Genomic DNA, 115,343 nt, shown 5'->3' on the forward strand with positions numbered 1-115,343 from the left:
CCGCTGTTTCTCTGATAGATGTCCCGTGTTCATTCATATAATAAAGTACATCTAGTTTATACTGGGCTGGGTAGAATGTATAGCACTTTTCAAAGGCCTTTTCACCTGAAGACTCATATCGTCTAATCCACTCACGAAGTACGCTAGGGTTAACTCCTATAGATTTAGCAATTGTTTTTCCACTTTCTGTACCATCTAAATATCGTTTCACCGCTTGGATTTTTTCTTTTGAAGAAAATTTAGCCATAAAAAATGCACCTCCAATTGTTAGACTGTGTCTAACAATTGGGGTGCACTTCAAATTATGGATGGCTTTTGTTATGTTACGTGTGTAAAGCTATTTGAAAATAACGATAGGATAATAGGTGAGATTGTAACAATATTTGTGTAAGAGAATAAAAATGTAGATAATTTTGATTTTCAAAAAAATCAATTTGAAAATATGTTTTTATTTTGCAACTAAATATGTTACTATATGTGTGATAAAAACAAAGAGGTCTGACGACTATACTCCACGTAATAATACTCTAATGATTTAAAAATTCAAAAAAATCAAAATTCAAAACAACAATTGTAATAATGATTAGAGTAAAAATAAGGGGAATGGAGAAATTATGGAGAAAGACACTGCTTTGTAAGGGGCATATTTTATCATCTTGAGCAGAGAGGAGGATGCATAGCATATTGTAAAATATAGAGATAAACAATGAAAAAGTGCTATGCAAATAAAGAGCATGAAGGGACGTTTAAGGCCAGGTGATACGGTAGCAATTGGTTTAATGCTATTTGCATTATTTTTAGGAGCAGGAAATTTAATTTTTCCGCCAGTTTTAGGTCAACAAGCAGGAGAGAATGTTTGGATTGCTACAATAGGATTCCTTGTAACGGGAGTCGGATTACCCCTACTAGCTGTAACAGCTGTCGCGTTTGTAGAGGGGGACTTGAAAGCGCTATCTTCTAGAGTCCACCCTATATTTGCGTTTATTTTCCCATTGATTAGTTATTTAGCAATTGGACCATTTTTCGCGATTCCTCGTACTGGAGCTGTTTCGTTTGAAATGGGTATGAAGCCGTTTTTATCAGAGGCAATGGTTTCAGAGTGGTACATGCTATTTCTTTTCACGATAGTTTTCTTCGGAATAACGTGGTATTTATCATTAAATCCATCTAAATTAGTGGATTGGTTTGGAAAGTTTCTTACACCATTATTAGTATTAATTGTCGCTGTTATTGTCGGAAAGGCAATCATTGATCCAATTGGAGAGCCAGCTACGCCGTTAGCTGCTTACAAAGAAAATGCTTTCTTTGGTGGATTTATTCAAGGATATTTAACGATGGATGCAATTAGCGCGCTCGTATTCGGAATTGTCGTCGTCCAAGTTATCCGCTCTAAAGGGATAAAAGAGAGTAGTCAAATTGCAAAAATAACAGTAGTATCAGGTATTATCGCTGTACTTGGTTTAACGTTAATTTATTTATCACTTGCTTATCTTGGTTCAACAAGCACATCACTTGGTATCTCAGAAAACGGTGGTCTTATTTTAACGAATGTTGTAAATGAGCTATATGGGACGAGTGGTAAAATTTTATTAGGGCTTGTTATTATACTCGCTTGTTTAACAACTTCTGTTGGGTTAACATCTGCGTGTGCGGGTTTCTTTACAAACTTATTCCCAAAACTTTCGCATAAAACGATTGTAACAATGGTATGTGTATTTAGTTTAATTGTATCTAACCTAGGTTTAACACAATTAATCGCAGTAACATTACCTGTGTTAATGATTATTTATCCAGTTGCAATTGTATTAATCGTACTTTCGTATTTCCATAAGTGGATTGGGAAGCGTAATACAATTTATATTGGAGCTATTTTAGGTGCATTGTTAATTAGTTTCTTTAACGGTTTAGAAAGTGCGAAAATTAAAATTGACGCGATTTCTAATGTACTACAAATGTTACCGTTATATAACGAAGGAATCGGATGGTTAATTCCATCATGTATTGGCGGGATTCTCGGTTTCTTCTTCTATAAATCAAATGAATCAAGTGAATTACAAAAGAAAGGTGCTTAGGCACCTTTCTTTTTTTAAAGGGGATTTTTGTATTTTGTCTAAGTAATAATTGGGGGGAATGATAAATGGCTAATTTTGAAGATTTTTTAAATTTGGATTTGAGAATTGGAACTGTAATACATGCAGAGGAATTTAAAGAAGCGAGAGTACCAGCGATTAAACTAGCAATAGATTTTGGAGAAATCGGGATAAAGCAGTCAAGTGCTCAAATTACGAAAAGGTATAGTCCAGAAGAGTTAATCGGTCAACAAATCGTTGCTGTTGTAAACTTTCCACCAAAGCGTGTAGCTGGATTCAAATCAGAAGTGCTTGTGCTTGGCGGCGTTCCTGAAGCTGATGATGTAGTGTTGCTTCAGCCTAATATGGAATTGCCAAATGGAACAAAAATTAGCTAGGGTGAAGGTAGGGGCTAATATGGATATCGGACGAGAATATTTACAATGTGCGATTTCGAACTTTAAAGCAATAAAGAAACAAGGAGAACGGGCACTTTCTCAATTATCATATGAACAAATACAATGGTCTTCTCATGAAGAAACAAATAGTATAGCGATTATTATTAAGCATCTGCACGGTAATATGCGTTCTAGATGGACGGATTTTTTTACGTCTGATGGTGAAAAAACAGATCGTAATCGAGATGGTGAATTTGAGGGATGCTATCATTCAAAAGAAGAAGCCATTATAGCTTGGCAAGAAGGATGGAAATATGTTTTTAATACGATAAATACTTTAACGCCGGAACACTTATTGAAGACGGTATACATTCGCGGTGAAGAACATACTGTCATGCAAGCAATTGAAAGGCAAATTTCTCATTATGCATTGCATATTGGTCAGATTATTTACATTGGGAAGATGTTAAAAGAAAATGAGTGGGAATGTTTAAGTATTCCGAGAGATCAGTCTGCGCATTATGTAGAGAAAAAACGTTCAACATAATAATAAGAAAGAAACCGATAAAAAATGGGGAAAAAGAAAGTCAGCCAAATAATAGATGGTTCTGTAATCATAAGAATACTGCCAAAAATAAGTCCATATACAATAAGAAAGAAATTGAAAAGTGTATTCAAAGGGAGAAATCGTGAGATGAACACTTGCTGTCCTTTATAACAATCACTGTGAAATAAATAAAAGCGGAAGTACCATGTGGCTGTAATAAGATCTTTCTTTCTCACAATTCTTTTTTTGCATGTATGACAGATAAATGGTGGTTGCATTTCATTACGCTCCATTTTTTATTTTCATAATAATGTGAGACAAAAGTAGGTACAAAGTGTATGTTCCTATATACGCTCCTGCAATAAGGAAAAATGGATTCAGTAAAATTCCATGAATGCTCGTCATGAAAACTAAATCTTGTATTAAAACATCGTATATATTAATGGAAATAATTATACCGAGTACATAAAGTGCCAAGTACGCAGAAATATGTAGCACAATAGAGATTTTTGGATGCTTAGCGGACAAATAAAAAATGAATGATAGAGCGATTGGTAATATTCCTATTAATAGCTTCAATTCATTTCACCTCATTAACAATATAGCCGAAATTTTAACGGTCTATTCTCTAGGGCTTGTACATAACTTGAAATAGAGAGGTGATAGTATGAATCGGGGCTTTTTTTTTATGAAGTTTACAAGTATGCGTAAGTTAGTTTTATTTGTTATTACTACAGTGCTAGCGACTTTTTTTCTTATTAGTCTGATGGTAACCTCTATGAAAGAGACGAAGTCAACGTATTTATATAATTGGTTAAATGAGTTATCGATGAATGGTTACATGTATGTACTTGGAAAAGAGAATCATTATTTTACACAGGAGTATCGAAATTTGAATCAAGATTTTTCAATTTCTTCTTTTCTCTTTTCTATGGCTACAAATATTCGCTTTAATGATGTACGCAGTTTTGTCGGGAAAGAGCTCCCGGGGTTTGGTAAGTACGATACAGAAATTGTTATTGCGGGTGAGGGTACAAATTATTCTAACTTACCGATAGAGTCGAGTGTTCCTCTTGAAGAAGTGGTGAAGGAACGGACTAGTGGAACTGGACAAGTACCTAAACAAGATACGAGTAAAGAGAAAAAACAGCCGTCCCAAACTACTGGGAAGAGACAAGTTGCATTTATTTATCATACACATAGCTGGGAATCTTATTTACCTTTACTTAACTTAACGAATGACCCGAATCCGAATAAAGCAACGAGTTCTGTATCGAATATTTCTATATTAGGAGATCGTTTCCGTGAACAACTAGAAGGTGAAGGGATTGGAGCTACTAACGATAAGAGTGATGTTGGTCAAAAGTTAATAAGTAAAGGTTTAAATAGTAATAGTTCGTATAAAATGTCACGAGAAATTGTGCAACAAGCTATGGCTGGAAATAAAGATCTTCAATACTTTTTTGATTTGCATCGTGATAGTGCCCGAAAGAATGTAACGACAAAAACAATTGGAGATAAATCATATGCAAAGCTTGCATTTGTAGTAGGGAAAGGAAATAAAAACTATGAAAAAAACTTACAATTAGCGACAGCTTTACATGAGGCGATTAATAAGAAATATCCAGGAGTGAGTCGTGGGGTCATTCAAAAAGGGTTCCAGACAGGAAATGGAATCTATAATCAAGACCTATCAGGACAAGCGATATTAATAGAAGTTGGCGGTGTAGATAATACGGAGGAAGAATTGAATCGATCAATTGATGCACTTGCTAAAGCATTTGGTGAATATTTTTGGCAGGCAGAAAAAGTGAATGGATAAAGTGAAACGTGAATTAGCCAGGACATCTATCGATAATTATTAGCTCACTTCAATTTTGGAAAAACGTAAGTGTAATGCTTGCGTTTTTTCTTTGTAATGGTGAGACGTCACAGAATAGACATAATTTGTCGGTGTTATAGTAATATCGAAATTTGTCAATTTATAGTAGGAGATTTACAAAGGGATTTTCGAGAAAGTAGAGAAAATCTTTTTATAAGGAAAACTTTTTATTATGAAACTGGTAGGGTGATTGAAGTGATTAGGGAGATCGAAATAGAAGATGCAGCATCATTTTTACAATTAAGTAAGCAATTAGATGAAGAAACGAAGTTTATGTTATATGAACCAGGAGAAAGAAAAACTACAGCTGAGCAACAAGAAAAAATAATCCATCGCTTTATAGAAAATGAATATGCAACAATATTTGTAGCAGTTGAAGATGAGAGGATAGTAGGTTTTATATTAGTGAATGGAAATAACATTCAAAGAAAGAGACATGTGGCAACCATTGTAATTGGTATTTTGCAAGAGTATAACGGGCGAGGTATTGGGACGAGATTGTTTAAAGAGGTTGAGAAGTGGGCAAAATTACATGATGTATGGCGTTTAGAATTAACAGTAATGGCCCACAATACAAGAGCTCAGACACTATATAAAAAAGCTGGATTTGAGAAAGAAGGTGTCAAAAAAGCTGCTCTTATTATCGATGGAAAGGGCATCGATGAGTATGAAATGGCCAAATTATTAAAATAAGAGGTCGTTATATGAAAAAAAGATGGGCACTACTTGGTATTGTAGCTGCAATAATTATTATTGGAGTAGCAGGAATCAATTATAAAATGTATAAGGATAAGCAGGCGCGGGAAGTAAGTGTAAATAGCATATTTCCGAAAGCGAAAGAAACGATTGCTAATATGGATGGGGATATTGCGGTAATTAATAATCCGAATTCAATGCTTGTACTTGTAAATAAAAGTAGGCGTTTACCAGATGGGTATAGACCGCCAGATTTAGTTATTCCGAAAGTGCGCTACTCTAGTGAAGGTGATCAAGAAAAGAAAAAGATGAGAAAAGAGGCAGCGAGGGCGCTTGAGGATATGTTTCAGCAGGCTGACAACGAGCGTATTTTCCTGTTTGCAGTTTCTGGATTTAGATCTTTTGATCGACAAAAAGCATTAAATACGATGTATAAAAAACAAGACGGGGAAGCAAAAACAGCAATGTCTAGCGCGGTTCCTGGCACAAGTGAGCATCAAACTGGACTAGCTATGGATATTACGTCTCAATCTGCTAAATTTCAGTTAGAGACGGTTTTTGGGGAAACGAAAGAAGGTCAGTGGCTTTCTGAAAATGCCCATAAATTTGGTTTTGTGATTCGATACACAAAAGCGAAAGAAACAATTACGGGTTATCGGTATGAACCATGGCACGTAAGGTATGTGGGAAATCCACAAGCTACATATTTGTATGATAATCAACTGACGCTTGAAGAAGTAACAGAGTAAATGATTGAGGGGAGAGACGTATAATGACGATGTTATATAAGAAAAAAGTACATGCATATATTACAAGAGAAAAAGAGGGGGTTATGCAATTACTTGTTTTTAAACATCGTGATATACATGAAGCTGGTATTCAAGTGCCAGGAGGAACGGTTGATGAAGGTGAAACGTTAGAAGCGGCTATATTGCGTGAAGTACAGGAAGAATCCGGATTGCGTCATTTATGCATAGAACGTTTTTTAGCAGATTACATCATACATATGAAAGAAAAACAGGAATATGAAAAACGCCACTTTTTTCATGTAACTTTACTAACAGATGTAAAGGATACTTGGGAACATATTGTAAGTGCTGGTGAGGAAGATAAAGGATTAGTATTTTGCTACGAATGGGTTGATATTGCAAAATGCCCTGAATTAGCTGGGAAACAAGGTGAGTTTTTACATTTATTAGATGAAGTATACGCACAGTAACGTTAGAGTCTGAAACGAAGGTTAATCCGTTTCAGACTTTTTTTATTTTTCGGGAAATTAAAGGTGTTTAAATAAGGAAATTGAATTTCTTTAAAGGGATATTAATTAAATTAGCTTATGCTTTTGAACAAGCGACAAAGCATAGAAAAATCCCCAACTTATCATGAATAGAATAAACAAAGAGGACAGGAATCCCTGTCCTCTTTGTTTTAGTGATTAAAGTGAAATATCGTTCTGCTCTGTCTTATGATATTTTAATAAACTAAAAGATAAACAAGCGGAACATAAAATAAGAATAGAAGCGATGATATAAATTGTACGAACACCGAACATATCAGTAATAATGCCAATGCTAAGCATAGATAGTCCAGAGGCTGTTGAAAGAAGTGCACCATGTGCTGTATACATTTTGGATAATAAAGCAGGGGCGACACTTGATTGTAAAACAGTCGTTTGGGAAATATCTCTAATTTGATAACATGGTCCCATTAGAACACATAGAAAAAGCGCAATAAATCCGCTGCTCGTCATACCGTATAAAAATGTAAGAATGCTAAATATAAGAGAGCCAATCGACATAGATCGTATTAAATTGTTTTGAATATAGGAACTCATTTTCCATGCTAATAGACCACCGATTAACGTGCCAACATAATAACTTGTATTAATATATCCCCACCATTCTTCGCCTTTATGAAGGATAGTCGTAACGTATGCCATCGTAATAGCACCAATCCATATTGTCCCTGCGAAAGTTTCGATTAAGTCCATATATGTAACGGTACGGAGAGAAGGATTTTGAAATAGGAGTTTCCAACCTTCCAATAAAATAGTACTTTTGGAAGAGGGAGAATCTGCTATTCTTTCAGTATGTATGGAACGTAATGAAAAATGTAATGCAATACCTCCGAAAATCATTAAAATGTTATTAATCATGAGTGTAGAAGTAGCGCCAATGAGAAGAACGACAATACTCGTAAATGAATAAGCAACGGCTTGCACAATTTGTGTTGAAAAGGAAAAGATACTATTTACTTTTACTAATTTTTCTTTCGGTGTAAGGCGCGGAAGAATACCATATAATAATGGAGCACTCCACCCACTACATAATGAAATGACAAAAATAAAAGTTAATAGAGCTATAATGTTTGTGGATAAGACCGGGAACAAAATCATTAATAATAGTAAAAAGACTGTTTTCAGCCATTGGAGCGTATATAACAACGTATAAGATGGAAAACGTTTTATTATAAGTGGTGCAGAGATGTTAGCAATTAGATTTGTGATAACTTGTAATAATGGAAAAAGAGCAGTAATAGTAGCTGATTTAGTTGCTATATAAATATGAGTTGTAATAATCATTACATATACGATGTCAGCGAGAGTAATGCATATTTTTGAACCTAAATAGTAGATTAGTGACAGGTTTCTCAATAAGAATATCACCTCTATAAAAAATAGTATTTAGTAATTAGAATAATTGTAATTTAAAAATTAAAATTTTTAAAGAATTTAATTTTTTGTCACTTTTTGAAAGGGATTTTCATGTATAATGAAGAATATATTGATATAGTATTATATTAATGATCATTGTAACAGTGAATATGTACAATAGCTTGTAGCGAACGCCCGAGTGTAAGAAAGGGCGGATAAACCATTCTTTTCTTCATATACATATAGAAAATGAGAAAGAAAGCGAGGGTTGCATATGGCTGCTTGGGTAATTTGGTTTATAATAGCTGGTATTTTATTTATCGCAGAAATGTTGTCGATTACATTTTACATGCTTTGGCTTGGAATTGGAGCTGTTGTCGGAGGTCTTATTGCTTTGTTTGCTCCTGATGCACTACTGTTACAAGTTACTGTTGGTGCAATTGTAAGTTTAACTTTGACATTCTTTACGAAAAGAATTTCAAAAAACTTTCGAGAAGCAAAAGGATTTACTGATACAGTAGATATGCTTGTTGGTAAAAAAGGGATCGTTATGCAAGCGATTACAAATGAAGCGAATGGTATTGTGAAAGTGGATGGAGATACTTGGACAGCTATTGCAGATTCTTCAATTGATGCTGGAGAAAAAGTCGTTGTTATAAAGAGACATAGTACTATATTACAAGTGAAAAAGGAGAGTGAATAAATATGGTAGCATTAACGTTAACGATTATATTCGCACTAATTGTAGTTACATTTATCGCATTAACAATTAAAATTATTCCTCAGCAAAAAGTTGGGGTTGTTGAAAGATTTGGTAAGTTTCAACGTATCATGCACCCAGGGTTAAATATTTTAATACCAATTGTAGATCGTGTTCGTGTATATCATGACTTACGCATTCAACAAACGAATGTACCACCGCAAAAGGTAATTACGAAAGATAATGTTCAAGTAGAAATTGATACAATTATTTTCTATCAAATTGTTGAACCAGAACTTGCGACATATGGTATTTCAAACTATGAATATGGTGTTCGTAATATTACTTCAGCAACGATGCGTCAAATCATTGGTAAAATGGAACTGGATGAAACGTTATCTGGTCGTGAAAAAATTTCAACAGAAATCCGCTTAGCGCTTGATGAAGCAACAGAAAAATGGGGCGTACGTATTGAACGTGTCGAAGTTGTTGATATTAACCCGCCAAAAGATGTGCAAGCATCAATGGAAAAACAAATGAAGGCTGAGCGTAATAAACGTGCGATTATTTTAGAAGCTGAAGCAGCAAAACAAGATAAAGTCCTTCGCGCTGAAGGGGAAAAGCAAAGTAAAATCTTGATGGCTGAAGGGGATAAAGAAGCGCGTATTCGCGAAGCTGAAGGTATAAAAGAAGCAAAAGAATTAGAAGCACAAGGGGAAGCACGAGCAATTGAAGAAATCGCAAAAGCAGAACAAAATCGTATTGAATTGCTTCGTGAAGCGAATTTGGATGAGCGTATACTTGCTTACAAATCATTTGAATCATTAGCTGAAGTTGCAAAAGGACCAGCAAATAAAGTCTTTATTCCGTCTAATGCAATTGAAACACTTGGTACTCTTGGGGCAATTGGAGAAATATTTAAAGAAAAACAAGCGAAGAAACTACCTTCAAATGATACAGGAAAAGAACAATAAAAGTGAGGAAGAGAAATGGGATACCATTTCTCTTTTTTTTGCGTATATTCCGAAAAGCTTGTACATATCCATGTATAAAGAAGGTGATGCAGTGAAAAAGTATGCAACTCGAATACATGGGAAGAAACTGATTTCGTTACTCCTTTTATATGCGCTAATAGTAATTATGATAGCGTCGATTTTGACGTCATTTTTACATACAATGAAATCGAATTATGCAAATCAATGGTTTGGAAAAGTATCGATGCAAGGTTTTGTTCAAATGATAGAAAGTGAGAATCGCTATTACGGATTTGATTATTTTAAGAAGAATAAAAGAGAGTCAGTTGGGAATTTAATGTTCTCTATCGCGACAGATTTGAAAATTAAAGATTTAAGAACATTCGTCGGTAAAGAAGTACCAGGTATGTCAAAGTATTATTCTAATATTATCGTAGCTGGGGAAGGGACAAACTTGACGAATATCCCAAATGAATCTAGTGTACCGATTGAAGAAGTAACGAAAGAACGTGAAATAGCAAAAGATAAAGTTACAGAAGCGGAAAAGAATAATCCGGTTCAGAAAAAGAACGGAGCGAAAAAAGGTGAAAGTGCAGTATATATTTATCATACACATAGCTGGGAATCCTTCTTTCCATTATTACCAGGGGCAACTGATCCATCTAGCCCAGATGTAAATGTGTCTTTACTAGGGAAACGTATGAAAGAGCAACTTGAAGGACAAGGAATTCCGGTAGTTCATGATAAAACGAATATGGGTGATTTATTAGCGAGTAAAAAGTGGGTATGGTATCAGTCATATAAAGCGTCTCATGAATATGTAAAAGAGGCATTAGCACAAAATAATAAAATTGCGTTTCCGATTGATATACACCGTGACGATCAGCGTAAGAAAGTAACAACAAAAGTAATTAACGGAAAATCGTATGCAAGATTATATTTTATAATTGGGATGGAAAATGAAGGCCGTGCTGAAAATGAAAAAATTGCAAGAGCGATCAATAGTTATTTAGATGAAAACTATTACGGATTAAGTAGAGGGATTTTTCCAAAGTATAAAAAAGATGGAAATGGCGTTTATAATCAAGATTTATCGAAAAATGCGATGTTAATTGAAGTTGGTGGTGTTGATAATACGTTAGATGAATTATATAACACAATTGATGTGTTAACAGAAGCGTTTAGTAAATATTATTGGAATGATGCGGAAAAAGTGAATGGATGAGGGACGGGAGACCGTTCCTTTTTTATTTTGGAATCTTAAAATGTGATATAATGGAATTTTATGAATGTTAAATAAAGGGGGAGAGAAACATGCAAATACTACTAATACGCCACGGAGAATCAGAAGCTGATATTTTACATGTGCATGAAGGACGAGCTGATTTTGAGTTAACTGAAAAAGGGAGACAACAAGTACAAAAACTTGTACAGAAAGTGAAAAAAGATTTTGCACCAGATTTCATTTGGGCAAGCACATTAAAACGCGCTCGTGAAACGGGTGAAACATTAGCAGAAGCAATTGGTTGTCCAATTCAATTAGAAGAGGAATTAATGGAGTTTAATAATGGAGTGCAAGCAGGCTTATCATTTGAAGAAGCAAAGAAATATCCAGAACCAAAGTTTCTTCATGATCGTTTTGAAAACGGGGAATCGTTTATTGAGTTTCGAATGAGAATAGAAGGAATCTTTTCTAAAATCGTGACAGAGAATACATATGACCGAATTGCAATTGTTGCCCATGGAGGCGTAATTAATAGTCTATTACGTGCATTTTTCAAAATGCCAATTTCAATGGACTACTATTTCAAAATGGGAGATACGGGAATAAGTTTAATTGAAATTGAGGGTGAACAAAAAACGGTGCATTTCATTAATGATACGAATCATTTGGACGGGATGTAAAGACTTATGTACAAAGTTGTATTTTTCGATGTTGACGGTACGTTATTAAGTGAGATTGATAGAAGCATGCACGAAAGTACAAAAGAAGCGATACGAAGGTTAATAGATAAAGGAATTCACGTAGTTGTTACAACTGGAAGACCGTATAGTTTATGCTCACAATTTAAGGAACTAGGTATAAATACGTTTATTTCAGCAAATGGTGCACATATAAAATGTGGGAAAGAAGTTATACATAAATCAGTACTTTCAAGCGAAATCGTTCATGATATTTCAAATTTTGCTGAATTACATGGTCACAGTGTTTCTTACTTTACAGAAGAATTTGCAATGAATAATATTGCTTCCAAAGATGAACGTGTCATGCGAGCGTTAAATGAAACTTTAAATTTAGAGCGGTATCCTGACAAAGTTAGAAACTTATCAGATGAGATGTATTGCATATGTCTGTATGCTGATGATACAGAAGCTCAAAAATTCATTGAAAGATATCCAGCACTTACGTTTGAGCGTTTTCATGGTTACGTTATAAATGTATTGGAAGATAGTAAAGTATCGAAGCTAACTGCAATTCAAAAAGTATTGGAACATTTAAACATTAGTAAATTAGAAGCCATTGCTTTTGGCGATGGTGGAAATGATATTGAGATGTTGCAGTATGTAGGATTAGGAGTTGCGATGGGAAATGGTGGAGAGGAGTTGAAGAGAAGGGCTGATTTCGTTACAACGAAGGCGAGTGAAGGCGGAATTTCTTATGCCTTAAAGAAGTTGCGTATTATTTAAAACTAATAATTAGTGTGAAAAATCCTGTTTTAATAATGGCTTTTGTTAATATGTCTACTGTTTTAGGGAATTATTTGAGCTCTCCTACTTACAATTTAACTGCAGAACAAATCCTTTATTTTCGCTTAGCAGGGCTGTTTGGTATGTTGCTGTCACCACTTGCAGGTCGTTTAACAAAGAGGTTTGAAGTAAGAAAGGTTCTTCAAGGAGGATTGTTGATTGCTATTTTTAGTCTAAGTTCAATGGGCTTTGTTTCGGATCTATCTCTACTTGTAATGATGAGTGTCTGTTTTGTAATAGGTATTGCTATATCCGTTCCGTCTTTAGTTTCTCTTGTAGGTCAATTAGGAGGGAAAGCAAGGGGAATATACTTTTATTTTATTTTTAGGTACTAGTATAGGACCTATCATTTCTATTTATCTTATGAAAATAGGAGGTTATGCTCAAACATTTATTTTATTAGGAATGATACTTTTTATTGGTTTTGTAGCTTCTCTATTTATAATTAATGAATGAGTGAGTGGAAAATCACTCAAATAAAGGAATGCGAGGATCTTTCATATGCTCGCATAATAAAATATGAATTTGTCCACGATGATGATAAAAGTGTGCAACGATTTCAAGTAACCATTCAAAGCGCGAATAAGAAATCCCCCAATAGGCAGTCATAACTTCTGCTAATTCTATTTGGGAGTAGGAAAGAAATGTTTTAGAGAGAAGGTTGTATCCTTCAATCATCGTTTGTTGCATGTGAGCAACTGTTACGGGCGTATGTTCTATATAAAAGGTATGTAATTCTTTTTCTGAAATACCATTTAAAATGAGTAAATCAGCGTGACAAATAAGAGAAAGATGTGCACACATTTCAAATAATGATCGTTTTGAGTGAATCGGTTGTATTTTCAAATCGTTTTCACTATATTGGTTAAGCATATAAATAGAAGTATCAATAGCAACTTTTAGTTGATGCAATGCAGATTGAACAAACATTGTAATTCTCCTCGTCTCCGTATATAATAGTTTCTTGAGGATATTATATCATACTCAAAATTCTGAAAATTCTAGTAGTTTGACTAGCATAATGAAAAGTATTATATTGTAAAAGGTCATATGAAACGTGAAATAGAATGGAATGCAATTATTGAGTTAGGAGTTAGACCAATGAGTTTGAAATATGGAAGAGATACAATTGTAGAAATTGACTTAAATGCTGTAAAACATAATGTAAAAGAATTTAAAAAACATGTAAATGATGAAGAAATTAAGATGATGGCTGCTGTAAAAGCGAATGGGTATGGCCATGGGGCAGTTGAAGTTGCCAAAGCTGCAATTGAAGCGGGAATACATCAACTTGCAGTTGCATTTGTAGATGAAGCAATAGAATTAAGAGAAGCAGGAATTACTGTACCAATTTTAATTTTAGGATACACACCAGTAGCGGCTGTAGAAGATGTAATTCAATATGACGTTATGATGACTGTTTATAGAGTGGAAGATTTACATGGTATAAATGAAATTGCAAACCGTCTTCAAAAGAAAGTACAAATTCAAGTGAAAATTGATACAGGAATGAGTCGTATCGGTTTACAAGAAGAAGAAGTTAAACCATTTTTAGAAGAATTAAACCGTATGGAGTATGTAGAGGTAGTAGGGATATTTACGCATTACTCTACAGCAGATGAAATCGATAAATCATATACGAATATGCAAACAAGTTTATTTGAAAAGGCTGTTAATACAGCGAAAGAATTAGGAATTCAAATACCATATATTCATAGTTCAAATAGTGCGGGATCAATGGAATTAAGTAACACATTTCAAAATATGGTACGCGTTGGAATAGGAGTGTACGGTATGTATCCATCAAAAGAAGTGGATCATTCAGTCGTTTCTTTACAGCCTGCGTTGTCGTTAAAATCAAAAGTAGCTCATATTAAACATGCGAAGAAGAATCGTGGTGTAAGTTATGGGAATACGTATGTAACAACTGGTGAAGAATGGATTGCGACTGTACCAATTGGTTATGCTGATGGTTATAATCGTCAATTATCTAATAAAGGCTATGCGTTAATTAATGGGGTTCGAGTACCTGTTATTGGCCGTGTTTGTATGGATCAGTTAATGTTGGATGTTTCAAAAGCGATGCCAGTACAAGTAGGAGACGAAGTAGTATTCTACGGTAAACAAGGTGAAGAAAATATCGCAGTAGAAGAAATAGCGGATATGTTAGGTACAATAAACTATGAAGTTACATGTATGCTAGATAGAAGAATTCCGCGTGTCTATAAAGAAAATGACGAAACAACTGCAGTTGTAAATATATTAAGAAAAAACTGAATCATTTCGATTCAGTTTTTTTATTTTTTTATTCATATCAAATGCGAATATACCCTCGTTATGTAATACGGAGTAAACTTTGTGAAACACACTTTTTAGTTCAACTAAATTAAACTATCACCGGCAAAGATGACCAGTCCCGCAACAAAGATCTAATATACGAGAGTAGGGAAGAGCATCTTGTAAAACGAGGCTGGATAGGAGTATTCAACAAAATGTCCCCAATGTTTATTATAGATGTCTGCTAAAATATCATAATTAGAATAAATTGTTTTTTTAACATATGTATTCACCTAAAAATTAATTAAATTATAATAGTCATGCCTCGTGTTAATTTCAAAACCACATTGTGTATATAGTTTTAAAGCGTGGATATTTTTCGTTTCGACGTCTAACTCAATTGTTGAAACTCCTTCTGTAATAAGAGTATGTACTATATTACAAAGAATATCTTTTCCGTATCCTTTACCTTGATAAGAAGGATGAACGGCGAATCCTGATAGTGTAGTAGATTGCTCTTGTTTAGAAACTGTAATTGTTCCTATCACTTTTCCAGCAATAAGGGCACTGTAAACTTGATGGGAAGATGAATTCATCATTTTTTGTAACCATGTAGCCGTATTTTCTACTGAATCACCAAAAGCTTTACTAGAAATTTCAATAAGATCAAGAAGTGATTCTGAAGGTGTAAGAGTAAGCTGTATATTATTATCTGTTGTTTTTTGAATTTCGTTTGTTTTGAACTCCATACTATATTCACTATATAAATATGGTAACTTCATATGTTTTACAAATTCATTCCCAGAAATAGAATCCCCATTAATAATAAGAAGAGCTTCATCTGTCTCTCTATTTTGTATTTCTTTCATTGCAGTTTGTAAAAGGATAGTTCCGAAACGTTGTTTTCTAAAATGAGGATGTACAAAGCCTATTAGTTCAAGCTTTGTTGGTCTTTCGAAATCATACATATTTAAAGCACCAATTAATTGAGTACCGTTATAAAGAAGAAAATCGTTTATATAATCTTCATTTCGATTTTTTAAAAAGTTGATATGTAAATCTGAAGAGTAATCAAGATTGTCTTGTTGCCCACAAATATAAGCCAAATCCTTCATTTGCTGTATTTCACTTTCTGTTACAGAACGCTTTTTCTGAATATCCATTGTATACTCCCTCTCATTTGTATTTAAAAATAGGATGGGTGACTTAACCATTTCTTTAATTCCACATTACCTTGCACAGATAACAGTCGGTATAAATAACGATAAGGCTGTCTATATTCTTCTAAGTGAGGAATAGACATAATTGTTTCGTAACCACTTTTAAAGGCATGCGCTTCTTTTTCTGTAAGTACATATTCTAGTCCGATAAAATCAAGCTCTCGCGGAGCAACAGCGTAAGCTTCAGTATCTATTAAACCCGTAATAGTTGTACCGTCAGATAAAAATTGAGTAGGATCCATATCAATTAAGACGAGTGTAGATTCCTTTGGTACGGACAGGGAAGAAAGTTGTGATTCAAAAGTAGGGAATGCATTTTGTATGCTTTCATCATCGGAATAAAACATATTCACAAGCTCTTTACTCACGTTTAAAATATGTGATTGGAATTCATCTAGTGGAACTTGGAACTTGCCTGACGGATTTCCTATGAAATCGGCTTTAAATTTATGTATTTCTGCAAGTCCTTTTCCTAGGCTGAATAAAATAGAATCTGGTTGCTCGATAAAAGATTGAACTGTGTTACCTACTAACTTTTCGACCACCACAAATTCACGGCCATTTAAAACATGTTTTTCTAATATTGTTGGGATAGGAAGATTCGTATGTTCTTGCAGCAATGTATGTACAGTTTCTAAATGATGGACGTTCCTTGGATCAATTCCAAATAGATTTTTACATCCCCACCAAAAATCATTATTTGGTTCTTCATTCATTTTAGAAGCACGAACGATAATTTCTGTATCTTCTGTTTGAACGAGAAAAACATCACTTGCATGATCTTCATAACCTGGGTGCAAGGCTTGAACGGATAGAATAGGTGAATTGAATAGTTTTTGTAACATGAAAAGACTCCTTTTTCTGGAAATTCTATAAATTCATTATATAACAGATGATGAGTTATGAGGATAAAGATAAAAAGATTGAAAGCATACTTACATTTATAGTGAAAACTCATTAAAAATATTATATTTCTCTATTTTGTATGAATTGTCTGAAAATAATAGTGGTAATACTTGAATGTAAGACTCGTATCTTTAAATCTATGAAGAGTAAAAGTAAAATTAAGCATTCATTTATAAGATTGTGAATCACAATAATGTAGGCTATAGAAAATATTTCTCAATAATAAAATGAAGAGAAAAGCATGAAGAAGTAGAATGCATTCATTTATAATAGACTTAAATTAATTAATATAATTAATTGTTAATTTTATTATATTAATTGGATAGGAGAGAATGTTATGGCAAATGTACTCGTAATAAATTTTCCTGGGGAAGGTCATATTAATCCGACTTTAGCTGTTGTAAGTGAGTTAATTCAGCGAGGGGAAACAGTTGTTTCTTATTGTATTGAAGATTATAGAAAGAAGGTTGAAGCAACAGGTGCGGAATTCCGAGTATTTGAGAATTTTCTCTCTCAAATTAATATTATGGAACGAGTAAATGAAGGTGGGAGCCCTTTGACGATGCTATCTCATATGATTGAAGCATCAGAGCGTATTGTTACTCAAATTGTAGAAGAAACAAAAGAGGAAAAATATGATTATTTAATATATGATAATCATTTTCCAGTAGGACGTATTATAGCGAATATTTTACAATTACCAAGCGTTTCATCCTGTACAACGTTTGCTGTTAATCAGTACATTAATTTTCATGATGAGCAAGAATCGAGACAAGTAGATGAAATGGATCCATTATATCAATCTTGTTTAGCGGGAATGGAAAGATGGAATAAGCAGTATGGAATGAAATGTAATAGTATGTATGATATTATGAACCATCCTGGTGATATTACGATTGTATATACTTCAAAAGAATATCAGCCACGTTCAGATGTATTTGATGAATCGTATAAATTTGTAGGTCCATCAATTGCTACTCGAAAAGAAGTGGGGAATTTTCCTACCGAAGATTTAAAAAATGAAAAAGTGATTTTCATTTCTATGGGAACAGTTTTTAATGAACAACCTGCTCTGTATGAAAAATGTTTTGAAGCGTTTAAAGATGTTGATGCGACAGTCGTATTAGTCGTTGGTAAGAAGATAAATATAAGTCAATTTGAAAATATCCCGAAAAACTTTAAATTGTATAATTATGTCCCCCAATTAGAAGTTTTACAGCATGCTGATGTATTCGTGACACATGGTGGTATGAATAGTTCGAGTGAAGCGTTATATTATGGTGTTCCATTAGTTGTAATTCCGGTAACAGGGGATCAGCCATTCGTTGCAAAACGATTGGCTGAAGTAGGGGCAGGCATAACACTTAATCGTAACGAGTTAACTTCTGAATTGTTACGTGAGACTGTAAAGAAAGTAATGGATGATGTGACGTTTAAGGAAAATAGTCGTAAAGTGGGAGAGTCGCTTAGAAATGCTGGTGGATACCAAAGGGCAGTTGAGGAAATATTCAAATTAAAAATGAAGCCGTACGTAAAGATTAAATAGATGTTAAAAACACACTTACTTTTAATTGGTAAGTGTGTTTTTAGTATTACGCGTTACATGTAGTACATAAAAATAGCGACAAAGGTGAAACTTTTCTGTATATAAATCGATACCTTTGAATTAGTAGTAAATTTACGTTAAAATAATACTAAGAAAATATATAAGTTTTGGGGGTAATGAATGAAGAAAGTATTTGAATACGTATTATTAACAATTGGCTCAATTATAGTAGCAGGTTCATTAGAGCTTATTTTAGCACCTAATGGATTAGTAGATGGCGGGGTAACGGCTATTGCTATTATGGCAAATAAAGTCGCAGGATTACCGCTTTATGGTGTGTTCTTAGGAATTAATATCCCAATTTTATTATTTACTGCAAAAGTAATGGGAAAGAAATTTTTTATCCGTACATCTTATGCGAATGTAGTTACAACACTCGGATTAATTTATTTAAAACCATTTCCAGCAATTACGACTTCTGAGTTATTAATTGTACTTTATGGTGGAGTACTGTTTGGAATTGGTGTTGGGATTGTTGTTAAAATGGGTGGAGCAATTGACGGTTCAGAAATGTTAGCAGTTTGGATGAATAAACACTTTAATGTACCGATTAGTACATTTTTACTTGCAGTAAATGCAGTTATTTTCATCTTTGTTGCCATTTTATTTTCAATCGAACAAGCGATGTTCTCGTTAGCAATTTTCTATATTGTTACGAAGATGATTGATTTTATACTAGATGGTATTAATCAAGGTAAGAGCGTTATGATTATTTCTGGTAAGAATAAAGAAATAGGCGATTTACTTATGAAAGAATTGCAACTATCTGTTACGTATCTACATGGAGAAGGTGGTTTTTTAGGGGAGCATAAGAGAATCATTTATTGCATTACAAACCGATTCATTTATCCGAAAATGAAAGATCTCGTTCTCTCTGTAGATCCAACCGCTATAATTGAAGCTTCCTATTCAACAGAAACGACTGGTGTGAAACGTCCGGGAAGGAAAGCTAGGTCAGGTGAATAACTAGAAGAAGGCTGTCCAAAAAGTTATTTTGGAACAGCCTTCTTTTTTATTTTGTTGAGTTGTTAACATGTTACAAGTTAAACCCACTGTTAACAAGTTTCCTTGCAACTAGGGAACCAAGCGTCTTTCAATAATATAGCCAACGTTTCAATTTTATTTTCCGGAATACTACCAAAGCCGAGTAATACGTATGATTCCTCACGTAAATCATTCACGAAATCATATGGAGAAAGTGGGTATAATTTAACGCTTTGTTTTTTAGCGGATTCAATCAGTTCATTTTCATTCATACTGTTATTTACACATAAGACAATATGAAGTCCGGACTGTTCGCCAAGAATTTGAACATTAGCCCCCATTTCTTTCGTAATGGATTTTACTAACGTATGATGTTTTCTTTTATATAGTGTACGACTCCGATTAAGGTGACGTTCCCAATTCCTGTTTTGTATAAAGTTAGCAAAAGCAAGTTGTTGTATTGTAGCGACTGTTTGTTTGAAAATTCCATGCAGTTCTTGATATATCTTTAAAAGGTGTGGTGGTAAAACAACATATCCCATTCGTAAAGAAGGTAAAAAAGATTTTGAGAAAGTCCCCATATAAATAACGCGTTCATTTGAATCAAGACTTTGTAAAGAAGGAATTGGCTTACCAGCGTAGCGAAACTCTCCGTCATAGTCATCTTCAATAATGTATCCATTGCAATCATTAGCCCACTTTAACAATTCTAATCTTCTAGATAAAGGCATAATAATCCCGAGTGGAAATTGGTGTGATGGTGTAACGTATGCGACATTGGAATTTGTATTGTATAAACTAGAAATATCAATCCCTTTTTCATCCAATGGTATGGGATGAATTTGTCTATCACAGCTTTTAATAATTGCGTGTATACGATGAAATCCAGGGTTTTCAATGCCGTATTCTTTTGTAGGGCCAAGCAGTTGAAGTAGTAGCCAGAGAAGTGGCTGTGTACCGGCGCCGATCACAATTTGATCAGGTGAAGAATGTACACCGCGAGAATGATATAAATATGTTGATATATGCTCTCGAAGAGCGAATTCACCTTGAGGATCTTCTTTGGCAAATAGTGCATTTTCGTATGTAAGTATGGATTCTTGTAATACTCGTTTCCAATTTGTAATCGGAAATGCATTTTGATCAATAAGCCCTTGGCTACAATCATATTCAAATTTTTCTTCTATCAAATTGCTCGTCTTCTTTGCTGCATTTCGTTTTTTATTTGGGATAACGTCAATATCGAAATTTGCTACAAAAATACCACGTTTCGGTTTACTTTCTACATAACCTTCAGCTAATAACTGTTGATAAGCTGATTCAACAGTAATGCGGCTAATATTAAGTTGTGATGCTAAATTTCTGTGTGAGGGTAGACGTGTGCCAACAGAAATAGTCCCTTGTATAATTTCAGCTTTTATATATTCGTAAATTTGCAAGTAAATAGGTGTGTTACTTTGTAATTGCAATGGGATAGTAAAATCCATATAAAACTCTCCTTTAAAACTGGCCTTATAAAAAACACTTAAACTGTCACTTAAGTGAAGGGCAGTTACTTTCTATAATAATGATATAACATTTAGAAAATTAAATAAATAGTTAGAGGAGAGTTAAAAATGAATGTTAAAGAAGTAGTAACAGAAGAGCAATTACATGAAGTATTACCTGTTTTACAGCAATTACGAATGAAACTTTCAAAAGAGGAAACAAGCTCTTTATTTCGAAATATGAAAGAAGAAAATTATAAACTATTTTCGCTGCGTAATGAGAATGATGAAGTTGTTAGCCTTGCAGGTGTAGCGATTTGTACGAACTTTTATAATAAGAAACACGTTTTCGTATATGACCTTGTAACAGCAGAAGCGCATCGTTCAAAAGGACATGGGAAAGTATTACTTTCGTATATAGAGAACTGGGGAAAGGAAAACGGATGTGAGTCTATCGTCCTCACGTCAGCATTTTCAAGAATTGATGCTCATCGTTTTTATGAAAGAGAAGGGTATGATAAGGTGAGTTATTCTTTTTATAAAGAATTATAAAAAAATAAGAAGAAGCTGTCCTGCAAAAGTTGGGAACAGCTTCTTCTTATTTTTTAAGTTATTATTGAACCGTAAATAGGTTGTAAGTTATGGTATATGTATTTGAAAAGGTTATATAGTGTATTTTGTCGAATTGTTTTAATTTAATAAAGAGGATGATTGGAGCGCTTATACTTGAAAAAAATAAAGAAACTATCAATCCCTAATGATGCTAGAGTTATCGTCATATCTGATATTCATGGAGAATTAAATCTTTTAAAAGAAGCACTACATAAAGTTAACTTTAAAGATGAAGATTATTTAATTATTAATGGAGATCTTTGCGAGAAAGGACGAGATAGCGTAGGCGTAGTAAACTACGTTATGAATCTTGTAAAGAACAATTCAAAGGTTCACGTTGTTGAAGGGAATTGTGAAGTTTTAGTTGATGCTCTTCTAAATGAAAATCCTGGTCTTATTAATTATTTATGTACGAGGAAGCATTCAATTTTTAATGAATGGCTAGAGCAATTGGGTTTTTCAGTTCATGAGGGCACTTCAATTCGTGAAGTGAAAGAAGCATTGTTAAGTGAATTTTCACAAGAACTATATTGGCTAACAGAGTTGCCAACAGCGATTGAAACAGAAGATTATATTTTTGTGCATGCCGGTCTAGAAGATAGAGTAGATTGGAAAGAAACTGAGCGCAAAAATGCGATAGCAATGCCGGAGTTTTTCAATCAATCACATAAAGCAAATAAGTATGTAATAGTCGGTCATTGGCCTGTCGTGAACTATTCTGAAGAAGCACCGTCTAATAATCCAGTTATTGATAAGGAGAAAAAAATTATTGCAATTGATGGAGGAAATGCAATTAAAGAAGCAGGACAATTAAATGCATTTATTATTCAGAGGAAACAAGCGGGCGATACGTTTTCTTATACATATGTAGACTATTTTCCAGAGTATGAAGTAATAGCGGATTTTAATGCGAATTCAGAAATGCAGGGCGGAGTGACATATCCGTATTATTACATAGAGCCTATCGAGAAGATGCAAGATTACACAATATGTAAGCAAAAGGAAACGAATAATTTACTCACTGTAAAAAATGAATATATGAAACAACTTGAGTCAGGTGAATATACAGTGAAAACCGATATTTCTTGTGCGCAAATAAGCGTTAGGAAGGGAGATATCGTTTCTCTCATTGATGATAGCTGTTCAGGATATGATTTAATTAAAAAAGATGGCGTAGAGGGTTGGATAGGGAAAGGGATTTTAGTTGAGATAGAAAAAGTGAAAAATAAAACATTAAGCTGAAATAGGAGGGATATAACCTCCTATTTTTTTAAAGGAGTAGATTGCTTGCTGTCTTTAATAAGTAAATAAATCGTACTCAGCAGAATGATAAGCGTCATTCCTAAAAGAATTGCTAGTATAGCATAACCTCTATAGGGAGCAGAAACGATAAAAGGAAGTATCGCTAAAAAAATACCTGCTATCATCATTGAAATACTACTAATATTTGAAGCTCTTTTTTCAAGGTGCGTATCATTCCATTCTAATGAAACGGTTGATTTAGTCGTATCAATTTTGGAACTGAAATAATCTATTAATATAAATAAAAGCCCTAATGCTAAAAATATGAAATGATCAAGAGGAAGTGAAAAGCCAAGAGCGATGAGGGAGATGACAATATCGACAAAAAATAAGAATAGTAACATTGTGTTGCCGATCCAATGGAGAAATTTCTGGTTACTCGCTGCTTTAGATAAAGCTAAAAATACAAAGAATAAGAAGGAACATATAATTATATTTACGATTACAAAAGTGCTTTTATCCATTGTTGATGTAGGCGTTCCATTAAAGTCCCATTTCGTAACAATATTTGATGGTAAGAAGAAATATAGAATAATATTTGTCGTAATAATAGTGAGAAATAAAGCAATACTAAATCGATTATTCACTGAATCAACAGCTTTCTAAATCAATAATTGGTATCTAATAACAAAATTATACAATATAATATATGATATTAGTTTTGATTTTTCTGAAAAAATATTATAATTATATATGAAATAAAGAGGAATGCAGGAGGGAATTATGCAAAACGTTGTATTAAAGGGGAAGAAAGTTACAATTCGTACAATAGAAGAATCGGATATAGAAACATTATGGAATACCATATTTAAAGAAGAAAGCCCAGAATGGAAGAAATGGGATGCGCCATATTTCCCGTTCTCAATGCAAGAATACTCTTCCTATAAAGAGAAGATGCAAACTCGTTTGAAAGAAGAACCACTGTCAAATTTAATTATAGAAAATAACGGTCAAATCATTGGGACAGTCGGGTTTTATTGGGAATATAAACCGACGCGTTGGTTAGAGATGGGGCTTGTGATTTATGACCCAACATACTGGAATGGTGGATACGGTACAGAAACATTGACATTATATAGAGATTTGCTATTTGAAAAAATGGAGATTGGTAGAGTAGGAATCACGACTTGGTCTGGCAATGAACGAATGATGAAAGTAGCGGAGAAAATAGGAATGAGCTTAGAAGGTAGAATGCGAAAGTGTCGTTATTATAACGGAACATACTATGATTCTATTCGAATGGGCATGATTCGTGAAGAATGGGAAGCACTATGTGTAACGAAGGGGTGAGAAGGATTGTACGCTATCATTGCTACATTTGATCGTGTGTTTACTAATAAAATTACAGAACTGCAAAATGAATTAACAAATGTAATTGGAACAAATCAATTAGCTGGAGTAGAGCCTCATATTACGTTAGCTGATTATAATGAGTTAGATGTCCATTTGTATACTGAGAAACTAGGGAAGTTTGTAGCTATTCAAGAAAATATGGACGCAGTAACTTTTCCTTCTGTTGGAATTTTTCCTGCTAATGGAACGGTCTTTCTAGCGCCGACTGTTACGGATGAATTGTTAAAACTTCATCATTCTTATCATGATTATTTTAAAACTTTTCATGACAACCCAAATTCATATTATATACCGGGAAAATGGGTTCCGCATTGTACTATTGCAAATAGATTACATACAAAGCAGTTTTTAAGTGTAATGGAATATATTTATGGGAAATTTGATTTTGCAACAGCTTCAATTGAGAAATTAAAATTAATTAAGGTGAATTATGAAAATGGTTTTGCCGTTTCTTCTAGTATATTAGCAGAATATAATTTAAAGAGAATGGAGACATCGAGATGACATATATAATTAGAGAAATGAAGCAAGAAGACATTCATGCTGTACAATCAGTAGCAAAAATAGCTTGGCATGATACATATGAAGGCATTATTCCGAGAGAAATTCAAGATAGTTTTTTAGACGAGGCATATTCTGATGAAAAAATGAAATATCGTCTTAAAAATACGTATTTATTCGTTGCGGAAGAAGAAGGAGAAGTGATAGGGTTTGCGAACTTTTCACCTGTTAGACTACAAAATGAAGCGGAATTAGGTGCGATTTATTTGTTACCAGATCAGCAAGGAAAAGGGATCGGAAGTGCTTTATTACAAAAAGGAATTAAAGCATTAAATGGGATACGGAAATTGTACATACATGTAGAAGCAGCAAATGAAAAAGGAAAACGCTTTTATGAAGCGAAAGGTTTTGCTGAATTAGAGCAATTTGAAGAAGACTTTGAAGGACATATGATGCAGACAGTAAGGATGGTTTTATACGTATAAGGAGGACTAGTAATGAAAATTTTTGATTTTAGTGAAAAAGTAGGAAAGCACCTATCAGTATTTCAATCTAATTTCATCATGTCGAAAATATTAAACCATCGAGGAAATATACATATCGGTGCTATGCATTTACACGAGAATGGAATCATCGGTAATCCTGCATTAACGGGCAGTAAGAACCCTGCCTCAAAATTCAGCGAAAGCAAACAAGTTAGGTGGGGGATCAACTGCCCGTAAAAGCCCGATTGGTTCAACTAATAATCAGTGGGGGATGAATAAAACCCCCACTGATTAAAGTTTCACTTTATCACGAAGCAGTTGTATCTCAACTGCTTCTTATTGTGGACGGAGCAGGATATGTATGTGGGGTAAATAAAGAAAAGATAAAGATAGAGGCGGGACAAGCTGTGTTTTGGGAAAAGGGAGAGCTCCATGAAACAAGTACAGAACACGGATTAACAGCAATTGTTATGGAAGCGGAGAATCTTGAACAAGCGATAGTAATGCCTATTATTCAAGGGGAGTTGTGAAAAATGATTGTTAAGGCGAATCAAGAAGATACCAATGAAATATTAAAATATTCGGCTCAATCGCTTTTTGAAGGGACGAGAGGGAATTGTCAATTAAGTACCGAGAAAGCAATTGAGATTACAAAGCCGATTGTAGAAAAAGGAGCATACTATTTAATCGTTAAAGAAAAAAATAAAGTAATGGGATGGATATTAATAGGGGAAAATACAGACTATTTTTCTCGTGAAAAACTTGGATTTATATATGAATTGTACGTTTTCCCAGAATATCGCGGGAGAGGATTATCGCGAGAACTGATGGAAGCTGGTATTAAGGAATTAAAGGAGAAGTATTCAGAAATTCGGTTGAATGTATTTGCTGGGAATTTTGCAAAAGAGATGTACGAAGAGTTTGGGTTTGTTGAAAGGCAGGTAATTATGACTTTGAAGTGAGTAGAATAGTCTGAATGAGAGAAGAGAAAATAATGATTTAGTGGCTACTTTATCGCTGGAATTTAAAGCGAATAAGTATAAAATAGATGGTTTGCCTTTATTTTATAGTAGATTTATAGAGTGTGCTTAAAAACAAATAAATTAGTATTATATAATATATCGTTATTATAGTAAAAGAGAAATTTTGGAAAAATATCATTTTTTTGTTTAGAAATTTTTAAATTATTGATATAATCAATTTGTAGAATTGATTATTGGTTAATTTTACTATTTTTTAATTTTAAGGGGGATTTAATAATGGCAGGACAAATTCGTATGTCACCAGAGGAGCTTAAATCGAAAGCGACTCGATATGGACAAGGTGCAAATCAAATTGAGGACATTTTACGTCAACTACAAAACTTACAAAATGAATTAAGAGGAGAATGGGAAGGTCGTGCTTTCGAAGGTTTTGACCAACAGTTCAATCAATTAAAGCCAAAAGTACAAAATTTCGCACAGCTATTACAAGAAATTAATATGCAGCTTAATAAAACTGCAGAAGCTGTTGCTAGACATGACGAAGATCTTTCTCGTAATTTCGGTCTACAATAAGACAGATAAAAAGAAATATATAATTTAGCCATGCAACCATACGTTGTATGGCTAAATTACTTTAAAACTAGAGTAAGATACGAAGTCTTTCATCAGATAGACTCGCAGTCGCAGGAGTGATAAGTAGTGAAAAAGTTCAAATGGAGCATCTTGTTGTTTATTATTTTAGCTCTTGTACTATCAACAGGGGTCTCCTATTTAGCATTAAATCAAAATGTTAAGAAAGCTAATGAGAATACTACACCAAAAATGACAGTTGCGTTGGTAAATGAAGATCAGGGCACTGTATTTGAGGGCAATAAAATAGCGTTTGGAGATCAATTTGTTAAAAATGTAAATAAAAATACGAAACAAGAATGGTACGTAGTTAGTCGCGGGGTAGCGGAAAATGGATTGAAAAATAATAATTACAATATGATGATTGTTATTCCAAATGATTTTTCTAGGAAGGCAGTTGCGATTGATTCAGAGATTCCAGAGAAATTAACGTTAAACTACAAAGTAAATGCAACTGGGAATAAGGATTTGAAAGCTGAGGCAGAAAATACAGCTTCTGTTATTTTAGAAGATTTCAATAAGCAAATAATCGACGTTTATTTTGCGAGTATTATCGGTAAGCTACAAGGTGCACAAGATAATATAGGTAAAATAATTGAAAAAGGAAACGTTCAAACAACTATGTATAAAAAAGATATACATAGTCCGTTAGCAAATTACACAAATCAATTTAAAACAGTACAAGATTATACAGGTGTTTCTGTTAATAGTTTCAAAGGATTTCAGGATGTTTTAAAAGGTTTCGGTCAAGCGTTAGATGAAGGGAATAAATCTAACAGTACGTACTTAGATGGTTTTAATAACTTTCAAAAAATGCAAACTGATAACAATTTGTTAGCGAATAATTTCACAAATCAATTCAATCAATATATGAATGATATGAATACAGGCGATGCTTTAAAGCAATTAAGTGCATTGGAATCCGCTAATAAAATTATTTCAAATCAATTTACGTTTTCAGAGAAAGAACCGAATATTTTAACTGATGCTGCAGCGATTCAAAAATATTTAGCAGATGTAAAAAAACAAGTATCTGAATATGATACAGAACTTGCAGGAAAGTTAGAAAGTGATATTCAAGAGACGGTAATTAAGAAGTTAAAGCAATCTATGTCGAATGATGGAAAGCAAGAAATCTTCATAAATACATTAATGAAACAACCAGATGCTCGAATAAAGAAACAAATCGAGAATTTAATTGCGAAATTACCTAGTTTAAACATGGAAGAAATCGGTCAAAGTGATTTGCCAGATACAACGAAATTACAACTGCAAAATGTAATTCAATTTACAAAAAAATATAATAAAGAAAATAATTTTTATTATGATCCTGTAAATAAAATATCTTTAGGAAACGCCATTAAAGAAGTGAAGGATAGACTTTATACAGAGGGAATTACATTTAGTGATACTGCGAAAGTAATTAAAATGGAATCTCCGCAAATTTTGAAGATAAGTATTCCAGAAGAGTTTAAACTAGATGGAAGTACAGAAGCTTTATATATTGATGATGTGGATCGTACAAGTGACTTTCTACAAAGCGAAGCAGGAGAAATTACAATAGCTCCTCGTAATGAAGGGGATATAAAGATTAGCTTGCATGTGAAGCTAAAAGATCCAAACATCAATATAGATGTTTTCTCTCCTGTAACATGGCAGTGGGAATTGAGCGGGACTCATAAAAAAGAAACTAGTCCTGAAAAAGAAGAACCTAATAAAGAGGATAAAGGAACACAAACTGAAAATAGCAAGGTGGAAAATGTGGTTCATAAATCACAGTATGGCATAATGCCGTTAGTACACAATGCTAAAACGCCTATTATCAAAAAAATGGAAAACACAACAGGCAATAATGAAGGAAGCCAAGGAGGGGGAACAGGGAAAGATAACGGAACTGAAGGAAACCCAGGAGGCGGAACGGGAACAGATAACGGAACTGGAGGAAACCCAGGAGGCGGAACGGGAACAGATAACGGAACTGGAGGAAACCCAGGAGGCGGAACGGGAACAGACAACGGAACTGGAGGAAACCCAGGAGGCGGAACGGGAACAGACAACGGAACTGGAGGAAACCCAGGAGGCGGAACGGGAACAGACAACGGAACTGGAGGAAACCCAGGAGGCGGAACGGGAACAGACAACGGAACTGGAGGAAACCCAGGAGGCGGAACGGGGACAGATAACGGAACCGGAGGAAATCCAGGAGGCGAAACGGGAACAGATAACGGTAAAGTTATTGAAAGTACAACGAATCAAGTTATACATCAAAAAACAGAAAAAATAACAGATATTACTTCTAGTGTATTAATAAAAGAAGCAGTAGATACAGTCGAAAGTTATCAAGGTTTAATGAGCCTTTACGAAATGTATTATGGGATTGATTTAAGAACGAAAGATGTAGGTCCTAAGTTAGAAGAAGGAAGTTTAGATGCAATTGCGACGGATCAATCTTTGTACTACGTATTAAATAAACAAAGCTTAATTGATTTAATTTCAAATCTTGTTTCATCAAGTATTACTACAGAAATAAAACAAGATATGTCAGGTTTAAAACAAAAAATAAACTCTTATCAACAATCTATTACTAGTGCGGATCAAAATTCTATGCTACTAGCGGAGAAATTAAATGGAACGACGCAACAAGCAACTAGTATGAATGAAAATTTAGGAGAGTATTTAAAAGGTTTAGCGAAATGGCGTGAGAATAGCTTAAAGCTAGTTGAAGAGCAGCAAGTATTAACAACAAATCATGCTGGTGAGCAAACAGCTATTTTATCGTTAGATTCTGGTATTAAATCATTAATGATGCAAAGTCAGTCATTGGTCGAAAGTTCGAAGCATAGTTTAGCAACTTCAGACGATGTATATAAAACATTTGATCAAATTAATGGACAAGCAAAAGAAATTCAAGACAGCGGAACGACAATTGTTTCAAAAGCTGATTTATTATTAAATGACTTTACGAAGAAAATGGAAGATGATAAATCATTCTCCAAAAACTTTACGAAAATTTTAGCGAATAGCCGTATTGGAGATCGTCAAAATGAGATGCTATATGACTTTTTAGCTAGTCCAGTTCAAAAGCAAAATGATGGAGTAATTGTAGCAGGAAATGCTTTTACACCATACTTAATTGTATTAACTTGTTTCATTGTTGCATTATTTACAGCATACGCAATTGCGAATCAAGAAAAGAAAAGAATGCAATCAGATCATTTTGAAGAGAAATTCTCATTAATTGATATGAATGTACCAACTACAGTAGTAGCTTTCGGTATATCAATTGTGGAAGGGATTAGTATAGGTATCATTTCTGGGCGTCTTTTAAAGTTTGGTCAGGATCAAAGTTTACTATGGATTGCGTTCATCACATTTATTATGATGGCGTTTGTATTAGTCTCAACCTACTTATTACGACAAATAAAAATGGTAGGAATGTTTATACTATTAGTATTTTTAAGCATGTACCTGTTTTTAACTGAGGCAGTTGGAAGTAAAGTAGATCAAATGTCGTCTGTCGGAAAGATACGTCAATTCTCACCGCTTCAGTATATAGAAAGTTTTCTAAATGATTTTATTAGTGGTAAAGATACTGGGAAAGTTATTTTTGTCGTATTGTTTGTAATTGCCATTATTGGATTGGTTAGTAATCTATTTGTATGGCATAAGAAATGGGAGGAAAAAGAAGTAAATGATCAAACAATGGAGCATAGTGGCTAAGTTATCATTTCTCTCTATCCTTTTACTGTTTGTCGCGCTACCGATAAGGAGCGCGGCTGACAGTTATCTTGGTGATGATGGGAAGATTAAGTTTAAAGTGGATCGACTTGAAGAAAGCGACCAAGAAAAAAATAAAAAGGAACATAAGGAAACAGAATTAGATAAAGCATCGATTGAGTTATTTAACAAAGATATAGAAGAAGAAATTGAGAAAAAGAAAAAGAAAGAACAAAAAGATATGGAAGCTTTGCGAGATTCTCTTTTTACAAAACCAAAAGAGAATAATAGTGTTAAAGATACGAAAAATAGTTTGTTTAGCAGTGAATACATTGTCAGAAAAAGTGCAGATGAAGTAGCGAGTAATGAAACAATGAATGAAGAGCCAATTAGTATAACAATAATATTATTATTTGGCGGCGGCATTCTACTTATTTGCATCGGTATTTATACGGTTCTTCGTAAAAGTTGGAGGTAAAGCGATGGCAATACAAACACATATCAATGTGACAGTAGATTTTAGTAAATGGAATGGAAGTACATATGATTTGCGTATTCCGAATCATCAATCTATTAAATATTTATTAAAAAACTTATTAGATACGCTAAAGATTGATAATCATGAAGGTTCACATTTTGTAATTAAAGTGAAAAATAAGTCAATTGTTTTAACAGATAATGATCGTTTAATTGATCACCAAATAACAGATGGAGATATTTTGCAAGTTTTATAAAGAATATTTTTTACTTTTAGTTATTTGAAAATAAGTTATTACGGGTTATAAAGAAAAGGAGAAGAGGATAAACATGACGGAAAAAATAATTCAAATTGATGCAATGAACTATCAATTTCAAATAGAAAAAGAAAATTGGAAATTGGAGATGACCAAATCTCAAACACGTATAAAAGACTTCCGTCAATTCGATATAATTACGGGCGAATCATCTGAATTTGTACCATTAACAATAGAAGAAACGGATGATATGTTTACGTTTCTATATCAAGTAGATAAAAAATTACATAAGTGGGACGATCTTAGCCGTTTTGGAAGAAATGAGAAATTAAGACTACTTCGGAATGTTGCGCAGTTTCGTAAATATTTAAATAAACGAATCACGTTCTTTTTACATCCAGACAATATAGTTTTTAATGCTAATTTAATACCAAGTATTATACATAGAGGAATTCGAGATATTGTTCCGCCAACCCCGTTATTAGAAGAGCAATTTTTAACACAATATAAGTGTCTAATTATTGCTTTATTCTCCCAAAAACATAACTTTGATGATTTGTATGCTGGGTTACTAAAAGATGCAAAAGAAACAACATTTGAACAGACCGTTGCTCAAATGGAAAGCTTAGATGCATTACTGCAGTTTCTTGATGACAGCTTTGAGAAGGAACAAACAAAAACAGAAAAAAATATGCAGTTAGTACCTAAAAAAAGCTACAAATCATTTAAATACTTAGCTTTTTCCTTCATAGCGGCGACAGTTATTTTAGCTGCTCCTTTAATATATTTCACTTTTATAAAATTTCCTTATCAAAATAAATTGTTAGAAGCAAATGCAAGTTTCATAGCAACTGATTATGACAAAGTCATTACGCAATTGAATGAAGAGGAGTTTGAATCATTGCCGATTGCATCTAAATATGAGTTAGCATTTGCATACATTACAGCTGAAAAACTAGGTGAAGCTCAAAAGAAATCGATTATGAAAAACATTAGTTTGAAAAGTGATGAAAAGTATTTGCTGTATTGGATGTATAACGGAAAAGGTAATTTTGATAAATCATTAGATTTAGCTAAGACACTTGATGATCCTCAGCTTATTATGTACGGCCTTGTTAAACAAATTGAATCACTGAAAAATAATCCTGATTTATCAGGGGAAGAACGTGATCAAAAGTTAAAAACATATGAGCAACAATTAGATGAATATAAAAAGAAATATGGCAATTCATCAAACGATAAAAATTTGTCGGACACAGAGAAAAAAGAGTAAGCACTTGATGAGACAGTTGAAAAGGAGCAGTGAACACGGATGGAGCAACTATTAGTATTGACTTATGGAGACAAAATATATAAGTGCACATTACATCCAAATGAGCAATCAATAGTGTCGATTGGAAAAGAGTGGACAAATGATATTACGAATCCAAGTTTAGAACAAGAAGTAGAGTTAAAGTGGAATAATGAAGTAAATGCTTGGATGGTACAGGATCAATTAATAGAATTCAATAAGGAAATTGAGATTGGGAAAACAAGAGATGTGAGCTTGAAAATCTTTATATCTATTGTTGGCACAACTAAAGTGTTTGATATTGGAACGAAACATTCTCTTACAGTGAGTCAAAACGATTACGATGATATTTCTATTACCGGGACTAGTGTAGATTTAATGCTATCTCGCGAAACGTTGTACGATTCTTTTAAAGTGAACGTGTATGGCGGGGATGTATTTCATAATTATACGAAGTTAAAAGATAGCGTTATGTTGGAATCAGGAGACGTATTATATTTTGATGGTATTTTATTGGAGATTGGTAGTGAAGACATTCAAGTACTTTCTTCAGAAGATAAAGTGAAATCTGCGTTACCTATTTTAGTAGAATCAGAAACGAATTATCAAAGTGGTTATCCAGACTATCATCGTTCACCACGTATTATTTACCGTGAACCAGAAGAGAAAATGACAATTGCAAAGCCTTCAAGTATGCCATCAAAACCAACGGAGCATTTAGCAAGAATCATTGCACCTTCACTTGTCATGATTGTCGTAACTGTATTACTTGCTATTTTCATGAAATATGGAATGTTTATTATCGCATCGATTGCGATGACATTAGTAACAATCATTGTTTCTGTCACATCGTATATTAAAAATTTGAAGCAATATAAAGTCGACATTGTTGAACGAGATAAAAGCTATAGAGAGTATATAAAACAAAAAACGAAAGATTTACATGCAGAAAGTGAAAAACAGCGTCACGCATTACATTATCACAATCCAAATGTAGAAGTAATACGTAATATGGCAGTTCAAGTAAATCCTCGAATTTATGAAAAAACAATGTTACATCATGATTTCTTAACATTTAGCGTTGGAACAGGACAAGCTAATACGAGTTTTGAAATTCAATTTAATGAAGAAGAATTTAGTCAAACGAAAGATGAATTAATCGATATAGCACGTGAACTAAGACAGCGTTATCTATCATTGGAAGATGTACCAGTTGTAACAGATTTAATGAATGGACCAGTCGGTTATATTGGCCAACGCTCTTTAGTGTTAGAGCAATTACAATTATTAGTTGCACAAACGGCTTTATTCCATAGTTATTATGACTTGCAGTTTATTACTATTTTTCCGGAAGAAGAAAAAGAAAAATGGGATTGGATGCGCTGGTTACCTCACGGAAGTGTTCGCGATATAAATGTACGTGGATTTGTATACCATGATCGTAGCCGTGATCAAGTGTTAAATAGTTTGTATCAAATATTGAAAGAACGAAAATTAAAACTAGATGAAAAAAGTTCAACGAATGAAAAAATGTACTTTGCACCGCACTATGTCGTTCTCATTACAGATGAAAAACTAATATTAGACCATGTTGTTATGGAATTCTTTAATGATGATCCGAGTCAATTAGGTGTATCACTTGTATTTGTACAAGATGTTATGCAAAGTTTACCGGAGCATGTGAAAACGGTAATAGATATAAGAGATGCAAAACAAGGGAACATCATCTTAGAGCAAGGAGAGCTTGTTAACCGTCAATTTAAACTAAATCATGTGCCAAAAGGGTTCAATTTAGAAGATATTTCACGGGCATTAGCACCATTAAATCATTTGCAAAACTTAAAAAATAGTATTCCAGAAAGTGTAACATTTTTAGAAATGTACGGTGTTGAGAAAGTAAAAGAACTGAATATCACAAGTCGCTGGGAGAAAAATGCAGCGCATAAATCTTTAGCCGTACCACTTGGATTACGTGGTAAAGAAGATATCGTAAACTTAAACTTACACGAAAAAGCACACGGACCACACGGGTTAATAGCGGGTACAACAGGTTCAGGTAAGTCGGAAATTATACAATCGTATATTTTATCTCTAGCAGTCAATTTCCATCCTTACGAAGTAGCCTTTCTTCTCATTGACTATAAAGGCGGCGGTATGGCGAATTTATTCAAAAACTTACCACATTTATTAGGAACAATTACGAACTTAGATGGAGCACAAAGTATGAGAGCGCTCGCATCAATTAAAGCTGAATTACAAAAAAGACAACGATTATTTGGCGAAAATGATGTAAACCATATTAATCAGTATCAAAAACTGTATAAAGAAGGCTTAGTAAGTGAACCGATGCCACATCTATTTTTAATTAGTGATGAATTCGCGGAACTGAAGTCAGAACAACCAGAATTTATGAAAGAGTTAGTTTCAACAGCGCGTATCGGTCGTTCACTCGGAATTCATTTAATATTAGCTACGCAAAAACCAAGTGGTGTTGTAGATGATCAAATTTGGAGTAACTCGAAATTCAAACTAGCATTAAAAGTTCAAAATACGTCAGATAGTAATGAAATTTTAAAAACACCGGATGCTGCTGAAATTACATTACCAGGACGTGCTTACTTACAAGTTGGGAATAATGAAATTTATGAACTATTCCAATCAGCTTGGAGCGGAGCAGACTATGTAGAAAATAAAGAGGATAAAGAACATTTAGATGCAACAATCTATGCAATAAATGATCTAGGACAATATGAAATATTAAGTGAAGACTTAAGTGGACTTGGTAGCAGTAAAGAAGTAATAAGCGTACCATCTGAACTGGATGCTGTTATTGACTACATTCACGATTACGCAGAAATAAATGAAATTGAAGCATTAGCAAGACCGTGGTTACCACCACTTCCAGAAAGCGTATATTTACAAGACTTACATGCTATTCAGTTCAAAGAAGCATGGACGAAAGAAAAGAAACCATTACAAGCAACAATTGGTCTACTAGATCAGCCTGAATTACAATCACAAAAACCATTAACATTAGATATTAGTAAAGACGGACACGTAGCGGTCTTCTCAAGTCCAGGCTACGGAAAATCAACATTCTTACAATCAGTCATTATGGATGTAGCTCGTCAACATAGTCCGGAGCATTTGCATGTGTATTTATTAGACTTCGGAACAAATGGTTTAATGCCATTAAAATCTTTACCGCATGTGGCAGACATCATTACATTAGACCAAGTTGAAAAATGCGAGAAGTTTCTTCGTCGCATAGAAGACCTATTAAAAGATAGAAAGCAATTGCTAAGTAAATATGGCGTTGCGAGTCTTGAAATGTATGAGAGAGCTAGTAAAGAAGTATTACCAACAATATTAATTACGTTAGATAACTATGATGCTGTTAGAGAAGCTGGATTTGTCGAAGATTTTGAACGCATTATTGCACAAATTGTACGTGAAGGGGCAGCGGTAGGAATTCATTTAATGCTTACAGCTACACGTCAAAATGCATTGAGAGTACAAGTAAATACAAATATTAAACTACAAATTGCTCTATATATGATAGATGAGGCAGAATCTAGAGCGATTGTAGGAAGAACAGAGTTGAAAATTGAAGAATTAGCAGGACGTGGTTTAGTTAAAATTGACGAACCAACAATCTTCCAAACAGCTTTACCGACAGATGGAGAAGATGTCCTTACTCGAATTGAAAATATACAAGCTGAAGGAAAAGAGATGGATTCCTTCTGGGATGGAGAAAGACCGAAAGCAATTCCTATGGTACCTGAAGTTCTAGAATACAAAGAATTTATTGCATGGCCAGAAACAAGAAAAATTATTGAAGCAGGCAAACTAACATTTGGTGTAGAGACAGAAAACGTTACGCCTCTCGAATTAGATTTAACGGAAGCGTCTAATATTGTTGTAGGGGGAATTAAGAAAGATGAAGTTGAAAATGTAGTTCATCAATTCCTTCAACAGTTAGCAGACAGTGGACACTTTGACCTAGGTTTAATTGATACAAGAACACGAAATTTCTCAAACTATAGAGAGAGCGCTGCTTTATATGTAGCTGAAAAAACAGGAATTGAGAAAACGATTAAACAAGTTACAAACGCTTATAAATCGAGAGAAGCGGCGTTTAAAGAGGAGCAGGAAGCATCAAGTGAAACAGTGAACCCGGCAGAATTTATTAAGAAATTTAAGCCGATTGTAATCGTAATTGCAGATGTAAATGATATTTTAAGTAATTTAGAGGATAGCGATATATATAGTTTAGCGGAATTAATAACAAATGGTGCATTTATGGGCATCCACTTCGTAATTGGCTGTGATGTTGATTCAATTGACAGTCGATACGACTTAGTTTCAAAAACAATAAAAACGCAATCTCATGTTATTTTACTTAGAAAATCATCAGGCCAAATGGTCTTCGATGTATCTAATAAAGATTTAAGTAGTACAAAATTAAATCCATTTGAAGGGTATTTTGTTGAAAATCGTTTTGCTACTAGAATTAAAGTGCCAACTATTTAAGGGGGGATTTGCATGGGGATAGAGGAATTAAATAGTCAAAAATCTGGTTTATTAAGTAGTATAAGTCATCAACAAGGGCAATTGGCTGAACTACAAATGAAACTAAGAAGGCTAATAACTGCTAAAGGGAAATTTGTAAATAATCTTGAAGCAATTAAACAAAATCAAGAGCAGTTTAAGTCCTTAGAAATAAACGAGAGTAGTTGGAAAGGGCAAAGAGCAACTACTTTTAAAGAAACATATGAACAACAAGTCATTTCGAATTTAGGGAAGTTTATCGGAGAACTAGGGAGAGTGCAAGAAGACATCGATCAAGCTATACGGCGGCTTGAAAGAGAAATCGCTACATGTGAGTCTAGTATTCTTTCTCTAAGTAGAAGTGTTTCAATGGTTGACGCTAGTATTCAAGTAGAAGTACAGAAGGCGGGGAAATGATAAATGGGGGAAATTAAATTAAATAAAGGGGTATTTGATGCGAAAGTAAGTGATTTGAAAAGTGGTGCTAGTGATTTAGGTAAGACTAAATTTAATGGTATGCAGTTACATCGTACGAATTTAAGTAAACTGAAAAAATATTGTGAAGCGATTGAAAAGTTATCGGAAAAAGTGCAGCAATATGAACAAATACTACAAAAGGATATTAGTAGAATTCAGCAAACAGGACAAGAAATGGTTCAGCAAGATGAAAAGCTTGGAAAAGATTTGAAAGACAGTTCAGCTCACCGTGCTATGTAAAGGGATAGGAGGGGGAAAATATGAGCAAAATCATAGAGTTACAAGAAGTAAAAGAACTGCAAGAGCGGTTTAATTCAAGTGCTGAAGAGTTAAATCAACATTTGGAAACATTGCAGCAAAAAATAGAGGACTTTACACAAATTAACTCTTTTCAAGGGAAAGCTGCTGATACTATTAAGAATCATTTATCTACAGTTCATGGAGCTGTTATCACTGGATTTACAGTTACAACGGAAATGTTAAAAAGTCAATTTCAAAAAGCAATAGAGGAGTTTAACAGTGAGGTTGACAGTGATGCAGATGCAAAAATTCATGGAAGTTATTTGGATGATGTAAAGAAAAAAGTTAATGGATATAGTGAGGGATTTAGCCACTCTAATGAAGAGGCGAAAAAAACAGTAGGTACGATTAGTGACATCGTCGCAATTCAATATCCATCATCATCAAGCATCACTGAAGGCGCTGTAAAAAGCCAAAAAGAAATCAGTGAGACATTAGAAAAATTAGAGACTTATAACAGTAAGCAAAGTGACCTGCAAGAGTTTGATGAATTAATGCGTAAGATAGATGAGGGAATGCAACAAATAAAAGTGAATAATGGAAATTTGTCTATCGCTGCAATAGGGAAGCTTATATCTAGCGTGGCAATTGGAAATATCATTAAGGTAATGGCAGATACAATGACCAAATTCGACATTAGTGTTAAGGGAACTAAGGCTCTTTTAGCTTCCTATATACGCATGCATTATGTTAAAAAGAATTATGCTTTAGACGTCCTTTTTGATCCTAAAGGTCGAAAAGGGAAAGGAGTATATGAACTATCGACATTAAAGAAAGAAGATTTGGTTAAAGTAGCAAAAATCCTTACAATGGATAATAATGATGATGTTTTAGTTCGATTTATCAAGAATAAATTAGAATTTGAATTTGGTGATTTAAAAACAACAAATGCACAAATAAAAAAAGCAAGAAAAACCATTTTAAAATTACCAGAGTTTCAAAGTTATCAAGATTTCCACGTTGATTGGGAGAAGAAAGGATTGCCTACTGCAATTGGGGAGAGAGGATTGAGTGCATTTAAGACTGCTTATGCAGACGGTTTAAAGGATTTACATCCTGGAAAATGGAAAGAAATGTTTAAAGGTATGGGGAAACCGGCCACAGTATTGAAAGGAGCAGGTATTTTTGGGGCTGTTGTGTCAGTCGGAGGGAATGTTGTAGACGCTACTAAAGATGATGGTTGGCAGTTACATGATGTAGCTGATATAGCAACAGATTCAGCTGTAGATATTGGAGCAAATGCTGGAGCGATGGCCGCTGGTGCTGTAGCAGGGTCGTTTTTCCTTCCGCCGCTTGGAACTGTGGTTGGAGCTGGTGTTGCCGTAGGACTTACATGGGCAATTAATAAAAAATGGTCTTTTTTAGGAGGAGAAGACAATGCAATTGATCTTGCTAAAAAAGGAGTTAAAAAAGTAACACACAAACTTGGATCTATATTTTGGTAATAAGACTACAAGAAAGGTGCATATAGGTAATGTGGAATATAAAAGAAGAAGATTTAGATAAATTTCGGATGACATGTAAACGTCGATTAAGTCCTGAAGGTGCTTTTGGATTTATGATAGGAACAATAGTGTTTGTTTCAGTAATGATGTTTTTTCTTATTGGTACTTTAGTAACGTTTGGTTGGGACTATTATACTACTTTCTTTGAGAAAACAATCGTTAGAATGGAACTTGTGTTATATAGCTTACAAATAATTTTTTTAATTCTATATTCATTTCCAAAAGCTCGATTTAAATTTCAAAAGTTACAAACATTTGTTGTATTATTATATGCATTTCAATTAGGTACGATATTATTCACGGCTCTAATTCTTCCTGGAATGTCTGATTATACAATTGATCGAATTACATTAGTATATGTAGGTTTCTTATTTTTTGGAGCAGTGATTGTTCATATTGTGACAACGATTGATACGTTTAAACAGGCAAGTGAAGGTGCGTTTAGTATGAATGAAAGATCCGCTTCCTTTTTTAGTAAAACAAAAGGAACTATGATGAAAGTTGCTTCAATATACGCATTAATCCTACTTATTTTGATTTATTTTCATAATGATTATGCGTTTGATACTTTTATTGGGTATGTAATAGGTACTGTTTTAATGTATACGATAGCCATTGGTGCAGCTGAATTTCAGCTATTAGCGTATTGTAGATTTAAATTCCCTTCATTTAACATATCGTGGGAGCAACATAAAAGAGAGACTCCAAGATATCAAAAGAAAAATAAAAAAGGTAAATCAAAACGTAAGGCGTAAAGGAAATGAGTATAGTAGGTTTAAATGTTCGCCATTTACTATAATGTGGAAGGAATATGAAAGAGAGCGTAAGTGACATTTGAAGAAACAAAAGAATATATAGCCAAGAGAAAGAATAGTAAAAGGAGTAGGTATTATGAAAATTCAATATAAAGCATTATCACTTTTAAATTTAATTAGTATTACTCAAATTGTAAAAAAAGAAGATTGGTTATTACCTGCTATCGCACTGAGAAATCAAGTTGTTCATAATGGAATATATGCTGTAGGTCCTGTTCTTTTTAAATATCAGCCATTGGAAAATGAACCAGAGTACGGTGAATATACGTATTCTGTTCCAGTAAATGAGCGTGTTAAATTGGGAGAGAATTCTGCATATGAATACGTTGATGGATTAATTATTGAAGAGGCATTAAGTGTTCGATTTACTGATGAAGATGGTGATATTGAGGAGGCTTATAATTTAATACATGAGTTTGCAGAACAGCATCATATCAAGTTAGATAATGGTTTTTATCACGTATGTTTAGACGTATACGGTGACATGTGGCTAGATATTTATGCTCCTATTAGAGAAGTAGGTGAAACAATAAAATGATAATTGAAGGACAAAGTATTGCATATACAAATGTTGTTTCGAAAGAGTACTATTTTCATTACGAAGATATGGAAGAAGCAATTGAACATTTTATGTCAGAAATTGCAACAGAGAATTTAACAGTAAAAGGTCCGATGTTTTATGCTTTGAAAAATATACCATCTGATGAAAATATGTACGTTGAATTATTCATGCCAGTGAATGAAGATAAAATTCCAGCATCAGAAACACTTCAATTTAGGAGCTATTATTATGTTGATGAGATGCTCATGAAACGATATACGGGAGATTATGAAAAATTAACAGAGCAGGTATATGGTGAAATGCTTCTGTATATGGAGGATAATAATCTGAATTTAGCCTCGCCAATTTATCATGTGTTTAGCGGTGATGAGTCTTTACAGTATGTTGAAGTGAAGATTGCTGTATTTAATGAAGAATAATATTTTAAGCTTGTGACTTTTAAAATATGGAAATATCATAAAAGAGATAGTTTTGAATAGGGTTTGGGGAAATGACATAAATAAAACCTTCTCTTCTTGTTAGAATGAGGAGGTTTTTTTATTCTAAAATCCATATGCAATTGATTGAATAGTTCGACATGAGATTTTTCAGTTGGGTCAATCTGTATGGGGAGTAGTTACGTTCTGCAGTTCGCTTTGTTCTTATTTTGAAAGGGAAAATTTATTCGAAAGTCAATTTGGAAAGAGGGAAAGGTATTATTTTGGATAAAAATCGGAATATTTCGGAAACAGAGAAAAGTTTTTTTGAAAGGACAATAGTATCTATCTATAAAGCGTTAGAATTTATAGTGAAATATACAATGATTCTAATAATAATAATTTCAATATTTGTGATAATTGCTGCTGTTTATTTTAAAATATATGAGGGTATAGGGGCAGGTGTATTTCTCTTAATCTCGTCATTATTTGCATATGTGGTGTTTTTTAAGAAAAGTAAAAATGCCTAAATTAATAGTGAAAATAAAATTAAAATTAAAAAGATTAACTATAATACGTTATTTCAAGAGGGAAAGTTTTGAATATGGCATGAATGTATAACAGTAAGAAAACCTTCTCTTTTTGTTAAAATGAGAAGGTTTTTATTTTTAATCTACATGATTTAAGTGAATGTGGTTAAAGGTGGGGCACTTGAATGTATAATATAAAAGAATATTCAGATAAATTACAGATGATATGTAAACATCGTTGGAGTCCTAAGGATGCTTTAGGATTTATGATAGGAACAATAAGGGAACGTAATGAAACTAAAAATGCCTAGAGAAACTGGTGACAGTATGAAGTTAAAGAGGAAAGCGAAGCAAGATTATGTGAATTATGAAAAGTCTTTTCATAATAATAAATCATTCTAAGGGAGCTGATTTGTTTTGAAGAATTGAAGATCAATTTGCAGCTAAGTTTAAAATGTGGCGGAGTAAGTTGAGTGAATCATAGACGCAAGAAAAAGAAACCGAAACAAATAAGAAAAGAAGCAGTTCAGATAAAACCGATAGTAGAAGAAAAACCACTAAAGAAGAGTAGCAACAAGTTGGTTGATATTCTCCTAGGTATTCTTCTTTTCCCAATTTTTATATGGGCTGTCTTGGAAGGTTCTACAACACAAGTAAGCAAAGGGAAGACTTTCCTTATTATCGTTTTCTTTCTCTTAATTACAATAGGGTTATCTATGATAGGAAACAAATAAGGGGGAGTTCAGATGTTTAAGAAGAAGGAGAAAAAAACATTTACGTTAGATTGGTAAACACACAAGGGGAAATCATTCGAGAGTTTAATTGTACAGAAAAAGACTTGCGAAAAGTAAAAGAAAATGGTACTGAAATTCGTTTGGTTGGAGATAACTCATATGAGATGGTAGCAACCGATGAACAACTAGAAAAATTAGCAAGAGCTGAAGCAGAAATTGAAGCGGAAATTAAGGCATGGGAAGACGCTTTAAATGAGAGTTTGGATGAACGCGAAGAAAGAGAAGCGAGACAGAAGGAATTGAAAGAAAAGAATAAATGGAGTACAAAGAAGAAAGTAATCGTATTTGGACTCATATTCTTTGTATTTATTGGATTACCTATTATCGAAGGGTATCAAAATAGTAAACTAGTTGAAGAAGGTACATCGTTACATGCAGAAATTGTAGGTAGGCACGTAGAGGAGGAATTTATATTTACACACCCCACACTAGTAGTTGAGGTAGATGGTAAAAAGCATAATGTATGGGTAAGTGAAGAGACATATAACGGAGCAGAGTGGTTAGGTAGACTAAAAGTCATCAAAACAAAAGATGGTAAAGTTGAGAAAGACCCTAGATATGAGGGTGAAGACTTAATTACGAGTTATTAAGCAGTATGTTTTTAGTATTCGCTTCTCTCAAATTAAATAACATTATTATTTGCAAAAATCGAATCCATTAAAATAAAAAACAAATTTTAAATAACTGTAATAACCTCCTAGCATATTGTCAATGGGAGGTTATCAACTTTCTGAAGATACAATTGTGATAACAGTAACGTTTTTACTAAGTGAGTGCAATTTCAGAGAAACAAAAATAGAGTATGAGGGATATGCTTAAGTGAAAGAGAGAAGAATATTTAGAGCTTTTGAGGAGAAAGAAGGCTATTTGTACTATCAAAAGCATTCGGATTATGTACGGTAATTAATATAGAGATAATATTATCTGAATATAGTTACACAAAGATGAATGTACTTAAAAAGTTAGGAATGTAATGGGATTTTAGTGAATGAAAATTATTTAAACTGTATAGAAGGTGAAAAGTCAGGATGTGGAATATAAAAGAGGAAGATTTAGAAGCATTTCGGATGACATGCAGAAGGCGTTTAAGTCTTGAAGGTGCGACGGGATTTATGCTCGGAACGATATTTTATACTTCATTATTTATAGTTATTATTTTTATAGGAGGAATAGATTATTATACTACCTTGTTTGATAAGGTAATTGTTAGGATTGAATTAGTGTTATATGGTTTGCAAGTAATGTTTTTAATTCTATATTTATTCCCTAAAGCTCGTTATAAATTTCAAAAATTACAAACGCTCGTTATATTATTATATGCATTTCAACTTGGAACTATCGGATGCACGTTATTTGTTCTTTCTGGAATGATTGAGCATTCAATTGATCTCAATACACGTGTTTATGTAGGTCTATTAGTATTAGGTGGAATTATTGTTCATATTGTGACAACAGTTGATACATTTAAACAAGCAAGCGAAGGTGCATTTAGTAGTGGGGACAAATCAGATTCGTTTTTTAGTAAAACAAAGGGACATGTTATACAAGGTGCTGTAATTTATGTGTTAATTCTTCTTGTTTTGATTTATATAAATAATAATTACTCATTAAACACAATGTTTGGTTATGTTATGTGTAATGTTGTTATGTATGCAGTAGCCATTGGAGCGGCAGAATTCCAACTATTGGCGTACTGTAGATTTAAATTCAAGTCATTTAATATGTCATGGGAAGAGAATGAGAGAATGCGAAAGCGAAATACAAAATCTAAAACGAAAAGTAAATAAGGGTGAAATGTATTACTTTCCAAAAAGGAACATAATGAACTTAAAAATGCCTAGAGAAATCAACGGGGTGTCAGTATGAAGTTAAAGAAGAAAGCCAAGATGATGATAGTTCTGTCAATAGTATCAAGTTTATTAAGTGGATGTGGTTTTGGGGAGACGAAGATAGAGTATGAGAGATTAGTAAAGGCATTGGATGAAGGTGATATGAAGACGGTTATGTCTGCGAGTGATGATGGATATGCATATGTGAAAGAAGAGGTTAGGGATAGCACGTTTGGGGCGGAAAATGATAATCGCATTAGCGTTGTATATCAAACAACAGGAGGAGTATACAATATTAAAGAAAAAAAGTTCTATGGAACAACTTTGCAAGAAATTGCTAGTTCATTAAATAGTGAGCAAAAAAAAGAAGAGATTGTATATAGAACTAGTATTAAATATGAAGATAATCAATCAAAAAGTCCAGATCAAAATTTGGATGTTTCGAATGTTCGATTTATATTTAATAGATTAAAGGGAATAGATAGTTTAAGACCAAAAAAAGATAAAAAAAGATTTAGTGAGTCATCCAAGGTAACATATTACTTAACTGAATCGGAATTTCAAGAAATAATTAATAATAAGTTAAAGGTGGACTACGATAAATTTGATGAAGCAATATTATTAATGGAATTTAGTTCGGCGAAAGATTCAAAAGAAAATCCAATGGAATTCACTACAATAAGCATCACAATGGGATATGAAAAAAAGAATAAAGAAGGCCGATTAATAAGGCATGATCAAAAAATAGCAATCTATTTAAATACTAAAGAAGATAACGATAAAGCTTCTAAAACCCGATATGAGGAGTATAAAAAACAATATTTGAATAATAAGTAATGTATAAAATAAGGGGAAAGGTGTAGTTATGGCATGAGTAAGAGGTTAGTTAAAAAAATAGTTATTGTAATGACAGTAACGTTTTTACTAAGAGCGTGCAGTTTCGGGGAAAAAATAGAGTATGAGAGATTAGTAAAGGCATTGGATGAAGGTGATATGAAAACGGTTATGTCTGCGAGTGATGATGGATATGCATATGTGAAAGAAGAGACTAGCGACAGTACTTATGAAGAAAAAGAAGATGGTGAACATAGCAGGATAATATATCAAACAACCCATGGAGTATATAATGTGAAAGAAGACGACTTATATGGGAAAACAACTCAAAAGGTTGTTACTGATATAAAAAATGATAAAAACGTTGGTAGTAATCAAAATTACAAAAAAGAAACGGTCTATAGTACAAATTTAAAAAATGAAAAATCCCGTTCAGTAGCCCAGGATCAAGCTATGAATGTTTCATATGTAAAATTAATGTTTAGAGGATTAAATGAACTTAGTAAATTGAAACCGAGTGAAGATACAAAAAGATCTAGTGAACCGAGCATAATAAGCTATGATTTAACTGAATTGCAGTTTAAAAACATCATGAATGATAAGTTAAATTTAAAATATGATAAATTTGATTCTGCAATATTGATGATTGAATTTAATACGCCTAATAATACAAAAGAAAATCAAATGAGAATAACACAAATAACAATATCGGTAAATTATGAAGAAAAAAAAGAAGATAAGCTTATAAAACGCAATCAAGAGATTTCAACATATTATCATACCAGGGAAGATAATAATCAAAGTTCCAAAAAAGAATATGTAAATTATGAAAAAGAGTATATAAATCAAAAATAATATATTTTAATTGAATTTTGAGAACGATAAATGTTGTGAAGATATGAGTAAAGGGGTAGTAAAAAATAGTTATTGTGATAACAGTTATGTTTTACTGAGCGCGTATAGTTTTGGTAAATCAAAATAGAGTATGAGAGTCTAATAAAGGCATTGGATGAAGGTGACAAGAAGACGGTTATACTTAATTGAAAGAAGAATATTTGGAACTTTTGAGGAAAAAGAACACTACTTGAACCATCAAAAGGCATTCTGATTAGATGATTATGGTAAGAAATATGGTAATAATATACCTAAAAGATTATGTGAATTTAGTTGTACAAAGATTTATGTACTTAAAAATGTTAAGAATGTAATGGGATTTTAGTGAATGAAAATTATTTAAACTGTATAGAAGGTGAAAAACTGAATGTGGAACATAAAAGAAGAAGATTTAGACAAGTTTCGAATGACATGTCAAGGTCGTTTAAGTTCTGAAGGTGCTGCGGGTTTTATGTTTGGAACAATATTTTATATTTCAATATTTTATATTTCAATATTTATGTTTATTATTTTTGTAGGGGATTTGAATTACTACAATATTTTTTTGACAGAACTATTGTTAAAACTGAAATTGTGTTATTTAGTATTCAAATTATATTTTTAATTATATATCTATTTCCGAAAGCATGTTTTAAATTTCAAAAGTTACAAACGCTCGTTATATTATTATATGCGTTTCAGCTTGGAACGATATTATTTGTAGTTTCGATTGTCTCTGAAATGGCTGACAATTCAACTGGTAGGATGTATACTGGGCTACTATTTGTAGGGGCAGTTATTATTCATATTGTAGCAACGCTAGATACATTTAAACAAGCAAGTGAAGGTGCGTTTAGTAGTGGTGAAAGATCCACCTCTTTTTTTAGTAAGACAAAAGGAGCTATGATTAAGGGGGCTATAATATATGTATTAATACTACTTATTTTGATGTATTTTCAAAATGATTATTCAATTGATTTTTTTGTTATGTATGGAGTAGGAACTGTTTTAATGTATGCGGTTGCAATTGGAGCGGCAGAATTCCAACTATTGGCGTACTGTAGATTTAAATTCAAGTCATTTAATATGTCATGGGCAGAGAATGAGAGAATGCGTGGGAGAATTTGAAAACAAAATAAGAAATTCAAAATGAAAAATAAATAATATATTAATAGAATTTTAGTGTTTGAAAAATAATTGAAACGTATAGAAGGTGAAGAGCCAGGATGTGGAATATAAAAGAAGAAGATTTAGATAAGTTTAGGATGACATGTAATGATCGTTTAAGTCCTGAGGGTGCTATGGTTTTCTTTATTGGAGGGATAGTTTATACTTCAGTATTTATGTTTTTTATTTTTATGGGGGGGGTGGATTATTATCATACTTATTTTGATAAAACAATTGTTAAAACTGAAATTGTTTTATATAGCTTACAATTCATCTTTTTAATTCTATATTCATTTCCAAAAGCACGTTATAAATTTCAAAAGTTCCAAACGCTCGTTGTATTATTATATGCATTTCAATTAGGTACAATAACATTTACAGCGTTAGTTCTTCCTGGGATATCTGATTATTCAATTGACCGAATGACTTTAATTTGTGTAGGGTTATTATTTGTAGGAGCAGCTATCGTTCATATTGTGACAACAATTGATACATTTAAACAAGCGAGTGAAGGTGCGTTTAGTAAGGATGAAAGATCCATCTCATTTTTTAGTAAAAGAAAAGGAGATGTGATGAAGTGGGCTACAATATATGCGCTAATCCTGTTTATTTTGATATATTTTCATAATGGTTATGGAATTGATGTTTTAGTTCTTTATGCGGTAGGTATTGTTTTACTGTATACAGTAGCCATTGGAGCGGCAGAATTCCAACTATTGGTGTACTGTAGATTTAAATTCAAGTCATTTAATATGTCATGGGAAGAGAATGAGAGAATGCGAGGGAGAATTCGAAAGCGAAATACAAAATCCAAATCGAAAAGTAAATAAGAGTGAAATAGAATTGAAGTAAATGGAAATTATTTAAACTGTATAGAAGGTGAAATGTCAAGGTGTGGAATATAAAAGAAGAAGATTTAGATAAGTTTCGAATGACATGTAATGATCGTTTAAGTCCTGAAGGGGCTACGGGTTTTATGTTTGGAGGAATACTTTATAGTTCAATAGCCGTTTTTTCTATTATTGTATCAGGTGGTTGGGAGTACTGTATGGTTCTCCTTAACATAGGGGTTGTTAAGCTAGAGGTGTTGGCATATGCTCTGCAAGTAATTTTTTTCGTGCTATATTTATTTCCAAAAGCACAATTTAAATTTCAAAAGCTACAAACAATTGTTGTAATATTAAATGCATTTCAAATGGCACTATATTACTTACAGTTTTAGTTGTTTCTGAAATAGCTAATAATTCAATGGATCGTATTACGTTGAATTATGTATGTTTGCTATATTTAGGAGCGGTAATTTTCCATATTGTAACAACAATAGATACATTTAAATTGGCAAGTGAAGGTGCGTTTAGTATGGATGAGAGGTCTGCTTCTTTCTTTAGTAAAACAAAAGGAAAGATGATGAAGTGGGCTACACTATACGCATTAATCCTTCTTATTTTGATTTATTTTCATAATGATTATGCGTTTGATACTTTTATTGGATATGTAATAGGTACTGTTTTAATGTATACGATAGCAATCGGAGCAGCTGAATTTCAGCTATTAGCATATTGCAGGTTTAAATTTCCGTCATTTAATAAAACGTGGGAGCAACATAAAAGAGAAACTCCAAGATATCAAAAGAAAAATAAAAAAAGTAAATCGAAACGTAAGGCATAAAGAAAGTGTGTATTGTAAGTTTTGATGATAGAAAAGTAATTATTTACAGGAGAGTATTTTAACTTTTAAAAGAAAATTTAATTATGTAAGGTGATTAAAGTGATTAGAAGGTTATCTGATCGAAAGTGTAGAGAGAGTAGTGTGATGATGAAATGAACAAAAAAAGGGTTTTTAAAATGATTAGTATCATAATAACAATCAGCCTACTACAAGCATGTAGTTTTTTTGAAGAAAAGATAGAGTATGAGCCATTTGTTAAGGCATTGGATGAAGGTGATATGAAGACGGTTATGTCTGCGAGTGATGATGGGTATGCTTTTGTGGAACAAAGAGGTATTTATAGTACGTTTGAGCAAAAAGAAGATGGAGAGCACAGTAAGACAATTCGTCAAACTACGGAAGGTGTATATAATACAAAAGATAAAAGTTTATATGGAGAGGCGATACAAACAGTTGCGACTGATATAGAAAAAGACAAGGGAAAAAGGACAAATGAGAATTATAAAAAAGAAACTATTTATAGTACTCATGTTAAGTATGAAAATGGACAGGTGAAAAGTTCGGATTCAAATCTAGATGTTTCATACGTAAACTTAATTGTAGATCGTTTAAAAGGGATAGGGAAACTAAAGATGAAGCCCGGGGATGATATAAAAAAGTTTGATCAGCCTAATTCAGTAGGATATCGACTAACTGAATCCGAATTCCAAAGTATTATTAATGATAAGTTAAAAATTAACTATGATGAATATGATGGATCAACAATTTCACTTAGTTTTGACTCTGCAAAAAATCCAAAACAGATATTACAATTAAGTATTGATATAGATTATAAGAAAAAGAATGGGGATGGAAAATTAGTAGAAAATATGTTCCAAATTATAACTTATTTTAATAGGAAACAGGATAATAACAAAGATGCGAAACAGGAATATATTGATTTTAAAGCACAGTATAATAAGACGCAGTAATATTTAGAAGGGCATTTGCACGTAAAGATAATAGCGACATAGGTGTGATAAATGTTTCATAAATATAGTGGAAAGAATTTGAGGGTAAACGCCCCAATTGCTGGAGTAGATGCAACAATTGGGGCGTTTATCTGTCTAAAATTAGCTTGAATACATGACATGTTTTAGTTAGGGGCATGGCTTTACAAGTAGTTTCTTCATAATAACGGTGTGAAGTTTTTGTGTAATCGGCTTTTATTGCTAAGTTACAACTATTTCCTCTTATAGAGTACCTCTTATTATCGATACATCGTCCACATCCCGATGTCATTAAACCCTAGTCGTTTATAAATTCGTCCAGCAGCTGGATTGTTATAAAATAAACAAAGTGTTCGGCCTTCTTTCGTAAAGTCTTGAATCATTTTTTGTAATATGAGTGAAGCGTAGCCATTTCCGCGATAATTCGGGTGTGTACATACACCAACTACCATAGCGGATAATGAATTTTCAGCGGAAGTAGAGGCGGATGCGATGATCACGCCATCTTTTTCAATATAGTATGTGCGTCCTGTATTTGTTTCGATAGCCTGCCTTAATATTTTCTCTGATTCATTAGTAGTCGGAAATTCAGCGATGTCACTTCGTAATTTCATAATTCGTTCTATATCATCGAGTGAGGCAAGTTTAATTGTTTCATAAATTGGTGTGTTAGGTAAGTTGTTGTCATTTAGACATTCGCAAAAATACATTTCATTTTTGGCGCCTAGTTGTACACTTGGAGCAGTTTCAAATCTTTCTACAATAGTTGACTTGCCAGAGAGTTTAAGTGGCTTATATGCGGAAAGAAGTGCCTCATAATCAGTGGTAACAAAGTCTTCTTTACTATATGGTATAAATGAATCGTGGAATCGGAGTAAAATTGATTTTAATGTTCCATTCTCTTTAAATACTCCCCATAGTTCTTGAAAATCTGTGTCATAACCGAAAGCTTCAATATCTCCAATAATAAACAAGTTAAGGGCTGCTTCTTCTTTTAGGTAAGCGAATACTTGTTCATGATCTTTCTTTGTTAATTTTCGCATCATAATGAATCGAACTCTTTTTTATTTTTCTAAATATTACAACTTAAGTTTTTTGAAATCAATATAAAATTTTATGTTTAGTTCACAAACTTTCGGAAAAACTAGGAAAGATATGACAAAGGAGGTTATGAACGGTGGATCATCCAATTCAAGGGTTAATGAAAGCAGCAATGGAAAATTTAAAAGAAATGGTTGATGTAAATACGATTGTTGGAGAGCCTGTTCAAACGGCTGACGGTGGTGTGGTGTTAACGGTTTCTAAAGTAGCGTTCGGTTTTGGAGCAGGAGGTTCTGATTTCCAAACGAATGATGGACAAAGAGCGAACGGTAACGCTGCATTTGGTGGCGGTAGCGCGGGTGGTGTTTCTATTACACCAGTAGCATTTCTTGTGGTGAATAAAGATGGAGTAAATATTCTTCATCTACAAAATGCGACACATTTAGCAGAAAAAATGATTGAATTAGCTCCACAAACAATTGATAAAATTCAATCGATGTTCCAAAAAGAAGAAAAGAAAGAGGGAAATCATCATCCTCAAAACCCTGATGAAATCCTTTAAAAACGCCTGCTTATGAGCAGGCGTTTTTTCTTGTAATCACTATGTAATAAAACACATGAAATTGTAAATAGTTTTTGAAGTTTTTTCTATGTTTCTAAAATTTTTCATGTTAAAATATGCTATAGAATTGAAACATATAAAACGAAGGTGGCTAGGTGCTTTGTCTGGAGGATCTGACCAAGTAAAGAATATGATATATATTAATGGTAATCGTCGAGGTCATTGTTTTATTACATCAGGAATTACGTTTAAAGAGTTTGCGAGTAACATCCCTTCACCGCTTCATCAAGTGTTGCTTTTGAAGCACAACTTCGAATGGACGGATTTTCATTATCATACTTTATTTGAATATGTTGAGGAAGAAAATATACATAAGTTAATTCAAGCAGAGATTGATGAATTTGATGAATTTTGTTGGGTAGATTTTGATGATGCAAGCGATTTAGATGAATTAGAGCCGAAAGAAATTGCAGAATTATTATATTTGGCTCACAAAAAAGAACCACTTGCAAGAACATTCTTTCCGCTGTTGAAAAATAGATTTGTTTATTTTTCACATGATGACGGATGGTACAACAAAGTGTATTATCGTAGAATTGCTGATTTTGTAGGAATGTTAAGTAAAGTCATTCCGTATAAACTCGGTGCTTTCGGTAAGAAACGTTTTTCTTTCTTCCAAAAATCAAAAATTTTCCCAGCGATTTCAAAAGAATTGATTATGGGACTTATTCCACTAATGGAAGATGGTCTTTACATAGATCTAGCAGGGAAGATTGAGTCAAGAAGAGGTCTTGAAATTCCGGTATATGTAGTTGGTTCGTATGAAAGTACGGATGAGGTGTTAGATAATATCGATGAATTGAAAGAGGAAGCAACAGAAACAGGTTGGCTCATTTTTGATAAGAAAGAACAAGAGTGGCAATGGGTTGTTGACTAAGAAAACTTGGCGTATGAAGTCAAGTTTTCTTGTCATTTGAAAGGAGTACAAATGAAGAAATATTATACAATTGTGGGTATTATAAGTATTATTCTCGTGGCAATATTACTTATAACTTGTCCGAAAGAATCAGATTTTAAAGTGTATGTACAGGATAAGTATGCGTTGAATTGTAACGAGAGTAGTTTTGAATGCACGCAAAATGTAGATGGTAAAAAAGAAAAACTACAATTTGAAAGTACAGATGCACGAAATGGTGTATTCTTTATGACTGTAAAGCAAACATTTAAAACAGAAGCTGGTGTTTCAAAAGAATATAGCGGAGTAGGAATGTTTGGTACATTTCTTTTTGTTTCAGAGAAGACTTTCTAGTAATAGAAGGTCTTTTTTTTATGCTTATGTTCATATAGATGAAGTAAGACAAGCATAGGAGGGATAGCGATGAAGAATACATGTATCGTTTGCGGTGGTGAGGAGTTTTTTTCCTCAACGTTATATGCACGTACGAAACAAGATTGGGCATATGCGCCAAACATGTACCGTTTTGAAAAGGTTTTTATTGAGCATAGGGATGAAGAAAATTATCCAGTGTTTCAAGAAATTACAGCGAAACATTGCTGTGGATGCGGTCATATTATGTTGTATCACGAATGAACACACCAAGTATAACTTGGTGTGTTTTTTTAAAACGCTGACAAAGCAAGGGGATAAAGTAAAGTAAATAAAACAGAAAAACTACCAAAACCAATTGCTGTATATCCAAGTGTTCTTGCTCCGAAATTGACAGCTAATAGGCCAACTAAAATTGCTAGGGAGCCGAGCGTAACTGGATAAAAAGCAATGGAGAATAACGAAAGAAATAAAGCGACATAGCCTACCATTGCGCCGGTATTTGTACCTTCTATTTCATTTGCAATTTCTTTACGCTTATGTCTAATTGGAATGCCAGCTGGTGATATTTCAGCAGCATACTCTTCGTTTTTTTCACCACTTTTAAAATGATGATTTCTCTTTCTTCGCATGTACATCCCTCTCTTTCAATTGGGTGTATCTATAGTATCTTTCAAAATGAGAAGAGCATGAGTATGAGTTAAACCCAAGTAAAGCAAAAAATGGAGAATACGTATTCCATCGTTAACATATCCATCTCCTATTGAAGATAGAGTGTGGGATTTTTTTCACTAGGACTGATTATCAGCCAGCAACAATTGGATTTTTATTAGCAGTTCTCTCCCATTAACTGGTCCGCATCCATTGAATTTTGAGGTAGGTGTCTTACTACAAGCGGGATAAAACAGGAATTTTGGAAAATGATGTAGAATGAAATGAGTGATAAAGCGTGAAGGTAGGGGAATGTATGACGAAATTTAATTGGCATGAATCAGCAGAAAAGAAATGGGATAGTAGTGCAGAGTTTTGGAATCAAAATAGTCAAGAGATGTGGGACAGCGGGAGTAGGAGCACAATTATTCCGTTTTTTGAACAATACGTGAAGAAAGAAGCACTAGTGCTCGATGTTGGTTGTGGTGATGGGTACGGTACATATAAATTAAGTCGCGCAGGCTATAAAGCAGTGGGAGTAGATTTATCGGAAGTGATGATTCAAAAAGGTAAGGAGCGCGGGGAAGGACCAAATTTATCTTTTATAAAAGGAGATCTTTCTGCATTACCATTTGAAAATGAGCAATTTGAATCAATTATGGCAATTAATTCTTTAGAATGGACGGAAGAGCCATTACGAGCGTTAAATGAAATAAAGCGTGTGTTAAAGAAAGATGGATATGCATGTATTGCAATTTTAGGACCGACAGCAAAGCCACGAGAGAATAGTTATCCTCGCTTGTACGGAAAAGACGTTGTTTGTAATACAATGATGCCTTGGGAATTTGAACAGTTAGCGAAAGAACAAGGTTTTAAAGTTGTAGATGGCATCGGCGTATATAAGCGCGGAGTAAATGAGAAGATGTTAGGTCAACTACCTACAGAGTTGCAACAATCGTTAACATTCTTATGGGTATTTATGTTAAAAAACGTATAAAGAAATGAAAGAATTTTTAGGAGGTAAATAAGTGCAGAAAATACAAAAAACTGATACAATATCATCAGAACCAATTAAAGGGGGACTAGGGTATATGACAACTACTACAACAGTGAAATCCGATATTGAAATCGCACAAGAAGCGAGTATGAAGAAGATTCAAGAAATTGCAGCTGATTTAAATATTTTAGAAGATGAATTAGAGCCATACGGGCATTATAAAGGTAAGTTATCTCTTGATATTTTTAAGCGCTTACAAGATGAGAAAGACGGTAAAGTTGTTTTAGTAACAGCAATTAACCCAACTCCAGCTGGAGAAGGTAAATCAACAGTAACAGTTGGTTTAGGTCAAGCTTTTAACATAATTGGTAAGAAAACAGTAATTGCACTTCGTGAACCATCTCTTGGACCGACGATGGGATTAAAAGGTGGAGCAGCAGGTGGCGGTTTTTCACAAGTCGTACCAATGGAAGACATTAACCTTCACTTTACTGGAGATATCCATGCGATCACAACTGCCAATAACGCATTAGCAGCGTTTATTGATAATCATATCCAACAAGGAAACCCACTTGGAATTGATACACGTAAAATTGTTTGGAAACGCTGTGTTGACTTAAATGATCGTGCCCTTCGTAACGTAGTAATTGGTCTTGGTGGACCTGTACAAGGTGTACCACGTGAAGACGGTTTTGACATTACAGTAGCATCTGAAATTATGGCCGTGTTCTGCCTTGCAACAGATATTCAAGACTTAAAAGCACGTCTATCTCGCATCGTAGTTGCTTATAACTTTGCAAATCAACCTGTAACGGTTAAAGATTTAGGTGTAGAAGGTGCGTTAACACTATTATTAAAAGACGCATTAAAGCCGAACTTAGTACAAACGTTAGAAAATACACCAGCTATCATTCATGGCGGACCATTTGCGAATATCGCTCACGGTTGTAACAGTGTTATCGCTACAACAATGGCAGCAAAATTAGGTGATTATGTTATTACAGAAGCTGGATTCGGTGCTGATTTAGGCGCTGAGAAGTTTTTAGATATTAAAGCTCGTGCAGCTGGCATTAAACCAGAAGCAGTTGTTATTGTTGCGACGATTCGTGCGCTTAAAATGCATGGTGGCGTTGCAAAAGATCAATTAAAAGAAGAAAATGTAGATGCATTAGCAAAAGGTATGGAAAACTTACAGAAGCATGTTGAAACAATTCAAAGCTTCGGTGTGCCTTTCGTAATTGCAATTAATAAATTCATTACAGATACAGATGCAGAAGTTACATACTTACAAGAGTGGTGTAATGAGCGTGGCTATGCAGTATCCTTAACAGAAGTTTGGGAGAAAGGTGGCCAAGGCGGAGTTGACCTTGCTGAAAAAGTACTAAAAGAAATCGAAAAAGGTGAAAACAACTACGCACCACTTTATGAATTAGAATTACCATTAGAAGAAAAAATTCGTACAATTGCTCAAAAGGTATATGGCGCAAAAGATATTGAATTTGCTCCGAAAGCACGTAAGCAATTAGCTCAATATGAAGGAGAAGGTTGGAGTAACCTACCAGTTTGTATGGCGAAAACACAATACTCTCTTTCTGACGATGCAACAAAATTAGGTCGTCCATCTGACTTTATCGTTACAATTCGTGAGTTAAAACCATCTATCGGTGCAGGCTTTATCGTTGCGTTAACAGGTACAATGTTAACAATGCCAGGTCTTCCAAAACAGCCAGCAGCACTTCAAATGGATGTAAATGAAGATGGAAAAGCAGTAGGTTTATTCTAAAAGGTTGTAATTCATCTCGTTTATCTGTAAACTATATATACATCAAGTGGCGCCTTTCCATCGAAAGGCGCCTGTTTTTTGGAGGAAATTATGTTTGATCCAACTGCTTTTGACAATTTAAAAGTAATCGTAGAAGGTGCTGTGTATGATTTTGATCTACATGGAGATATTCTTGTAACAGATCGAAAAGATATGATGGATCTTGCTTCATTAAGTCGTATATATCATATCTCATTTCAATTAACAGAACCGTTTGAACCATTAGTAGAAGCAACATTTTCATTATCTGTGGATGCAAAGAACTTGTCTGGTGAAATACTAGAAGTGCCTCAGTTTACACCAGGTTGTGAGATGAAGCTAGCATTTTCATTCCCGTTAGAACAACCAGAAGTAAAATGTGAAGAAATTGAAACATTAATGCGTTCTATATGGGGAAAAGAAAGAATGATTATGCAGAAAGTTTCATACGAATATAATAAGCAAGCGATTTCATATCATAATAAGGTAGAGGTTCTATTTCAAAAAGCGATTACAGAAGACCATGTTGATGATTTAATAGCTGTTATTTCACACATGATAGAAACGGTGCGAACAATACAGCATTTTCTTCAAAAATAGAGATAAAGGAGAAAAACAAATGATAAAAGATATGCAACCATTTTTACAACAAGCTTGGGAGAAGGCTGGTTTTAAAGAGTTAACTGAAATTCAAAAACAAGCGATTCCAACTATTTTAGAAGGACAAGACGTTATAGCTGAATCTCCAACTGGAACAGGAAAAACATTAGCGTACTTATTACCCCTTTTACATAAAATTAATCCTGAAGTAAAACAGCCACAAGTTGTTGTTTTAGCGCCAACACGTGAACTTGTAATGCAAATTCATGAAGAGGTTCAAAAGTTTACAGCAGGAACTGAAATTTCAGGTGCATCTTTAATTGGTGGTGCAGATATTAAGCGCCAAGTTGAAAAATTAAAGAAACACCCAAGAGTAATTGTCGGTTCACCAGGCCGTATTTTAGAATTAATTCGTATGAAAAAGCTAAAAATGCATGAAGTAAAAACAATTGTATTTGATGAGTTTGATCAAATTGTAAAGCAAAAAATGATGGGCGCAGTGCAAGATGTAATTAAATCAACGATGCGCGATCGTCAATTAGTATTCTTCTCGGCGACAATGACAAAAGCGGCAGAAGATGCGGCACGTGATTTAGCAGTGGAACCACAATTAGTACGTGTAACACGTGCAGAATCAAAAAGCTTAGTTGAGCATACGTATATCATTTGTGAGCGACGCGAAAAAAATGATTACGTAAGAAGAATTATGCATATGGGCGATGTAAAAGCAGTTGCGTTCTTAAACGACCCATTCCGTTTAGATGAAATTACTGAGAAATTGAAATTCCGTAAAATGAAAGCAGCAGCTCTTCATGCAGAAGCAAGTAAACAAGAGCGTGAAGCGACAATGCGTGCTTTCCGCGGAGGGAAAGTAGAAATTCTACTTGCTACTGATATTGCAGCACGTGGTATCGACATTGACGATTTAACACATGTAATTCACTTAGAATTACCAGACACAGTAGACCAATATATTCACCGCTCAGGACGTACTGGACGTATGGGTAAAGAAGGAACTGTCGTGTCTCTTGTAACACCACAAGAAGAGCGTAAATTACTGCAATTTGCGAAAAAACTAGGCATTGTATTTACGAAGCAAGAAATGTTCAAGGGATCATTCGTAGAAACGAAACCGAAAGCACCAAAGAAAAAGAAACCAGCATTTACTGGGAAGAAAAAGCCTAGATAAATGATGGAGAAGGCGTAACTATTTGTAGTTACGTCTTTTTTGTTTGTAAACAAGTGATAATGGGAATTGTATTAGTGTTTTTAATGTGCCTATCATATATATGCTTCTACTGGGAGTATCGAAAAAAGGGTAGTTTATTTATTTGGTTTATACGAGGAAATAATATAAAAAAGTCGAATATTAAAATGATGCGAAATAATAAAAAGAAGGTACATATATGGATAGGAAATTAGGAATGTTTTTGAATACGAAATATATTGAAGTAAACGAAGGAATACAAAAAGCAAGGGAATGGGATTTAGAATATATTCAATTATATGCTATGAATCCGACTTTCAACTTAGCTAACATCTCAAAGATACAATGGAATACATTAAAAGAAAACTTATCTTTTAATGAGATTCAAGTCCCGTCATTAGCAATTAGCTTCGGAGAAAATGGAATAATAGGAACTGAAGCTGAATGTGTAATAGAGAGTTTTAAATATATTACTGATAAAGGGTTAAGGTTAGGAGCTAACATAGTAACAGCCCATATTGGGAAAATCCCTGAGGATGAAAATAGTGAGTACTATGATAAAATGCTACGTGTTTGTAATGAAATAGGGGACTTAGCGTTCAGATTTGGAGGATTCTTCGCCATTGAGACGGGATCTGAAAAAGCAATAGTATTAAAACGATTTTTAGAAACTGCAAACTCGAAAGGACTAGCTGTTAACTTTGACCCAGCAAATTTAATAAGTGATGTAAATGAAAATCCGGGAGAAGGTTTATTACTATTAAAAGATTATATAGTACAAACTCATATTAAAGATTGTAAAGAAGTGAAAAGTGATCGTTCAACTAAGTATATAGAAGTCGCAGCAGGGAATGGTGAAGTAGATTTCGATATATTCTTCAAAGTATTAGATAAAATTGGATTCGACGGATATAACATGATTGAAAGAAATGATTATTTTGATGAACTGGATGGGATGAGTCAGTCGATAAATTTTGCAAAGAAGTACATACCAACTCAAAAGGAATAACGATAGTATTTGTAGAAAGCTACATAGAATATAAAAACCATTAGGGGGAAATGTAATGATCCATAAAGTAGGACAAATTATGTTATATGTAAATAATCAAGATGAGGCAGTAAATTTTTGGACGGAAAAGGTAGGGTTTCATGTAGTTGCAGAGGAAGATAATAAGCAAGGAATGAGATGGATTGAAATCGCTCCGAAAAGCGGTGCAGAAACGAGCATTATATTACATAATAAAGAAGTTATTTCTAAAATGAGCCCAGAATTGAATCTTGGTACACCGTCCCTAATGTTCTTCTCAGAAAATCTTGATCAATTATATACAGATTTAACAAATAAAAATGTTACTGTTGGAGAAATGGTAACTATGCCTTCTGGTAAAGTGTTTAACTTTGCTGATAGTGAAGGGAATTATTTTGCGGTTATGGAGAAGAACCAATAATAATATTGCTATGTGAAAATCCCCCTCAAATATATTTGAGGGGGATTAAATTTTTGAAGTGGATTTTTCATTAGAGAGTTGTTTAATAAAAAATACTCCTTTTTCAATAGCTGTCTCAATATAGCCAACGATTTGGTCAAACGTAAATACTTGTAAGTCTTCATGCAAATGTTGCTTTGGATATAACATATCTTCAAAAAGATACTTTCGAAATTCTAAAACGTTTTCTTTAGAAACCTCTTCAATATCCACAATGTGAGCCTCTTGATTGAGAAGAGAGAAAAGCTGTTGTTCTTGATCGTAATGATGAAGCAACTTTGCATTTAACAATTTAAAATCGTTATAGTACAGGGGTGCGATAGTTTCGTCATTCTCTATTCTATTTTTTAGCCAAGGTAGAAAAAATCCACTTAGCCAATTATCATCGGCAATGAGGTGGGTATAATAGCCTAAAATAAATGGGGAATCTATATGTGATTCATATTTATGAAAAAATGAATCATAATCTATTCTTCTCGTATAGTTCTTCGTTGTACCGGCATAAAAATGTGAGGTTCCTTTTTCTTTTTTTGAATGAACAGCATCAGGGGCTACAGCTCCAAGTAAGAAAGAAGTCTTATCGTGAATTGATAGTTTCTCAGCAATACCACTAGCGATAATAACATGCATAATTCGTGATCCCATGAATGCCACCTCTGTTTCCAGTATTCATTTCAGGAAGAGGACTAAACAGTTAGTATTACTTTCCCTGTACTTTTTCTACTTTCGACCCATTCATGTGCTTTCCCTGCATTTTGAAGTGGAAAAGATTTCGTAGCCTTAATTTGTAAACGTCCGTCACGCAAATAACGGAAAACTTCATTTGCAGTTTCTTGGAGCAGTTCAGGACGCTTTTTTCGTGTGGTTCCAAAGCTAAAACCGAGTATAGAGCGGCAACTTGCATGTAAATCTTTCGTTTGAAAGTTACCAATTTCACCGCTAGCATTACCGAAATGAACGAGGCGACCGTAATAAGCAAGGCAGTTTAAACTTCTTTCAGAAACCGTTCCAGAAATAGAGTCTAAAATTACATCAACCCCTTCACCATTTGTCAGTTCATTGACTTTCTCTACAAAATCTTCAGCTTGATGACAAATAACATAATCAGCTCCAGCATCTAAAGCAATTTCTTTTTTTGCTTCACTTCCGACAATGCCTATAACTGTTCCAGCCTCTAATAGTTTAGCAAGTTGAATAGCAGTAGTGCCAATTCCGCCAGCAGCCGCATGAATGAGTACAGATTCACCTTGTTGAAGCCTTGCAACATTAGCGAGTAAATTATAGCTTGTAAAAGATACAATTGGACAAGCAGCTGCAGTTTGAAAATCGACTTCATGAGGTAAAGAAAAAGTAAGATTTTCGTTTGCGACAACGTATTCTGCGTAAGATCCATTTTGAGGAAAAGCGATGACTCGCTGTCCAGGATAAATATTTTTCACATGAGAACCGACTCGTTCTACAACACCAGCGACATCTATCCCTGGTATAAAAGGTAGTGCTTTATTTCCTTTTTTACCATAACGGGATTTAATATCGGCGAAATTTACACTAGTAGCAACAACGCGAATTAAAACTTGGTCTTCTGAAATAGTCGGCACATCCACATCTGTATATTTCATCACTTTAGGACCACCGAACGACGTTACAACGATAGCTTTCATCATATATCCTCCTAAATTTGACTATATAAATCATTTTAAATGTTCATTAGAAATTGGAAAATTATATAATAGTTATGTTTGATTATAAGTGAAGCTTATGAACTCAATGAATCATAATATTAATTTATATAAAAAAACTTTTAAAAAATCGAACGAAATATGAATTACCTGCCAATATATAGTGTAAGACAAAGGAGGGCTGGAATATGAAGGGTGAAATAGATTACGCACATTTAATTCAATTAACTTTATCAGGCAATAAAGAAGCGTATAGCGAATTGTATGATGTAACGATTCAAGAAGTATATAAAACAGCACATTTTTTAATTGAAGATAAAACGGATGTAGATGATGTCGTTCAAGAAGTATACATACAGCTATATGAATCGCTTCGTAAATATGATAGGGAGAAGCCATTTCGTCCTTGGCTAATTGGGCTTGCGATTAAACAAATTCATTCTTATAGAAGAAAGAGGTGGATGCGACTACGAATTATAAAAAAAGCAGAAGAGCAAAGAAAGCCAGTGCAAATTGATTTTTCTAACGATGTTGTAAGTAAAATATCAAACCAAAAACTAATCGAACTCATTCATAAATTACCGTATAAATTGAAACAAGTTATTATCTTAAGATACTTACATGATTATTCACAAGAAGAAGTAGCACAAATATTACATATTCCAATTGGTACAGTGAAATCTAGAATTCATGCGGCATTAAAGAAACTACGTCAAAAAGAGCAAGTAGAAGAAATTTTTTTAGGAGAGGTAGGGAATGTGAAATGAGTTTAGATTGTAGAGTTAGAGAATCTATACGAGAAGAAGCGAAGGGAATTGTTGCCCCGCCGGAGTTAAAAGAAAAAATAATTGTTCAAATCAAAATGAATCGCGGGGGAAGTAAGGTGAAGAGACGCCTAATCGCCGGAGTGCTTGCAGCAGCACTTTTAATCCCTACGACCGGTTTTGCATATCAATCTATTATGGCGGATGGTATATACGGTTCTTTTGAGAATTTAAAAAAACATGCTGGAGCGATGACATTAGAGGCGTACATGCGTTTTAGTGCAAAATTATTAGAAGCGAAAGATGAAATGGGTGCGAAGGAATATGAAGAGTTTACAAAAGAATTAAAAAAATTAACAGATGCAAAGCTTGCGTACGGAGATTCAAACGGTAATATTGATTACGATCAATTATCATCAGCTAAAAAAGAAGAAATGAAAAGAATAGAGATGGAGCTTCAGCCGTATTTTGATAAATTAAATGGCCATAAATCTAGTAAAGAAGTATTAACTCCTGAAGAGTATGAACAATATATGGAAGCATTAATGTCATATCAAACCGTATTAGTAAAAACGAAATCGAGTGGGGGGATAACAGTAGAAGAAGTACCTGAAGCGTACAAAGAAAGGTTTATTAAAGCGGAGCAGTTTATGGAGTATGTAAATGAAAAGGTGAGATAAGTAAAAAAGCTCAAAGCTTTAGCTTCGAGCTTTTTTTATTGAAAGAAAATAAAGCATTCAATTATATTTTTTCATCGCTGCATGATCCTTTTGTATAAAACAATCTAAAAGGGAATAACCAGCTATTAAACTAATAATCGTAACAAAAGTTGTATTTATTAGAATAATATTAACTAAATAAGGTAGGTATTCTGCAAGTGGTGAAAAGAGTAGTGCTGGGGAAAAGGAAATGAATAGTATAGGCACTGTAATAGCAATAAATTTATCCGGTTGAAAGCTCCAGTTTTGTTTACTCGTTTCGCGATTAATAGATTGAAGGAATCGTAATAAAATGCCAACTATAAGAGGGAAGAGTGTAAAGTAGAATAATCTTGGATAAACGTTAAAGTTCACTTGCGTGTCTGTATCTAAATAAAATTGAATTTTTACTCCTACAAATAATAATAAGACGATAAATAATGTGAAGCAGAGGTATAGCATTACTTTTTGCATTATATTCCACCATCCTTTACTCAAAATATATTCAAAAAAAGAAGAGATATACAATAACTACTGTTGTATATCTCTTCTTTTACTGTTAGTTAATAGTGGAGTTTGCTTTTTCTTGCTTCGTGAAATAATCAATAATGCCCATTGCGCTAATTTCTATATCTAAATGTAAAATATTATAAACGGAATGATCAGCTGGAACGTTTAACGTTGTAAGATGAGAAGAGATTTTATCCATTAACACAGTTTGTAAAGCTTTAGTTGCTTCATCGAAATCATTATACTGTTCAAAGACTTCCTTACCAGTCTGAATGAAAATAGGTAACCAATGTTCCAATTGATTGTATACTTCTGTAACATGAGAGGATGCGCCGTAATGACCGAAATAAATAGTATCTACATTCATGCTTTGAATGTGATTTTTAGAAGCAATCATCGCATCTGGTTGGAATTGTGAAGGGGACGTTGATGGTAGATATAACTCTACATCAACGTCTGCGAGTTCTCTATAATAAATTCCAATTGTATCGCCAGTAAAAATCCCGTTTGTTAATGAATCGTGAATGCTAATATGGTGCTTCGCATGTCCTGGTGTATCGTAAAATGTAAGGGTGCGGTCTTTTGCAATTTTTAACGTATCACCATGTTGTACAATATGAACACGTTCTTCTCCAATTGGAAGAATTGGATCAAAGAGTTTATCGAAATCTTCTTTGTAAACAGCTTTTGCACCTAAAATAAGTTTTGTTGGATCAATCATATGACGAGCACCACGAGAATGCACATATAACGTAGCATTTGGGCATTTTTCCATCATTAAACCAGCTGCGCCAGCGTGATCTAAATGCACATGTGTAACGATAATGTTTTTAACATCGTTTAAATCAATAGGTAATTGTTGTAAGCCGTCTAAAATATACGGAAGAGAAGGGGCTGCACAAGTTTCAATTAAAGTAATATCGTCACCTAATAAAACGTACGTACCTGTTCGTTCATTATGCTGTAAATCGAAACCATCAATAAGATATAGGTGAGAAGATAATTGCTCTACTTTTTTCATATTTACCACTCCTTATATACTGCATGTTTCTATTATACGCTAAAATAGAAAAAAGGCAGAAAACGAAAGCTCGTCTTCTGCCTTTTTGTAATATTATTATTTCGTTTGTTGTTTATTAATAGACATAATGAACAGTCCAACAATCCCGCCTACTAATGGAAGCATAATCTCTCCTGCTAAATTAAAGTAGGAGCTTAAGAATAAACCATTTACATCGATTACCCAGCCAGTAACATACAATAACATCATATATAGTACGAAATAAAACTCGCGATTTGAAATCGTTTCATGTTGTGCAGTTTTCATAATGGACACCATCCTTTTCTTTTATAATGGAATATAAACTGTCACATTTTGTTCACATTTCAATTGTAAAACTTTCCAAAATAAAAGTCTAGTATTTTTTGTCGAATTTTCGAACAAAAATAAAGCGCTATCATTTCAGCGTGTAAGTACGTAATAAGAGCTGTATATTCACGAATGTAGTATAGTATAAACATAGAATGATAGTGAAGAGAGGGGCAAAGACAATGACAGTTTATGATTTTTCAGCTAAAACAATTACAGGTGAAGAAAAGTCGTTAAGAGATTATGAAGGAAAAGCACTTCTTATTGTAAATGTAGCTAGTAAATGTGGTTTCACACCTCAATATAAAGGATTACAAGAGGTGTATGATAAATATAAGGACCAAGGACTAGAAATACTCGGTTTCCCTTGTAACCAATTTGGAGGACAAGAGCCAGGTACAGAAGCAGATATTACTAGTTTTTGTGAGTTAAACTACGGTGTAAACTTCCCGATGTTTGCAAAGGTTGATGTGAAAGGTGATAAGGCTCATCCTTTATATACCTACATGACAGAACAAGCACCAGGTTTACTCGGTATGAAAGCAGTGAAATGGAATTTTACGAAGTTTCTAATTGGAAAAGACGGGAAAGTAGTAGGGCGTTTTGCGCCGCAGACGAAGCCGGTAGATTTAGAGGTTGAGATTGAGAAGGTACTTGGAGAATAATTAGGAGTTTCACTTTATTAAAAAACGTCTCAAAGAACAATGTAGTTCTTTGAGACGTTTTCTTTAAACTCACATTTTCAAGATTAAATAACTGTATCAAAGTCATCTGATTTAGGTAGAGAAGCTGCTTTTTTCATAAGCACTTCCCATAAGTGTACAGATTTCTTCCATTCTTCTGCAGTCTGCCTCTGTTTATACATAGCGTTCTCATAACTGGCAGTAAGTTGTTGCATATCGGCCGAGTTGTAAAGTGTATCGATATGGAGAGCGTATTCTCGGAATGTTTGACTTTCACTCCGTGGTATGCCAATTCTCGCAAATTGTTTTAAAAGTGCACCGTAAGCTTTTTGATAAACAGCATCATTTTTTCGGTATTTATAGAAATGAATAATAAGAAATGTCCTCCATATCATTCTAGTGGTGAAGAGAATGTATCCCATAATACTAATTAGTATCGTAGAGAGGAATACGTACCACCAAGAAAAACTAGTTTGAGAATTTGTAACCTTTTTAGTAGAAGCTTCTTCTGTATTTTCTATTAAACTTTTAAGTTTTGCTTCATTATTTCGTTGTTGTATTTGCGTGTTATTAGAATTATTTGCTTCGCTATTTTGTGAAATAGGAGCAGGCGTATTATTTATAAAATTATAGGGATTAGTAAATCCTTTTGTTGGTTCGAATGGAATCCATCCGTATCCTGGGAAATATACTTCGACCCAAGAGTGTGCGTTATCGTTCGTGATTGTATAAACATCCTCACCTTCTGCAGAGGCAAGTGTATTGTTAAGAGTTCCTTCTGTATAGCCTTTTACCCAGCGAGCAGGAATCCCGGCAGAACGAAGTAGTACAATCATAGACGTCGAAAAATTATTACAGTAGCCGCTTTTTGTATCGAAAAGGAATTGATCTACATAATCTTGGCTTTTGGCAGGGAATAAGACATTTGTTGATTCGTATGTAAAAGAGTTGTCTGTAAAGTAATTTTCAATAGCTAATACTTTATCATATCGGTTGTCTTTATCATTTGTAAGATTGACAGCCAAGTCTTTTACGCGCTGTGGTAATGACTTGGGAAGTTGTGTGTACTTTGTCATAAAATAAGGATTTGTTTCTTGACCTTCATTTGTTTTTACAGCTTTCAAGTTTTCTATGGAAAACTCAGGGATCTCATATGTTACTTTATACGAATGTAAAGTAGTAGAAGAGTCTCCATTCATTGTATAAATTTTTTCTGAAAACGGGTCAACACTGTATGATACATCAGAAGCAGCCTCAACTGATACTAATCCTGCTGGATAGGTAAGGTGAGGGTAACTTTTTTGCATGGTAATTGTTGCCTCAGTCGTTTTCGTTTTTGTATTTTGTTCGTACCAGCTTACGACGTCGTTTTTATTTTTAAAAGAAATCTTTTTCGGATTTTCAGAAATTTCCCAGCCTTTTCCTGTATAAAAATCTTTTGTTTCTACTCTCCAATATTGTTTGTTTTGCGTTCGTGCTGTGAAAACAATTGTAGGATACGTCTTAAAAGGACCGCCTAATCGCGAGTCATCTAAACCATACCCAATTGTAGAAACTTTTTGTTCTTTACTTGCTTCAGATGTGTTGAATTTTAAAAAATCCATTGTGTTTGGCCATTGAGGGCCAAATTTTGGAGCAAAGTATGCAATGGTTGCTAATAATACGATAAATATTGTAAGTGGTCTAAGTAATTTTGAGATTTCTCTAGCATAATTTTGTAAGTGTTCACGTTCTTTTATTCGTTCTACTTGAAGAAGACTAAGCATAAAAAAGCCGATGACAACAGTACGAATAATAGCGTAGTTTGCATTGTATAAATGTAAGTTATGAAAAGTTGCGATATAAATAATAGTCAATACAAGGAATAGAAACCCACGTTTTTTATGAATAATCCAAAATGAAGTGAAAGAACTCAAAAACCAAAATGAGAGAAAAAATAAAACCGTCGGAAAAACTGGAGAAATATCTAGTAAATTCCCTTGGAAAAACAGGGAGGAATTTCGAAACATATCAGAAAAGAATGTTGTTAGCCAAGATGGATTTATAAAAGCATTTTTATAATATAGGGAATGAATGATAAATAAGACTGTGACAATTTTTATAGGAATCTGCCACCTCGTTTGAAAAAAAGAGAGAGCGAAGCAAATTCCTATAAATGTTACGAAAATATCTAATCTACCTACATTTGTAATACCTATAAGAGGTCTTAGCCATTCTAGTAAAAGAAGAAATACACATGCATGCATGAAGAATCTGTTCGTATCCCACTTGTATTTTGCTTGTAATATCATCATTTGCTCACCTCAAAAAACACGTTTGTATACCGGTTTTCATAAACCGTGTTTACAAATATTTGTCGTTTTTTTAGAGTTTCTAGTATACTGAGTTCTCGGTGTGAAAGTTGATTCGCTTTTTCTTTCACGACAAAAACCATACATTTTCTATTTCTTATAGCAGCACAATCAGCCGCCTTTTGAATATCGGGAGAAAGATTACTGGTCACGAGTATAACCGTGACGGGTTCATAAATTTTTCTTAGTTCCATGTCTACACTCTGGGAGAGCGGAAATACACTGTCTGCTTGTACTTTTGCTAAATGACAAAGGATTTGTTGTAACTGCGTATCTCCATTGTCTAAAGGGAAAATGGTTTGTTCTTTTCCGATAGACACGAATGATGCTGGTGAATTTTGTTTCAAGACAGCCCTTACGATAGAGGCAGTAAATGTGACGACTGATTCGAATAGAGGAGACTCGGTTCTGTCTATGAATATCATAATATTATGGCTGCGCTGTTGTTCAAACTCTTTTGTCATAATATTGTTTGTTCGTGCAGTTGCTTTCCAATCGATCCATGAAAAGCGATCGCCAGGTTTATAGTCTCTGACACCGACCGAGATTGTAGAGTCTTTTGCTGAATTTATATTTGCTGAAAGCGCTCCTTGTTCGAAATGATTTTCCAATTGTCGATACGCTATATCTACATACTGGGGATAGACTAAAAATGTATCTGGAACTAAAAAAGTTACTTCTTTCTCCATCATGCCGAATAAATCGCCAGTTTTGACACGAACGCTTGAAAAAGTGTGCTCGCCTCTAGGGATTGTGTCAATAACATATTGAAACGAAATATTTCGTTTCAATCCTGGGAAGAGTACTACCTTATTCATCTTTATTTGTTTACAACTTATAAATTGTGGTGGCAGTGCATCTTCTATAACTAAATAAAGTAAGGGAAAAGGAAATTTTCTTTTTATTGTAATCGTGCTTACAAATTGTTCTCCTACTACATATCCATTTTGGTTTGTTATTCGCTTTACTTCAGCGTCCCGTAAAGCGTAGAAGGGGAGTAGTAGCGAATAAAGAGCAATGGGAATTATGCTGTAAAATAAAAACCAACTTACAAACCCTCCTTGAAACATAGCGTACACAAATGTTAAGACTAGGCATAAAGGGAGTAGCAATAACTTCATAACGTGATATAGCGCTCGCAGCATTCGTTTCATCAAGGGTTCATCGTCCTTTGAGTAGGCACGGTAGTTCGTGCAACGATTTTTGCGATAACTTGTTTGCCAGTTATTCCTTCAAATTTTGCTTCCATTTTTAGAATGAGTCTATGTGCTAAAACGTAAGGGGCTAAAAGTTTAACATCGTCTGAAATAACATAATTCCTGCCATGGATAAATGCATAAGCTTGTGAAGCTTTCATTAAAGCAATCGAACCACGTGGACTTGCACCTAACTGTATAGAACTGTACGTACGAGTCTGATTAACAAGCTTTACAATGTAATGCTTAATTGCTTTGTCCATACTTACTACCCGTACGCTTTGTTGTAAATAAAGTAATTCTTGTATTGTAGTAATGGTCTGTAATTGAGAGAGTGGATTTGTTTTTTCCATCCGGTTTAAAATTTCAAATTCTTCCTCTGGTGTAGGATATCCCATTTTTAGTTTCAATAAGAAACGATCGAGCTGAGCTTCTGGTAGAGAATATGTTCCTTCATATTCGACCGGATTTTGTGTAGCCATGACAAAGAACGGCTTTGGTAAAGGTCTTGTAATACCATCTATTGTAATATTGCCTTCTTCCATACATTCAAGTAAAGCAGATTGTGTCTTTGGAGATGTACGATTAATTTCATCAGCAAGTACAAAATTCCCCATAATTGGTCCAGGCTTGAACTCAAATTGGAGCTCTTTCGGATTATAAATAGAAACTCCTGTTACATCTGACGGCAGTAAATCAGGTGTAAATTGAATTCGCTTATAATCAGCATCAATGGATTTAGAAAGAGCACGTACTAGCATTGTTTTCCCGACACCAGGAACATCTTCTAATAGCACATGACCTTCAGCTAAGAGAGCTGTCAAAGCTAAGATTGTTTCTTTTCGTTTTCCGACCATTATTTTTTCAATATTATTGATTATTTTTTCTACAGTGGGATGTAATGAATCAAGCTGGGGCATCGTAATCCTCCTAATGTTATTATCGTTTTCTAATCCATTTAGTTGACATATTTCTAATTCTATATATAGATAGTAAAACTTCCACCTTTAATTCTGAGAATATTCAGATTATTTATTTTGATTATATCTAGTATAATTGTTTCCGTAACTAAGGGCAATACAGTAAATAATGATTTGTAGTTTTATGTAAAATGAGACTTGATATTAAAAATGACATTGAAGAAAAAATTCCTTACATACAATTTATATTCTTTTCTTTATGGCATTTTTGAAATAATATCAAAATTCTTTTTCTTTTGCAAAATAGTCGATACCTCAAAATACTATTCTCCTAATAATCACGATTAACCATAACCTTCACAACGGAACAAAAGGTTTTCTCACAAACTTATTTTCTACTGAATTTTTGACAATCTCTTGAACTGTGCGAAATGTCACATCTGTATTTTACAACCTCTCTTATAGTAAGGGTATGTAAGAGAGACGTATTAAAGGAGTGAACAGTATGAAGAAAAAAACTTCAGCACTAATGAGACGTTTAAAATATTTTTCACCAATAGATCGTTATAACGATAATCATACACAAGAAACATATGAAGATCGTGAATGGGAAAATGTGTACAGAAAGCGTTGGCAGCATGATAAAGTAATTCGTTCTACACACGGCGTGAACTGTACTGGTTCATGTAGCTGGAATATATATGTGAAAGATGGAATTGTGACGTGGGAAGGGCAGGAGCTTAACTATCCAACGACAGGTCCTGATATGCCAGATTTTGAACCGCGAGGATGCCCACGTGGAGCAAGTTTTTCTTGGTACATTTATAGTCCACTTCGTGTGAAATATCCGTATGTACGTGGTGTTCTTTGGAGTATGTGGCAAGAGGAACTACAAAATAACGAGTCACCATTAGATGCTTGGAAAAGCATTGTGGAAAACCCTGAAAAAGCACGAAAGTATAAGCAGGCACGTGGTAAAGGAGGATTCATTCGTGCGAATTGGGATGAAGTGTTACAACTCGTTTCAGCTTCATTACTGTATACAGTAATGAAATACGGTCCAGACCGAAATGTTGGTTTCTCACCAATTCCAGCTATGTCGATGTTAAGTCATGCAGCTGGTAGTCGCTTTATGCAACTTATGGGTGGACCGATGCTTAGTTTTTATGATTGGTACGCAGATTTACCACCAGCTTCTCCGCAAATTTGGGGTGATCAAACAGATGTACCAGAAAGTAGTGACTGGTATAACTCTGGTTACATTATGACATGGGGTTCAAATGTACCGATGACGAGAACACCAGATGCACACTTTTTAGCGGAGGTTCGATATAAAGGAACGAAGGTAGTTTCAGTAAGTCCTGATTTCGCTGAGTCAACAAAGTTTGCGGATGATTGGATTAGTGTGAAACAAGGTACAGATGGTGCACTTGCGATGGCAATGGGGCATGTGATCTTACAAGAATTTTACGTAGATAATCAAGTGGAATATTTCACAAAGTATGCGAAGCAATATACTGATTTTCCTTTCTTTGTCACATTGAAACAAAAAGGAGATCAATTCGTTGCTGATCGTTTCTTAAACGCTGCTGATATTGGACGCGAAACGAAGTTAGGAGAATGGAAACCTGTTCTTTGGAACGAGAACACGAATGATTTTGCAACACCTCAAGGCACAATGGGCTCACGTTGGGATAACGAAAAGAAATGGAACTTGCGTTTAGAAGATGAAGAAACAGGTGAAAAGATTGATCCACGTCTTTCTTTACTTGGAATGGAAGAAACGATTGGAACGGTACAAATTCCGTACTTCTCTGATGATGGAAACAAAGTATTAGAACGTACAATTCCAGTGAAAAAGGTTATGACAGAAGAAGGCGAAGTGTTCGTTACAACTGTATACGACTTAACGTTAGCAAATTACGGGGTGAACCGAGGGTTTGGCGGACAAGAGCCGAAAGACTTCAATGATGATGTACCGTTTACACCTGCATGGCAAGAGAAAATGACAGGAGTGAAACGAGAACTAATTATTCAAATCGCTCGTGAGTTCGCACAAAATGCCGCTGATACAAATGGTCGCTCGATGATTATTGTTGGAGCTGGTATTAACCATTGGTTTAACTCTGATACGATTTATCGCGCAGTTTTAAATCTTGTTCTTCTCGTTGGGGCACAAGGTGTAAACGGCGGGGGGTGGGCGCATTATGTTGGTCAAGAAAAATTACGACCTGCAGAAGGATGGCAAACAATCGCGATGGCGAAAGATTGGCAAGGGCCACCGAAATTACAAAACGGTACATCTTTCTTCTATTTCGTAACAGATCAATGGCGCTATGAAGATACACCAGTTGGACATTTAGCATCACCAGTGGAAGGGAACTCCCGTTATCAACATCACGGTGATTACAACGTATTAGCGGCACGACTTGGCTGGTTACCTTCGTATCCGACATTCGAGAAAAATGGAATTGAATTATATAAAGAAGCTGCTGCTGGTGCAACAACGCAAGAAGAAATCGGAAAATACGTTGCGCAAAAACTGAAAGAAAAAGCACTGAAATTCGCAATTGAAGATCCTGATAATAAAAACAACTTCCCGCGCAACTTATTCGTATGGCGTGCGAATTTAATTTCGAGTTCTGGTAAAGGACATGAATATTTCTTAAAACATTTATTAGGTACAACAAACGGGTTAATGAATGACGACAGTGATTCATTACGACCAGAAGAAATTAAGTGGCATGAAGAAGCGCCAGAAGGGAAGCTTGATTTACTCATTAATTTAGATTTCCGTATGGCTGGAACAGCGCTTTATTCTGATATCGTCTTACCTGCTTCAACTTGGTACGAAAAACATGATTTAAGTAGTACAGATATGCATCCATTTGTGCATCCATTTAATCCAGCAATCGGTTCACCGTGGGAAGCACGCTCTGACTGGGATATTTTCACTTCACTTTCTAAAGCTGTGTCAGATTTAGCGAAGAAAATAGATCTTGAGCCAATGAAAGAAGTTGTTGCAACACCACTTCTTCATGATACACCGCAAGAATTAGCGCAACCACTTGGCAAGATTAAAGATTGGAGTAAAGGTGAATGTGAACCAATCCCGGGTAAAACGATGCCACAAATTCATGTTGTTGAAAGGGATTATAAAACGATTTATGACAAAATGACAGCACTTGGACCAAATGCCGGAAAACAACCGATTGGTACGAAAGGGATCTCTTGGTCAGCAGAAAAAGAGTATGAGCAATTAAAGAGCAAATTAGGAGTTGTTCGAACGGATACTATTGCGAAAGGTTGCCCAGACATAAAAGAAGCAATCAATGCTGCTGAAGCGGTATTAACGCTTTCTTCTACAACAAACGGTCATATGGCTGTAAAGGCATGGGAAGCACTTGAAAAACAAACAAATTTAAAACTACGTGATTTAGCAGAAGAACGTGAAGAAGAGTGCTTCACATTTGAACAAATTACAGCGCAGCCAAAAACAGTAATTACTTCTCCGGCTTTTACAGGTTCAGAAAAAGGTGGACGTCGTTACTCACCGTTTACAACAAATGTGGAACGTCTCATCCCTTGGAGAACAATCACTGGACGACAATCTTTCTATTTAGATCATGACATGATGAAAGAATTTGGTGAAACGATGGCAACATTTAAACCAATTCTGCAACATAAACCGTTCCGTAAGTCACGCCCTGAAGTAGAAGGGAAAGAGATTACACTAAACTATTTAACACCGCATAATAAGTGGTCGATTCATAGTATGTATTTCGATTCATTACCGATGTTAACGCTGTTTAGAGGTGGTCCAACTGTTTGGATGAATAAAGAGAACGCTGCAGAAGCTGGCGTTGCTGATAATGATTGGATCGAGTGCTTTAACCGTAACGGTGTTGTCGTAGCGCGTGCTGTTGTAACGCACCGTATACCGAGGGGAATGGCATTTATGCACCATGCGCAAGATCGCCACATTAACGTGCCTGGTACGAAATTAACAAGCACCCGTGGGGGAACGCATAATAGTCCAACCCGTATTCATGTTAAACCAACACATATGATTGGTGGATATGGCCAATTAAGCTATGGATTTAACTATTATGGTCCGACTGGGAACCAGCGTGATTTAAATGTTGTAATCCGTAAACTGAAGGAGGTAGATTGGCTTGAAGATTAAAGCGCAAGTCGGAATGGTAATGAACCTAGATAAATGCATCGGCTGTCATACTTGTAGCGTAACGTGCAAAAACACCTGGACAAATCGTCCAGGTGCGGAATATATGTACTTCAATAACGTAGAAACGAAGCCCGGAATTGGTTATCCGAAACAATGGGAAGATCAGGAGAAATATAAAGGCGGCTGGGAATTGAAAAATGGTGAAATTCAGCTGAAATCTGGTTCGAAAATGAAACGTCTTATGAACATTTTCCACAATCCAGATCAACCAACAATTGATGATTACTTTGAACCTTGGAATTATGATTATGAAACATTAACAAATAGCCCGCAGCGTAAGCATCAACCAGTTACTCGTCCGAAATCAGCAATTACAGGCGAATTTATCGACAAAATTGAATGGGGTCCGAACTGGGAAGATGATTTAGCTGGTGGACATATAACAGGATTACAAGATCCGAACGTAAAGAAAATGGAAGAAGAAATTAAAACAGATTTTGAAAACGTCTTTATGATGTATTTACCACGCATATGTGAACATTGTATGAATCCGTCTTGCGTATCATCTTGTCCATCTGGTGCGATGTATAAACGTGAAGAAGACGGCATTGTTCTTGTAGATCAAAATGCATGTCGTGCTTGGAGGTTCTGCGTATCATCTTGTCCATATAAAAAAGTGTATTTTAACTGGCAAACGAATAAAGCTGAAAAATGTACAATGTGTTTCCCACGTATTGAGGCTGGTATGCCAACAATTTGTTCAGAAACATGTGTGGGACGTATCAGGTATATTGGGGTAATGCTATATGACGCTGACAAAGTAAAAGAAGCAGCTTCTGTTGAAGACGAAAAAGATTTATATGAATCTCAGCTTACTGTTTTCCTAGATCCAAATGATCCTGAAGTAGCAGCTGAAGCGAAAAAACAAGGAATTCCTGAAGAATGGATTAAAGCGGCGCAACAATCGCCAATTTATAAAATGATTATCGATTGGAAAATTGCTCTGCCTCTTCATCCAGAGTACCGTACAATGCCAATGGTTTGGTATATCCCGCCGCTTAGCCCAATTATGAATATGGTGGAAGGAAAAGGTAGTAACTGGCAAGCAGAAGAGATTTTCCCTGCTATTGATAATATGCGTATTCCAATTCAATATTTAGCGAATTTACTCACTGCAGGGGATGAATCACATATTCGTCTTACATTGAAGAAAATGGCTGTTATGCGAACGCATATGAGAGCACTTCAAATTAATAAAGTACCAAATGAAGCTGTATTAAAAGAACTTGGCTTAACGAAACAGGATGTAGAAGATATGTATCGTCTTCTTGCTATCGCAAAATATAAAGATCGTTTTGTTATCCCGACATCTCACCGTGAACAAGTTGCAGATTTATATAACGAACAAGGAAGCTGTGGTTTATCATTTGCAGGTGGTCCAGGCTCTTGTATGACAATTTCTTAAATAATGGGGGCGGAAAAATATGAAACAAAGTTTACAAACTGCTTTTTCATGTTCTTCATTTCTTCTCTCCTACCCAGAAATCGGGTGGAGAGAAGCTTTAGCTGAATTACAAGAAGAGATGGAAGCGATTGAACAGGACGATGTTAAAGCTTCACTTACAGCATTTATAAAACAAGCGCTAAATAAAACGAACGATCAACTCATTGATGGTTACGTATATACATTTGATTTTGGTAAAAAGACGAATATGTATTTAACGTATATGAACACTGGTGAACAAAGAGAAAGAGGGATTGAATTACTAGAGTTAAAACAGCATTATAAAAAATCTGGTTTTGAAGTAACAGATAAAGAACTACCTGATTATTTACCACTCTTGCTTGAGTTCTTTGCAAATGCAAATGAGAGAGACAGTGGACCAATTATGAGCAAATACACGGAGAATATACAAGCGTTACACGCTCAATTAAAAGAAGCAGACAGTATGTATGAACCAATTCTTGCGGCTGTTCTACTCGCTATCGAAGCATGGGGTGTACAGGCAAATTAGAAAGGAGAGTTGTCAAAATGATGGATCAATTTCTATGGGTGTTGTTTCCCTATATCATTTTTGCAATCTTTATCGGTGGACATATTTTCAGATACAACTATGATCAATTTGGATGGACATCAAAATCTAGTGAACTATTAGAAAAGAAAATGCTCCGAATCGGAAGTCTATTATTCCACTTTGGGATTATGTTCGTAATTGGCGGTCATGTTATGGGGATATTAATTCCAGAAGCTGTATACCGTTCGATAGGTATTTCTGAGCATACGTATCACATAATGGCAATTAGTTTCGGGCTTCCGGCAGGTGTTGCTTCTATTATCGGTTTAATTATATTAACGTACCGCCGCGTAACTGTAAAACGTATCATTGCAACGAGCACAAAGGGAGATTATATTGCGCTTATTTTATTACTTATCGTAATGTTAGCAGGACTTTCTGCAACATTTTTAAATATCGATTCAAAAGGATTTGATTATCGTACAACAATTGGCCCTTGGTTCCGAAGTCTCTTTATTTTCCAACCGAAAGTTGAATATATGACGGAAGTACCAGTATGGTTTAAAATTCATATTCTTGCAGGGATGGGTTTATTCGCAGTGTGGCCATTTACAAGACTAGTACATGTATTTAGTGCCCCAATTAAATATGTAAGCCGTAGTTATGTAATTTACAGAAGACGTATTCCTAATGAGTTGAAAAAATAATACTGCTGTAAACGGATAGGAGCTAATGGTTAAAACGAAACGAGGTCTAATATGGAAGGCCTCGTTTTTGTTTACATAGGGAATAACCGTTAATAAGTAGTTTAAATTGAAAAAAGATTAGCATCTAAATAAGATGCTAATCAATACTACAAACAGAAGCAGAGCAATCTTCACAAGCAATTTCACATTTTAAAAATTGTAAATCGTGGATTGTAATCTTTCCTTTATGAATTGAAATTGTACCTTGCTTTTTTAATTCATTTAACATTCGATTTACGCTTTCACGTGAAGTTGCACAGAAATTAGCTAGTTCTTGATTCGTTAACGGTAAATCGATGAGAATACCATTTTCTTTTAATACACCGTAACTATTTGTCATTCGAATGAGAGTAGAATATAAGGCACCTTTTTTGCCGTGTAACACTAAATCTCGGAACTTCGTTTGCATTCTTCTTAAATGTTCACTAATCCATTTCATAAATTCAAATACAAGAGCGGGTTTTTGGAGTAATGCTTTTTCTAACGCTTCACGCTTTATTACACCTACTTCAACATCTTCAAGACATTTTGAGTTTAATAAATATTTTGCATTATCCGTGAACAACGTTAATTCTCCAATAATGTCATATTCCGAACAAATTCGAAGTGTTAATTCTTGTCCGTCAGCACTAAGTTTACTAATTTGTACTTTTCCTGAGTGGATAATATAGAGTTCGGTTGCCTCCATACCTTCTTGAAAAATAAAACTGCCTTTTTTTATCTGCATTTTATATTCAACAGATGCAAGTAATTCCTTTAAATCTTGAGATAATTTCATACTGTTTGTCACAGCAATCACCTTTCTTCTTATAAGCAATACATTTCCTATTTTGAGTGTAAATATGTTGAAAATGCAAGAGCTATTTTAAAAATATAGTAAAATTTCAATGACCGTAAGGAGGAGAGACTGAAGATGTGAACAAAATGCGAACAGATTTGTGAAGAATTTTTGAATGGGGAAAGTGATGTGAGAAAAGTCACATTGAATTTGCAACTTATTTTTTATAATAAAGGCAAATAAAAAATTGAAAGCTTACTAAGGATTGCAGCAGAAAAGAAGGGATATAGATGCACGAAAAAATGAAAGATTCATTAGAACGGCCACTTCAAGATTTACGTATTTCAGTTATTGATCGTTGTAATTTTAGGTGCACATACTGTATGCCTGCTGAAGTGTTCGGACCTGATTATGCTTTTTTGCAGGAAGAGTTTTTATTAACGTTCGATGAAATAGAAAGATTAGCAAGATTATTTATAAGTATGGGAGTCAATAAAATTAGGCTGACTGGCGGTGAACCGTTATTGCGTAAAGATTTACCTCAGTTAATCGCAAGGCTTACAAAACTAGAAGGCTTAAAAGACATTGGGCTCACAACAAACGGAATTCATTTAGCGAAACAAGCTAAGGCGTTAAAAGACGCGGGATTAAAGCGTGTAAATATTAGTTTAGATGCGATAGAGGATCACGTCTTCAAAAAAATTAACGGAAGAAATGTAAGTACAAAACCTGTACTGAAAGGAATAGCAGCAGCAAAGGCTGCTGGATTAGAGGTAAAGGTAAATATGGTCGTAAAAAAAGGAATGAATGATAGTCAAATTCTTCATATGGCTCGTTATTTTAAAGAAAAAGAAATTCAGCTCCGTTTCATTGAGTTTATGGATGTAGGCAGTACGAACGGATGGAATTTTGAACAAGTGATTACGAAGGAACAATTAATAGAGAAGATTAATCGCGTATATCCGGTTGAACCTGTTACACCTCGTTATTTTGGAGAAGTTGCGAAATTGTATCGATATGTAGGGAGCGATGCAGAAGTTGGATTTATTACTTCAGTATCAGAGTCATTTTGTTCTTCTTGTACGAGAGCTCGTATTTCGGCAGACGGTAAGTTTTTTACGTGTCTATTTGGAACGAAAGGAACGGATTTGCGAACGCTTCTTCGAGAAAATATTTCTGATGCATCACTATTAAAAATTTTACAACATACGTGGCGATATAGAACAGATCGATATTCAGATGAAAGAACGGCGGATAGTACAAATAAACGTCAAAAAGTTGAAATGTCTTACATTGGCGGATAGCGAGAGGAGGATTTCCTGTGCAAGAGCGATATTCAAGGCAAGTATTGTTTTCTAGAATAGGTGAAATGGGTCAAAGAAAAATAAGAGAAAAGCATGTACTTTTAATGGGTGCGGGTGCACTAGGAGCTGCGAATGCAGAAGCATTTGCTAGGATGGGAATTGGGAAATTGACAATTGCCGATCGTGACTACGTCGAATGGAGTAATTTACAGCGGCAACAGTTATATACAGAAGAAGATGCAAAGCAATGCAAACCAAAAGCAATTGCAGCAGCAGAACATGTAAGAAAGATTAATTCGGAAGTGGAAATTGTACCGGTTGTAACAGATGTCACAATGCGAGAAATAGAAGAGTTAACAAAAGAAGTGGATCTCATCATAGATGCGACTGACAATTTCGATACGCGCCTACTTATAAATGACATTTCACAAAAAGAAAATATACCTTGGATATACGGTGGATGCGTTGGAAGTTACGGTGTAACGTATACAATTCTCCCTGGGAAAACACCATGTTTTCGCTGTCTGATGGATCATCCTATGAGCGGTGCAACATGCGATACAGCTGGAATCATTCAGCCAGCTGTACAAATGGTCGTTGCTCACCAAATAACAGAGGCGATGAAAATATTAGTGGATGATTATGAGTCGTTAAGAGGGACGATGTTATCATTTGATATTTGGAACAATCAATATCTCTCATTAAAAGTAAATAGACAGAAAAAAAGTACATGTCCATCTTGTGGGAAATTACGAACGTATCCAAGTTTAACATTTGAAGCACAAATGAAAACGGAAGTGTTATGCGGACGGAATACAGTTCAAATCCGTTCAGGAATAAAGAGAAATCTTAATTTAACCGAAATTCAAAAACGATTACAAAAGAGTGTACATGTCAAAAAAACACCTTACTTACTATCATTTTTAATTGATGAATATCGTTTCGTTTTATTTATAGACGGTAGGGCATTTATTCATGGGACAAATGATGTGAAAATAGCAAAACGATTATACGCAACATATATAGGGTGAACAGAAAGTGAGCGTCACCTTATTGAAAAGAGGTGAAAAAAGAATGTTAGAAAAACGTATACCAATTCCAGTGGCAGAAGCAGTTGCGCGTGTAATGGAATATGCCTACCAAGGTGAAATAGAAAAGGTTTCTCTTATAGAAAGCTACGGTAGAACACTTGGAGAAGATGTTATTGCAGATCATGATGTTCCGCATTTTAATCGCTCTCCGTACGATGGGTTTGCGATTCGAGCGGAAGATACAAAAGAAGCGAGTAGTAGTAACCCCATTCAGTTTGAAGTAATTGGCGAAATTGGAGCAGGTTTTGTTTTTACAGAAGAAGTGAAAGAGTTTCAAGCTGTCCGTATTATGACAGGAGCAGCAATTCCGAAAGGGTGTAGTGCGGTTGTTATGTTGGAGCTAACGGAAGGGTTTGAAGAAAATGAAAAGACTTATATGAAATTGAAACGCTCCTTTACTGCTGGGGATAACATTTCTTTTAAAGGAGAAGATGTAAAACAAAATACCGTCCTTGTGAAAAAAGGTACTGTTATTAATCCTGGAGTAGCAGCACTTCTTGCTACGTTTGGTTATAGTTCTGTACACGTTATAAAACAGCCGGTTATTGGAATTGTAACGACAGGAAGCGAACTGCTTGAAGTACATGAACACTTAAAGCCAGGGAAGATTCGAAATAGTAACTCCTATATGATTGCTGCTCAAATTGAACGAGCTGGCGGAGTTGTACAGTATTATGGACAGTTCGCTGACGATATTGAGACGTGTTATAACACTGTAAAAAAAGCGATAAAAGAAGTCGATATTTTAATTACAACTGGTGGCGTTTCGGTAGGAGATTATGACTATTTACCTGCTATTTATGAGAGATTACAAGCAAATGTACTTTTTAGCAAAATAGCGATGCGACCAGGAAGTGTGACAACTGTAGCTGAGGTAGAAGGAAAACTACTATTTGGTTTATCTGGTAATCCTTCTGCTTGTTATGTCGGTTGTGAATTATTTGTTCGGCCAGTTATTCGAACATACTTGCATAGAAAAGATTCGCATGTATTTCGTGCAGAGGCGATTTTACAAAAAGACTTTCCAAAAGCAAACCCATTCACTCGTTTTGTAAGAGGAAAAGTGGAAATTGTAAATGGAAAATTGCAAGCGACACCAGTTGGTTTAGATAAATCTAGTGCAATTTCTTCACTTGCAGAGGCGAACGCATTTATTGTCCTGCCGGGAGGAACAAGGGGATTTGAAGCAGGAATAACTGTTTCGGTACTGTTATTAGAATCAAACGCTGGAAGTGAGTGGCCATGGGAAGAACCACTTCGGTCGTACAAATGATAGAAAAATAGATTGCTAACTTATATGAAGATAAGAGGTGCAAGATGACACATACGTATTATGAAGTGATTGATACACCTATTTCAATTGAGGAAGTTACAAACAAAGTAATTTGTCGTGAGTGCGGCGCAGTTACTACTTTCATTGGTACTGTTAGAGAATTTACGAAAGGCCGTCGTACGCTATATTTAGAGTATGTAGCATATAAAACAATGGCAGAAAAACAGCTTGAGAAAATTGGTACTGAAGTAGGAGAGAGGTGGCCTGGGACATTTGTCGCCATTACACATCGCATTGGTACATTACAAATTTGTGATCTTGCTGTTGTCGTCTCTGTTTCTACACCACACCGGAAAGCAGCCTATGAGGCGAACGAATATATTATGGAGCGTATAAAACAAATCGTTCCCATTTGGAAGAAAGAATTTTGGGAAGATGGTGAATCATGGATAGGTGATCAGTTAGAAAAGGTAGCATATGAGAATGATGAGCCTGGAAAGGGGATGAGAATATGATTGAAGTACTATTATTTGCACATTTACAAGAAGAAGTAAGTAAGTCAGCATTACACATAGATTGTGAAAATATTACGGTTGCTAAACTTAAGGAAGTGCTCATTAAGAAATACGACGTAGCGATTTCAAGTGAGATTATGGTTGCTATAAATGAAGAGTATGCAAATGAGGATGACATCATTCAAACTGGCGATGTTATAGCAATGATTCCGCCAGTGAGTGGTGGTTGATTCTTTTCAGCCTAATCATGTTAGGACGTGATTAGGCTGGAGGGAATGAATATAACTATGCATACATAGGAGGGAACAGGATGAAAAGTCCTAATTTTCAATTAAGTTTACAAACTTCTAATCTAGTTATCGGGTTTATGGTATGGGTCATTTTATCATCATTAATGCCTTATATTAAAGCGGATATTCCATTAACTGCGGGACAAATTTCTATGGTAACAGCAGTACCGGTTATATTAGGTTCTGTTCTTCGCATTCCAATTGGTTATTGGACAAATCGTTTCGGAGCAAGAAAATTATTCTTTATTAGTTTTATTCTATTATTATTTCCTGTCTTTTATATTAGTGTTGCCAATTCAATGATGGATTTAATTATTGGTGGTTTATTTGTCGGAATCGGTGGTGCTGTATTCTCTGTAGGCGTAACTTCTTTACCGAAATACTTTCCGAAAGAGAGTCACGGTTTTGTAAATGGTATATACGGTGTCGGTAACGCAGGAACAGCAATTACTTCGTTCTTAGCACCAGTTATCGCAACTTCAGTTGGCTGGAGAACGACAGTACAGTGTTATTTAGTTTTACTCGCAGCATTTGCACTTATGAACTTTTTATTAGGCGATCGTAAGGAGAAAAAGGTGAATACACCATTAATGGAACAAATAAAAGGTGTATATAAAAATGAAAAACTTTGGTTTTTATGTATCTTTTACTTTTTAACATTTGGATCTTTCGTCGCATTTACTGTATACTTACCAAACTTTTTAGTATCTCACTTCGGATTAGAAAAAGTGGATGCAGGTATGCGGACAGCAGGATTCATTGTACTTGCAACAATTATGCGGCCAATTGGCGGTTGGCTTGGTGATAAATTTAACCCATTTAAAATATTAATCTTCGTATTTATCGGTTTAACACTTTCAGGTATTATTTTATCATTCATGCCTAGTATGAACGTATATACTTTTGGTTGCTTACTAGTCGCATTTTGTGCAGGTATCGGTAATGGTACAATCTTCAAACTCGTTCCAATGTACTTCTCAGAACAAGCTGGTATTGTAAATGGACTCGTTTCAGCTTTAGGCGGACTAGGAGGGTTCTTCCCGCCGCTAATTTTAACATTATTATTCCAACTAACAGGTCATTATGCAATTGGATTTATGGCATTATCAGAAGTCGCACTTGCTTGTTTAATCATTACAGTGTGGATGTATAGTCAAGAAAAGCTGTTAGTGATGTTAAAGAATCATTAAAAAAGAAAAAGAGCCGTCCCGAAGTATTTTGGGATGGTTCTTTTAGTAATAGACTTCAACTTGTTTTTTTATTGATATCTTAACAAATGTTTGTTTTCTAAAATATTGTGGTTTTTAAATAAAAAACAGAAGGGTAATGGAATTTTATGTTAAAAAATAGATATCAGATGTTATTCAATTAAAGGGCAGGTTAGCTCAAGCACAAAGATTAAACTAATTTTTAGAAAGCAAATATATCGAGAATGAAAATAATAACTTTTGAATTAAACGATGACTATTGATCGCTAACGAATCGATAAATAGTCGCTCCTTTCTAAAAGCTATCTATTAATATGTATAAAAATATATCAATAGCTTGAAATGTTCCGAAATTCAAAAAACATATAAAGGTATCTATAACAAGAAAAAACTGCATATTTTTTAGGACCAGATTTTTGGGTAAGGCTAATGGAGATTGTGAAAAAGTACACTTAAAATAAAGAATACAGTTTAGGTTGATAAGATAAAATTATGAATTTGTATAAATAATTCATAATTTTCTTTGTGAGTCATATTTGATATGTTAAAGAAAAGAGAGCGTTTAATCCAACTAAAATATATGTAGAATGAGGTTTTAAATGTTTATTTTCATTATATTAGACGTAATAGTGCCAATATTAATATTGATGCTAATTGGTGCAATCTTACAAAGGAAGTTCCAATTTAACTTAAAGCAGCTATCTACACTTATTAATTATTGCTTGATGCCAGCGGCTGTATTTGTGAATATATATGATATTAGTATAGAAACAGGTTTGTTGCTCCAGATCATGTACTATTTAATGTTTTATAGTCTGAGTCTAATGCTAGTAAGTCATTTTATTTCAAAAACATTAAAGTTAGAAAAAGGAGAAAGTGCAGCTCTAAAAAATAGCATTTCGTTAATGAATTCCGGTAATTATGGATTACCAGTAAGTCAATTGATTTTCAGTCACAATCCAGTGGGGGTTTCCATTCAGATTTTCATTGTGATTTTCCAAAACCTTTTAACTTATTCATATGGGATTTATAACTTACTATCAGCAACAAAAACAATCGGAGGTATTATTCAATCATTTATAAGACTGCCTGTATTTCATGCGCTCGTACTAGGGATTCTCTTTCAATCGTTTACAATTCAAATACCTAATTCTATCTTTCTACCTCTTAATCAGCTTGCGAATAGTTTTGTTGCCATAGCACTCATATTGCTAGGAGCACAATTAGCCAACATTAAGCTTAATTTTTTCCATAGAGTCATAACATGGTCTTTAATTGGAAGGTTACTGATGGGGCCATTATTAGCACTTTCCATGATCTACCTCTTAAACATTGATGGAATTGTTGCACAATCATTATTTATTGCAAGTTCTTTTCCTACTTCAAGAAATACATCAACTATTGCTATGGAGTATCAAATAGAGCCTGAACTACATGCACAAATCGTTTTATTTTCAACACTTTTCAGCATTATTACAGTAACTGTCGTTATTTATTTGTCATATATTTTGTTTTGAATATACGTTTAAAACCGAATGGATTTGAGGCGGTAAATGATGGATGGAAATCCCATTGATATGAGAGGAAAACAGTCTATGATATATTGGGGGGCGTTTACAATTGTACCGTGTCTGATAATCAAGTGGCTTAATTCAAAAAAAGGAAACTCGTTACGGGTTATTTCGTATGAAAATCTTTAAAGCATCTGCATATAGACTTGCGAAAAAAGACATAATTTCGCTTATAATTGACGTTACGTGAGCTTAGTTTGATAGCGATGGGGTGGGAGTGTCAAGTAAGAATTTTTTCTTTATTGATTTTATGCGGTTTTTTCGCAAAATTGTAACTAAGGGGGGATTCCAAGTTGAGTAAACAGAATATCAGCACAACAGTTTCAGGAGATATAATTGTTACCCATCTAGTTGGAAATATAAAAACAGATGATGTGTATGAATGGTTTAATGGTTTTGAGCAGGTTTGTCAGCAATTCATTTCTGAAGGGCGGAAATACAAATTGTTGGTGGATAGAAAAGGATACACGCCAAATCATTTTTCTGTTCAAAAAGTATGGAAAGAGAAGTTCTTCAATGAAATCATTTTGAATAACAGTACGGCAATTGCATTTCTCCTTGAAGAGGGGGAGATAATGGATTATTTACAACAATCTAATACGAAAGAATCTGTGAGATTTTTTGATGATTATGAACAAGCGCTAATTTGGTTGAATGAATATCCAATATAAAACCTGTATTGAAGCAGTTGCCCTCAAGCAACTGCTTTTTTTGTCCGTAATTGTTGCCGTTATTTTTCTTCACAGATTCTTGTCCAATTGTTTGTCTGATCCTAAAAAACGTTTGTTCAAAGCTAATTACTATTTTAGCTAAGTGATAGATTACATTTTATGAGTACGAGAAAGTCTTTTTATAAGTTTAGCAAGGACAGAAGTTAATTCCTGTTTCATACGCTTCGTAAACGATGGGTCCTTACCTGAAGTTGAAATAGTGACAACATATTCATTATTTCTTATAACGCCAGGTGTGTGAAAAGATGATTCTGTACCATCACTTACAACGTTAACCCACTGGAAATCATGAGCGGCCTGTTTGACCATCATATTTACAGCGTGTTGATTTGTAGCTGCATAAATAAGGTGAGCATCTTTAATATCATCATTACTAAAAGCTTTTTGCTTCCAAGTAATATAAGAAAGTCCCTTCATTTCCTCGCAAATTTCTGGGCTGATAACGGTGACAAAAGCGCCTGTATCTTTTAATCCAGACGCTTTTCGATATGCAATTTTACCTCCACCAATGATAATGACCACTTTATTTTGTAGATTAAACATAAGAGGGTACATGTTATACATATATGCATTCCTCCATTCGTTCTAATAATGTTAACTTCATGTATGTATCAAACTGAAGACAGTTACAAGTCGTAACGTGATCATATTTTTTTGTATGCAATTTAATTTTTTGAAGTAATAATCCGGTAAAGAGAAGGTACGGCATGACATATACATGGGACGCAGTCGATGTTATAGCCTTGAGCTCAGCAGCAAAAGAGGGAGTTCCTTTCGTTAAAAAGGAACAGGATACTGGCATACCAAGTTTTCGTTCGACAGCTGCTCTGATTTGTTGTAATTCATGTATCGGTTGTGGATCACTACTGCCTCGTCCTACGAGTAAAATACTACTATTTTGCATTGACATAGCTTCACGTATTCTTTTCACTACAAGTTCCACCATATGTGGATGTGTACTAAAAGGAGGTACAACTGAAAATGTTATTTGTGGATATTGCTTTTGTAGTTGCTCTATTTCAAAAGGAATATCACGTTTATAGTGAGCTGCTGCAAATAATAAAACAGGTACAATCATTATTTCAGTTACTCCCTCTATTATCGTTTCTGTAACTGCATCCGAAATAGTAGGTGTCGTTAGTTCTAGAAAAGCTATTTTTTGAATTCTTTCGTTTCGCTCTTTCATAACAGATTGAATAAATTGAATGAATTGTTCATTACCTTCTTGTAGCCGGCTCCCATGTCCAACATATACAATTCCTTTCATTGTCTCACCATGTCTTTCTTCATAAGAGTTTCTTGTAATTGATGATCTACGTTATGAAACCCAACTTTATTTGCATAGTGTAAAGTTGGAACGTCGGTATACGAGAATGGGAGAGTAAGGATATTGATAAAGCCAAGGCGTTTTATTTCTGCTAGAAACGTATCAATAGAAGCACGACCTTCAAATACAATGCTATCCCATGAGAATTCAGAAAGAATACGTGAATGAATTTCATCGAAGCGATGATCAATTGTGTACTCATGAGTCATCATATAGGAACCAGCACCAATTTTTTCTTGAATAACAGCAATTCGGTTAATGTTTCGTCCTAAATAAACTGTTGTATTGGAAGAGAACTCTGCTTGTTTACTTAGTAGCCCATATTGCATAAGTTTTTCTTGAGTGGCAACGTTCATATGTTGTAGTTGCGCTTGTAAAGAACGAATATCTTTTTGGTGTTTACTACATGATTGCATCAATATTTCTACACTTTCAGCTGAACAAAAAACAAGACGATTAACGTTAAAAATTTCATTGATTTGTTCAAGTGTTAATGTGTATTCTACCTTTTTGAAAGTAGGAATTTGATATATTTCTGCACCGGCTTCTTGTAACTTTTGCTTCATTGAACTTGTTTTATTCGTTGCAGATGCAAATAAAACTTTTTTCTCGTGTAATGGTTTACGTTCTTTCCAAGCGATCTGATCCCGTAAGGAAACGACATCACCAACAATTGTCATAGAAGGATTAGAAATATTCTCGTTTTTGACGATAGGAACAATAGTTGAAAGTGTTCCTGTGACAACGCGCTGTTTCCCTGTCGTACCCCATTCGATGACTGCTATTGGTGTATCTTCCTTTTTGCCTGCTTGTAGTAAATTTTCGCAAATTGTAGGTAAGTTTTTTATACCCATGTAGTAGGCGATTGTGTCGCTATTGTGGGATGAATTATATTTTCCATGATCGGTTAAAGGACCTTTCGCATGCCCAGTTAATAAAGTGACGCTATTACTATAGTTGCGGTGGGTGAGGGGGATGCCAGCATAGCTACTAGCGGCGATGCTAGATGTAATGCCTGGTACAATTTCATATGGAATGTTCGCAGATGCTAAAGTTTCTGCTTCTTCACCAACACGGCCAAAAATAGATGGATCTCCGCCCTTTAAGCGGACTACGATTTTTCCTTCTTTCGCAAATTGAAGGAGGTGGGCGTTAATCATTTCTTGTCGCATAGTATGATTCTTTGGCATTTTTCCGCAATAAATAAGTTCGCATGTTTCTTTTGTATAACTAAGAAAGAAAGGGTTTAATAAACGGTCATATAAAACGATATCTGCACGATTTAAACAATCTATCGCTTTCTTTGTAATAAGCCCTTCATCACCTGGTCCTGCACCAACTAAATATACATATCCGTTCATAATCGCACCTCATCTATTTTTATGTAAAAGGAAGCCAGGGGGAGGCTTCCTTTCGTAAATTACATGTATATATAAATATCCCCGTCAATAACTTCTACTTCATACGTTTGAATACAACCGTCATCAGGTTTTTGAACTTCACCTGTTAGTAATGAAATTTTCCAATCATGTAGTGGACAAAAGACGAATTCGCCAGACACAATTCCTTCTGCTAACGGTCCGTTTTTATGAGGACAACGATTTTCTACAGCTCGAACATCGCCATTTGAAAGGCGGAATAGGGCGATAGATATACCTTTCATTTGCACCTCTTTACCGATTTGAATAGGAAGGTCTTCTGCACGCATAATTTTTATTTTATCTTTCGTTTGTATCATATAAATCACAGCTCCTTATTTCACAGTTTCTACTTCATACATCGCTTTTAACGACTTCGTTTCTATTGCTTGTCCCCAAGCTTCTTTATATGTGCCACGAGCTGTTTGGAAGCGTTCATTTAGTGTAGTGACCATATTTGCATCTTGCAGTATTTCTTTTATGTGATCGAAGCCTAAACGCTCTGTCCAGTAGGCAGTACGCTCTCCGTAAATACCAGTTTCACGATAATATTGCATGTAAGCTGTAGCGATGCGAAGGACATCATCTTCAGTAGGGACAATCATTACAAAATCAGCTTCGCGTACTTCCGTACCACCATTTCCGCCAATATAAAGTTGGTATCCATTTTCGACACAAACAACGCCAAAATCTTTCGTCAGTACTTCCGCACAGTTACGCGGACAGCCCGTTACACCCATCTTCATTTTATGAGGTGTATCTACCATTTCTAATGATTGTTCAAGCAACATACCAAGTCCTAATGAATCTTTCGTACCGAAACGGCAGAAACGAGAGCCAACACATGATTTTACATTACGAAGAGATTTTGAATACGCATATCCAGAAGTCATATTTAATTCAGCCCATACGTTAGGTAAATCTTGTTTCTTAATACCGTATAAGCCAATTCGGCTCGCACCTGTAATTTTCACAAGTGGAACATCGTACTTTTTCGCAACTTCAGCAATTTTCATTAAATCATCAGCTGTTGTAACACCTCCGTACATGCGTGGAATAACAGAGAATGTACCATCGTGCTGGATGTTACCATTCATTCTTTCATTCACGAAACGGGATGATTTATCATCTTCATATTCTTCTGGAATCGCCATACGTAAATAGTAGTTTAAAGCAGGACGACATTTTGAACAGCCTTCTTCAAGTACAAAACCAAGAACGTTTCGTACTTCTTTTGGAGATTTTAAACCTTTCTCATGAATGGCCGCTACGACTTTATCACGTGATAAAGGTGTACATCCGCACATACCGGTAGACTGCACAGAAGCATCAAAAGCATCTCCAAGTGTATGAGATAAAACTTGTTCTACAAGCGGACGACATTTACCACAAGACCCTGCGGCTTTCGTACAGCCTTTAACTTCTTCAAAAGTCTTTAACTCTTGTTCTAAAATGGCGTGAACGATTGTGCCTTTCGTAACACCATTACATCCGCAAATCGTGTCATCAGCACTCATAGTAGCAACGTTAAGTTCACTTTCTTCACCAGCTTTGTGAAGAATGGAAGCGGCTGTATATTCTTGTATATCTTCTTCTTTCTTTAACATGCTAAAGAGGCGTGTTCCGTCAGCTGTGTCACCATATAAAACGATACCGATGACTTTATTGTCACGAATTAATACTTTTTTATAGGAACGTTTACATTCATCAAAGATTGATATTGCTTTCGTTTGAGCATCTTCATAAATTTGACCAGCAGAGAATAAATCACAACCTGCAACTTTTAATTGCGTACCGACAATACTGCCCGAATATCCATCAGTTTGTAAATTTGTTATATGTTTTGCTAATATCGCACCTTGTTCATAAAGAGGAGCAACAAGTCCATATGCGATACCGTCATGCTCTGCACATTCTCCAACTGCATAAATGGACTCATCATTTGTTAGCATATAGTCATTGACTACAATACCGCGATTTACAATTAAACCAGCATCTTTTGCTATTTGCGTATTTGGGCGTATTCCGACAGCCATTACGACTAAATCACAATCTACAACTTCACCATCTTCAAATTGAATGCCCTCAACATGGTCTGTACCAAGAATTTTTACAGTTTTCTTTTCCATTAGAAATTTCATGCCTTGCGCTTCCAAATCTTCGCGTAATAGAGAAGCTGCTTTCGTATCTAGTTGCTGCTCCATTAAGTTTGGCATTAAATGAACAACATGTACGTCCATCCCTAAGTCAATAAGACCTCTTGCGGCTTCTAAACCAAGTAACCCACCACCAATAACAACGGCCTTTTTCTTTTCTTTAGCGGTGTCTATCATAAATTGTGTATCTTCAATTGTTCGAAATCCTGTTACACCAGGAAGAGTAGAACCTTCAACAGGTAAAATAAAAGCACTAGAACCTGTTGCGATAATGAGTTTGTCATATGTAAGAGTACGATTTTTTTCGGTGATAATGATTTTTGCTTCCCGGTTAATAATTTGAACTCTTTCGTTTGTATATAAAGTTATTTCGTTTTCTTCATACCAACTGTATTCATTCATAATGATATCTTGCATATTTGTTTTGCCTTGTAAAACGTGAGAGAGCATAATGCGATTGTAGTTTGGATGTGGTTCATCTCCCAAAATAGTAATCTCATATGAATCACTATTATGTTTTAATATTTCTTCCATACAGCGTATTCCAGCCATACCATTTCCGATCATAACTAAACGTTTTTTCATTTTCGTTTCCCCTTTTTCTGTGAAATGTTGAACAAAGGATTATATTTCTATTATAGAAAATCCAAAAAAGGGGAGATGTGATATTTATCACATTTTTATAATGATTCACAAATTGTTAAAATTCGGATTTATTCGAGAGGGATGTGTTTATTCTTTACCAAATGAAAAAACAGGACATAAGTATGTATACTCATGTCCTGCACTTGATTTATACTCTCGTAATTGCACGTGGAAATAAAATGTTATTTTCTAAATGAATATGCTCAAATAAATCAGACTCTAGTGCTTCAAGGCGTTGGTAAACAAGTCGATAAGTGCCGCAAGCTCCTTCTGGAGGAGTAAAGTCATTTGTAACTTTACGAAGCTCTTTAATAATGTTGCCTGCGTGGTTATGTTCATTTTCCAACTTATCTACTACTTTACGTAAATTCACATAGTTTTCTTCAATTGGATTTTGTTCAAATTCTAAAATTAATGGAAAATCTTCTGTTTCTTCTTTAATTAAATGTTGTTCTAATTCCATCTTTAATTCGTGAAATAGCTTATGAATTTGAGCTAAATGAGGCTGACTTGCCCCATGAACACGTACTACTTTTGTCACATACGGACTTAATTGTGGCAACTCTTCATTTAAATAGCGATGATGCTTATTTATAACATAATCAATCAATTCGCGATAAGAAGCATTTTTCCAATCAATTTCAGATTCATTTAATCGTTTCATATTATTATAAAGCGTATTTAACTCTGTAAGCACTTCAGTAGCTGATAAATTTCTTTCATGAATTGCATCAATAAGCGGTTTATTGCCACCACAACAAAAATCTATTCTATATGATTTAAAAAGATCACTAGCTTTCGGGAATTGTGTAACAATCTCACCGACAATAGAAGTTTCAGTAAATGTATGTTCCATATGAATGCCTCCATAAAGTTTAAATGTAATATCTGAATTAAGAATAGCGATAAATTAAAATCTATGTAGTGATTGAAATCACTTATTCTGTGTCATTTTTGAGAATAATAATAAGAATGTTATTAAAATAAGGGGGGAAAGTAATAAGTGGTAATATTTTACGTTAATAAAAAAGAAGCTTAGTAAAAGCTTCTTTTTCATTATTATTTTTCACATGCAATTCCATCGCCATCACGATCAAGATGAGAGCTATAACCTGGTTGCCCTTTATGTAAAGGAGCTTTCCCAGCTGCTCTAACTGCAGCACAATTTTTGTAGTATGCACTATCAGTATTACCATTAGCTGGTTGTGTTTGAGCTTGCTGTGCTTTTTGCTCTTCTTGTTGCTTCCGATTTTGTTCGTCAGCTAGGCGTTTTTGTTCTTCTTGTTGTTTACGAGCTTGTTCATCAGCCTGACGTTTTTGTTCTTCTTGTTGCTTACGAGCTTGTTCATCAGCCTGACGTTTTTGTTCTTCTTGTTGTTTACGAGCCTGTTCATCAGCTAGACGTTTTTGCTCTTCTTGTTGTTTACGAGCTTGTTCATCAGCTAGACGTTTTTCATCCTCTTGCTTGCGAGCTTGTTCCTCGGCTTGACGTTTTTCATCTTCTTGCTTACGAGCTTGTTCCTCGGCTTGACGCTTCTCATCTTCTTGCTTTTGAGTTTTTTCGTCCGCCGCTTTCTTTTCTAGCTCTTTTTTCTGTTCGCTATCTTTTTGCTCTTCATTGTTAGAGGCAACTTTTGTACTAGTTGCTGTCGTTTTTTCAGAAGAAGGAGCTGAAATACCTAATAACGCAACAAAAATGACAAATAATACGGCTGTAATAATAAATTGTTTTTTCGCTACACCTGTTTTCTTAATAACAGATAAGATTGCTAGCACAAGGAAGAAAATAAATAAAACAAAACTTAAAATAGAAAAGAATTCAACAATTGGGTTATTAGAAGTTTCAGCACTAGTTATTATTGATACAATCGAAATCATAAAAAGAATAACGGCAGGACGACCATATTGTTTTGCTTTTCCATTTTTCTTAAAGAATGAAATGATACATAAAATTAAAAGAATAAAAGCAATAAAAAATAAAGCAGCACCAATATTACTCAAAATCGCCATTTTCATACCTCCATTTGTAAGATTTTTCTTATTGATTATATAGGAACTTATTGGATATTACACATTTTATATAAATTTAGAAAATTAATATTTTTCCTAAACTTATAAACATTTATTTTGTATATAAGGAAAAATAGATGTATTTCCTATTACTTTTTGAAAGAGATTTCATAAATTATAGTATATCGATTGAAAGGAGGAGATTTGAATGGAATTTCAATTGTTGGTAACTTGTATATTACAAGAAGGTAATGCTTACTTTTTAGTAACGAAGGTAGACGATGTTATTACGTTAAAAGTACCGATTACTGCGGGAGTAGCAGGTTTATTCTTAGCTTTAGGTGTACCAAGATGTTCTTAATTTAAATCTCTATAGTAGAAGGGGAAGGGACATGCCTTCCTTTTCTACTATTACATAATATAATTATGTAAACTTAAATATCATATTTGTGATAGCACGTTTGAAATGGACATGCATATACTATAATGTTTCATTGGATGTTAGCGGTGAAAGGTAGTTTTAATAAGTGCATCCAGTGATGTTTTTAAGCTATGAAAATAAAAGAGGTGCTATTATATATGAAAAGAAAAACATTGGATATTCCAGTTACATTGCGAAGAGAGTGGTTTTTAATAGAGTTAGCTCATTTAACGAAAAAATATGGAATTGAAATTGCAACTAGCAAAATGGATGCTGCACCGTTTTTAAGAGATCAAGTTACGGAGTCAAAGATAGGGGAAGGGCTACAATACGATAAATATGATGATGAGTATATAATTGAAAATTAAAGGGTAACAACAAAATTAAATTAATTTATAACAAAATATAAAATAAAGCAGATTCTAAATATAGAATCTGCTTTATTATGAAATACTTGTAGTCAACTAGCCTCTTTCTAGTGTTTTTCCTACATATTTCTCTTGCGTTATTCCAAAAGAGTCACGAAGAATGCGAGCATAATCTTTAGAGCCTATTGGTCGTTTATTTTTGGTGCCTTTAAAGGTTTCTGTATAATTTTTATTTGTTAATGATATGTGACCATAAGTAGTTAATTTACAAGTGATAGCTCCTTTATTAAAAGGAGATTCTTTATGCTCTACAATCACTTTTTGAATGTTATTCACTTTTTTCTCATCTATTGGATCTACAGTGAAAGCATAGCCTATTTTCCATTCGTTTGAAGGTTCAGATTGTAAGAAACTTGTAGATTCCCCGTTAGCTCCTTTTCTCATTTCTAAAATATGCGTACCTTTTCGAGTATTTTGCTTACGAATTCGATATTCTCCTGTTTGAGAGGAGATGACTTCTCCGTTAAAAGGGACTGGATGTAAAGGGAGATGAGATGCAAAACCTGCATCCACAACATAATCTTTATCCTCATGACTTAATATGATAATGACATGACCATCATCGGGTTTCCATTTATTATCGTACAGATCATAAACAGTACCGGCTACTTTGTATACTTGAAACCCACAATCAATTAAAAAATAATACAATAAGGAGTTTAATTCATAACACAGTCCACCTCGTTTTTGAATAAGTAACTTTTCTATTAAGTTATCTTTTGAGATATTTTTAATAGTACCAGCCATAATATCAAGATTTTCATAGGGGAGAATCATTCCCATTTTTAACAGAATTTCATCTAAATCATCAAATGTTATTTCTTTTGCAGGAATTTTTAAGCGTTTAAAAAACTCCTTTTGTAAATTGGTCATCATAAAGTATTCTCCTTTCTTTTTACAGAATTTTCTTCTGCTCACCGATAGGTTAGTACTTCTAAAAAGTTAATTCAAGTGCGCGGAAATTATCATAATATATGTTTCTGGAAATATGATTTTCTATTCGGAAATTTCAGTTTAATTTTTAATCATAGGAAAGTCATATAATATAAGCTCCTTTAAAATTAGTTTGTATTTAATGAAAAGAAAGTACATATCTTTATTATATTTTTCAATAACTAACTAGTAATAAAATATTTTTTTACTAAAATTTTTTCAAGATTTGTATGCTTTATATAAACAATAATGATTTAAAAAATATCTGGGTGTAGCGAAGTTAACAATTATTGAGAAACTTTTTTGTCGTATTCTATCAAAAGGAAGAGGTAGAAACAAAGAGAATAACGAGAGTTAAGGAAGAGGGTATACAACTAGTAACCTTCTAAAAATAGGGCTAACATCTTTTTAAAATAAAAGATTAGCTATTATTAAGGAAGGGAAAATATAAAATATTATAAAGAACACCTTCTTTCAAAAAAATAGGGGGAGTAATATGCGACTGATGAGAAGATGTGTGGCCTTACTAATTGTATTTTTTATCATGGCTCCAACGATTAGCACAAATGTACAGGCAGAAGTTGTAAAAGAGCTTGGAAAGGGGTTTCCTGATACAGAAGTATTCACACCTGGAGAATGGTTTTTAGGCCAAAAACCAGCTAATTATGATGAGAATAAACCGCCAATTCTCTTTGTACAAGGAAGAAATGGTAATGCTGATAGTTGGTATGGAAAGACAGTATATCATGATATAAATGATATGTATGATTATGCTTTAAAAGCAGGCTATCAAACAGTGTTTATACAATTGTATGATGCAGCGGGGAAAGGTTCGGCTAGTCAGTGGGATAATGGAAAATTGTTAGCACAAAAACTTGAAGAGATATATAATCATTTCGGTAAAAAAGTTAATATTGTAGCGCATAGTAAAGGTGGTATTGATACACAAGCCGCATTAGTTGAATATGATGCGAATCGATTTGTTGGAAATGTTATTACACTTGCTACACCGCATCACGGCTCAAATTTAGCAGATTTGTCATATAGTTGGTGGGCAGGGTGGCTTGCTTCTATATTAGGTCAAAAAGATGATGGTACGTATTCGTTACAAATAGGTGAAATGGCAAAGTTTCGTTCAATAATAGATAACAACCCAGCAGCTAAATTAAACCGTTACTATACGGCTACTGGAACTAGCTGGGGACCAACATTTTCTGCATTATCTATGGGCGGGTTATATTTATCATCGTACGGTTCAAATGACGGACTAGTAAATGAATGGAGTGCGAAGCTATCGTACGGTACACATTTATTTACAGATTCCAGATTTGATCATGACAATATAAGAAAAGGATCAGCTGTTTTTGCACGAATTGAACCATATTTACGTACGACAAATGTGGGATTACCAGCTTTAGTAGCACCCAGCAATAGTTCAAATGAAAATCTAGAACAATTAAATACAACTTCAAATCAAAATATTTTAGGAGGCGAATTACCACAAAATCAGTGGATAGAGCAAAGTATTTCTGTTGATAAAAAGGCTGAAGGAATAGTTTCTGTACTAACTGCTTCTTCTGATGTAGAAGTACAAATGGTATCTCCAAAAGGAAAAATCTATGCAAATAAAGATAGCGCTATAACTACTGGTGAAGGCGAATCTTTCTTTAATGGGGCGACAATTAGAACATTTAAGTTTGATAAATTGGAAGTAGGCGAATGGAAAATCAAAATGATGGCGAAGCAGTCGAAAGATGCATATTTAGTTGTAAGCGATTACAAGGATGACGCACCATTTGTTCTTCGAATGCCTACAAAAGTTAAAGTAAATAAACTTGAGTATAAACTCAAAAAATCACCTGTAGCACCTGAAATGAAAGGGGATCTTTCCATAACAGTAAGAGTCGTTAATAAAGAAGGTAAGTTAGTCTCTGAATTTAATGAATTACAAAATGTTCATACGAATACATTTTCAGGTGCTTTGAAAGATATAAAACAACCGGGAGTATATAACGTTACGATGGATATAAAAGGGATGAATAAAGAAGGAAAACCATATAATCGTACGATTGTTAAGTCGGTTTATGTAGAGAAATAAGGAAGAATAAATAAGCATAATAAAAAAGTGCAGAAATCTTGTGTTAGAAAGAATTCTGCACTTTTTTATGTGGGGTGAGATAATAAAAGTTGAAGAAAACTGTTATTCAATAAAAAAAGATGCTGAAATAGCATCTGAATGTGAAGAAATAATATTACCTCCGATTCTTAATAAATTAAAACCATATAGTAGTATGTGGAAATTAATTGCAATTGGCATGTATGCTTGTACTATAAAAGGAAATAGATTTGGAATATAAAGCGGTCAAATAATGAAATGTAGTATTTGGGTATTACCTGTAACACCTTTTGAAGATGATAAGCTTCAAAATTTGATAGAAAAATCAATGGAATTTCTAAATGGATTGAAGTAACAAGGAAACGTTTATCACGCTATTTTCCGAGCAGTAAGACTCCCACCTCAAAATTCAGCGAAAGCAAAGAAGTTAGATGGGGGATGAACTAAACCCCCACTCATTAAAATTTCACTTTACTATATTAATTTCGTCTGACAAAATAGCAATATTACCTTTAGCTGTATGGATGTTATCATTTGGTGAAGTTATGATATTTAATCGTATGTATATTAGATTATTTAGTTTATTTTTTATTTGCGTAGTTGAGCAGGAAGAAGTCAGAAAATATAGAATAATGTACATATGAAGCATCATTTGTTTTTGGTGTGAATAGTAATTAAAGATACGCTAAAATATTTAAAATTGTAACGAAAGAGAGATTAAATAATAGAAGGAGCAACTTACATGGAAAATATATTAAAGGTATCTTCAAAATCAAGCCCAAATTCAGTCGCAGGTGCAATAGCAGGAGTACTAAGAACAAGTGGTAATGTGGAAATTCAAGCGATTGGGGCTGGAGCTATAAATCAAGCGATTAAAGCAATTGCGATTGCAAGAGGGTTCGTCGCTCCAAGTGGTATTGACTTAGCTTTTGTTCCAGCATTTCAAGAGATTTCTATCAATAATGAAGAAAGAACAGCGATTAAATTAATTGTAGGCCCTAGAAAGAAAAGGTCTTAGTAGAAGAGAGTGTTACTATAAGGGAAAAAGGCCAATTGATTTCCCAGGTTAGATACGTTATTTTATGTAACCGATTCTTGGGTGTGGACACGGCATTATACCGGACGCATGTCTGTTAATTTCTCCTTAAATTTAGCGCGTGTTCTAGATACTTAAAAATGCCAAATCCTTTGTGATATAAGGAATTTGGCATTTTTGATGTTTTTAAAAATAAACAACCCTAAAACTGCTCATTTAGAAGATTTAGTTTTAGTAGCGGCCATTGAACGTTTTTATGATAGTTTACCTGATAAATGGAGAGAAATAGTAGCAGACAATATTGATTGTGCTAGTTATGTAGATGGGAAATATGAAGCGCACGTTTTAATGGAAAATGGTATGGAAATAAAAATAGAAATCTTTTATGTGGAAGAAGACAAAGATGAAGAATGGATATATAAAGCTTATAAAGTTTTATTATAGAAATTTCATTTTCATACAAAGGGGAATTGATATGAATTTTGAAAACTTTGAAAAACAAGAGCAATTTAAACAGTTACAAAAAAATAATGTTGTAATTGTGAAATGGAAAAAAAGCGTAAGGCAGTACAAGGAATTAGGAGAAATCACACATCATAATTCTCACACAATTAATCGTATAAATGAATTGATTTTGAATGTACCTAGAAATGATTACTTTTCCATCAATAACTATTTAATAGGAGAATCGTGGGCAGAAGAAGTTTATGTAGTGAATCCATAAAAAGAGCAGCTAGCAAAAGCTAATTGCTCCAACCAGTAATATTATTCCAAAGAGTCCTTGCTTATAAAAGGACTCTTATTATTTTTAAATCTTACAGTTTATTTAATAACAGTTGCAGTTCTTCTTTACTCAGCCAGGGCTTCTTCCTATGCAGCACCCTATGACAATTAGCACATACCATTATAATATCCTCTACTTTGGTTACAGAGCCCTCTTTAAGCTCTGATACAGGTACAGTGTGATGACCTTCAATGAAATCTTTTCCTAATTCCCCGTATGCCTTATAAAAATCAAAACCACAAACTTCACAGAACAGCTTCCCACCATGTAGTTGTTTAAATCGCTCCTTAGCCAATTTAATTACTTTGCTGTTGCGCTCGTAGGATAGGTGTGCCTTAAGGATTTGTCTACCTTCAGCAAATGCTTCTTCGCCGTCTATTAAATCAGAATTACTATTATTATCGTAATCTCTTAGCCCCCACAAACCATTTCCTTTACCATTTACAGCATAAAATAACCTTTGTAAATATCACATTCACTTGAATGTTGATAAATGGTCTTTCTAATTCTTGCAGCTATAGACTGTTCGTGTTGGTATCTATTCAAGTCAATTTTATTACGCTCCATAACCTTTGTTTTAATTTGATTCAGTGTTCCTGCTCCATCTAGTTCGGTTAATATTGCTATAATTTCATCTAACCATGAAGTGCTGTTGGACATACATATACCTCCTAATAAAACATATGTACTTATTTTTATTTTAATCTTTTACATTTATATATTCATATTTTTTTGAAATGGAAGTAAATGGTTATGTGTAATTATAGAAGAGTTTACCAATGAAAAGTAACTGGGGGATTCAAAAAATGAATCAAACTATTTTAGAGAAAGTCCTAAAATTTCGGGACGATAGGAACTGGAAGCAGTTCCACAACCCTAAAGATTTAGCTATTTCTCTTTCTTTAGAGGCGAGTGAGTTGTTGGAGAATTTTCAGTGGAAAAGCAGTGAGGAAGCTGTAGAAACAAAAAAAGAAGACATGAAAGATGAGTTGGCAGATCAATTGGATATTGATTTAGAAGAGATTATTATAAACAAAATAGAAAAAATAATAAAAAATATCCAGTAGAGAAATCTCGAGACTCTAAAAAGAAATATAATGAAATTTAAAAAAGGTGGAATTAAATATGTTATATCTTTTTACTGCAAGTAATGATAGTGCTATAAAAAATTTGGAAGCTACTATTGAAAAACCATATCCTATTTCTACATGTTTAGCAGATTTAGATGCCGATACAGTAACTAAACTTAAAGATAATGAATTACATGAGAATGTATGTATGTGGGGAGCAACTCCTGGTTCTTCAAATGTTGATAGATGGGAAAAGTTAAAAGAGGGTGACGGGATTTTAGCATATTCTAAAGGGGAATTTAAGTTTTTCGGGACAATTTTTGCTAAGACTCATAACCCAGATGTGGCTAGAAAAATTTAGAAAACAAACGATAATGATGAAACTTGGGAATACATCTATTTTATTAAGGACCTAAAACCTGTAAACATTAAAGCAATCGAATTCGCAGCTTTCTTTGGCTACAAATTGAACCATACACCACAAGGATTTACTAATATTGATTCAACAAAATTAGAAATTAAATTAGCAAAATATAAATCTATTGATAATATTATTAAAGCGTTGAATGAGAGCTTTATTCTTTCTGAGGATGAGCAAGAGGAAGATATGTATCAGGCTAATATTGATTCGGATTTTAGTAAAGTAAAGATTGCAGAAGAATAGAAACCGGAAAATCGAAAAAAAACTAAAATGGAATCTGGTAGGGAAGTATGGCCTCGTGATCCGAAAAAAGCTAAACAAGCTATTAAACAGGCAGAATTTAAATGTGAAATAGATGACACAAAGGTAGAATGTTTCATACTTAAACATAGGTATTATTGTGATGGAAATTTAAATTTCGTCTTTTGAAAGTATCAATAATTTGTATTATTTTTATAGGGTTATATATTTTTCTTTTGCTCTGCTGTATAGCAGAGCTCTTTTTTGTCGTACAAAAGCCACCTATATATGTGAAGTGCACCCCAATTGTTAGGCTGTGTCTAACAATTGGGGTGCACTTCAGTACTGTCGGGCGGCTTCTTTTAATTTATATTCACCAATTCATCAAACTTAAACTTAGTATTCAAACCAAAAGCATCTGTACAATATATAGTTTTCGTCATCGGTTCAATATGTAATACATTTATGTACATGTCTTGCACCATTCCATCACGATAGTATGAGGTATGTATTTCTTCTTCCTCGTGAAAAGATTGCATTAACGCTCTTTCTATTCGTTCCATAGTATCTTGTGTTAAAAAAGGTTTAGGTACTTTATATTGTTCCTCAAACATTCTATGTATTTCCTCGTATTGCTCCGGTATTGAAGCAAACGGATTCCATTTCACCATACCTCTTCCACGTACTACAGGAAAGCCGTTATATTCCATGATGTAATACCTCACTTTTGTTTTTTTAACTCCACTACAAACAAACGTGTGTTCTTTTTTGGGGTTTGAAAAGGGACCATTTTGTTAACATGAATATTCAAAAATATTTTTTCAAGTTAGAATATTCAAAAACTTATTTATGCAAACAAGCATGTCATGATAACATTTAACAAAAGGGGGTAGAAGTAGATGAGTGTTGACATTATTTCTAAAGAAGAAATCACAAAATTATTAAACGACTGGTATCAAGCTATGATTTCACAACGTGTATTACAGTCTCAGAAAATAAAAGAAGATATTGCAAATAAAATCAATAATATTAAGGAAGACCAAACAATATTAGTCTACTACGCTTTATTGAATGCACGGTATAAACTGCTAATTCGGGATATGGATAGTACAAAAGATATTCTGGACAAAATCGAGCCTTTACCAGAGTCTACAGAAACATTTTTAGAGTACTATCATCATTTATTTAAAGCAATTTACGCTATTAATAAAGCAAACCATAGTGAAGCAAGAATGCAATTTGAAAAAGCTGAAACGTTTTTAGAGTACATGCATGATGAAATTGAAAAAGCTGAATTTAATTATTGGCTTGCAGTCCATTACTATCACGTATTAAAACCGATCTTAGCAGTTCAATTTGCTACAAAGGCGAATGAAGTATTTTCAATTAGTCCAGGGTATGAATTAAAAACTGCAGCATGCTTAAATACTTTAGGAATGGCACACATTCGACTAAATGAATTCGAAAGTGCAGAGGAATATTTACTTTCAGCACTAGGTACCTTCCAAAAATCTAATGATGAACTTCTTATTAAACGAGTTAAGCATAATTTAGGACTTTTATACGCAAGTCAAAACATGCCAGAGTTAGCAATTAAACACTTAGAGGATTCATTAGAAAATAACGCTAAAACTATGTTTCTTTTAGCAAGAGAACATTTTAAGTTAGGTTATAGTCATATCGCTAATGAATATATTGAGAATGGCTATAAGATTAGCGACTTATGTTATCGTCATCATTTCCGAATTTTAAAAGCAGTACATAACTATGTACCGCAAGAAGAATTAGAAAATGTGGTTATAGAAGGTATTTCGTATTTTGAAAAAGAAGAATTATATGATTGGGTAAAAGAATATGCTTCTCTTTTAGGTGAAATATTCTATGGTTCAGAAAATCACAGAAAAGCAAGCAAGTATTTGCACATCGCTTTAGATGCAGACAAAAATAGCATAGAAAGAAGGGCGCTAAAATGAAAAAAGCAATCTTATTAATGATGATGTTATCCGCTGTTTTTACTTTTGGTCTTACTAATGTAAAAGACATACCACAAAACGAAGCAATTGAAGTGTTTATGGATCATGGAGAACATATTTAAAACCTAAGGAAGAGGGCGCTTATAGTGTCCTCTTTTTAATATCTATTATTTATATGATGAGGTTGCAGGTACGTCTTTTGGTTATTGTTTGATAAACGTAAGATGTTTCTAAAAATGTGTATACAAAGGTGTAATTTTGTACTGTATATGTTCACATATTTGCTCACATTTTGTTCACGTACTATATAAAAAAGTATGAAAATCTATAAAAATAATTATTTCAATAAAATTTGTTTTAGATATTAAAAAGTGCCAAACCCCTTGTGGTATAAGGGGTTTGGCACTTTTGTGTTTTTTATATTTTATCAAATAAACAACCCTAAAACTGCTCATTCTTCTCCCAAGATTCAACGATATAATGTGCAATCGTCGGATTGAAGCCTTTACCAACTAAAAACATAATGGCAGCAACTTCTGTTAATGCGTGTTCATGTGATGTATGTTTTGCTTCATTTAAACCGTAATCTACCCATGGTTTTACGAAATCTAGTACGGGTTTCTTGAAAGGTAAAAACTGTGTACCGACAACTTGTTGAATTTGTTGTTGTGTTGGTTCAGTAATTGGTCCAGGTGGCAATATTTGTGGTTGTGTAATGTCTAGTGTTGGTCCAGGCGGTAAAATTTGTGGTTGAGTTGGATCTATTGTTGGTGGTTTAGGTGGTGAGACACGTGCGTCGTAGTTTGGTTGATACATTTGTTGTTGGTATTGCGGTTGTTGTGGTTGAGTTGTGTATGGGTTTTGTGGTGCTGCATATGGATTTTGAGGATATTGTTGTTCTTGGTTTTGTGGTGCTACATATGGATTTTGAGGATATTGTTGTTCTTGGTTTTGTGGTGCTGCATATGGATTTTGTTGATATTGTTGTTCTTGGTTTTGTGGTATTACATATGGATTTTGAGGATATCGCTGTTCTTGATTTTGTGGTGCTGCATATGGATTTTGAGGATATTCATAATTTGGACGTGTGTCATATGGATTTTGTTGAAATTCAGTTTCTAGGTTTTGCTTTGTTGCATATGGGTTTTCGTCATATTGTGGCTCTTGCTGTTGTAACTCTTGTTCTTCGTATTGTTCTGTGTATCTCTGTTCTTGTTGTTGAGGATACAATGGTTGCCTTGGATAAGGCGGTTGATTATTATAGAACATGTTTATTCCTCCTTCATGATGATGCCTACCACCTAGTGTATGGGCGGACAAGAAAATATGTGATGAAAAAATGCGGGCGTGTTACAATAAGTAACTGGGTGAAGATAAAATGACAAAACAAGAAAAAATTCAAAAAACAATTACTTTTGTAAAACATATTTTAGAAAAAGATGCGAGTGGGCATGATTGGTATCATATTGAACGTGTACATAAAATGGCGATTTCTTTATCTGAGCAAGAAGGTGGAAATCGTTTTATAATTGAAATGGCAGCATTACTTCACGATGTGGCAGATGAAAAGCTAAATGAAAGTGAAGAAGCAGGAATGAAAAAAGTTTCTGATTGGTTAGAAGAGCTACGGGTTGAAGAAGAGGAAAGTAAACATATTCTTCATATCATCGCCAATATGTCTTATAAAGGTGGCCATGGCGGCACAGTAGAGTCACTTGAAGGGAAAATTGTTCAAGATGCGGATCGTTTAGATGCTCTTGGTGCAATAGGAATTGCTCGTACATTTGCATATGGTGGGGCGAAAGGGAGATTAATGTATGACCCAACTATTCCGCCGCGTGAAGAAATGACGAAAGAAGAATATAGAAAAAATAATGATCCATCTTTAAATCATTTTTATGAAAAACTTTTGAAATTAAAAGATTTAATGAATACGAATGCAGCAAAACAAGAGGCTGAAATTCGTCATCGTTATATGGAACAGTTTATTGAACAATTTATGAAAGAGTGGAATGCACAAATATGAAAATGTTAACTGTGGAGAACTTATCAAAATCATATGGGGAAAAGCCGTTATTTGATGGATTATCATGTAGTATTACAGAAGGACAACGTGTCGGAATTATTGGTGTAAACGGAACTGGTAAATCGACATTATTAAAAATTATTGCAGGATTAGAAACTCCTGATACAGGTGATATGACGCATTCACGTGGGTATACAATTAGTTATTTATCACAGCAACCAGAGTTTGATGAAAAACTGACAGTATTAGAGCAAGTGTTCCATGGTGATACACCTTTAATTCGTCTTCTTCGTGATTATGAAAAAGCACTATTAAATATTGAAAAAGATCCAAGTAATGAAAAAGTACAGGAACAATTATTTGCAGTGCAGCAACGTATGGATGCAATGAGTGCATGGGAAGCAAATGCAAATGCGAAATCTCTTTTAACGAAATTAGGAATTACGGACTTCACTGCAATTGTTGGGAACTTATCTGGTGGACAGAAAAAACGTATCGCAATGGCACAATGTTTTATTGAAACACCTGATTTATTAATTTTAGACGAGCCTACGAACCATCTTGACCATGAGACAGTTGAATGGTTAGAAGAATATTTAGCGAGATATACAGGTTCGGTATTACTTGTAACCCATGATCGTTATTTCTTAGATCGTGTGACGAATCGTATTTTTGAATTAGATAATGGTAAATTATATAGCTACGAAGGAAACTATAGTACATTTTTAGAAGCGAAAGCACTTCGTGAAGAGCAAGAATTGGCACAAGAATCGAAACGCCAAAATTTATATCGTCGTGAACTTGCTTGGATTCGTCGTGGTGCAAAAGCCCGTTCTACGAAACAAAAGGCGCGTATTCAGCGTTTTGATGAGCTAAAGGCACAAGAAGGACCAGCTGCAAAACAGTCAGTTGATATTGCACTAAGCGGAAGTCGTCTAGGAAAGAAAGTACTTGAGTTAAAAGATGTAACGAAAAAATTTGGCGATAAGACGGTATTACATAATTTTAATCATATTGTGAAACCGGGTGATCGTATCGGAATTATTGGGGCGAATGGAAGCGGGAAATCTTCCCTATTAAATATGCTTGCAGGTAAGTTATCTCCTGATAGTGGTGAAGTTGAAGTAGGACAAACTGTAAAAGTTGCTTATTATACGCAAGAAAATGAAGAGATGAATTTAAATCAGCGTATGATTGAATACATTAAAGAGATTGCAGAAGTTATTCATACGACAGATGGAAAAGTAATTGGTGCATCTCAAATGTTAGAACGTTTCTTATTCCCGACGCATTCACATGGTACACCACTTGGTAAACTATCTGGTGGTGAAAGAAGACGTTTATATTTATTACGTATTTTAATGGGAGAACCAAACGTACTTTTACTTGATGAACCTACGAACGATCTAGATACACAAACATTAACAGTACTAGAAGATTATTTAGAAGATTTCCCAGGTGTCGTTTTAACTGTATCGCATGACCGTTACTTATTAGATAAAGTAGTAGATGAACTGTTCATCTTTACTGGTGGAGGCGAAGTGCGTGAGTTTTTAGGTAGTTATACAGATTATTTAGAAATGGAAAAAACGAGAGAACTTATGGAGAAAGCGGAAGTTCAAAAAGAGAAAAAAGTTGTAGAAGAAGCTCCAAAACAACAACGTAAACGTAAACTTTCATACAATGAACAGCGTGAATGGGAAACGATTGAAGATACAATTGCCGAACTTGAAGAGAAAATTGAGTCAATTGGAGAAGAACTTGCGAAAGTTGGATCTGACTTCACAAAGGCACAAGAATTATCTGAAGCACAGCAGAAAACAGAAGAAGAGCTAGAAAAAAAGATGGAAAGATGGAGTGAACTATCAGACATCGTTGAAGGATTAAAATAAAAACAAGCTGCATATATTGAAAAGTAAAGAGAAAAACTTTACACTATTGGTAGAACCTATTTTAGGAGGGAAAAAATGAGAACATCTAATCCAATGTTGAAAAAAGAGGCATTCCGTAAAGAGGGAGCAAGCGCTTCTGCGATGACGATTGGCGGAACAGTAGGCAAAACGTTTATTATGCTTATCTTGCTACTTGCAACGTCTGTCTATTCATACATACAGATGATGCAGGGGACGATGAAGATGCCAGTATTAATTGGTGCTTTAATCGTTGCGGCAATCATCGCATTCGCGTCTATGTTCTTCCCGCGTATTTCACCTTTTGGTGCACCAATCTATGCAGCGGTAGAAGGGGTTGTGTTAGGAAGTATTTCAGCAGTTTATACAATGAAATTTGGCGATTCTATCGTTTTAAATGCTGTATTACTAACAATCTCAATTCTATTTGCAATGTTAGTGTTATATGCAACACGCGTAGTAAAAGTAACGGATAAATTCCGTACAGGCGTTATGGCAGCAACACTTGGAATTATGGTTATGTATTTAGTCGTATTCCTACTAAATATGTTTGGTGTAACTGTTCCATACATTCACCAAGGTGGTACAATCGGTATTATTATTAGTGCAGTTGTTATTGTAGTTGCTGCATTAAACTTATTACTAGATTTCGATTTAATCGAAAATGGTGTACGTAGTCAAGCTCCGAAATATATGGAGTGGTATACTGCGATGGGACTAATGCTTACATTAGTATGGTTATACTTAGAAATTCTTCGTTTTGTTTCTTACTTTACGAAAAATGACTAATAAAAAAATCCTGCATGAAAAATGCAGGATTTTTTTATTTTCAAAGATATATTGAATGTATGGTATAATATGGATGTTAGCAGCTTGAAGTGAAGGAGATGGAATATGATGAAAGAGAAGAAGGGGATTATGAAAAAACTATTTTCTAAAAGTTTTTTCATAGAACTAGATGAAGCTTTAACGTATCCATCATCAAAAGTTATTACTTCAGCGATTGAAGGATATGCAACTGAATGCAATGGAAGACTAAAATTTGAGAGTAAAGTTAAACCGATTACTTTCTACTTAGAAAATGTAATGTACCGTGCTGAAATAAAGATGGCTCACGGAGGATATTACATATCTTGTACTGAAGTGTAATAAATTTTGAAATCATACATGTTTGAACTATGTATGGTTTCTTTTTTTGTTTTGTAAGGTCTAAAATAATACTTTTTACTTACGGATATAACATTTTGGTCTTTTTACCATTCAAACATTTCTCCTTACAATGAAGAAAAACATGTGAGGTGGTATAACTTATGATGAATCGAGTTGTATTAATCGGTAGATTGACAAAGGAGCCAGAATTATACTACACAAAACAAGGCGTCGCTTATGCACGAATATGTGTTGCGGTGAATAGAGGATTTCGAAATAGTTTAGGTGAACAACAAGTCGATTTTATTAATTGTGTCGTTTGGCGCAAATCGGCTGAGAATGTAGCTGAATATTGTAAGAAGGGGTCGCTCGTTGGGATTACAGGGCGTATTCAGACTAGTAATTACGATGATGGACAAGGCAAGAGAATATATAGAACTGAAGTTGTGATTGAGAGTATTACCTTTTTGGAGAGAAGGCGGGAGGGGGCATCGTAATAAAAGGTGATTTTAAGTAATAGCTTCGGAAAAAATTGTGGAAAGTATTTTAATAAACTTAAAGAGGGGATACCGCCAGCTTTTTTGAAAAAATAAGTAAAGAGTATATAAAATTTTAGAACGTTTTTTGGCTAATCCAGTAACAAACGAGAATCGTAAAACCCATCACAGGATAGGAATGTATAAAAAGATGAATCGAGTGATAGAAAATAAAAAAAGGATCCTTTCTGAGAGTAAGGAATCCCCTTTTTTATTGTTTCTTGCAAGTAAATTATTTAAATTCTTGTCTATATAATTTAAACGAATAAATAGCTCCAACGAAGAATACAAAGGTTTCAAATAATATAAAGATTTGACGGAAATTCTCAATATCTTTACCAACTAAAGAGATAAATATGCAATTCATTAGAATTTGAGTAGTAAACATACAAGAAATAATTTTTAAATAAATAGGATTTGTTCTTTCATCTGGTTTACCAATTTTTTTGTAAATAATAATAAGTGCAATTACTGAACCCAAAAATAGAAGTGCTGTAAGTCCTACAACGATATTGAAATTGCCTGTACTTTCTAACATCCATTTATTTAATAAATCAATCATTATTATCTTCCTTTCCTACATAAGAGAATATTTCGTTCTTCTTTTTCACTATAATAAAAAAAGAAAAAGGAAAACATCGAACTTTCTTACAAACATTCGTGTATTCTTACAGTTTTGTCATTTTGCAAATGTATTCATCGCCTTGTCTTTCACTATTTTCTTTGGAAAACATAGTGAATTACGAGAAAGAGCGCTACAAGATCAACTTCCGAGAACGAAAAATATGTAAATAAGCTATCCATATGGATAGCTTATTATATTTTTTGCTTAGCGTGTTTTTTTCAAAAATAATGGCGATGCCTCAAGAAATGGATAAAAAGTAAAAATCATCGGAAACGAAAGCTTTTAAAATCCCGTTCCTAATTTAAAATGTAAAAAGAATGAAATAGTATGGTAGCGGGAAGAAAGTAGTAAAATTAAGCATCCGAGTAGGAGTATAGAGTGATAACATGTTACAATACAGCTAAGAACATGCAATAAAGGAGAGTTTTTTACGTGAAGATTAAAGCAATTGAACCGACGCCAAGTCCAAATACAATGAAAGTTATTTTGAATGAAGTATTACCATCAGGAGCGCGTAATAATTATACAAATGAAAATAAAGAACAAGCACCAATGCAAGTGCAAGAAATTTTGAAAATTGAAGGCATTAAAGGTGTATATCATGTAGCCGACTTTTTAGCAGTGGAGCGAAATGCGAAGTATGACTGGAAAGTTTTATTACAACAAGTTCGTGCTGTTTTCGGCGAAGAAGTATTGGAAGAAAGTGAAGAACAACAACTTGCTCATTTTGGAGAAGTGAAAGTGTTTGTTCAAATGTTCTTTACAATTCCAATGCAAGTAAAGTTAACAGATGGAACGACGGAAGAACGTGTTGGTTTACCAGATCGTTTTAAAGAATCAATTATGAAAGTGCAAATGTCTGCACCAAACGTTGTAAAAGAGCGTAAATGGGTAGAACAAAGTACACGTTACGGTAACTTTGAAGAAATCGGGAAAGAAGTAGTAGAAGAGATTGTTGCTGCTTATTCAGAAGAACGTGTAAATGAAACGGTTAAAGAATTATTAAATCAAGCAGGTGCTGTTGAAGTAACGATTCAAAAGCGTGAGCCATATAAAGTAACAGAAGAGATGATGAAAGATTCTGACTGGAAAAACCGTTTTGCAGCATTAGAACAAATGGATCCTACTGAAGAAGATATTCCAGTGTTGAAGATGGCGTTAGATGATGAAAAAGTTTCAATTCGTCGTTTAGCAACAGCGTATTTAGGTATGGTAAAAGGTGATGAAGTATTACCGTTATTATATAAAGCTTTATTAGATCGCTCTGTAAGTGTTCGTCGTACTGCAGGAGATTGTTTATCAGATGTAGGTGATCCGGCAGCGATGTTCGTTATGATTAAATCTCTGAAAGATCCAAGTAAATTAGTACGCTGGCGTGCAGCTATGTTCTTATTTGAACTTGGAGATGAAAGTGCGATTCCAGCATTAAAAGCAGCGCAAGATGATCCAGAGTTTGAAGTAGCCATGCAAGCACGTCTAGCATTAGAGCGTATTGAAGGCGGAGAAGAAGCAAAAGGTTCTGTATGGAAACAAATGACGGAGTCTCGTAAAGGGGAATAATATATGATTGTTTTCTATGATAGTTGGTGTCCGATGTGTGCGGCCGTTGCAGAACGTACGAAAAAATTAGATAAAAAGGGTAAGATGGAATTTGTTTCATTTCGAGATGAAAATGTAGTTGAGAAGTATGAACTTTCTCAAGAACTACAAAGCAAGATGGAACAAAGATTGTATATTTTAAAACATAATAAGTGGTATGACGGTATTCAGAGCATAGATGTATTAGCAAAGGCCGTTCCATCTTATTGGTTTGCCGTTCCTTTTATAAAGCTATCTATCGTACTTGGTTTTGGAAGTAAAGTATACGATTATATCGCTAATAATAGAAAACTTGTTCCAGTGGGGCATTGCCGCGGTGGGGTTTGTGAAATCCCTACAAAAAAATGAAATCATCGTTATCTTTCTTTTGCACCTATTAATAGAGCGTGATATGATGAATTTGGAATGAAAGTTGAAGGAGAGATTACAAGATGTCAAATGCTTATGAAGAATACATGCGCCAAATGGTAATCCCAATGCGCCAAGAGTTAGTGCGTTCTGGGTTTGAAGAGTTAACTACAGAAGAAGCTGTAACAGAATTTATGGAAAATACATCAGGTACAACTTTAGTAGTTGTAAACTCTGTTTGTGGTTGTGCAGCTGGTTTAGCACGTCCATCAGCAGGTCAAGCGGTTGTTCGTGCTGAAAAACAACCTGATCATCTTGTAACTGTATTCGCAGGTCAAGATAAAGATGCTACTGCAAAAATGCGTGAATACTTCGGAGAAATTCCTCCATCTTCACCATCTATGGCATTATTAAAAGGAAAAGAAGTTGTTCACTTCATTCACCGTCATGAAATTGAAGGTGCAACTATGGACGAAATTATTACGAACTTAGAACAAGCTTTCGAAAAGAATTGCTAAAGAAGGGGGAGAGTAAATCTCCCTCTTTTCTTTATATAGAGGTGAAACAATGATCGTAACAACAGCAGGAAGAACGAATAAAGAAATGACAGATTATGCAAAGCAGGTAGCCGCAGAATTAAATCGTTCATTCGTTAAACGTAATGACATACCAGTGCATAAATTACATGAGCAGTATCAACAAGATGTGCTTGTCGTAGGGAAGAACCGATTAGCTATTTATCCGAAAGGTACGGAAGAATCGTTTTTCTTTCATCCGAACTCAGCGATGTTTCGTGTGAAAAGGTTAATGCGTGGAGAACACGATCCGTTTGTACAAGCCACGCAATTAGAGAGAGGAATGACAGTGTTAGATTGTACGCTCGGGATGGCATCAGATAGTATTGTAGCTAGTTATGTTGTTGGTGAAAGCGGAAAAGTAACAGGACTTGAAGGCAATGAGTATATGGCTTATATTATGGAAAATGGTTTGAAAACATGGTCTTCATCCGTTTCTGAAATTGATGAAGCAATGCAAAGAATTCAAGTAAAGCAAACGGAGCATTTTTCATTTTTAGCGCAATGTGAAGACAATAGTTACGATGTCGTTTACCTTGATCCGATGTTTGAAGAAACTGTCATAGAATCCGATGGAATTAAAGGATTAAAACACTTCGCTTTGTATCATGATATTACTGACGAAACAATTGCGGAGGCAAAACGAGTGGCGAGAAAACGTGTCGTTTTAAAAGATCATTTTCGTAGTTCTAGATTTGAAAAACACAATTTTCATGTATACAAAAGAAAAAGTGCTAAGTTTCACTTTGGTGTAATTGACCCTTGCTAATTGTTTGAAAAGATGTATAATAAGCAATAATTAATTAAATATACTGTCTGTGATGAAGAGAGTAGTCTTTTTTAGAAGGAAAGCGAGCTAGGGATGGTGTGAGCCTAGTACGGAAGAAAAAGATGAAGCGCACTTCGGAGATGCTTCTTGAACGAATAGTAGAGAAAGCCGAGGCCCCCTGTCCTCGTTATAAACGGGAAAGTGGTTCGTAACGAACAACAAGGGTGGTACCACGGGTTAAAACTCGTCTCTTTTTTAGAGACGAGTTTTTTGTGTTTTAAAAAATAAGGAGGTTGTATCATGGATTATAAAATGCAGTTTGCGGAAAGTTTATCTAATATTTTCACGAATGAATTAACGCAAAAACAAATTTTAGATTTAATTGAAACACCGAAACAAGATGAATTTGGAGATGCAGCGTTCCCATGCTTTTCATTAGCGAAGCAATATAAAAAAGCACCAGCTCTTATCGCAAAGGAAGTTGCTGAGAAATTCAATGATCCGTTTTTTACGAAAGTAGAAGCCGTTGGTCCTTATGTAAATGTATTTTTCAATCGTGAAACTGTAAGTGATGCAGTATTAAAAACAGTTTTAGCGGAGAAAGAAGAGTTCGGTCAAAACCACTTTGGCTGTGAAAAAACAGTAGTAATTGATTATTCCTCTCCTAATATCGCGAAACCTTTTTCGATGGGGCATTTACGTTCTACAATGATAGGAAATTCGCTGAAACATATCGCTGAAAAATGTGGCTATGAAGTTGTAGGGATTAATTATATAGGAGATTGGGGAACACAGTTTGGAAAGTTAATTACGGCTTATAAAAAATGGGGAAATGAAGCAGTAGTTAAAGAAGATCCAATACGTGAGCTATTTAAGTTATATGTCCAATTCCATGAAGAGGTAAAAGACGACGAAGAACTAGAAGAAGAAGGACGTGCTTGGTTTAAGAAACTAGAAGAAGGTGATGAAGAAGCGGTAGAACTTTGGAATTGGTTCCGTCATGAGTCCCTTAAAGAATTTTCTCGCATTTATGAACTTCTCGGCGTAGAATTTACTAATTTTCAGGGAGAAGCATTTTATAATAATTTAATGGAAGATTTTATTGGGATTTTAGAAGAACATGAGTTGCTTGAAGAATCAGAAGGTGCATTAGTCGTTAATTTAGAAGAAGAAGGAATGCCGCCTTGCTTAATTAGAAAATCAGATGGTGCGACGATTTATGCAACGCGTGACTTAACGGCAGCTTTATATCGTCAAAACACTTATGGGTTTGATAAAGCGCTATATGTTGTTGGTCCAGAACAAAGCTTACATTTCAATCAATTTTTCACCGTATTAAAAAAACTTGGCTATACTTGGGTTGATGGTATGGAACACGTACCGTTTGGCTTCATTTTAAAAGATGGTAAGAAAATGTCGACACGTAAAGGAAGAGTTATTTTACTTGAAGAAGTACTCGAAGAAGCAATCGAACTTGCAAAACAAAATATTGAAGAGAAAAATCCAAACTTAAAACAAAAAGAAGTAGTAGCAAAGCAAGTCGGTGTTGGTGCAGTCATCTTCCACGATTTAAAAAATGAGCGTATGCACAATATTGAATTCTCATTAGAAAACATGCTGAAATTTGAAGGAGAAACAGGCCCGTACGTACAGTACACACATGCACGTGCTTGTTCTATTTTAAGAAAAGAAAGTGTAGAATTTGAAACATGTACATTTGCTTTAAAAGACGATCATAGCTGGAGTGTCGTAAAATTACTAAATAAATTCCCGCAAATAATTGAAGCAGCTTTCAATAAAAATGAGCCATCGTTTATTTCGAAATATATATTAGATGTAGCACAATCATTCAATAAATATTACGGTAATGTTCGTATATTAGAAGAGAGCAAAGAAAAAGACAGCAGACTCGCATTGGTTTATGCTGTGACGGTTGTATTAAAAGAAGGATTACGTTTACTTGGGGTGGAGGCACCTGAGGAAATGTAACATAGTAGTTAACTGACAAACTGGGTCTAGTATAAACCTGGTTTGTTTTTTTATTGGATATATATTTTTTTTGCAAAATCAATTAAAATCTTTTTAGAGAGGGTGATTCATATTGATTCGAACTTTTATTTTACAAATTCCTTGTCATAGAAGATTAGATAGGAGTTTTTTTAAACTACAAAAGTACATACCTTTATGTGCGCGTTGTACAGGCATGCTTATTGGTATTTTAATGTTTCCAATTTATTTTTATATGACACCTTCATTTCTTTTGGCAATCATACTATCATTTTTCGCTCAAATTCCGTTACTTATCGATGGGTTCACCCAAAAGTGGAAATGGAGAAGTAGCTCAAATTTGCTAAGAATAACTACTGGTGTATTAAGCGGTAATGGTATGGGATTATTCATTTCATCTACTGTTATATGGATATTATCTTAAGATATATAGTAATGGAGGTATTTACATAGATGTTCTGGATTTATTTAATTCTAATTTTTATTTCAGGCGGAAGTGGAATTGGTTTTATGACTCAAAATAAGTATACAGAAGCAATAATAGCTTTTGTTATTTGTATACTATTGTTTGGGCTACTGTATTATTATCTTAAAAGAAACAAAAGAAAGAGAAAAGCAGATTGTGACGATTTAGACTGTACGGATTGTTTTGATTGTGATTGTACTTGTTAAATTTTTCTTCCAAATAAAAAGCTAGTGTATTTTTAATAATACACTAGCTTTTTGCTTTGAAATTTTAAGAAAAGTGTAGGAATACGGCTATTATATAGAGAACTTTAGTTTTGTATATAAAAGGAGGCGGGAAAATAATCTGTTTTGAACCACATTGGATTTCTAATATGGCTTCTTATTTACTAGATGGGGAGAAACAATCGGAATTTATTCAGCTAGGTGTTTTGCAGAAATTATTTGAAAGTGATACGCAAAGAAATGGTAAAGATGGCAATATAGGCATGAAAATACCGATATATTTAAGTGAATTAGGTGTGAAAAATATTGAATGTAGAGTAAGCGATAAAGTGAACTTTTTAGATTTAAATATGCATCACAATGATAAAAACGATTTGTATCAATCATTAAAAGAAGAGGGGATTGCAGGTGATCCGGGTGATAAGCAACAATTTGTAGAACGTTTAATAGCCAGAGGATTAATATATGATAATGCGCTAGCTCAATATGAAGCTGAACTACGATTTTTTAAAATA

121 protein-coding genes, 9 pseudogenes and 1 other annotated feature (1 of these 131 cut by a window edge) are annotated in these 115,343 nt (G+C 34.2%); of the genes and pseudogenes, 97 read left to right on the top strand and 33 right to left on the bottom strand.

The window, feature by feature from the left end; all coding sequences use genetic code 11:
* The coding region (locus tag BAQ53_RS09645; RefSeq protein ID WP_208905495.1) for a transposase at positions 1–247 on the bottom strand (247 nt) is incomplete at its 3' end.
* Positions 248–734: 487 nt separating this feature from the next.
* On the opposite strand from BAQ53_RS09645, the gene brnQ4 reads away from it, so the two are divergent.
* The 3 genes from brnQ4 to BAQ53_RS09660 all read left to right on the top strand — a co-directional run bounded on the left by brnQ4 (position 735) and on the right by BAQ53_RS09660 (position 3,014).
* Complete coding sequence (brnQ4, locus tag BAQ53_RS09650; RefSeq protein ID WP_000678504.1) at positions 735–2,072, top strand: branched-chain amino acid transport system II carrier protein BrnQ4; 1,338 nt, start codon at positions 735–737, stop codon at positions 2,070–2,072.
* 65 nt (positions 2,073–2,137) lie between these two features.
* A complete protein-coding gene (csaA, locus tag BAQ53_RS09655) occupies positions 2,138–2,467 on the top strand; it encodes a chaperone CsaA (protein ID WP_001263019.1) in 330 nt (109 codons plus the stop codon).
* Complete coding sequence (locus BAQ53_RS09660) at positions 2,448–3,014, top strand: DUF1572 domain-containing protein (protein ID WP_000435826.1); 567 nt, start codon at positions 2,448–2,450, stop codon at positions 3,012–3,014. The genes csaA and BAQ53_RS09660 overlap by 20 nt, the downstream gene beginning before the upstream one ends.
* Here the strand turns inward: BAQ53_RS09660 and BAQ53_RS09665 are convergent.
* A complete protein-coding gene (locus BAQ53_RS09665) occupies positions 2,987–3,292 on the bottom strand; it encodes a hypothetical protein (RefSeq protein WP_002163956.1) in 306 nt (101 codons plus the stop codon). The genes BAQ53_RS09660 and BAQ53_RS09665 overlap by 28 nt on opposite strands.
* Before the next feature lie 4 nt (positions 3,293–3,296).
* On the bottom strand, positions 3,297–3,593 hold the full coding sequence (locus tag BAQ53_RS09670; protein WP_000770727.1) for a hypothetical protein: 297 nt from the start codon (positions 3,591–3,593) through the stop codon (positions 3,297–3,299).
* An 88-nt stretch (positions 3,594–3,681) separates the two neighbouring features.
* On the opposite strand from BAQ53_RS09670, the gene spoIIP (BAQ53_RS09675) reads away from it, so the two are divergent.
* From spoIIP (BAQ53_RS09675) to BAQ53_RS09690, 4 genes are all read left to right on the top strand, one after another.
* The gene (spoIIP, locus tag BAQ53_RS09675; RefSeq protein ID WP_208906807.1) at positions 3,682–4,836 is read left to right on the top strand and encodes a stage II sporulation protein P; all 1,155 of its coding nucleotides are present in this window, start codon (positions 3,682–3,684) and stop codon (positions 4,834–4,836) included.
* A 255-nt stretch (positions 4,837–5,091) separates the two neighbouring features.
* Positions 5,092–5,589 (top strand): GNAT family N-acetyltransferase, encoded by a 498-nt coding sequence (locus tag BAQ53_RS09680; RefSeq protein ID WP_208906808.1) that lies wholly within the window; start codon positions 5,092–5,094, stop codon positions 5,587–5,589.
* A gap of 11 nt (positions 5,590–5,600) precedes the next feature.
* Positions 5,601–6,341 carry a M15 family metallopeptidase gene (locus tag BAQ53_RS09685; RefSeq protein ID WP_208906809.1) on the top strand — a complete coding sequence of 247 codons (741 nt, stop codon included), beginning with the start codon at positions 5,601–5,603 and terminating at the stop codon, positions 6,339–6,341.
* 23 nt (positions 6,342–6,364) lie between these two features.
* Complete coding sequence (locus BAQ53_RS09690; protein WP_000178285.1) at positions 6,365–6,811, top strand: NUDIX hydrolase; 447 nt, start codon at positions 6,365–6,367, stop codon at positions 6,809–6,811.
* A 216-nt stretch (positions 6,812–7,027) separates the two neighbouring features.
* Here BAQ53_RS09690 and BAQ53_RS09695 read toward each other — a convergent pair whose 3' ends face one another.
* Entirely contained in the window at positions 7,028–8,245 is a 1,218-nt protein-coding gene (locus BAQ53_RS09695) for an MFS transporter (protein ID WP_208906810.1), read from the bottom strand.
* Between the two features lie 274 nt (positions 8,246–8,519).
* On the opposite strand from BAQ53_RS09695, the gene BAQ53_RS09700 reads away from it, so the two are divergent.
* The 6 genes and pseudogenes from BAQ53_RS09700 to BAQ53_RS09725 form a co-directional block, all read left to right on the top strand.
* Positions 8,520–8,948: an NfeD family protein gene (locus BAQ53_RS09700; protein WP_000741974.1), complete on the top strand. Its 429-nt coding sequence runs from the start codon at positions 8,520–8,522 to the stop codon at positions 8,946–8,948.
* 2 nt (positions 8,949–8,950) lie between these two features.
* Entirely contained in the window at positions 8,951–9,919 is a 969-nt protein-coding gene (locus BAQ53_RS09705) for an SPFH domain-containing protein (protein WP_000226252.1), read from the top strand.
* Positions 9,897–11,144: a stage II sporulation protein P gene (spoIIP, locus tag BAQ53_RS09710; protein ID WP_000613903.1), complete on the top strand. Its 1,248-nt coding sequence runs from the start codon at positions 9,897–9,899 to the stop codon at positions 11,142–11,144. The genes BAQ53_RS09705 and spoIIP (BAQ53_RS09710) overlap by 23 nt, the downstream gene beginning before the upstream one ends.
* A gap of 89 nt (positions 11,145–11,233) precedes the next feature.
* Positions 11,234–11,824: a histidine phosphatase family protein gene (locus tag BAQ53_RS09715; protein WP_001166446.1), complete on the top strand. Its 591-nt coding sequence runs from the start codon at positions 11,234–11,236 to the stop codon at positions 11,822–11,824.
* Between the two features lie 6 nt (positions 11,825–11,830).
* Positions 11,831–12,607, top strand: coding sequence for a Cof-type HAD-IIB family hydrolase (locus tag BAQ53_RS09720; protein WP_000278964.1), 777 nt, complete (start codon positions 11,831–11,833; stop codon positions 12,605–12,607).
* Between the two features lie 26 nt (positions 12,608–12,633).
* A pseudogene (locus BAQ53_RS09725) lies at positions 12,634–13,123 on the top strand (MFS transporter); the annotation flags it as partial.
* 12 nt (positions 13,124–13,135) lie between these two features.
* Here the strand turns inward: BAQ53_RS09725 and BAQ53_RS09730 are convergent.
* A complete protein-coding gene (locus BAQ53_RS09730) occupies positions 13,136–13,597 on the bottom strand; it encodes a DinB family protein (RefSeq protein ID WP_000498002.1) in 462 nt (153 codons plus the stop codon).
* A gap of 171 nt (positions 13,598–13,768) precedes the next feature.
* On the opposite strand from BAQ53_RS09730, the gene alr reads away from it, so the two are divergent.
* Positions 13,769–14,944 carry an alanine racemase gene (alr, locus tag BAQ53_RS09735; protein ID WP_002182683.1) on the top strand — a complete coding sequence of 392 codons (1,176 nt, stop codon included), beginning with the start codon at positions 13,769–13,771 and terminating at the stop codon, positions 14,942–14,944.
* Positions 14,945–14,974: 30 nt separating this feature from the next.
* Here alr and BAQ53_RS26210 read toward each other — a convergent pair.
* The 3 genes and pseudogenes from BAQ53_RS26210 to BAQ53_RS09745 form a co-directional block, all read right to left on the bottom strand.
* Positions 14,975–15,237 (bottom strand): annotated as a pseudogene (locus BAQ53_RS26210) (class I SAM-dependent methyltransferase); the annotation flags it as partial.
* Complete coding sequence (locus BAQ53_RS09740; protein WP_061884090.1) at positions 15,238–16,107, bottom strand: GNAT family N-acetyltransferase; 870 nt, start codon at positions 16,105–16,107, stop codon at positions 15,238–15,240. It lies immediately after the preceding pseudogene.
* Between the two features lie 23 nt (positions 16,108–16,130).
* Positions 16,131–17,009, bottom strand: coding sequence for a phosphotransferase family protein (locus BAQ53_RS09745; protein WP_086410429.1), 879 nt, complete (start codon positions 17,007–17,009; stop codon positions 16,131–16,133).
* 398 nt (positions 17,010–17,407) lie between these two features.
* Here BAQ53_RS09745 and BAQ53_RS09750 point away from each other — a divergent pair, with 398 nt between their 5' ends.
* Positions 17,408–18,616 (top strand): macrolide family glycosyltransferase, encoded by a 1,209-nt coding sequence (locus tag BAQ53_RS09750; RefSeq protein ID WP_000024490.1) that lies wholly within the window; start codon positions 17,408–17,410, stop codon positions 18,614–18,616.
* 180 nt (positions 18,617–18,796) lie between these two features.
* Positions 18,797–19,642, top strand: coding sequence for a YitT family protein (locus BAQ53_RS09755; protein ID WP_000755126.1), 846 nt, complete (start codon positions 18,797–18,799; stop codon positions 19,640–19,642).
* 89 nt (positions 19,643–19,731) lie between these two features.
* Here the strand turns inward: BAQ53_RS09755 and pdxR are convergent, their stop codons facing one another.
* The gene (gene pdxR, locus BAQ53_RS09760) at positions 19,732–21,147 is read right to left on the bottom strand and encodes a MocR-like pyridoxine biosynthesis transcription factor PdxR (protein ID WP_086410428.1); all 1,416 of its coding nucleotides are present in this window, start codon (positions 21,145–21,147) and stop codon (positions 19,732–19,734) included.
* Between the two features lie 129 nt (positions 21,148–21,276).
* Here pdxR and BAQ53_RS09765 point away from each other — a divergent pair, with 129 nt between their 5' ends.
* Both BAQ53_RS09765 and BAQ53_RS09770 read left to right on the top strand, forming a co-directional pair.
* Positions 21,277–21,699: a GNAT family N-acetyltransferase gene (locus BAQ53_RS09765; protein WP_001101112.1), complete on the top strand. Its 423-nt coding sequence runs from the start codon at positions 21,277–21,279 to the stop codon at positions 21,697–21,699.
* Positions 21,700–21,873: 174 nt separating this feature from the next.
* Positions 21,874–23,001: a metallophosphoesterase gene (locus BAQ53_RS09770; RefSeq protein WP_208906811.1), complete on the top strand. Its 1,128-nt coding sequence runs from the start codon at positions 21,874–21,876 to the stop codon at positions 22,999–23,001.
* A gap of 20 nt (positions 23,002–23,021) precedes the next feature.
* On the opposite strand, the gene BAQ53_RS09775 is transcribed toward BAQ53_RS09770, so the two are convergent.
* Entirely contained in the window at positions 23,022–23,648 is a 627-nt protein-coding gene (locus BAQ53_RS09775; protein WP_208906812.1) for a DUF1648 domain-containing protein, read from the bottom strand.
* Between the two features lie 136 nt (positions 23,649–23,784).
* Here BAQ53_RS09775 and BAQ53_RS09780 point away from each other — a divergent pair, with 136 nt between their 5' ends.
* The 28 genes and pseudogenes from BAQ53_RS09780 (at position 23,785) to BAQ53_RS09915 (ending at position 50,047) form a co-directional block, all read left to right on the top strand.
* Positions 23,785–24,351: a GNAT family N-acetyltransferase gene (locus BAQ53_RS09780; protein WP_063536163.1), complete on the top strand. Its 567-nt coding sequence runs from the start codon at positions 23,785–23,787 to the stop codon at positions 24,349–24,351.
* Positions 24,352–24,357: 6 nt separating this feature from the next.
* Positions 24,358–24,918 carry a 2'-5' RNA ligase family protein gene (locus BAQ53_RS09785; RefSeq protein WP_208906813.1) on the top strand — a complete coding sequence of 187 codons (561 nt, stop codon included), beginning with the start codon at positions 24,358–24,360 and terminating at the stop codon, positions 24,916–24,918.
* The gene (locus BAQ53_RS09790; protein WP_074593264.1) at positions 24,915–25,400 is read left to right on the top strand and encodes a GNAT family N-acetyltransferase; all 486 of its coding nucleotides are present in this window, start codon (positions 24,915–24,917) and stop codon (positions 25,398–25,400) included. Before BAQ53_RS09785 ends, BAQ53_RS09790 begins: the two co-directional genes overlap by 4 nt.
* A 12-nt stretch (positions 25,401–25,412) precedes the next feature.
* Positions 25,413–25,930, top strand: a pseudogene (locus BAQ53_RS26600) (cupin).
* Positions 25,931–25,933: 3 nt separating this feature from the next.
* Complete coding sequence (locus BAQ53_RS09805) at positions 25,934–26,362, top strand: GNAT family N-acetyltransferase (RefSeq protein ID WP_000635650.1); 429 nt, start codon at positions 25,934–25,936, stop codon at positions 26,360–26,362.
* A 297-nt stretch (positions 26,363–26,659) separates the two neighbouring features.
* Positions 26,660–26,956: a WXG100 family type VII secretion target gene (locus tag BAQ53_RS09810; protein ID WP_000918601.1), complete on the top strand. Its 297-nt coding sequence runs from the start codon at positions 26,660–26,662 to the stop codon at positions 26,954–26,956.
* 126 nt (positions 26,957–27,082) lie between these two features.
* On the top strand, positions 27,083–30,733 hold the full coding sequence (esaA, locus tag BAQ53_RS09815; RefSeq protein WP_244161474.1) for a type VII secretion protein EsaA: 3,651 nt from the start codon (positions 27,083–27,085) through the stop codon (positions 30,731–30,733).
* Complete coding sequence (essA, locus tag BAQ53_RS09820) at positions 30,705–31,208, top strand: type VII secretion protein EssA (RefSeq protein ID WP_000595655.1); 504 nt, start codon at positions 30,705–30,707, stop codon at positions 31,206–31,208. The genes esaA and essA overlap by 29 nt, the downstream gene beginning before the upstream one ends.
* Positions 31,209–31,212: 4 nt before the next feature.
* Positions 31,213–31,464, top strand: coding sequence for an EsaB/YukD family protein (locus tag BAQ53_RS09825; RefSeq protein WP_208906814.1), 252 nt, complete (start codon positions 31,213–31,215; stop codon positions 31,462–31,464).
* A gap of 73 nt (positions 31,465–31,537) precedes the next feature.
* Positions 31,538–32,737, top strand: a complete 1,200-nt coding sequence (gene essB / locus BAQ53_RS09830) for a type VII secretion protein EssB (RefSeq protein WP_098537276.1) — start codon at positions 31,538–31,540, stop codon at positions 32,735–32,737.
* 39 nt (positions 32,738–32,776) lie between these two features.
* Complete coding sequence (gene essC, locus BAQ53_RS09835; protein WP_208906815.1) at positions 32,777–37,288, top strand: type VII secretion protein EssC; 4,512 nt, start codon at positions 32,777–32,779, stop codon at positions 37,286–37,288.
* 12 nt (positions 37,289–37,300) lie between these two features.
* Complete coding sequence (locus BAQ53_RS09840) at positions 37,301–37,723, top strand: YwqH-like family protein (RefSeq protein ID WP_000510565.1); 423 nt, start codon at positions 37,301–37,303, stop codon at positions 37,721–37,723.
* A gap of 3 nt (positions 37,724–37,726) precedes the next feature.
* On the top strand, positions 37,727–38,023 hold the full coding sequence (locus BAQ53_RS09845; RefSeq protein ID WP_000503885.1) for a TIGR04197 family type VII secretion effector: 297 nt from the start codon (positions 37,727–37,729) through the stop codon (positions 38,021–38,023).
* Between the two features lie 20 nt (positions 38,024–38,043).
* Positions 38,044–39,528 (top strand): T7SS effector LXG polymorphic toxin, encoded by a 1,485-nt coding sequence (locus BAQ53_RS09850; RefSeq protein ID WP_000034623.1) that lies wholly within the window; start codon positions 38,044–38,046, stop codon positions 39,526–39,528.
* A 29-nt stretch (positions 39,529–39,557) separates the two neighbouring features.
* Positions 39,558–40,343, top strand: a complete 786-nt coding sequence (locus BAQ53_RS09855; RefSeq protein WP_000267115.1) for a hypothetical protein — start codon at positions 39,558–39,560, stop codon at positions 40,341–40,343.
* 136 nt (positions 40,344–40,479) lie between these two features.
* A complete protein-coding gene (locus BAQ53_RS09860) occupies positions 40,480–40,941 on the top strand; it encodes a DUF5085 family protein (RefSeq protein WP_000701786.1) in 462 nt (153 codons plus the stop codon).
* Positions 40,938–41,384, top strand: coding sequence for a DUF5085 family protein (locus BAQ53_RS09865; RefSeq protein ID WP_000582719.1), 447 nt, complete (start codon positions 40,938–40,940; stop codon positions 41,382–41,384). The genes BAQ53_RS09860 and BAQ53_RS09865 overlap by 4 nt, the downstream gene beginning before the upstream one ends.
* A 281-nt stretch (positions 41,385–41,665) precedes the next feature.
* Entirely contained in the window at positions 41,666–41,911 is a 246-nt protein-coding gene (locus BAQ53_RS26445; RefSeq protein WP_097856355.1) for a hypothetical protein, read from the top strand.
* Positions 41,912–42,384: 473 nt separating this feature from the next.
* Complete coding sequence (locus tag BAQ53_RS09870) at positions 42,385–42,645, top strand: hypothetical protein (RefSeq protein WP_208906816.1); 261 nt, start codon at positions 42,385–42,387, stop codon at positions 42,643–42,645.
* Positions 42,646–42,749: 104 nt separating this feature from the next.
* Positions 42,750–43,295, top strand: coding sequence for a hypothetical protein (locus BAQ53_RS09875; RefSeq protein ID WP_208906817.1), 546 nt, complete (start codon positions 42,750–42,752; stop codon positions 43,293–43,295).
* 438 nt (positions 43,296–43,733) lie between these two features.
* Positions 43,734–44,492, top strand: a complete 759-nt coding sequence (locus BAQ53_RS09880) for a hypothetical protein (protein ID WP_208906818.1) — start codon at positions 43,734–43,736, stop codon at positions 44,490–44,492.
* A 75-nt stretch (positions 44,493–44,567) separates the two neighbouring features.
* Positions 44,568–45,371 carry a DUF3952 domain-containing protein gene (locus BAQ53_RS09885; protein WP_000768465.1) on the top strand — a complete coding sequence of 268 codons (804 nt, stop codon included), beginning with the start codon at positions 44,568–44,570 and terminating at the stop codon, positions 45,369–45,371.
* A gap of 33 nt (positions 45,372–45,404) precedes the next feature.
* On the top strand, positions 45,405–46,223 hold the full coding sequence (locus BAQ53_RS09890; protein WP_208906819.1) for a DUF3952 domain-containing protein: 819 nt from the start codon (positions 45,405–45,407) through the stop codon (positions 46,221–46,223).
* 141 nt (positions 46,224–46,364) lie between these two features.
* On the top strand, positions 46,365–46,412 hold the full coding sequence (locus BAQ53_RS26215) for a hypothetical protein (RefSeq protein ID WP_229163603.1): 48 nt from the start codon (positions 46,365–46,367) through the stop codon (positions 46,410–46,412).
* A gap of 217 nt (positions 46,413–46,629) precedes the next feature.
* Positions 46,630–47,369, top strand: a pseudogene (locus BAQ53_RS09900) (hypothetical protein).
* Between the two features lie 98 nt (positions 47,370–47,467).
* Positions 47,468–48,238, top strand: coding sequence for a hypothetical protein (locus BAQ53_RS09905; RefSeq protein WP_000267119.1), 771 nt, complete (start codon positions 47,468–47,470; stop codon positions 48,236–48,238).
* A gap of 62 nt (positions 48,239–48,300) precedes the next feature.
* Positions 48,301–49,076 (top strand): annotated as a pseudogene (locus BAQ53_RS09910) (hypothetical protein).
* Positions 49,077–49,252: 176 nt separating this feature from the next.
* A complete protein-coding gene (locus BAQ53_RS09915; RefSeq protein ID WP_000623464.1) occupies positions 49,253–50,047 on the top strand; it encodes a DUF3952 domain-containing protein in 795 nt (264 codons plus the stop codon).
* A gap of 278 nt (positions 50,048–50,325) precedes the next feature.
* Here BAQ53_RS09915 and BAQ53_RS09920 read toward each other — a convergent pair whose 3' ends face one another.
* A complete protein-coding gene (locus tag BAQ53_RS09920; protein ID WP_000984751.1) occupies positions 50,326–51,111 on the bottom strand; it encodes a GNAT family N-acetyltransferase in 786 nt (261 codons plus the stop codon).
* 131 nt (positions 51,112–51,242) lie between these two features.
* Between BAQ53_RS09920 and ytfJ the strand changes: the two genes are divergently transcribed.
* The 4 genes from ytfJ (at position 51,243) to BAQ53_RS09940 (ending at position 53,259) form a co-directional block, all read left to right on the top strand.
* On the top strand, positions 51,243–51,668 hold the full coding sequence (gene ytfJ / locus BAQ53_RS09925) for a GerW family sporulation protein (RefSeq protein WP_000349986.1): 426 nt from the start codon (positions 51,243–51,245) through the stop codon (positions 51,666–51,668).
* A 160-nt stretch (positions 51,669–51,828) separates the two neighbouring features.
* On the top strand, positions 51,829–52,605 hold the full coding sequence (locus tag BAQ53_RS09930) for an oxalate:formate antiporter (protein ID WP_000014087.1): 777 nt from the start codon (positions 51,829–51,831) through the stop codon (positions 52,603–52,605).
* A gap of 51 nt (positions 52,606–52,656) precedes the next feature.
* Positions 52,657–52,977, top strand: coding sequence for a hypothetical protein (locus tag BAQ53_RS09935; protein ID WP_000761174.1), 321 nt, complete (start codon positions 52,657–52,659; stop codon positions 52,975–52,977).
* A gap of 69 nt (positions 52,978–53,046) precedes the next feature.
* On the top strand, positions 53,047–53,259 hold the full coding sequence (locus tag BAQ53_RS09940) for a hypothetical protein (RefSeq protein ID WP_000798747.1): 213 nt from the start codon (positions 53,047–53,049) through the stop codon (positions 53,257–53,259).
* Positions 53,260–53,288: 29 nt separating this feature from the next.
* Here the strand turns inward: BAQ53_RS09940 and BAQ53_RS09945 are convergent, their stop codons facing one another.
* Positions 53,289–53,627, bottom strand: a complete 339-nt coding sequence (locus BAQ53_RS09945; protein ID WP_001253201.1) for a hypothetical protein — start codon at positions 53,625–53,627, stop codon at positions 53,289–53,291.
* A gap of 335 nt (positions 53,628–53,962) precedes the next feature.
* Between BAQ53_RS09945 and BAQ53_RS09950 the strand changes: the two genes are divergently transcribed.
* The 6 genes from BAQ53_RS09950 to BAQ53_RS09975 all read left to right on the top strand — a co-directional run bounded on the left by BAQ53_RS09950 (position 53,963) and on the right by BAQ53_RS09975 (position 59,699).
* The gene (locus tag BAQ53_RS09950; protein WP_000160041.1) at positions 53,963–54,643 is read left to right on the top strand and encodes a class I SAM-dependent methyltransferase; all 681 of its coding nucleotides are present in this window, start codon (positions 53,963–53,965) and stop codon (positions 54,641–54,643) included.
* A 94-nt stretch (positions 54,644–54,737) separates the two neighbouring features.
* On the top strand, positions 54,738–56,426 hold the full coding sequence (locus tag BAQ53_RS09955; RefSeq protein ID WP_347876355.1) for a formate--tetrahydrofolate ligase: 1,689 nt from the start codon (positions 54,738–54,740) through the stop codon (positions 56,424–56,426).
* 90 nt (positions 56,427–56,516) lie between these two features.
* Positions 56,517–57,044, top strand: a complete 528-nt coding sequence (locus BAQ53_RS09960; RefSeq protein WP_000460219.1) for a hypothetical protein — start codon at positions 56,517–56,519, stop codon at positions 57,042–57,044.
* Between the two features lie 19 nt (positions 57,045–57,063).
* Positions 57,064–58,233, top strand: a complete 1,170-nt coding sequence (locus BAQ53_RS09965) for a DEAD/DEAH box helicase (RefSeq protein WP_000588614.1) — start codon at positions 57,064–57,066, stop codon at positions 58,231–58,233.
* Positions 58,234–58,450: 217 nt separating this feature from the next.
* A complete protein-coding gene (locus BAQ53_RS09970) occupies positions 58,451–59,260 on the top strand; it encodes a sugar phosphate isomerase/epimerase family protein (protein ID WP_000375222.1) in 810 nt (269 codons plus the stop codon).
* 55 nt (positions 59,261–59,315) lie between these two features.
* Positions 59,316–59,699, top strand: coding sequence for a VOC family protein (locus tag BAQ53_RS09975; RefSeq protein ID WP_000581467.1), 384 nt, complete (start codon positions 59,316–59,318; stop codon positions 59,697–59,699).
* A gap of 45 nt (positions 59,700–59,744) precedes the next feature.
* Here BAQ53_RS09975 and BAQ53_RS09980 read toward each other — a convergent pair whose 3' ends face one another.
* Positions 59,745–60,383: a zinc dependent phospholipase C family protein gene (locus BAQ53_RS09980; RefSeq protein ID WP_000535631.1), complete on the bottom strand. Its 639-nt coding sequence runs from the start codon at positions 60,381–60,383 to the stop codon at positions 59,745–59,747.
* 41 nt (positions 60,384–60,424) lie between these two features.
* Positions 60,425–61,399, bottom strand: coding sequence for a quinone oxidoreductase family protein (locus BAQ53_RS09985; protein ID WP_208906821.1), 975 nt, complete (start codon positions 61,397–61,399; stop codon positions 60,425–60,427).
* 206 nt (positions 61,400–61,605) lie between these two features.
* Between BAQ53_RS09985 and BAQ53_RS09990 the strand changes: the two genes are divergently transcribed.
* Together BAQ53_RS09990 and BAQ53_RS09995 are read left to right on the top strand one after the other, a co-directional pair.
* Positions 61,606–62,184, top strand: a complete 579-nt coding sequence (locus tag BAQ53_RS09990) for a sigma-70 family RNA polymerase sigma factor (protein WP_000675553.1) — start codon at positions 61,606–61,608, stop codon at positions 62,182–62,184.
* Positions 62,181–62,861: a DUF3600 domain-containing protein gene (locus BAQ53_RS09995; protein WP_000050698.1), complete on the top strand. Its 681-nt coding sequence runs from the start codon at positions 62,181–62,183 to the stop codon at positions 62,859–62,861. The genes BAQ53_RS09990 and BAQ53_RS09995 overlap by 4 nt, the downstream gene beginning before the upstream one ends.
* 57 nt (positions 62,862–62,918) lie before the next feature.
* Here the strand turns inward: BAQ53_RS09995 and BAQ53_RS10000 are convergent, their stop codons facing one another.
* The 3 genes from BAQ53_RS10000 to BAQ53_RS10010 all read right to left on the bottom strand — a co-directional run bounded on the left by BAQ53_RS10000 (position 62,919) and on the right by BAQ53_RS10010 (position 64,716).
* Entirely contained in the window at positions 62,919–63,353 is a 435-nt protein-coding gene (locus BAQ53_RS10000) for a hypothetical protein (protein WP_001174541.1), read from the bottom strand.
* 85 nt (positions 63,354–63,438) lie between these two features.
* A complete protein-coding gene (locus tag BAQ53_RS10005) occupies positions 63,439–64,410 on the bottom strand; it encodes an MBL fold metallo-hydrolase (protein ID WP_208906822.1) in 972 nt (323 codons plus the stop codon).
* A 96-nt stretch (positions 64,411–64,506) separates the two neighbouring features.
* Positions 64,507–64,716 (bottom strand): DUF3925 domain-containing protein, encoded by a 210-nt coding sequence (locus BAQ53_RS10010; RefSeq protein ID WP_000844984.1) that lies wholly within the window; start codon positions 64,714–64,716, stop codon positions 64,507–64,509.
* Positions 64,717–64,940: 224 nt separating this feature from the next.
* Between BAQ53_RS10010 and bsaA the strand changes: the two genes are divergently transcribed.
* The gene (gene bsaA, locus BAQ53_RS10015) at positions 64,941–65,423 is read left to right on the top strand and encodes a glutathione peroxidase (RefSeq protein WP_000219442.1); all 483 of its coding nucleotides are present in this window, start codon (positions 64,941–64,943) and stop codon (positions 65,421–65,423) included.
* A gap of 83 nt (positions 65,424–65,506) precedes the next feature.
* Here bsaA and BAQ53_RS10020 read toward each other — a convergent pair whose 3' ends face one another.
* The 3 genes from BAQ53_RS10020 to BAQ53_RS10030 are packed head-to-tail and all read right to left on the bottom strand — an operon-like array spanning position 65,507 to position 69,908.
* On the bottom strand, positions 65,507–67,735 hold the full coding sequence (locus BAQ53_RS10020) for a transglutaminase TgpA family protein (protein WP_208906823.1): 2,229 nt from the start codon (positions 67,733–67,735) through the stop codon (positions 65,507–65,509).
* Complete coding sequence (locus BAQ53_RS10025) at positions 67,732–68,946, bottom strand: DUF58 domain-containing protein (RefSeq protein ID WP_000827539.1); 1,215 nt, start codon at positions 68,944–68,946, stop codon at positions 67,732–67,734. Before BAQ53_RS10025 ends, BAQ53_RS10020 begins: the two co-directional genes overlap by 4 nt.
* Positions 68,946–69,908, bottom strand: a complete 963-nt coding sequence (locus BAQ53_RS10030) for an AAA family ATPase (protein WP_001135813.1) — start codon at positions 69,906–69,908, stop codon at positions 68,946–68,948. Before BAQ53_RS10030 ends, BAQ53_RS10025 begins: the two co-directional genes overlap by 1 nt.
* A 505-nt stretch (positions 69,909–70,413) precedes the next feature.
* Between BAQ53_RS10030 and BAQ53_RS10035 the strand changes: the two genes are divergently transcribed.
* From BAQ53_RS10035 to narI, 4 genes are read left to right on the top strand one after another with little or no spacing between them, the layout of a single operon-like run.
* Positions 70,414–74,094 (top strand): nitrate reductase subunit alpha, encoded by a 3,681-nt coding sequence (locus BAQ53_RS10035; protein WP_208906824.1) that lies wholly within the window; start codon positions 70,414–70,416, stop codon positions 74,092–74,094.
* Positions 74,084–75,559 (top strand): nitrate reductase subunit beta, encoded by a 1,476-nt coding sequence (narH, locus tag BAQ53_RS10040; protein ID WP_208906825.1) that lies wholly within the window; start codon positions 74,084–74,086, stop codon positions 75,557–75,559. The genes BAQ53_RS10035 and narH overlap by 11 nt, the downstream gene beginning before the upstream one ends.
* Positions 75,560–75,578: 19 nt before the next feature.
* Complete coding sequence (gene narJ / locus BAQ53_RS10045) at positions 75,579–76,109, top strand: nitrate reductase molybdenum cofactor assembly chaperone (RefSeq protein WP_196478587.1); 531 nt, start codon at positions 75,579–75,581, stop codon at positions 76,107–76,109.
* Positions 76,110–76,126: 17 nt separating this feature from the next.
* On the top strand, positions 76,127–76,816 hold the full coding sequence (narI, locus tag BAQ53_RS10050; protein ID WP_196478586.1) for a respiratory nitrate reductase subunit gamma: 690 nt from the start codon (positions 76,127–76,129) through the stop codon (positions 76,814–76,816).
* Positions 76,817–76,952: 136 nt separating this feature from the next.
* On the opposite strand, the gene BAQ53_RS10055 is transcribed toward narI, so the two are convergent.
* Positions 76,953–77,645 carry a Crp/Fnr family transcriptional regulator gene (locus BAQ53_RS10055; RefSeq protein ID WP_000185188.1) on the bottom strand — a complete coding sequence of 231 codons (693 nt, stop codon included), beginning with the start codon at positions 77,643–77,645 and terminating at the stop codon, positions 76,953–76,955.
* Between the two features lie 278 nt (positions 77,646–77,923).
* Here BAQ53_RS10055 and moaA point away from each other — a divergent pair, with 278 nt between their 5' ends.
* The 8 genes from moaA (at position 77,924) to BAQ53_RS10095 (ending at position 85,556) form a co-directional block, all read left to right on the top strand.
* Positions 77,924–78,937, top strand: coding sequence for a GTP 3',8-cyclase MoaA (gene moaA / locus BAQ53_RS10060; RefSeq protein WP_000544617.1), 1,014 nt, complete (start codon positions 77,924–77,926; stop codon positions 78,935–78,937).
* A 17-nt stretch (positions 78,938–78,954) separates the two neighbouring features.
* Positions 78,955–79,968: a molybdopterin-synthase adenylyltransferase MoeB gene (locus BAQ53_RS10065; RefSeq protein ID WP_208906826.1), complete on the top strand. Its 1,014-nt coding sequence runs from the start codon at positions 78,955–78,957 to the stop codon at positions 79,966–79,968.
* A 43-nt stretch (positions 79,969–80,011) separates the two neighbouring features.
* A complete protein-coding gene (locus tag BAQ53_RS10070; protein ID WP_208906827.1) occupies positions 80,012–81,301 on the top strand; it encodes a molybdopterin molybdotransferase MoeA in 1,290 nt (429 codons plus the stop codon).
* A 44-nt stretch (positions 81,302–81,345) separates the two neighbouring features.
* A complete protein-coding gene (locus BAQ53_RS10075; protein ID WP_000149953.1) occupies positions 81,346–81,816 on the top strand; it encodes a molybdenum cofactor biosynthesis protein MoaE in 471 nt (156 codons plus the stop codon).
* Positions 81,813–82,046, top strand: coding sequence for a molybdopterin converting factor subunit 1 (gene moaD / locus BAQ53_RS10080; protein WP_000573686.1), 234 nt, complete (start codon positions 81,813–81,815; stop codon positions 82,044–82,046). The genes BAQ53_RS10075 and moaD overlap by 4 nt, the downstream gene beginning before the upstream one ends.
* Before the next feature lie 80 nt (positions 82,047–82,126).
* Positions 82,127–83,296, top strand: a complete 1,170-nt coding sequence (gene narK / locus BAQ53_RS10085; RefSeq protein ID WP_000841864.1) for a nitrate transporter NarK — start codon at positions 82,127–82,129, stop codon at positions 83,294–83,296.
* A gap of 617 nt (positions 83,297–83,913) precedes the next feature.
* Entirely contained in the window at positions 83,914–84,831 is a 918-nt protein-coding gene (locus BAQ53_RS10090; RefSeq protein ID WP_000469521.1) for an AEC family transporter, read from the top strand.
* A 347-nt stretch (positions 84,832–85,178) separates the two neighbouring features.
* Positions 85,179–85,556: a hypothetical protein gene (locus BAQ53_RS10095; protein ID WP_002181618.1), complete on the top strand. Its 378-nt coding sequence runs from the start codon at positions 85,179–85,181 to the stop codon at positions 85,554–85,556.
* 150 nt (positions 85,557–85,706) lie between these two features.
* Here the strand turns inward: BAQ53_RS10095 and BAQ53_RS10100 are convergent, their stop codons facing one another.
* The 7 genes from BAQ53_RS10100 to BAQ53_RS10130 all read right to left on the bottom strand — a co-directional run bounded on the left by BAQ53_RS10100 (position 85,707) and on the right by BAQ53_RS10130 (position 93,172).
* Positions 85,707–86,180, bottom strand: coding sequence for a precorrin-2 dehydrogenase (locus BAQ53_RS10100; protein WP_000282585.1), 474 nt, complete (start codon positions 86,178–86,180; stop codon positions 85,707–85,709).
* Positions 86,173–86,883 (bottom strand): sirohydrochlorin chelatase, encoded by a 711-nt coding sequence (locus tag BAQ53_RS10105; RefSeq protein ID WP_208906828.1) that lies wholly within the window; start codon positions 86,881–86,883, stop codon positions 86,173–86,175. Before BAQ53_RS10105 ends, BAQ53_RS10100 begins: the two co-directional genes overlap by 8 nt.
* Positions 86,880–88,304, bottom strand: a complete 1,425-nt coding sequence (locus BAQ53_RS10110) for a uroporphyrin-III C-methyltransferase (protein WP_001014937.1) — start codon at positions 88,302–88,304, stop codon at positions 86,880–86,882. The genes BAQ53_RS10105 and BAQ53_RS10110 overlap by 4 nt, the downstream gene beginning before the upstream one ends.
* A gap of 59 nt (positions 88,305–88,363) precedes the next feature.
* Positions 88,364–88,681 (bottom strand): nitrite reductase small subunit NirD, encoded by a 318-nt coding sequence (gene nirD, locus BAQ53_RS10115; protein ID WP_000616667.1) that lies wholly within the window; start codon positions 88,679–88,681, stop codon positions 88,364–88,366.
* 15 nt (positions 88,682–88,696) lie between these two features.
* A complete protein-coding gene (gene nirB, locus BAQ53_RS10120; protein ID WP_000746954.1) occupies positions 88,697–91,102 on the bottom strand; it encodes an NADPH-nitrite reductase large subunit in 2,406 nt (801 codons plus the stop codon).
* A gap of 208 nt (positions 91,103–91,310) precedes the next feature.
* Positions 91,311–92,018, bottom strand: a complete 708-nt coding sequence (ric, locus tag BAQ53_RS10125) for an iron-sulfur cluster repair di-iron protein (protein ID WP_000401365.1) — start codon at positions 92,016–92,018, stop codon at positions 91,311–91,313.
* A 203-nt stretch (positions 92,019–92,221) separates the two neighbouring features.
* Positions 92,222–93,172, bottom strand: a complete 951-nt coding sequence (locus BAQ53_RS10130) for an excalibur calcium-binding domain-containing protein (RefSeq protein ID WP_000996465.1) — start codon at positions 93,170–93,172, stop codon at positions 92,222–92,224.
* A gap of 208 nt (positions 93,173–93,380) precedes the next feature.
* On the opposite strand from BAQ53_RS10130, the gene exsG reads away from it, so the two are divergent.
* A complete protein-coding gene (gene exsG / locus BAQ53_RS10135) occupies positions 93,381–93,533 on the top strand; it encodes an exosporium protein ExsG (protein ID WP_000395679.1) in 153 nt (50 codons plus the stop codon).
* A gap of 218 nt (positions 93,534–93,751) precedes the next feature.
* Positions 93,752–93,961, top strand: coding sequence for a hypothetical protein (locus tag BAQ53_RS10140; RefSeq protein ID WP_000824206.1), 210 nt, complete (start codon positions 93,752–93,754; stop codon positions 93,959–93,961).
* Positions 93,962–94,057: 96 nt separating this feature from the next.
* On the opposite strand, the gene BAQ53_RS10145 is transcribed toward BAQ53_RS10140, so the two are convergent.
* The gene (locus BAQ53_RS10145) at positions 94,058–94,897 is read right to left on the bottom strand and encodes an arylamine N-acetyltransferase family protein (protein WP_000988899.1); all 840 of its coding nucleotides are present in this window, start codon (positions 94,895–94,897) and stop codon (positions 94,058–94,060) included.
* A 553-nt stretch (positions 94,898–95,450) separates the two neighbouring features.
* Between BAQ53_RS10145 and BAQ53_RS10150 the strand changes: the two genes are divergently transcribed.
* The 5 genes from BAQ53_RS10150 (at position 95,451) to BAQ53_RS10170 (ending at position 98,830) form a co-directional block, all read left to right on the top strand.
* Entirely contained in the window at positions 95,451–97,052 is a 1,602-nt protein-coding gene (locus tag BAQ53_RS10150; protein WP_001238694.1) for an esterase/lipase family protein, read from the top strand.
* 40 nt (positions 97,053–97,092) lie between these two features.
* Entirely contained in the window at positions 97,093–97,311 is a 219-nt protein-coding gene (locus BAQ53_RS10155; RefSeq protein WP_000893485.1) for a hypothetical protein, read from the top strand.
* Positions 97,312–97,812: 501 nt separating this feature from the next.
* Entirely contained in the window at positions 97,813–98,088 is a 276-nt protein-coding gene (locus BAQ53_RS10160; protein WP_000427801.1) for a stage V sporulation protein S, read from the top strand.
* A 198-nt stretch (positions 98,089–98,286) separates the two neighbouring features.
* A complete protein-coding gene (locus BAQ53_RS10165) occupies positions 98,287–98,550 on the top strand; it encodes a hypothetical protein (protein WP_000478849.1) in 264 nt (87 codons plus the stop codon).
* Positions 98,551–98,581: 31 nt separating this feature from the next.
* Positions 98,582–98,830, top strand: coding sequence for a hypothetical protein (locus BAQ53_RS10170; RefSeq protein ID WP_001008602.1), 249 nt, complete (start codon positions 98,582–98,584; stop codon positions 98,828–98,830).
* A 91-nt stretch (positions 98,831–98,921) separates the two neighbouring features.
* On the opposite strand, the pseudogene BAQ53_RS26450 reads toward BAQ53_RS10170, so the two are convergent.
* Positions 98,922–99,550 (bottom strand): annotated as a pseudogene (locus tag BAQ53_RS26450) (HNH endonuclease).
* Positions 99,551–99,669: 119 nt separating this feature from the next.
* Here BAQ53_RS26450 and BAQ53_RS10185 point away from each other — a divergent pair.
* The 3 genes and pseudogenes from BAQ53_RS10185 to BAQ53_RS26455 all read left to right on the top strand — a co-directional run.
* Entirely contained in the window at positions 99,670–99,957 is a 288-nt protein-coding gene (locus BAQ53_RS10185) for a nucleoside triphosphate pyrophosphohydrolase family protein (RefSeq protein WP_002025705.1), read from the top strand.
* A 58-nt stretch (positions 99,958–100,015) separates the two neighbouring features.
* The gene (locus tag BAQ53_RS10190) at positions 100,016–100,321 is read left to right on the top strand and encodes a restriction endonuclease (RefSeq protein WP_139032739.1); all 306 of its coding nucleotides are present in this window, start codon (positions 100,016–100,018) and stop codon (positions 100,319–100,321) included.
* Positions 100,322–100,567: 246 nt separating this feature from the next.
* A pseudogene (locus BAQ53_RS26455) lies at positions 100,568–100,744 on the top strand (HNH endonuclease); the annotation flags it as partial.
* 239 nt (positions 100,745–100,983) lie between these two features.
* On the opposite strand, the gene BAQ53_RS10200 reads toward BAQ53_RS26455, so the two are convergent.
* Positions 100,984–101,331: a YolD-like family protein gene (locus BAQ53_RS10200; protein WP_000456183.1), complete on the bottom strand. Its 348-nt coding sequence runs from the start codon at positions 101,329–101,331 to the stop codon at positions 100,984–100,986.
* 189 nt (positions 101,332–101,520) lie between these two features.
* Here BAQ53_RS10200 and BAQ53_RS10205 point away from each other — a divergent pair, with 189 nt between their 5' ends.
* Together BAQ53_RS10205 and BAQ53_RS10210 are read left to right on the top strand one after the other, a co-directional pair.
* Positions 101,521–102,594 (top strand): response regulator aspartate phosphatase, encoded by a 1,074-nt coding sequence (locus BAQ53_RS10205; RefSeq protein ID WP_000109856.1) that lies wholly within the window; start codon positions 101,521–101,523, stop codon positions 102,592–102,594.
* Positions 102,591–102,716: a hypothetical protein gene (locus BAQ53_RS10210; protein ID WP_000709202.1), complete on the top strand. Its 126-nt coding sequence runs from the start codon at positions 102,591–102,593 to the stop codon at positions 102,714–102,716. The genes BAQ53_RS10205 and BAQ53_RS10210 overlap by 4 nt, the downstream gene beginning before the upstream one ends.
* 319 nt (positions 102,717–103,035) lie before the next feature.
* Here the strand turns inward: BAQ53_RS10210 and BAQ53_RS10215 are convergent, their stop codons facing one another.
* Positions 103,036–103,863, bottom strand: coding sequence for a hypothetical protein (locus tag BAQ53_RS10215; protein ID WP_089148428.1), 828 nt, complete (start codon positions 103,861–103,863; stop codon positions 103,036–103,038).
* A gap of 109 nt (positions 103,864–103,972) precedes the next feature.
* Here BAQ53_RS10215 and BAQ53_RS10220 point away from each other — a divergent pair, with 109 nt between their 5' ends.
* The 5 genes from BAQ53_RS10220 (at position 103,973) to BAQ53_RS10240 (ending at position 108,176) form a co-directional block, all read left to right on the top strand.
* Positions 103,973–104,620, top strand: coding sequence for an HD domain-containing protein (locus tag BAQ53_RS10220; protein ID WP_000165966.1), 648 nt, complete (start codon positions 103,973–103,975; stop codon positions 104,618–104,620).
* A complete protein-coding gene (locus BAQ53_RS10225) occupies positions 104,617–106,512 on the top strand; it encodes an ABC-F family ATP-binding cassette domain-containing protein (RefSeq protein ID WP_208906829.1) in 1,896 nt (631 codons plus the stop codon). Before BAQ53_RS10220 ends, BAQ53_RS10225 begins: the two co-directional genes overlap by 4 nt.
* A 75-nt stretch (positions 106,513–106,587) precedes the next feature.
* Positions 106,588–107,319, top strand: coding sequence for a Bax inhibitor-1/YccA family protein (locus tag BAQ53_RS10230; protein WP_001260655.1), 732 nt, complete (start codon positions 106,588–106,590; stop codon positions 107,317–107,319).
* A 105-nt stretch (positions 107,320–107,424) separates the two neighbouring features.
* Positions 107,425–107,679, top strand: a complete 255-nt coding sequence (locus BAQ53_RS10235; protein WP_089148429.1) for a DUF4318 domain-containing protein — start codon at positions 107,425–107,427, stop codon at positions 107,677–107,679.
* A gap of 161 nt (positions 107,680–107,840) precedes the next feature.
* A complete protein-coding gene (locus BAQ53_RS10240) occupies positions 107,841–108,176 on the top strand; it encodes a single-stranded DNA-binding protein (protein ID WP_089148430.1) in 336 nt (111 codons plus the stop codon).
* Positions 108,177–108,447: 271 nt separating this feature from the next.
* Here BAQ53_RS10240 and BAQ53_RS10245 read toward each other — a convergent pair whose 3' ends face one another.
* Positions 108,448–108,777: a hypothetical protein gene (locus tag BAQ53_RS10245; protein WP_000566284.1), complete on the bottom strand. Its 330-nt coding sequence runs from the start codon at positions 108,775–108,777 to the stop codon at positions 108,448–108,450.
* 139 nt (positions 108,778–108,916) lie between these two features.
* Here BAQ53_RS10245 and BAQ53_RS26605 point away from each other — a divergent pair.
* The 9 genes and pseudogenes from BAQ53_RS26605 to BAQ53_RS10285 all read left to right on the top strand — a co-directional run.
* Positions 108,917–108,991, top strand: a pseudogene (locus BAQ53_RS26605) (transposase); the annotation flags it as partial.
* A gap of 281 nt (positions 108,992–109,272) precedes the next feature.
* Positions 109,273–110,400 carry a conserved virulence factor C family protein gene (locus BAQ53_RS10250; RefSeq protein ID WP_000692564.1) on the top strand — a complete coding sequence of 376 codons (1,128 nt, stop codon included), beginning with the start codon at positions 109,273–109,275 and terminating at the stop codon, positions 110,398–110,400.
* A gap of 3 nt (positions 110,401–110,403) precedes the next feature.
* Positions 110,404–110,787, top strand: a complete 384-nt coding sequence (locus BAQ53_RS10255; protein ID WP_089148431.1) for a thiol-disulfide oxidoreductase DCC family protein — start codon at positions 110,404–110,406, stop codon at positions 110,785–110,787.
* A gap of 83 nt (positions 110,788–110,870) precedes the next feature.
* Positions 110,871–111,305 (top strand): BrxA/BrxB family bacilliredoxin, encoded by a 435-nt coding sequence (locus BAQ53_RS10260; RefSeq protein ID WP_000063706.1) that lies wholly within the window; start codon positions 110,871–110,873, stop codon positions 111,303–111,305.
* Between the two features lie 49 nt (positions 111,306–111,354).
* On the top strand, positions 111,355–112,131 hold the full coding sequence (locus BAQ53_RS10265; protein WP_000637452.1) for a class I SAM-dependent methyltransferase: 777 nt from the start codon (positions 111,355–111,357) through the stop codon (positions 112,129–112,131).
* A gap of 40 nt (positions 112,132–112,171) precedes the next feature.
* Positions 112,172–112,386 (top strand) — a binding site (T-box leader).
* A gap of 45 nt (positions 112,387–112,431) precedes the next feature.
* Entirely contained in the window at positions 112,432–114,120 is a 1,689-nt protein-coding gene (gene argS, locus BAQ53_RS10270; RefSeq protein ID WP_000384908.1) for an arginine--tRNA ligase, read from the top strand.
* A 112-nt stretch (positions 114,121–114,232) separates the two neighbouring features.
* Complete coding sequence (locus BAQ53_RS10275) at positions 114,233–114,562, top strand: DUF2085 domain-containing protein (protein WP_000621477.1); 330 nt, start codon at positions 114,233–114,235, stop codon at positions 114,560–114,562.
* Between the two features lie 29 nt (positions 114,563–114,591).
* A complete protein-coding gene (locus tag BAQ53_RS10280) occupies positions 114,592–114,810 on the top strand; it encodes a hypothetical protein (protein WP_000498604.1) in 219 nt (72 codons plus the stop codon).
* Positions 114,811–114,926: 116 nt separating this feature from the next.
* Positions 114,927–115,343: pseudogene (locus tag BAQ53_RS10285) on the top strand (methyltransferase) (its annotated part continues 69 nt past the right edge of the window); the annotation flags it as partial.

This window comes from Bacillus sp. B25(2016b), from assembly GCF_001679765.1.
Lineage (GTDB): Bacteria > Bacillota > Bacilli > Bacillales > Bacillaceae_G > Bacillus_A > Bacillus_A thuringiensis_K.

Coding starts and splice junctions, on each gene's coding strand:
- brnQ4 (WP_000678504.1), top strand. CDS start 735: ATGAAGGGACGTTTAAGGCCAGGTGATACGGTAGCAATTGGTTTAATG.
- csaA (WP_001263019.1), top strand. CDS start 2,138: ATGGCTAATTTTGAAGATTTTTTAAATTTGGATTTGAGAATTGGAACT.
- BAQ53_RS09660 (WP_000435826.1), top strand. CDS start 2,448: ATGGAACAAAAATTAGCTAGGGTGAAGGTAGGGGCTAATATGGATATC.
- BAQ53_RS09665 (WP_002163956.1), bottom strand. CDS start 3,292: ATGCAACCACCATTTATCTGTCATACATGCAAAAAAAGAATTGTGAGA.
- spoIIP (WP_208906807.1), top strand. CDS start 3,682: ATGAATCGGGGCTTTTTTTTTATGAAGTTTACAAGTATGCGTAAGTTA.
- BAQ53_RS09685 (WP_208906809.1), top strand. CDS start 5,601: ATGAAAAAAAGATGGGCACTACTTGGTATTGTAGCTGCAATAATTATT.
- BAQ53_RS09690 (WP_000178285.1), top strand. CDS start 6,365: ATGACGATGTTATATAAGAAAAAAGTACATGCATATATTACAAGAGAA.
- BAQ53_RS09700 (WP_000741974.1), top strand. CDS start 8,520: ATGGCTGCTTGGGTAATTTGGTTTATAATAGCTGGTATTTTATTTATC.
- BAQ53_RS09705 (WP_000226252.1), top strand. CDS start 8,951: ATGGTAGCATTAACGTTAACGATTATATTCGCACTAATTGTAGTTACA.
- spoIIP (WP_000613903.1), top strand. CDS start 9,897: ATGATACAGGAAAAGAACAATAAAAGTGAGGAAGAGAAATGGGATACC.
- BAQ53_RS09715 (WP_001166446.1), top strand. CDS start 11,234: ATGCAAATACTACTAATACGCCACGGAGAATCAGAAGCTGATATTTTA.
- BAQ53_RS09720 (WP_000278964.1), top strand. CDS start 11,831: ATGTACAAAGTTGTATTTTTCGATGTTGACGGTACGTTATTAAGTGAG.
- BAQ53_RS09730 (WP_000498002.1), bottom strand. CDS start 13,597: ATGTTTGTTCAATCTGCATTGCATCAACTAAAAGTTGCTATTGATACT.
- alr (WP_002182683.1), top strand. CDS start 13,769: ATGAGTTTGAAATATGGAAGAGATACAATTGTAGAAATTGACTTAAAT.
- BAQ53_RS09740 (WP_061884090.1), bottom strand. CDS start 16,107: ATGGATATTCAGAAAAAGCGTTCTGTAACAGAAAGTGAAATACAGCAA.
- BAQ53_RS09745 (WP_086410429.1), bottom strand. CDS start 17,009: ATGTTACAAAAACTATTCAATTCACCTATTCTATCCGTTCAAGCCTTG.
- BAQ53_RS09750 (WP_000024490.1), top strand. CDS start 17,408: ATGGCAAATGTACTCGTAATAAATTTTCCTGGGGAAGGTCATATTAAT.
- BAQ53_RS09755 (WP_000755126.1), top strand. CDS start 18,797: ATGAAGAAAGTATTTGAATACGTATTATTAACAATTGGCTCAATTATA.
- pdxR (WP_086410428.1), bottom strand. CDS start 21,147: ATGGATTTTACTATCCCATTGCAATTACAAAGTAACACACCTATTTAC.
- BAQ53_RS09765 (WP_001101112.1), top strand. CDS start 21,277: ATGAATGTTAAAGAAGTAGTAACAGAAGAGCAATTACATGAAGTATTA.
- BAQ53_RS09780 (WP_063536163.1), top strand. CDS start 23,785: ATGCAAAACGTTGTATTAAAGGGGAAGAAAGTTACAATTCGTACAATA.
- BAQ53_RS09790 (WP_074593264.1), top strand. CDS start 24,915: ATGACATATATAATTAGAGAAATGAAGCAAGAAGACATTCATGCTGTA.
- BAQ53_RS09805 (WP_000635650.1), top strand. CDS start 25,934: ATGATTGTTAAGGCGAATCAAGAAGATACCAATGAAATATTAAAATAT.
- BAQ53_RS09810 (WP_000918601.1), top strand. CDS start 26,660: ATGGCAGGACAAATTCGTATGTCACCAGAGGAGCTTAAATCGAAAGCG.
- essA (WP_000595655.1), top strand. CDS start 30,705: ATGATCAAACAATGGAGCATAGTGGCTAAGTTATCATTTCTCTCTATC.
- BAQ53_RS09825 (WP_208906814.1), top strand. CDS start 31,213: ATGGCAATACAAACACATATCAATGTGACAGTAGATTTTAGTAAATGG.
- essB (WP_098537276.1), top strand. CDS start 31,538: ATGACGGAAAAAATAATTCAAATTGATGCAATGAACTATCAATTTCAA.
- essC (WP_208906815.1), top strand. CDS start 32,777: ATGGAGCAACTATTAGTATTGACTTATGGAGACAAAATATATAAGTGC.
- BAQ53_RS09840 (WP_000510565.1), top strand. CDS start 37,301: ATGGGGATAGAGGAATTAAATAGTCAAAAATCTGGTTTATTAAGTAGT.
- BAQ53_RS09845 (WP_000503885.1), top strand. CDS start 37,727: ATGGGGGAAATTAAATTAAATAAAGGGGTATTTGATGCGAAAGTAAGT.
- BAQ53_RS09850 (WP_000034623.1), top strand. CDS start 38,044: ATGAGCAAAATCATAGAGTTACAAGAAGTAAAAGAACTGCAAGAGCGG.
- BAQ53_RS09855 (WP_000267115.1), top strand. CDS start 39,558: ATGTGGAATATAAAAGAAGAAGATTTAGATAAATTTCGGATGACATGT.
- BAQ53_RS09860 (WP_000701786.1), top strand. CDS start 40,480: ATGAAAATTCAATATAAAGCATTATCACTTTTAAATTTAATTAGTATT.
- BAQ53_RS09865 (WP_000582719.1), top strand. CDS start 40,938: ATGATAATTGAAGGACAAAGTATTGCATATACAAATGTTGTTTCGAAA.
- BAQ53_RS09880 (WP_208906818.1), top strand. CDS start 43,734: ATGTGGAATATAAAAGAGGAAGATTTAGAAGCATTTCGGATGACATGC.
- BAQ53_RS09885 (WP_000768465.1), top strand. CDS start 44,568: ATGAAGTTAAAGAAGAAAGCCAAGATGATGATAGTTCTGTCAATAGTA.
- BAQ53_RS09890 (WP_208906819.1), top strand. CDS start 45,405: ATGAGTAAGAGGTTAGTTAAAAAAATAGTTATTGTAATGACAGTAACG.
- BAQ53_RS09905 (WP_000267119.1), top strand. CDS start 47,468: ATGTGGAATATAAAAGAAGAAGATTTAGATAAGTTTAGGATGACATGT.
- BAQ53_RS09915 (WP_000623464.1), top strand. CDS start 49,253: ATGATTAGTATCATAATAACAATCAGCCTACTACAAGCATGTAGTTTT.
- BAQ53_RS09920 (WP_000984751.1), bottom strand. CDS start 51,111: ATGATGCGAAAATTAACAAAGAAAGATCATGAACAAGTATTCGCTTAC.
- BAQ53_RS09935 (WP_000761174.1), top strand. CDS start 52,657: ATGAAGAAATATTATACAATTGTGGGTATTATAAGTATTATTCTCGTG.
- BAQ53_RS09940 (WP_000798747.1), top strand. CDS start 53,047: ATGAAGAATACATGTATCGTTTGCGGTGGTGAGGAGTTTTTTTCCTCA.
- BAQ53_RS09945 (WP_001253201.1), bottom strand. CDS start 53,627: ATGCGAAGAAAGAGAAATCATCATTTTAAAAGTGGTGAAAAAAACGAA.
- BAQ53_RS09950 (WP_000160041.1), top strand. CDS start 53,963: ATGACGAAATTTAATTGGCATGAATCAGCAGAAAAGAAATGGGATAGT.
- BAQ53_RS09955 (WP_347876355.1), top strand. CDS start 54,738: ATGACAACTACTACAACAGTGAAATCCGATATTGAAATCGCACAAGAA.
- BAQ53_RS09960 (WP_000460219.1), top strand. CDS start 56,517: ATGTTTGATCCAACTGCTTTTGACAATTTAAAAGTAATCGTAGAAGGT.
- BAQ53_RS09965 (WP_000588614.1), top strand. CDS start 57,064: ATGATAAAAGATATGCAACCATTTTTACAACAAGCTTGGGAGAAGGCT.
- BAQ53_RS09970 (WP_000375222.1), top strand. CDS start 58,451: ATGGATAGGAAATTAGGAATGTTTTTGAATACGAAATATATTGAAGTA.
- BAQ53_RS09975 (WP_000581467.1), top strand. CDS start 59,316: ATGATCCATAAAGTAGGACAAATTATGTTATATGTAAATAATCAAGAT.
- BAQ53_RS09980 (WP_000535631.1), bottom strand. CDS start 60,383: ATGGGATCACGAATTATGCATGTTATTATCGCTAGTGGTATTGCTGAG.
- BAQ53_RS09985 (WP_208906821.1), bottom strand. CDS start 61,399: ATGAAAGCTATCGTTGTAACGTCGTTCGGTGGTCCTAAAGTGATGAAA.
- BAQ53_RS09990 (WP_000675553.1), top strand. CDS start 61,606: ATGAAGGGTGAAATAGATTACGCACATTTAATTCAATTAACTTTATCA.
- BAQ53_RS09995 (WP_000050698.1), top strand. CDS start 62,181: ATGAGTTTAGATTGTAGAGTTAGAGAATCTATACGAGAAGAAGCGAAG.
- BAQ53_RS10000 (WP_001174541.1), bottom strand. CDS start 63,353: ATGCAAAAAGTAATGCTATACCTCTGCTTCACATTATTTATCGTCTTA.
- BAQ53_RS10005 (WP_208906822.1), bottom strand. CDS start 64,410: ATGAAAAAAGTAGAGCAATTATCTTCTCACCTATATCTTATTGATGGT.
- BAQ53_RS10010 (WP_000844984.1), bottom strand. CDS start 64,716: ATGAAAACTGCACAACATGAAACGATTTCAAATCGCGAGTTTTATTTC.
- bsaA (WP_000219442.1), top strand. CDS start 64,941: ATGACAGTTTATGATTTTTCAGCTAAAACAATTACAGGTGAAGAAAAG.
- BAQ53_RS10020 (WP_208906823.1), bottom strand. CDS start 67,735: ATGATGATATTACAAGCAAAATACAAGTGGGATACGAACAGATTCTTC.
- BAQ53_RS10025 (WP_000827539.1), bottom strand. CDS start 68,946: ATGAAACGAATGCTGCGAGCGCTATATCACGTTATGAAGTTATTGCTA.
- BAQ53_RS10030 (WP_001135813.1), bottom strand. CDS start 69,908: ATGCCCCAGCTTGATTCATTACATCCCACTGTAGAAAAAATAATCAAT.
- BAQ53_RS10035 (WP_208906824.1), top strand. CDS start 70,414: ATGAAGAAAAAAACTTCAGCACTAATGAGACGTTTAAAATATTTTTCA.
- narJ (WP_196478587.1), top strand. CDS start 75,579: ATGAAACAAAGTTTACAAACTGCTTTTTCATGTTCTTCATTTCTTCTC.
- narI (WP_196478586.1), top strand. CDS start 76,127: ATGATGGATCAATTTCTATGGGTGTTGTTTCCCTATATCATTTTTGCA.
- moaA (WP_000544617.1), top strand. CDS start 77,924: ATGCACGAAAAAATGAAAGATTCATTAGAACGGCCACTTCAAGATTTA.
- BAQ53_RS10070 (WP_208906827.1), top strand. CDS start 80,012: ATGTTAGAAAAACGTATACCAATTCCAGTGGCAGAAGCAGTTGCGCGT.
- BAQ53_RS10075 (WP_000149953.1), top strand. CDS start 81,346: ATGACACATACGTATTATGAAGTGATTGATACACCTATTTCAATTGAG.
- moaD (WP_000573686.1), top strand. CDS start 81,813: ATGATTGAAGTACTATTATTTGCACATTTACAAGAAGAAGTAAGTAAG.
- narK (WP_000841864.1), top strand. CDS start 82,127: ATGAAAAGTCCTAATTTTCAATTAAGTTTACAAACTTCTAATCTAGTT.
- BAQ53_RS10090 (WP_000469521.1), top strand. CDS start 83,914: ATGTTTATTTTCATTATATTAGACGTAATAGTGCCAATATTAATATTG.
- BAQ53_RS10100 (WP_000282585.1), bottom strand. CDS start 86,180: ATGTATAACATGTACCCTCTTATGTTTAATCTACAAAATAAAGTGGTC.
- BAQ53_RS10105 (WP_208906828.1), bottom strand. CDS start 86,883: ATGAAAGGAATTGTATATGTTGGACATGGGAGCCGGCTACAAGAAGGT.
- BAQ53_RS10110 (WP_001014937.1), bottom strand. CDS start 88,304: ATGAACGGATATGTATATTTAGTTGGTGCAGGACCAGGTGATGAAGGG.
- nirD (WP_000616667.1), bottom strand. CDS start 88,681: ATGATACAAACGAAAGATAAAATAAAAATTATGCGTGCAGAAGACCTT.
- nirB (WP_000746954.1), bottom strand. CDS start 91,102: ATGAAAAAACGTTTAGTTATGATCGGAAATGGTATGGCTGGAATACGC.
- ric (WP_000401365.1), bottom strand. CDS start 92,018: ATGGAACATACATTTACTGAAACTTCTATTGTCGGTGAGATTGTTACA.
- BAQ53_RS10130 (WP_000996465.1), bottom strand. CDS start 93,172: ATGGCGATTTTGAGTAATATTGGTGCTGCTTTATTTTTTATTGCTTTT.
- exsG (WP_000395679.1), top strand. CDS start 93,381: ATGGAATTTCAATTGTTGGTAACTTGTATATTACAAGAAGGTAATGCT.
- BAQ53_RS10140 (WP_000824206.1), top strand. CDS start 93,752: ATGAAAAGAAAAACATTGGATATTCCAGTTACATTGCGAAGAGAGTGG.
- BAQ53_RS10145 (WP_000988899.1), bottom strand. CDS start 94,897: ATGATGACCAATTTACAAAAGGAGTTTTTTAAACGCTTAAAAATTCCT.
- BAQ53_RS10150 (WP_001238694.1), top strand. CDS start 95,451: ATGCGACTGATGAGAAGATGTGTGGCCTTACTAATTGTATTTTTTATC.
- BAQ53_RS10160 (WP_000427801.1), top strand. CDS start 97,813: ATGGAAAATATATTAAAGGTATCTTCAAAATCAAGCCCAAATTCAGTC.
- BAQ53_RS10165 (WP_000478849.1), top strand. CDS start 98,287: ATGTTTTTAAAAATAAACAACCCTAAAACTGCTCATTTAGAAGATTTA.
- BAQ53_RS10170 (WP_001008602.1), top strand. CDS start 98,582: ATGAATTTTGAAAACTTTGAAAAACAAGAGCAATTTAAACAGTTACAA.
- BAQ53_RS10185 (WP_002025705.1), top strand. CDS start 99,670: ATGAAAAGTAACTGGGGGATTCAAAAAATGAATCAAACTATTTTAGAG.
- BAQ53_RS10190 (WP_139032739.1), top strand. CDS start 100,016: ATGTTATATCTTTTTACTGCAAGTAATGATAGTGCTATAAAAAATTTG.
- BAQ53_RS10200 (WP_000456183.1), bottom strand. CDS start 101,331: ATGGAATATAACGGCTTTCCTGTAGTACGTGGAAGAGGTATGGTGAAA.
- BAQ53_RS10205 (WP_000109856.1), top strand. CDS start 101,521: ATGAGTGTTGACATTATTTCTAAAGAAGAAATCACAAAATTATTAAAC.
- BAQ53_RS10210 (WP_000709202.1), top strand. CDS start 102,591: ATGAAAAAAGCAATCTTATTAATGATGATGTTATCCGCTGTTTTTACT.
- BAQ53_RS10215 (WP_089148428.1), bottom strand. CDS start 103,863: ATGTTCTATAATAATCAACCGCCTTATCCAAGGCAACCATTGTATCCT.
- BAQ53_RS10220 (WP_000165966.1), top strand. CDS start 103,973: ATGACAAAACAAGAAAAAATTCAAAAAACAATTACTTTTGTAAAACAT.
- BAQ53_RS10225 (WP_208906829.1), top strand. CDS start 104,617: ATGAAAATGTTAACTGTGGAGAACTTATCAAAATCATATGGGGAAAAG.
- BAQ53_RS10230 (WP_001260655.1), top strand. CDS start 106,588: ATGAGAACATCTAATCCAATGTTGAAAAAAGAGGCATTCCGTAAAGAG.
- BAQ53_RS10235 (WP_089148429.1), top strand. CDS start 107,425: ATGATGAAAGAGAAGAAGGGGATTATGAAAAAACTATTTTCTAAAAGT.
- BAQ53_RS10240 (WP_089148430.1), top strand. CDS start 107,841: ATGATGAATCGAGTTGTATTAATCGGTAGATTGACAAAGGAGCCAGAA.
- BAQ53_RS10245 (WP_000566284.1), bottom strand. CDS start 108,777: ATGATTGATTTATTAAATAAATGGATGTTAGAAAGTACAGGCAATTTC.
- BAQ53_RS10255 (WP_089148431.1), top strand. CDS start 110,404: ATGATTGTTTTCTATGATAGTTGGTGTCCGATGTGTGCGGCCGTTGCA.
- BAQ53_RS10260 (WP_000063706.1), top strand. CDS start 110,871: ATGTCAAATGCTTATGAAGAATACATGCGCCAAATGGTAATCCCAATG.
- BAQ53_RS10265 (WP_000637452.1), top strand. CDS start 111,355: ATGATCGTAACAACAGCAGGAAGAACGAATAAAGAAATGACAGATTAT.
- argS (WP_000384908.1), top strand. CDS start 112,432: ATGGATTATAAAATGCAGTTTGCGGAAAGTTTATCTAATATTTTCACG.
- BAQ53_RS10280 (WP_000498604.1), top strand. CDS start 114,592: ATGTTCTGGATTTATTTAATTCTAATTTTTATTTCAGGCGGAAGTGGA.